The organism is Nocardia sp. NPDC056000 (assembly GCF_042269265.1).
In the GTDB taxonomy this organism is placed as follows: domain Bacteria; phylum Actinomycetota; class Actinomycetes; order Mycobacteriales; family Mycobacteriaceae; genus Nocardia.
Genome location: NZ_JBHJXS010000005.1, coordinates 393,937 through 505,064, shown reverse-complemented (window position 1 = coordinate 505,064; position 111,128 = coordinate 393,937). Strand labels below are relative to the sequence as shown.

Annotated in this window: 118 protein-coding genes (2 of these 118 only partly in view); 69 read left to right on the top strand and 49 right to left on the bottom strand. The window is 65.0% G+C overall.

Features of this window, described 5'->3' with window-relative positions; all coding sequences use genetic code 11:
- Positions 1-291, top strand: partial view of a DUF5938 domain-containing protein gene (locus ACFC4D_RS18115; protein ID WP_376064707.1) — the end only. It extends 834 nt beyond the left edge of the window; 291 of the gene's 1,125 nt are visible here — the last part of the coding sequence; its start codon lies beyond the left edge, outside the window; it ends in the stop codon at positions 289-291.
- A gap of 90 nt (positions 292-381) precedes the next feature.
- Positions 382-1,926, top strand: a complete 1,545-nt coding sequence (locus ACFC4D_RS18110; RefSeq protein ID WP_376064704.1) for a long-chain fatty acid--CoA ligase — start codon at positions 382-384, stop codon at positions 1,924-1,926.
- 2 nt (positions 1,927-1,928) lie between these two features.
- Here ACFC4D_RS18110 and ACFC4D_RS18105 read toward each other — a convergent pair whose 3' ends face one another.
- From ACFC4D_RS18105 to ACFC4D_RS18075, 7 genes are read right to left on the bottom strand one after another with little or no spacing between them, the layout of a single operon-like run.
- A complete protein-coding gene (locus ACFC4D_RS18105) occupies positions 1,929-2,672 on the bottom strand; it encodes an SDR family NAD(P)-dependent oxidoreductase (protein ID WP_376064701.1) in 744 nt (247 codons plus the stop codon).
- Between the two features lie 5 nt (positions 2,673-2,677).
- Entirely contained in the window at positions 2,678-3,916 is a 1,239-nt protein-coding gene (locus tag ACFC4D_RS18100) for an amidohydrolase family protein (RefSeq protein ID WP_376064698.1), read from the bottom strand.
- A gap of 28 nt (positions 3,917-3,944) precedes the next feature.
- Positions 3,945-4,712, bottom strand: coding sequence for a 3-oxoacyl-ACP reductase FabG (gene fabG, locus ACFC4D_RS18095; RefSeq protein ID WP_375958594.1), 768 nt, complete (start codon positions 4,710-4,712; stop codon positions 3,945-3,947).
- Positions 4,709-5,938, bottom strand: coding sequence for an alpha/beta hydrolase (locus ACFC4D_RS18090; RefSeq protein ID WP_376064696.1), 1,230 nt, complete (start codon positions 5,936-5,938; stop codon positions 4,709-4,711). Before ACFC4D_RS18090 ends, fabG begins: the two co-directional genes overlap by 4 nt.
- Positions 5,935-6,180: a hypothetical protein gene (locus ACFC4D_RS18085; protein WP_375958598.1), complete on the bottom strand. Its 246-nt coding sequence runs from the start codon at positions 6,178-6,180 to the stop codon at positions 5,935-5,937. The genes ACFC4D_RS18090 and ACFC4D_RS18085 overlap by 4 nt, the downstream gene beginning before the upstream one ends.
- The gene (locus tag ACFC4D_RS18080) at positions 6,177-6,842 is read right to left on the bottom strand and encodes a VOC family protein (RefSeq protein WP_376064693.1); all 666 of its coding nucleotides are present in this window, start codon (positions 6,840-6,842) and stop codon (positions 6,177-6,179) included. The genes ACFC4D_RS18085 and ACFC4D_RS18080 overlap by 4 nt, the downstream gene beginning before the upstream one ends.
- Before the next feature lie 23 nt (positions 6,843-6,865).
- On the bottom strand, positions 6,866-7,624 hold the full coding sequence (locus ACFC4D_RS18075) for a maleate cis-trans isomerase (RefSeq protein ID WP_376064691.1): 759 nt from the start codon (positions 7,622-7,624) through the stop codon (positions 6,866-6,868).
- A gap of 279 nt (positions 7,625-7,903) precedes the next feature.
- Between ACFC4D_RS18075 and ACFC4D_RS18070 the strand changes: the two genes are divergently transcribed.
- The 6 genes from ACFC4D_RS18070 to ACFC4D_RS18045 all read left to right on the top strand — a co-directional run bounded on the left by ACFC4D_RS18070 (position 7,904) and on the right by ACFC4D_RS18045 (position 17,379).
- Entirely contained in the window at positions 7,904-10,009 is a 2,106-nt protein-coding gene (locus tag ACFC4D_RS18070; protein WP_376064690.1) for a hydantoinase/oxoprolinase family protein, read from the top strand.
- A gap of 12 nt (positions 10,010-10,021) precedes the next feature.
- Positions 10,022-12,343 (top strand): hydantoinase B/oxoprolinase family protein, encoded by a 2,322-nt coding sequence (locus tag ACFC4D_RS18065; protein ID WP_376064688.1) that lies wholly within the window; start codon positions 10,022-10,024, stop codon positions 12,341-12,343.
- 40 nt (positions 12,344-12,383) lie between these two features.
- Positions 12,384-14,060, top strand: a complete 1,677-nt coding sequence (locus tag ACFC4D_RS18060; protein WP_376064685.1) for a (2,3-dihydroxybenzoyl)adenylate synthase — start codon at positions 12,384-12,386, stop codon at positions 14,058-14,060.
- A gap of 16 nt (positions 14,061-14,076) precedes the next feature.
- On the top strand, positions 14,077-15,642 hold the full coding sequence (locus ACFC4D_RS18055; protein WP_375958610.1) for an FAD-dependent monooxygenase: 1,566 nt from the start codon (positions 14,077-14,079) through the stop codon (positions 15,640-15,642).
- Between the two features lie 35 nt (positions 15,643-15,677).
- Entirely contained in the window at positions 15,678-16,421 is a 744-nt protein-coding gene (locus ACFC4D_RS18050; RefSeq protein WP_376064683.1) for a TetR/AcrR family transcriptional regulator, read from the top strand.
- 67 nt (positions 16,422-16,488) lie between these two features.
- Entirely contained in the window at positions 16,489-17,379 is an 891-nt protein-coding gene (locus tag ACFC4D_RS18045; protein WP_376064681.1) for an alpha/beta fold hydrolase, read from the top strand.
- Here ACFC4D_RS18045 and ACFC4D_RS18040 read toward each other — a convergent pair.
- A complete protein-coding gene (locus ACFC4D_RS18040) occupies positions 17,376-17,948 on the bottom strand; it encodes a TetR/AcrR family transcriptional regulator (protein ID WP_376064863.1) in 573 nt (190 codons plus the stop codon). The two genes, ACFC4D_RS18045 and ACFC4D_RS18040, sit on opposite strands and share 4 nt — an antisense overlap.
- Positions 17,949-18,216: 268 nt before the next feature.
- Between ACFC4D_RS18040 and ACFC4D_RS18035 the strand changes: the two genes are divergently transcribed.
- The 4 genes from ACFC4D_RS18035 to ACFC4D_RS18020 all read left to right on the top strand — a co-directional run bounded on the left by ACFC4D_RS18035 (position 18,217) and on the right by ACFC4D_RS18020 (position 22,043).
- Positions 18,217-20,259 (top strand): CocE/NonD family hydrolase, encoded by a 2,043-nt coding sequence (locus ACFC4D_RS18035; protein WP_376064680.1) that lies wholly within the window; start codon positions 18,217-18,219, stop codon positions 20,257-20,259.
- Between the two features lie 303 nt (positions 20,260-20,562).
- Positions 20,563-21,024, top strand: coding sequence for a hypothetical protein (locus ACFC4D_RS18030; RefSeq protein WP_376064677.1), 462 nt, complete (start codon positions 20,563-20,565; stop codon positions 21,022-21,024).
- 65 nt (positions 21,025-21,089) lie between these two features.
- The gene (locus tag ACFC4D_RS18025) at positions 21,090-21,497 is read left to right on the top strand and encodes a hypothetical protein (protein ID WP_376064675.1); all 408 of its coding nucleotides are present in this window, start codon (positions 21,090-21,092) and stop codon (positions 21,495-21,497) included.
- A 177-nt stretch (positions 21,498-21,674) separates the two neighbouring features.
- A complete protein-coding gene (locus ACFC4D_RS18020) occupies positions 21,675-22,043 on the top strand; it encodes a hypothetical protein (RefSeq protein WP_376064672.1) in 369 nt (122 codons plus the stop codon).
- On the opposite strand, the gene ACFC4D_RS18015 is transcribed toward ACFC4D_RS18020, so the two are convergent.
- Positions 22,026-22,514: a hypothetical protein gene (locus ACFC4D_RS18015; RefSeq protein WP_376064670.1), complete on the bottom strand. Its 489-nt coding sequence runs from the start codon at positions 22,512-22,514 to the stop codon at positions 22,026-22,028. The two genes, ACFC4D_RS18020 and ACFC4D_RS18015, sit on opposite strands and share 18 nt — an antisense overlap.
- A 173-nt stretch (positions 22,515-22,687) precedes the next feature.
- On the opposite strand from ACFC4D_RS18015, the gene ACFC4D_RS18010 reads away from it, so the two are divergent.
- The 3 genes from ACFC4D_RS18010 to ACFC4D_RS18000 are packed head-to-tail and all read left to right on the top strand — an operon-like array spanning position 22,688 to position 24,055.
- Complete coding sequence (locus tag ACFC4D_RS18010) at positions 22,688-22,921, top strand: hypothetical protein (RefSeq protein WP_376064668.1); 234 nt, start codon at positions 22,688-22,690, stop codon at positions 22,919-22,921.
- On the top strand, positions 22,902-23,432 hold the full coding sequence (locus ACFC4D_RS18005; RefSeq protein WP_376064666.1) for a DUF6879 family protein: 531 nt from the start codon (positions 22,902-22,904) through the stop codon (positions 23,430-23,432). Before ACFC4D_RS18010 ends, ACFC4D_RS18005 begins: the two co-directional genes overlap by 20 nt.
- On the top strand, positions 23,429-24,055 hold the full coding sequence (locus ACFC4D_RS18000) for a helix-turn-helix domain-containing protein (RefSeq protein ID WP_376064665.1): 627 nt from the start codon (positions 23,429-23,431) through the stop codon (positions 24,053-24,055). The genes ACFC4D_RS18005 and ACFC4D_RS18000 overlap by 4 nt, the downstream gene beginning before the upstream one ends.
- 44 nt (positions 24,056-24,099) lie before the next feature.
- Here the strand turns inward: ACFC4D_RS18000 and ACFC4D_RS17995 are convergent, their stop codons facing one another.
- Both ACFC4D_RS17995 and ACFC4D_RS17990 read right to left on the bottom strand, forming a co-directional pair.
- The gene (locus ACFC4D_RS17995; RefSeq protein WP_376064664.1) at positions 24,100-24,693 is read right to left on the bottom strand and encodes a hypothetical protein; all 594 of its coding nucleotides are present in this window, start codon (positions 24,691-24,693) and stop codon (positions 24,100-24,102) included.
- Complete coding sequence (locus tag ACFC4D_RS17990; RefSeq protein WP_376064661.1) at positions 24,690-26,066, bottom strand: ABC1 kinase family protein; 1,377 nt, start codon at positions 26,064-26,066, stop codon at positions 24,690-24,692. The genes ACFC4D_RS17995 and ACFC4D_RS17990 overlap by 4 nt, the downstream gene beginning before the upstream one ends.
- A gap of 140 nt (positions 26,067-26,206) precedes the next feature.
- Between ACFC4D_RS17990 and ACFC4D_RS17985 the strand changes: the two genes are divergently transcribed.
- Positions 26,207-26,923, top strand: a complete 717-nt coding sequence (locus ACFC4D_RS17985; RefSeq protein WP_376064659.1) for a TetR/AcrR family transcriptional regulator — start codon at positions 26,207-26,209, stop codon at positions 26,921-26,923.
- On the opposite strand, the gene ACFC4D_RS17980 is transcribed toward ACFC4D_RS17985, so the two are convergent.
- Positions 26,851-27,867: an alpha/beta hydrolase gene (locus ACFC4D_RS17980; protein WP_376064657.1), complete on the bottom strand. Its 1,017-nt coding sequence runs from the start codon at positions 27,865-27,867 to the stop codon at positions 26,851-26,853. The two genes, ACFC4D_RS17985 and ACFC4D_RS17980, sit on opposite strands and share 73 nt — an antisense overlap.
- 196 nt (positions 27,868-28,063) lie before the next feature.
- Positions 28,064-29,269, bottom strand: a complete 1,206-nt coding sequence (locus ACFC4D_RS17975) for an esterase/lipase family protein (RefSeq protein ID WP_376064654.1) — start codon at positions 29,267-29,269, stop codon at positions 28,064-28,066.
- Positions 29,270-29,637: 368 nt separating this feature from the next.
- Here ACFC4D_RS17975 and ACFC4D_RS17970 point away from each other — a divergent pair, with 368 nt between their 5' ends.
- Positions 29,638-30,204, top strand: a complete 567-nt coding sequence (locus ACFC4D_RS17970) for a YdcF family protein (protein ID WP_376064652.1) — start codon at positions 29,638-29,640, stop codon at positions 30,202-30,204.
- Here ACFC4D_RS17970 and ACFC4D_RS17965 read toward each other — a convergent pair.
- Entirely contained in the window at positions 30,188-31,411 is a 1,224-nt protein-coding gene (locus ACFC4D_RS17965; protein ID WP_375958650.1) for a PucR family transcriptional regulator, read from the bottom strand. The two genes, ACFC4D_RS17970 and ACFC4D_RS17965, sit on opposite strands and share 17 nt — an antisense overlap.
- A 464-nt stretch (positions 31,412-31,875) precedes the next feature.
- Between ACFC4D_RS17965 and ACFC4D_RS17960 the strand changes: the two genes are divergently transcribed.
- Positions 31,876-33,918, top strand: coding sequence for an AMP-binding protein (locus ACFC4D_RS17960; protein WP_376064650.1), 2,043 nt, complete (start codon positions 31,876-31,878; stop codon positions 33,916-33,918).
- Positions 33,919-33,921: 3 nt separating this feature from the next.
- Here ACFC4D_RS17960 and hpnE read toward each other — a convergent pair whose 3' ends face one another.
- Positions 33,922-35,343 (bottom strand): hydroxysqualene dehydroxylase HpnE, encoded by a 1,422-nt coding sequence (gene hpnE, locus ACFC4D_RS17955; protein WP_376064648.1) that lies wholly within the window; start codon positions 35,341-35,343, stop codon positions 33,922-33,924.
- A gap of 118 nt (positions 35,344-35,461) precedes the next feature.
- Between hpnE and ACFC4D_RS17950 the strand changes: the two genes are divergently transcribed.
- Together ACFC4D_RS17950 and ACFC4D_RS17945 are read left to right on the top strand one after the other, a co-directional pair.
- Positions 35,462-36,076, top strand: a complete 615-nt coding sequence (locus tag ACFC4D_RS17950) for a hypothetical protein (protein WP_376064646.1) — start codon at positions 35,462-35,464, stop codon at positions 36,074-36,076.
- A gap of 23 nt (positions 36,077-36,099) precedes the next feature.
- The gene (locus ACFC4D_RS17945; protein WP_376064644.1) at positions 36,100-36,468 is read left to right on the top strand and encodes a hypothetical protein; all 369 of its coding nucleotides are present in this window, start codon (positions 36,100-36,102) and stop codon (positions 36,466-36,468) included.
- On the opposite strand, the gene eno is transcribed toward ACFC4D_RS17945, so the two are convergent.
- Positions 36,431-37,729, bottom strand: coding sequence for a phosphopyruvate hydratase (eno, locus tag ACFC4D_RS17940; RefSeq protein WP_376064643.1), 1,299 nt, complete (start codon positions 37,727-37,729; stop codon positions 36,431-36,433). The two genes, ACFC4D_RS17945 and eno, sit on opposite strands and share 38 nt — an antisense overlap.
- A 110-nt stretch (positions 37,730-37,839) precedes the next feature.
- On the opposite strand from eno, the gene ACFC4D_RS17935 reads away from it, so the two are divergent.
- On the top strand, positions 37,840-38,775 hold the full coding sequence (locus ACFC4D_RS17935) for a LysR family transcriptional regulator (RefSeq protein WP_376064640.1): 936 nt from the start codon (positions 37,840-37,842) through the stop codon (positions 38,773-38,775).
- On the opposite strand, the gene ACFC4D_RS17930 is transcribed toward ACFC4D_RS17935, so the two are convergent.
- Genes ACFC4D_RS17930 through ACFC4D_RS17915 form a run of 4 tightly spaced genes read right to left on the bottom strand, consistent with a single transcriptional unit; the run spans position 38,754 to position 41,594 of the window.
- Complete coding sequence (locus ACFC4D_RS17930) at positions 38,754-39,374, bottom strand: dihydrofolate reductase family protein (protein WP_375958662.1); 621 nt, start codon at positions 39,372-39,374, stop codon at positions 38,754-38,756. The two genes, ACFC4D_RS17935 and ACFC4D_RS17930, sit on opposite strands and share 22 nt — an antisense overlap.
- Entirely contained in the window at positions 39,374-39,847 is a 474-nt protein-coding gene (locus ACFC4D_RS17925; RefSeq protein WP_376064638.1) for an SRPBCC domain-containing protein, read from the bottom strand. Before ACFC4D_RS17925 ends, ACFC4D_RS17930 begins: the two co-directional genes overlap by 1 nt.
- The gene (locus ACFC4D_RS17920; protein ID WP_364648882.1) at positions 39,844-40,221 is read right to left on the bottom strand and encodes a metalloregulator ArsR/SmtB family transcription factor; all 378 of its coding nucleotides are present in this window, start codon (positions 40,219-40,221) and stop codon (positions 39,844-39,846) included. Before ACFC4D_RS17920 ends, ACFC4D_RS17925 begins: the two co-directional genes overlap by 4 nt.
- Before the next feature lie 56 nt (positions 40,222-40,277).
- Positions 40,278-41,594 carry a family 1 glycosylhydrolase gene (locus ACFC4D_RS17915; protein ID WP_376064635.1) on the bottom strand — a complete coding sequence of 439 codons (1,317 nt, stop codon included), beginning with the start codon at positions 41,592-41,594 and terminating at the stop codon, positions 40,278-40,280.
- 200 nt (positions 41,595-41,794) lie between these two features.
- Between ACFC4D_RS17915 and ACFC4D_RS17910 the strand changes: the two genes are divergently transcribed.
- The 4 genes from ACFC4D_RS17910 (at position 41,795) to ACFC4D_RS17895 (ending at position 45,394) form a co-directional block, all read left to right on the top strand.
- Positions 41,795-42,241 carry a hypothetical protein gene (locus tag ACFC4D_RS17910; RefSeq protein ID WP_376064632.1) on the top strand — a complete coding sequence of 149 codons (447 nt, stop codon included), beginning with the start codon at positions 41,795-41,797 and terminating at the stop codon, positions 42,239-42,241.
- 90 nt (positions 42,242-42,331) lie between these two features.
- Positions 42,332-43,228 carry a DUF1295 domain-containing protein gene (locus ACFC4D_RS17905; RefSeq protein ID WP_375958670.1) on the top strand — a complete coding sequence of 299 codons (897 nt, stop codon included), beginning with the start codon at positions 42,332-42,334 and terminating at the stop codon, positions 43,226-43,228.
- On the top strand, positions 43,225-44,355 hold the full coding sequence (locus tag ACFC4D_RS17900; RefSeq protein ID WP_376064630.1) for an FAD-dependent oxidoreductase: 1,131 nt from the start codon (positions 43,225-43,227) through the stop codon (positions 44,353-44,355). The genes ACFC4D_RS17905 and ACFC4D_RS17900 overlap by 4 nt, the downstream gene beginning before the upstream one ends.
- Before the next feature lie 529 nt (positions 44,356-44,884).
- The gene (locus ACFC4D_RS17895) at positions 44,885-45,394 is read left to right on the top strand and encodes an SMI1/KNR4 family protein (protein WP_376064628.1); all 510 of its coding nucleotides are present in this window, start codon (positions 44,885-44,887) and stop codon (positions 45,392-45,394) included.
- On the opposite strand, the gene ACFC4D_RS17890 is transcribed toward ACFC4D_RS17895, so the two are convergent.
- From ACFC4D_RS17890 to ACFC4D_RS17835, 12 genes are all read right to left on the bottom strand, one after another.
- Positions 45,380-47,110: an AMP-binding protein gene (locus ACFC4D_RS17890; RefSeq protein ID WP_376064627.1), complete on the bottom strand. Its 1,731-nt coding sequence runs from the start codon at positions 47,108-47,110 to the stop codon at positions 45,380-45,382. The genes ACFC4D_RS17895 and ACFC4D_RS17890 overlap by 15 nt on opposite strands.
- A gap of 58 nt (positions 47,111-47,168) precedes the next feature.
- Positions 47,169-47,774 carry a hypothetical protein gene (locus ACFC4D_RS17885; protein WP_376064625.1) on the bottom strand — a complete coding sequence of 202 codons (606 nt, stop codon included), beginning with the start codon at positions 47,772-47,774 and terminating at the stop codon, positions 47,169-47,171.
- 13 nt (positions 47,775-47,787) lie between these two features.
- Entirely contained in the window at positions 47,788-48,753 is a 966-nt protein-coding gene (locus ACFC4D_RS17880) for an MlaD family protein (protein ID WP_376064623.1), read from the bottom strand.
- Positions 48,750-49,838, bottom strand: coding sequence for an MlaD family protein (locus ACFC4D_RS17875; RefSeq protein WP_376064620.1), 1,089 nt, complete (start codon positions 49,836-49,838; stop codon positions 48,750-48,752). Before ACFC4D_RS17875 ends, ACFC4D_RS17880 begins: the two co-directional genes overlap by 4 nt.
- The gene (locus ACFC4D_RS17870) at positions 49,835-50,932 is read right to left on the bottom strand and encodes an MlaD family protein (protein WP_376064619.1); all 1,098 of its coding nucleotides are present in this window, start codon (positions 50,930-50,932) and stop codon (positions 49,835-49,837) included. Before ACFC4D_RS17870 ends, ACFC4D_RS17875 begins: the two co-directional genes overlap by 4 nt.
- Positions 50,932-51,975 (bottom strand): MlaD family protein, encoded by a 1,044-nt coding sequence (locus ACFC4D_RS17865; RefSeq protein ID WP_376064617.1) that lies wholly within the window; start codon positions 51,973-51,975, stop codon positions 50,932-50,934. The genes ACFC4D_RS17870 and ACFC4D_RS17865 overlap by 1 nt, the downstream gene beginning before the upstream one ends.
- Positions 51,960-52,979 (bottom strand): MlaD family protein, encoded by a 1,020-nt coding sequence (locus ACFC4D_RS17860; RefSeq protein WP_376064615.1) that lies wholly within the window; start codon positions 52,977-52,979, stop codon positions 51,960-51,962. The genes ACFC4D_RS17865 and ACFC4D_RS17860 overlap by 16 nt, the downstream gene beginning before the upstream one ends.
- The gene (locus ACFC4D_RS17855; protein WP_376064614.1) at positions 52,976-54,022 is read right to left on the bottom strand and encodes an Mce family protein; all 1,047 of its coding nucleotides are present in this window, start codon (positions 54,020-54,022) and stop codon (positions 52,976-52,978) included. Before ACFC4D_RS17855 ends, ACFC4D_RS17860 begins: the two co-directional genes overlap by 4 nt.
- 4 nt (positions 54,023-54,026) lie before the next feature.
- Positions 54,027-54,890, bottom strand: a complete 864-nt coding sequence (locus tag ACFC4D_RS17850) for an ABC transporter permease (protein ID WP_364648834.1) — start codon at positions 54,888-54,890, stop codon at positions 54,027-54,029.
- Positions 54,887-55,735: an MlaE family ABC transporter permease gene (locus ACFC4D_RS17845; protein ID WP_376064613.1), complete on the bottom strand. Its 849-nt coding sequence runs from the start codon at positions 55,733-55,735 to the stop codon at positions 54,887-54,889. Before ACFC4D_RS17845 ends, ACFC4D_RS17850 begins: the two co-directional genes overlap by 4 nt.
- Before the next feature lie 130 nt (positions 55,736-55,865).
- Positions 55,866-57,449 (bottom strand): flavin-containing monooxygenase, encoded by a 1,584-nt coding sequence (locus tag ACFC4D_RS17840; protein ID WP_376064610.1) that lies wholly within the window; start codon positions 57,447-57,449, stop codon positions 55,866-55,868.
- 29 nt (positions 57,450-57,478) lie between these two features.
- The gene (locus tag ACFC4D_RS17835; RefSeq protein ID WP_376064607.1) at positions 57,479-58,387 is read right to left on the bottom strand and encodes an SDR family NAD(P)-dependent oxidoreductase; all 909 of its coding nucleotides are present in this window, start codon (positions 58,385-58,387) and stop codon (positions 57,479-57,481) included.
- 298 nt (positions 58,388-58,685) lie between these two features.
- On the opposite strand from ACFC4D_RS17835, the gene ACFC4D_RS17830 reads away from it, so the two are divergent.
- The 8 genes from ACFC4D_RS17830 to ACFC4D_RS17795 all read left to right on the top strand — a co-directional run bounded on the left by ACFC4D_RS17830 (position 58,686) and on the right by ACFC4D_RS17795 (position 66,371).
- Complete coding sequence (locus ACFC4D_RS17830) at positions 58,686-59,741, top strand: alpha/beta hydrolase (protein ID WP_376064605.1); 1,056 nt, start codon at positions 58,686-58,688, stop codon at positions 59,739-59,741.
- Between the two features lie 19 nt (positions 59,742-59,760).
- A complete protein-coding gene (locus ACFC4D_RS17825; protein ID WP_376064602.1) occupies positions 59,761-60,735 on the top strand; it encodes an SDR family NAD(P)-dependent oxidoreductase in 975 nt (324 codons plus the stop codon).
- Positions 60,732-61,724 carry an SDR family NAD(P)-dependent oxidoreductase gene (locus ACFC4D_RS17820; RefSeq protein ID WP_376064600.1) on the top strand — a complete coding sequence of 331 codons (993 nt, stop codon included), beginning with the start codon at positions 60,732-60,734 and terminating at the stop codon, positions 61,722-61,724. Before ACFC4D_RS17825 ends, ACFC4D_RS17820 begins: the two co-directional genes overlap by 4 nt.
- On the top strand, positions 61,721-62,683 hold the full coding sequence (locus ACFC4D_RS17815; protein ID WP_376064598.1) for an SDR family NAD(P)-dependent oxidoreductase: 963 nt from the start codon (positions 61,721-61,723) through the stop codon (positions 62,681-62,683). Before ACFC4D_RS17820 ends, ACFC4D_RS17815 begins: the two co-directional genes overlap by 4 nt.
- Entirely contained in the window at positions 62,680-63,372 is a 693-nt protein-coding gene (locus ACFC4D_RS17810) for a methyltransferase domain-containing protein (RefSeq protein ID WP_376064597.1), read from the top strand. Before ACFC4D_RS17815 ends, ACFC4D_RS17810 begins: the two co-directional genes overlap by 4 nt.
- Positions 63,373-63,400: 28 nt before the next feature.
- Positions 63,401-65,005, top strand: a complete 1,605-nt coding sequence (locus tag ACFC4D_RS17805; protein ID WP_376064594.1) for a flavin-containing monooxygenase — start codon at positions 63,401-63,403, stop codon at positions 65,003-65,005.
- 127 nt (positions 65,006-65,132) lie between these two features.
- On the top strand, positions 65,133-65,864 hold the full coding sequence (locus ACFC4D_RS17800; RefSeq protein WP_376064592.1) for a GntR family transcriptional regulator: 732 nt from the start codon (positions 65,133-65,135) through the stop codon (positions 65,862-65,864).
- A gap of 24 nt (positions 65,865-65,888) precedes the next feature.
- Positions 65,889-66,371 (top strand): hypothetical protein, encoded by a 483-nt coding sequence (locus tag ACFC4D_RS17795; protein WP_376064590.1) that lies wholly within the window; start codon positions 65,889-65,891, stop codon positions 66,369-66,371.
- A 32-nt stretch (positions 66,372-66,403) separates the two neighbouring features.
- Here the strand turns inward: ACFC4D_RS17795 and ACFC4D_RS17790 are convergent, their stop codons facing one another.
- Positions 66,404-67,174 (bottom strand): DUF5984 family protein, encoded by a 771-nt coding sequence (locus ACFC4D_RS17790; protein ID WP_376064588.1) that lies wholly within the window; start codon positions 67,172-67,174, stop codon positions 66,404-66,406.
- A 631-nt stretch (positions 67,175-67,805) separates the two neighbouring features.
- Between ACFC4D_RS17790 and ACFC4D_RS17785 the strand changes: the two genes are divergently transcribed.
- From ACFC4D_RS17785 to ACFC4D_RS17750, 8 genes are all read left to right on the top strand, one after another.
- Complete coding sequence (locus tag ACFC4D_RS17785) at positions 67,806-68,195, top strand: hypothetical protein (RefSeq protein ID WP_376064586.1); 390 nt, start codon at positions 67,806-67,808, stop codon at positions 68,193-68,195.
- 92 nt (positions 68,196-68,287) lie between these two features.
- The gene (locus tag ACFC4D_RS17780; protein WP_364648799.1) at positions 68,288-68,686 is read left to right on the top strand and encodes a DUF4870 domain-containing protein; all 399 of its coding nucleotides are present in this window, start codon (positions 68,288-68,290) and stop codon (positions 68,684-68,686) included.
- A 106-nt stretch (positions 68,687-68,792) separates the two neighbouring features.
- Positions 68,793-69,320, top strand: a complete 528-nt coding sequence (locus ACFC4D_RS17775; protein WP_376064584.1) for an AAA family ATPase — start codon at positions 68,793-68,795, stop codon at positions 69,318-69,320.
- 148 nt (positions 69,321-69,468) lie between these two features.
- Positions 69,469-69,768 (top strand): antibiotic biosynthesis monooxygenase family protein, encoded by a 300-nt coding sequence (locus ACFC4D_RS17770; RefSeq protein WP_375958722.1) that lies wholly within the window; start codon positions 69,469-69,471, stop codon positions 69,766-69,768.
- Positions 69,769-69,812: 44 nt separating this feature from the next.
- Entirely contained in the window at positions 69,813-70,103 is a 291-nt protein-coding gene (locus ACFC4D_RS17765) for a putative quinol monooxygenase (RefSeq protein WP_376064583.1), read from the top strand.
- Between the two features lie 136 nt (positions 70,104-70,239).
- Positions 70,240-70,854: a hypothetical protein gene (locus ACFC4D_RS17760; RefSeq protein WP_376064580.1), complete on the top strand. Its 615-nt coding sequence runs from the start codon at positions 70,240-70,242 to the stop codon at positions 70,852-70,854.
- A gap of 172 nt (positions 70,855-71,026) precedes the next feature.
- Positions 71,027-71,440 carry a VOC family protein gene (locus tag ACFC4D_RS17755; protein WP_376064577.1) on the top strand — a complete coding sequence of 138 codons (414 nt, stop codon included), beginning with the start codon at positions 71,027-71,029 and terminating at the stop codon, positions 71,438-71,440.
- Between the two features lie 165 nt (positions 71,441-71,605).
- Positions 71,606-72,343, top strand: coding sequence for an alpha/beta fold hydrolase (locus tag ACFC4D_RS17750; RefSeq protein ID WP_376064576.1), 738 nt, complete (start codon positions 71,606-71,608; stop codon positions 72,341-72,343).
- Between the two features lie 6 nt (positions 72,344-72,349).
- On the opposite strand, the gene ACFC4D_RS17745 is transcribed toward ACFC4D_RS17750, so the two are convergent.
- The gene (locus ACFC4D_RS17745) at positions 72,350-73,294 is read right to left on the bottom strand and encodes a LysR family transcriptional regulator (protein ID WP_376064573.1); all 945 of its coding nucleotides are present in this window, start codon (positions 73,292-73,294) and stop codon (positions 72,350-72,352) included.
- Between the two features lie 139 nt (positions 73,295-73,433).
- Here ACFC4D_RS17745 and ACFC4D_RS17740 point away from each other — a divergent pair, with 139 nt between their 5' ends.
- From ACFC4D_RS17740 to ACFC4D_RS17730, 3 genes are read left to right on the top strand one after another with little or no spacing between them, the layout of a single operon-like run.
- The gene (locus tag ACFC4D_RS17740; protein ID WP_376064570.1) at positions 73,434-73,850 is read left to right on the top strand and encodes a hypothetical protein; all 417 of its coding nucleotides are present in this window, start codon (positions 73,434-73,436) and stop codon (positions 73,848-73,850) included.
- Positions 73,847-75,160, top strand: a complete 1,314-nt coding sequence (locus ACFC4D_RS17735) for a YhgE/Pip domain-containing protein (RefSeq protein ID WP_376064567.1) — start codon at positions 73,847-73,849, stop codon at positions 75,158-75,160. The genes ACFC4D_RS17740 and ACFC4D_RS17735 overlap by 4 nt, the downstream gene beginning before the upstream one ends.
- A 45-nt stretch (positions 75,161-75,205) precedes the next feature.
- Positions 75,206-75,895, top strand: a complete 690-nt coding sequence (locus tag ACFC4D_RS17730; RefSeq protein ID WP_376064564.1) for an alpha/beta fold hydrolase — start codon at positions 75,206-75,208, stop codon at positions 75,893-75,895.
- A 95-nt stretch (positions 75,896-75,990) separates the two neighbouring features.
- Here ACFC4D_RS17730 and ACFC4D_RS17725 read toward each other — a convergent pair whose 3' ends face one another.
- The gene (locus ACFC4D_RS17725; RefSeq protein WP_376064562.1) at positions 75,991-76,194 is read right to left on the bottom strand and encodes a hypothetical protein; all 204 of its coding nucleotides are present in this window, start codon (positions 76,192-76,194) and stop codon (positions 75,991-75,993) included.
- A 107-nt stretch (positions 76,195-76,301) separates the two neighbouring features.
- On the opposite strand from ACFC4D_RS17725, the gene ACFC4D_RS17720 reads away from it, so the two are divergent.
- Complete coding sequence (locus tag ACFC4D_RS17720) at positions 76,302-79,034, top strand: AAA family ATPase (RefSeq protein WP_376064560.1); 2,733 nt, start codon at positions 76,302-76,304, stop codon at positions 79,032-79,034.
- Between the two features lie 224 nt (positions 79,035-79,258).
- Positions 79,259-80,245, top strand: a complete 987-nt coding sequence (locus ACFC4D_RS17715; protein ID WP_375958768.1) for an Lrp/AsnC family transcriptional regulator — start codon at positions 79,259-79,261, stop codon at positions 80,243-80,245.
- A 40-nt stretch (positions 80,246-80,285) separates the two neighbouring features.
- Here ACFC4D_RS17715 and ACFC4D_RS17710 read toward each other — a convergent pair whose 3' ends face one another.
- Positions 80,286-80,627 carry a hypothetical protein gene (locus ACFC4D_RS17710; RefSeq protein WP_376064558.1) on the bottom strand — a complete coding sequence of 114 codons (342 nt, stop codon included), beginning with the start codon at positions 80,625-80,627 and terminating at the stop codon, positions 80,286-80,288.
- A gap of 348 nt (positions 80,628-80,975) precedes the next feature.
- Between ACFC4D_RS17710 and ACFC4D_RS17705 the strand changes: the two genes are divergently transcribed.
- From ACFC4D_RS17705 to ACFC4D_RS17680, 6 genes are all read left to right on the top strand, one after another.
- Positions 80,976-81,623: a TetR/AcrR family transcriptional regulator gene (locus ACFC4D_RS17705; RefSeq protein ID WP_376064556.1), complete on the top strand. Its 648-nt coding sequence runs from the start codon at positions 80,976-80,978 to the stop codon at positions 81,621-81,623.
- Positions 81,624-81,846: 223 nt separating this feature from the next.
- Positions 81,847-84,489: a LuxR C-terminal-related transcriptional regulator gene (locus ACFC4D_RS17700; protein ID WP_376064555.1), complete on the top strand. Its 2,643-nt coding sequence runs from the start codon at positions 81,847-81,849 to the stop codon at positions 84,487-84,489.
- Positions 84,490-84,617: 128 nt separating this feature from the next.
- Positions 84,618-85,337, top strand: coding sequence for a hypothetical protein (locus ACFC4D_RS17695; RefSeq protein WP_376064553.1), 720 nt, complete (start codon positions 84,618-84,620; stop codon positions 85,335-85,337).
- A gap of 198 nt (positions 85,338-85,535) precedes the next feature.
- Positions 85,536-86,237 carry a response regulator transcription factor gene (locus ACFC4D_RS17690; RefSeq protein ID WP_376064860.1) on the top strand — a complete coding sequence of 234 codons (702 nt, stop codon included), beginning with the start codon at positions 85,536-85,538 and terminating at the stop codon, positions 86,235-86,237.
- Positions 86,234-87,712, top strand: a complete 1,479-nt coding sequence (locus ACFC4D_RS17685; RefSeq protein WP_376064551.1) for a sensor histidine kinase — start codon at positions 86,234-86,236, stop codon at positions 87,710-87,712. The genes ACFC4D_RS17690 and ACFC4D_RS17685 overlap by 4 nt, the downstream gene beginning before the upstream one ends.
- A gap of 116 nt (positions 87,713-87,828) precedes the next feature.
- Positions 87,829-89,313, top strand: coding sequence for an MFS transporter (locus ACFC4D_RS17680; RefSeq protein ID WP_376064549.1), 1,485 nt, complete (start codon positions 87,829-87,831; stop codon positions 89,311-89,313).
- Between the two features lies 1 nt (position 89,314).
- On the opposite strand, the gene ACFC4D_RS17675 is transcribed toward ACFC4D_RS17680, so the two are convergent.
- The 6 genes from ACFC4D_RS17675 to ACFC4D_RS17650 form a co-directional block, all read right to left on the bottom strand.
- Positions 89,315-90,193, bottom strand: coding sequence for a hypothetical protein (locus ACFC4D_RS17675; RefSeq protein WP_376064546.1), 879 nt, complete (start codon positions 90,191-90,193; stop codon positions 89,315-89,317).
- Between the two features lie 128 nt (positions 90,194-90,321).
- On the bottom strand, positions 90,322-90,777 hold the full coding sequence (locus ACFC4D_RS17670) for a DMT family transporter (RefSeq protein ID WP_376064545.1): 456 nt from the start codon (positions 90,775-90,777) through the stop codon (positions 90,322-90,324).
- A complete protein-coding gene (locus tag ACFC4D_RS17665) occupies positions 90,777-91,442 on the bottom strand; it encodes a DMT family transporter (protein ID WP_376064857.1) in 666 nt (221 codons plus the stop codon). The genes ACFC4D_RS17670 and ACFC4D_RS17665 overlap by 1 nt, the downstream gene beginning before the upstream one ends.
- A gap of 50 nt (positions 91,443-91,492) precedes the next feature.
- On the bottom strand, positions 91,493-91,969 hold the full coding sequence (locus ACFC4D_RS17660) for a MerR family transcriptional regulator (RefSeq protein ID WP_376064542.1): 477 nt from the start codon (positions 91,967-91,969) through the stop codon (positions 91,493-91,495).
- A gap of 10 nt (positions 91,970-91,979) precedes the next feature.
- Positions 91,980-92,843, bottom strand: coding sequence for an SDR family NAD(P)-dependent oxidoreductase (locus ACFC4D_RS17655; protein WP_376064541.1), 864 nt, complete (start codon positions 92,841-92,843; stop codon positions 91,980-91,982).
- Positions 92,844-92,921: 78 nt separating this feature from the next.
- Positions 92,922-93,527: a QsdR family transcriptional regulator gene (locus ACFC4D_RS17650; RefSeq protein ID WP_376064539.1), complete on the bottom strand. Its 606-nt coding sequence runs from the start codon at positions 93,525-93,527 to the stop codon at positions 92,922-92,924.
- A 169-nt stretch (positions 93,528-93,696) separates the two neighbouring features.
- Here ACFC4D_RS17650 and ACFC4D_RS17645 point away from each other — a divergent pair, with 169 nt between their 5' ends.
- The 6 genes from ACFC4D_RS17645 to ACFC4D_RS17620 all read left to right on the top strand — a co-directional run bounded on the left by ACFC4D_RS17645 (position 93,697) and on the right by ACFC4D_RS17620 (position 98,363).
- Positions 93,697-95,169: a carboxylesterase/lipase family protein gene (locus ACFC4D_RS17645; protein ID WP_376064537.1), complete on the top strand. Its 1,473-nt coding sequence runs from the start codon at positions 93,697-93,699 to the stop codon at positions 95,167-95,169.
- The gene (locus tag ACFC4D_RS17640) at positions 95,166-96,008 is read left to right on the top strand and encodes an enoyl-CoA hydratase (protein WP_376064536.1); all 843 of its coding nucleotides are present in this window, start codon (positions 95,166-95,168) and stop codon (positions 96,006-96,008) included. The genes ACFC4D_RS17645 and ACFC4D_RS17640 overlap by 4 nt, the downstream gene beginning before the upstream one ends.
- Positions 96,001-97,476, top strand: a complete 1,476-nt coding sequence (locus tag ACFC4D_RS17635) for an AMP-binding protein (RefSeq protein WP_376064535.1) — start codon at positions 96,001-96,003, stop codon at positions 97,474-97,476. Before ACFC4D_RS17640 ends, ACFC4D_RS17635 begins: the two co-directional genes overlap by 8 nt.
- A gap of 90 nt (positions 97,477-97,566) precedes the next feature.
- Positions 97,567-97,821, top strand: coding sequence for a hypothetical protein (locus tag ACFC4D_RS17630; RefSeq protein ID WP_364648733.1), 255 nt, complete (start codon positions 97,567-97,569; stop codon positions 97,819-97,821).
- On the top strand, positions 97,815-98,186 hold the full coding sequence (locus tag ACFC4D_RS17625; RefSeq protein WP_364648730.1) for a hypothetical protein: 372 nt from the start codon (positions 97,815-97,817) through the stop codon (positions 98,184-98,186). Before ACFC4D_RS17630 ends, ACFC4D_RS17625 begins: the two co-directional genes overlap by 7 nt.
- A gap of 30 nt (positions 98,187-98,216) precedes the next feature.
- Positions 98,217-98,363 carry a hypothetical protein gene (locus ACFC4D_RS17620; RefSeq protein WP_376064533.1) on the top strand — a complete coding sequence of 49 codons (147 nt, stop codon included), beginning with the start codon at positions 98,217-98,219 and terminating at the stop codon, positions 98,361-98,363.
- A 1-nt stretch (position 98,364) separates the two neighbouring features.
- Here the strand turns inward: ACFC4D_RS17620 and ACFC4D_RS17615 are convergent, their stop codons facing one another.
- Positions 98,365-98,733: a YrdB family protein gene (locus ACFC4D_RS17615; protein WP_376064530.1), complete on the bottom strand. Its 369-nt coding sequence runs from the start codon at positions 98,731-98,733 to the stop codon at positions 98,365-98,367.
- Positions 98,734-99,001: 268 nt separating this feature from the next.
- Here ACFC4D_RS17615 and ACFC4D_RS17610 point away from each other — a divergent pair, with 268 nt between their 5' ends.
- Positions 99,002-99,487: a hypothetical protein gene (locus ACFC4D_RS17610; RefSeq protein WP_376064527.1), complete on the top strand. Its 486-nt coding sequence runs from the start codon at positions 99,002-99,004 to the stop codon at positions 99,485-99,487.
- A gap of 352 nt (positions 99,488-99,839) precedes the next feature.
- On the opposite strand, the gene ACFC4D_RS17605 is transcribed toward ACFC4D_RS17610, so the two are convergent.
- The 5 genes from ACFC4D_RS17605 to ACFC4D_RS17585 all read right to left on the bottom strand — a co-directional run bounded on the left by ACFC4D_RS17605 (position 99,840) and on the right by ACFC4D_RS17585 (position 102,303).
- Positions 99,840-100,454, bottom strand: coding sequence for a hypothetical protein (locus tag ACFC4D_RS17605; RefSeq protein ID WP_376064525.1), 615 nt, complete (start codon positions 100,452-100,454; stop codon positions 99,840-99,842).
- A 57-nt stretch (positions 100,455-100,511) separates the two neighbouring features.
- The gene (locus ACFC4D_RS17600; RefSeq protein ID WP_376064522.1) at positions 100,512-100,664 is read right to left on the bottom strand and encodes a hypothetical protein; all 153 of its coding nucleotides are present in this window, start codon (positions 100,662-100,664) and stop codon (positions 100,512-100,514) included.
- 242 nt (positions 100,665-100,906) lie between these two features.
- Positions 100,907-101,326, bottom strand: a complete 420-nt coding sequence (locus ACFC4D_RS17595) for an Imm10 family immunity protein (protein WP_376064520.1) — start codon at positions 101,324-101,326, stop codon at positions 100,907-100,909.
- Positions 101,327-101,359: 33 nt separating this feature from the next.
- Positions 101,360-102,082: a hypothetical protein gene (locus tag ACFC4D_RS17590; RefSeq protein ID WP_376064518.1), complete on the bottom strand. Its 723-nt coding sequence runs from the start codon at positions 102,080-102,082 to the stop codon at positions 101,360-101,362.
- Between the two features lie 35 nt (positions 102,083-102,117).
- Entirely contained in the window at positions 102,118-102,303 is a 186-nt protein-coding gene (locus tag ACFC4D_RS17585; protein WP_376064515.1) for a hypothetical protein, read from the bottom strand.
- A 308-nt stretch (positions 102,304-102,611) separates the two neighbouring features.
- Here ACFC4D_RS17585 and ACFC4D_RS17580 point away from each other — a divergent pair, with 308 nt between their 5' ends.
- From ACFC4D_RS17580 to ACFC4D_RS17535, 10 genes are all read left to right on the top strand, one after another.
- A complete protein-coding gene (locus tag ACFC4D_RS17580; protein ID WP_376064512.1) occupies positions 102,612-102,794 on the top strand; it encodes a hypothetical protein in 183 nt (60 codons plus the stop codon).
- Positions 102,795-103,074: 280 nt separating this feature from the next.
- A complete protein-coding gene (locus ACFC4D_RS17575; protein WP_376064855.1) occupies positions 103,075-104,079 on the top strand; it encodes a helix-turn-helix domain-containing protein in 1,005 nt (334 codons plus the stop codon).
- Between the two features lie 155 nt (positions 104,080-104,234).
- A complete protein-coding gene (locus ACFC4D_RS17570; RefSeq protein ID WP_376064509.1) occupies positions 104,235-104,801 on the top strand; it encodes an NADPH-dependent FMN reductase in 567 nt (188 codons plus the stop codon).
- Between the two features lie 31 nt (positions 104,802-104,832).
- Positions 104,833-105,276: a DUF1348 family protein gene (locus ACFC4D_RS17565; protein ID WP_376064507.1), complete on the top strand. Its 444-nt coding sequence runs from the start codon at positions 104,833-104,835 to the stop codon at positions 105,274-105,276.
- On the top strand, positions 105,273-106,526 hold the full coding sequence (locus tag ACFC4D_RS17560; protein WP_376064504.1) for an MFS transporter: 1,254 nt from the start codon (positions 105,273-105,275) through the stop codon (positions 106,524-106,526). The genes ACFC4D_RS17565 and ACFC4D_RS17560 overlap by 4 nt, the downstream gene beginning before the upstream one ends.
- The gene (locus ACFC4D_RS17555; protein WP_376064501.1) at positions 106,459-107,325 is read left to right on the top strand and encodes an alpha/beta fold hydrolase; all 867 of its coding nucleotides are present in this window, start codon (positions 106,459-106,461) and stop codon (positions 107,323-107,325) included. Before ACFC4D_RS17560 ends, ACFC4D_RS17555 begins: the two co-directional genes overlap by 68 nt.
- A 13-nt stretch (positions 107,326-107,338) precedes the next feature.
- On the top strand, positions 107,339-108,118 hold the full coding sequence (locus ACFC4D_RS17550; protein WP_376064498.1) for an NAD(P)H-dependent oxidoreductase: 780 nt from the start codon (positions 107,339-107,341) through the stop codon (positions 108,116-108,118).
- A gap of 133 nt (positions 108,119-108,251) precedes the next feature.
- Entirely contained in the window at positions 108,252-109,205 is a 954-nt protein-coding gene (locus tag ACFC4D_RS17545; protein ID WP_376064495.1) for a DUF6924 domain-containing protein, read from the top strand.
- 882 nt (positions 109,206-110,087) lie between these two features.
- Positions 110,088-110,327 carry a hypothetical protein gene (locus ACFC4D_RS17540; RefSeq protein ID WP_376064493.1) on the top strand — a complete coding sequence of 80 codons (240 nt, stop codon included), beginning with the start codon at positions 110,088-110,090 and terminating at the stop codon, positions 110,325-110,327.
- Positions 110,328-110,467: 140 nt separating this feature from the next.
- Complete coding sequence (locus ACFC4D_RS17535) at positions 110,468-110,677, top strand: hypothetical protein (RefSeq protein WP_376064490.1); 210 nt, start codon at positions 110,468-110,470, stop codon at positions 110,675-110,677.
- Between the two features lie 88 nt (positions 110,678-110,765).
- On the opposite strand, the gene ACFC4D_RS17530 is transcribed toward ACFC4D_RS17535, so the two are convergent.
- Positions 110,766-111,128: the final stretch of a GntR family transcriptional regulator gene (locus ACFC4D_RS17530; RefSeq protein WP_376064487.1), read on the bottom strand. Its footprint extends 363 nt past the window's final position; 363 of the gene's 726 nt are visible here — the last part of the coding sequence; the start codon falls outside the window, past its right edge; the stop codon is at positions 110,766-110,768.

The window sequence follows — 111,128 nt, the reverse complement described above, 5'->3', positions numbered from 1 at the left end:
GCGGCCGTGCGCGATGAGATGCCGCCGCGCGAGAACCCGCGCATCAACACCTCGCTGGATTCGGTCCACGCGTCGGGGCCGTTGGGGCGCGCGCACTGTGTGATCTACGGGAATTGCAACTACAAGCAGACCGGACTGCTGCAGGCGTACGCCGCCAACGCCCTGTTGCAGACGCGGCCGAAACAGGTCGGATTCGCCTCCGCCTGTCAGGCTTTCGGGCACCGGGAACTGCTCGGGGTGCTGCGCGCGTTCGGATTGGTTTCGGAGCCGATTCTGACCGTGCACCGCTGATCACGCATCGGGCCGCCGGCGCAACCCCTGCAATCGGCGTCGGCGGCCCGAATTCTTCTATCCCCCAGTAGGTTTCACGGAGGTTATGCAATGCGTCTGACCGACTACCTGGACAAGGGTGCGTCCCTCGGTCCCGCAGCGCCCTGCCTCACCGCTGGCGGGCAGAGCCGTACCTATCAAGAGGTGCAACAGCTTTCGTGGCAGGTCGCCCGCGCGCTGCACCTGTCCGGTGTTCGCCCCGGCGATAAGGTCGCGATCCTGTCCGCCAACGACATCACGGCGTTCACCTGCGTTTTCGGCATCGCACGCGCGGGAGCGGTGTGGTGCCCGATCAATCCACGCAACGACGCCGCCGAAAACCGGGATCTGCTGGAGCTTTTCGACTGCACCTATCTGATTTTCCAGGAGTCCTTCGCACCGCTGGTGAAGGAAATCCTGCCGCAGTTGCCCGGCGTGACCACCGCGATCTGCCTGGACGGCGCGGTCGAGGGTGCGATCGGGTTCGCCGAGTGGATCGGGAGAATACCGCCGACACCGTGGCAGGCCGACCCGATCGACGATCTCGTCATGCTGGTCGGCACCGGCGGAACCACCGGGCGTCCCAAGGGAGTTCGGCTCACCGGCCACAGCATCGAGACCATGACCGCGCTCACTCTGATGAGCTACCCGTTCGATGAGCGGCCGCGCTATCTGGCGCTGGCCCCGCTCACGCACGCCGCGGGTGTGCTGTGCTTTCCGATCCTGGCTCTAGGCGGGGAGATCGTGATCCTGCCCGCACCCGACCTCGGCGACTATCTGCACCGGATCGAGCAGCATCGCATCACGCACTCGTTCCTGCCGCCCACCCTCATCTACATGCTGCTCGACCACCCCGCGCTCTCGAGCACCGATCTTTCCTCCCTGCAATGCCTTTGGTACGGCGCGGCCCCCATGTCGACCACCCGCCTCACCGAAGCCCTCGACCGAATCGGCCCCGTCATGGGCCAGCTCTTCGGCCAATCCGAAGCCCCCATGATGGTCTCCACCCTGTCCCCCGCCGACCACTTCCACCGCGACGGCACCATCGCCACCGAACGCCTCGCCTCGGCGGGCCGCCCCACACCCCTGACCCAGGTCGCCATCATGGACGACGCCGGAAACCTGCTCCCCACCGGCGAACGCGGCGAAATAGTCGTCAAAGGCCCCCTGGTCATGGCCGGCTACCACAACAACCCCGAAGCCACCGCCGACGTCTCCCGCTACGGCTGGCACCACACCGGCGACATCGGCTACCTCGACGCCGACAACTACCTCTTCGTCGTCGACCGCGCCAAAGACATGATCATCACGGGCGGCTTCAACGTCTACTCCGCCGAAGTAGAACAGGCCCTGCTCAGCCACCCCGCCGTCCAGGACTGCGCGGTTATCGGCCTCCCCGACGACAAATGGGGCGAGCGTGTCACCGCGGTCGTCCAACTGCACGCCGGTCACACGGCAACCGCCGACGAGCTACGCGCGCACGCCCGGAGCCTGCTCAGTGGAGTGAAATCGCCTAAGCAGGTGGAGATTTGGTCCGACCTACCCCGCTCCAAAATCGGCAAGGTCCTCAAACCCGATATCCGGACTCGGCTACGCGCGCCTCATTCCAGTCTGTGAGGTCAGTCGGACGCCTCCCAGTCAACGGGTGAGTGCAGGATTCCCGGGCCCGCTGTGGTCAGCATGAGTTCGGGCACGAAGCAGCGGGGAGAGGTCCGCAAGAGGAAGCGGGCCGCTTCGGCTACGTCCTCGGGGGTCATCATCGGTTCGGTTGCCGAGGGCTGTGCCCGGGTGGTGCCCGGGGTTTCGACGAAACCTGGTAAGAGGGCGGTTACTTGGATGCCGTCGCGGCTCAGTTCGGCGTGAGCGGAGTGGCTCAGGGCTACCAGGGCGGCCTTGGTGGCGGCGTAGACCGAGACATTGGGTGGGGATTGGCGGGCTACCAGGGAGCTGACGTTGATGACCGTGCTCTTGCCGTGGGTTGCCGCTGAGGCGCGCAGGCTCGGGATGCAGGAGCGGAGGAGTCGGAAGGCGGAGCGGAAGTTCAGGGCTATTTCCAGGTCCAGGTCCTTATCGGATTTGGATTCGATCGGGCTGAGTTTGCCGATGCCCACGTTGTTCACCAGGAGGTCGAGGGTGCCGTGGTGTTCGAGGTGGCGGGTGAGCAGGAGGTCGGGGGCGGTGGGGTCGGCCAGGTTGGCTGCTACTCCGGTTACGTTGTCGCCCAGTTCTTTTGCGGTCGCGTCCAGTTTGGCTTGGTCGCGGCCGCAGATGGTTACGGCCCAGCCTTCGGTGATCAACATGGTGGTGATGGCTTTACCGATTCCGGCCGAGCCGCCGGTGATCAGTGCAGTTCGTCGGTGCATCGGGCTCATTCCTTGGCCGCCGAGGTGGCGAGCTGGGCGCGGTAGTGCTCGCGGTCGAGGCGGGAGCCGCGTCGCCAGACGGTGTCGATCGATAGTGAGGTGCTGATATCGGTGGTGGGGTCGCCGTCGATGAGAACCAGGTCGGCTTGCAGGCCGGGGGCGATGGCTCCGCGGTCGGTGAGGCCGAAATGCTTGGCGGGCAGGGAGGTTGCCGCGCGCAGGGCTTCGACGGGGGTGAGACCGGCGCGCACCAGCAGGGCGAGTTCGCCGTGGGCACTCACGCCGTGTGCGGTGCCGAAGACGCCGAGGCTGGCGGCGTCGGTGCCCATGAGCACCGGAACTCCCGCCTCATGCAGCATGCGTGCGGCCGCGAGGGAGTATTCGAGTTTGGACTCGCCGCCCAATTTCCAGCAGGCACAGAGGTTTTCGTGCCATGCATCGGGAACGAGACTGTTGACTCGGGGGTCATGGGCGAGGGCTTCGCCGGTGGTTTCCCCCGCCAGTGAGCCCAGCGTGCTCAGCGTGGGGATGACGAAGATCCCGGCCTGGCGGATGTGCTCGATGATCTCGGCGGTGGGTTCGGTGTCCATGAACAGGTGCACGAGGCCGTCGACACCCGCATCCACGGCCTGACGCGCGCCTTCGAGGGTGGTCACGTGCGCGAGCGCCATTTTGCCGTGCCGGTGCGCCTCACCGACGATGGCGGCGACCATTGCCGGGTTCAGGGTCGGCGAGGCATGACCCATGGCGGAACCGTCGTCGATCAGCAGTTTGATGTAGTCGGCACCTTCGGCGAGGCGATCGGTGACGAACCCGGGGATATCGTCGATCGTGCTGACGGTCGGAAACTGTTCCTCGAAGAAGGATCCGATCAGCATGGACGGGTGCCCGCCCGGCACGGTCGTACCGAACGAGGACGAGCGCACGTCGGCGACATCGTCACGCGCGGCGGCTTTTTCGCGCTCGCCGAGCATCCACTTCGGGTCCGAACCCATATCGAGTTCGGTGGTGACACCGAAGACGATCGCCTGCGCCAATGCGGGCGGTTTCGCGTGCGCGTGCGCGTCGATCAGCCCGGGAATCAGGGTTCTTCCGGTGCCGTCCACGACCTCGGCTCCCACCGGCGCAGCCACCGTGCCGACGGCGACGATGCGCCCGTCCTCGACCAATACATCGGCGCGATCGAGTACCTCGCGGCCATCGAAGACACGTGCCCCACGGATTACGAAGTGTGCGGAACCCATTGTGTGCTCTCCATTTTCACTATTCATCTCAGTTGACCGGTCCACCGGCGACATAGAGCGTCTGACCCGAGACGAAACCCGAGTCCGCACGCACGAAGAAGGCGACCGCCGCGGCGATATCGTCGGGCTGTCCGATCCTCCCGATCGGAACATGCTGTGCCAGTTCGGCTTCCAGCTCTTGAAAGGTGATGCCCAGCCGGTCCGCCATGGCCGCGGTCATCGGCGTCTCGACATAGCCGGGCGCGACGGTATTGACGGTGACGCCGAAGCGCCCCAGTTCGATCGCCAGGGTTTTGGTGAATCCCTGCAGACCCGCCTTGGCCGCGGCGTAATTGGCCTGCCCGCGATTACCCAGTGCCGAGATGCTCGACAGATTCACGATCCGGCCCCAGCGTGCGTCGACCATGTGGGATTGCACCGCGCGACTGAGCAGGAACGCGCCGCGCAGATGCACACCGATCACCGCGTCCCAGTCCTGCACGGTCATCTTGAAAAGCAGGTGGTCGCGTGTGATTCCGGCATTGTTGACCAGCACGGTGGGCGGGCCGAGCCGATCGGCGATACGCGCGATCGAGGTGTCGACGGCGCATTCGTCTGCGACATCGGCGACCACCGCCAGTGCGGTGCCGCCCGCGCGCTCGATGGCCGCCGCGGTTGCCCCGGCGGCGTTTTCATCGCGATCGAGGATCGCGACGGCGATGCCGTCGCGGGCCAGCCGGGTCGAGATCGCGGCCCCGATACCGCTGCCGCCACCGGTCACCACCGCAACGCGCGAGTCCTGCGTCGGATCGCTCATCGGGCCAATCCGCCTATCCATTCGGCGATCTCGGCCGCGGCCAGTTGCGCGCCCGTGGACTGTCCTTCGGCGATGGCACCGCCGAAGTGCGTGCCGGGCACCCGCAGATGTGTCTTGTCGCGAGCCCCGAGCGCGTCCACCATGGCCTTCGCATCCTCGGGGAAGCAGGCTTGATCACCGGTGAGCTCGATGAACAGCGTCGGCGTCGTCACACCCGGTGCGCAGCGCAGGAATTCGGCATTGCTGCTCAACCCGGACCAGGTCGACAACCAGGCGTCGGGGGTGCTGATGCGCCCGAAGCCGACCAGACCGTAATCGGTCAGATCAGGTCGACGCCCGAACAGTGATCCGTAGGGCCGGTCGTTCGGATCCAGCGCGAGATCGGTGAATCGCAGGTCCGCGTCGGTGCGATACACGGTGAGCAGTCGCGGCGCGAGCACCGCCCGGCGATACACGGGATCTTTGGTCTCGGCGAAACGTGCACGGGCCCTGTCGGTCTCGGCGATATGTGCCCGGGCGATGCCATCCAGGCGCGCCACCCGATCGCGTTGCGCCCGGCGATACCGCTCGACGAATTCGGGACTGTAGTGCGAGGCGTGCGGGGGTTCGGCAAAACCATTGCCCGGATCGAACGGATTGAGACTCGCGTCCACCGAGAGCGGATCGGCCTCATCGGAAACCGACGGATCGATCAACCGCAGCAGCAACGCTCCCTGACCGGGGTGCGGCGCAAGGAAAATGGCCGCATCCGGCAGCGCCATCTCCGCGCCCGCGAGATCGATCGGCCGCCCAGCGGGGGTATGAGTGAGCCGCGATTCCGGAGCGAGCGCGGCCTGTTGCTGATAGAAGGCATACAGGGTGCCGCCCCCGGAGTGCCCGAGGGTGATGACGGTGTTGAACAGGTTGCGCAGCAACAGCATTCCCGCCGCGACATCCAGTAGCGCCTGCTCATGCACCAGGTTGATGTCATTGTTCGGAGAGCGCGTGCCCTGCGTCCACACCGCGAACCCGCTAGCGAGCAGTTCCGGAACCAGCACGTGATGCGTGAGGTCCTGGCGCGGATGCATCAGGCAGACAACGACTTTCGCCCCCGGAACGGTGCGCAGCACCCCGGACACCTTCGCCCCGTCGGCGGTGACCAGCTCGTGGACGGTGGTCACCGTCCGGTCGGGGGCGACGCGCGCCTCGATATAGCGCCCCGCACCCAGGTGTGTGGTCTCGGTCATCGCGGCTCGATTCGCATGGCGTCTTTGTCCCACTGGGTGATTCGAGAGTCTGCGAGCCCCGCCACGCTGGAATACCAGACGGCGTGCCGAGCCCCGGTCGCCCGCCGATCGATGACGATCGGCCCGTCGGCGCTGATCCGCAGATACGGCCCGACCCGGTCCACGGTGACCGCGGCATCGGCGTCGGCGACCGCCGCGATCGGAGTGTTCTCGGGCACCTCGAGCATGTACAGGGTGGTCATCGCGCACTCACCACCGCGTCGACATCGCCAGCGCGGGAAGCGGATTGGCCGTCCTGCCAGGCCTGTGCGCGCTCGGTGATCAGATCGGCCTTGCGGCACAGCAGCTTATCCATGGTGGGATCGCCCGCCCGCACGATGTCGACCAGGGCGTCGATGGTGATATTGGCGTCCAGATCCTCCTGCGGCGTGACCGGCCGCATGGCCCTGGTGAATTCGATCATGTACCCGTTGGGGTCGTGGGTGTAGATCGATTCGATGGTCTCGTGCTGGATCTGCATCTCCACCGGCCAGGAGCTGGCATCGAGCCGCCGCCGATATTCGAGCAGCTCGTCTTGGCTGTCCACGTGAATGGCCAGGTGCCGCGAGCGAATGAACCAAATCGGCACGTCAGCGGCAAAACTCGAATAGGCGTCGCCCTGCGGCCCGTCGGTGAAGGGTGTGGTTCCGAAGTAGTAGAAGAACGCCAGCCGATCATCGTTGCCGATGTCGAAGAAGAAGTGGATGAAGTCCGGATGCTTGTCCGGACCCCATCCCGCCGCGCAAATCGAGTGCACGACAGGGAATCCGAGTACATCGCGGTAGAACTCGACGGTGCCAGCCGGATCGAAGGTCGGATAGGCGACGTGGTCGACGCCGCGGACGGTATGGGCTAGTGGGGACATGATTCCTCCGGTCGATACTCGAATCAGGCGAGGGCGGTGAGGTTCGCGTCCGCGCGCAACAGCCGCCCGGCATCGGGCAGGTCGACGGGCAGCGAGAGTGCACGCAGCAGGCTGTATGCCCCGGCGGTGGCCGCAGAGAGCACCGGCAGCCCGAATTCGTCTTCGGCGGCCTGCACCAGATCCAGCGACGGCATCTGCACGCACGCCGAGATCACCAGCGCGTCCGCGCCCGAGCGGTCCAGCGAACGCGCGGCGTCGAGCACGCGCTCGCCCGGGATGCAGCCGACCTCGGCATTGTCGGCGACTTCCAGTGCGCGCCAATCCAATACCTCGATGCCCTCGGCTTCGAGGTAGTCCACGACCTGCTGCGCAAGCGGCCGCATATACGGGGTGACCAGCACGATGCTGCGGGCATCGAGCGCTTTGATGCCCTCGACCAGCGCACCGGCGCTCGATCGCACCTTCGCCGCACTGTCACCGGTGGCCAGTTGCTCGGCCACCAGTCCTTCGACGCGCTGGTGTTCGCCGGGTCCGACCGACATCAGCGCGACCAGGCACGCGTAGAGCACCGCGTCGACCCCGGCATCGCCGAGTTCGAGGATGCAGCGTTCGCGCTGGGCGTTCATCGCGGCCAATTGCTCGGGTGAGACCGCCTGCATCCGCATCCGGCTCGAGTGGAACGAGAATCGCGCCTCGCGGTGCCGCCCGAGCAGCCGTGGCAGCTCGGTTTCCACGGTGACGTTCGAGCTGGGCACCACGAGTCCGATTCGGTGCGTGTCCATCCGGGTGTACCTCCACACTCCCTGATCACCGGTTGGTGATTGACGTATGCGTTGAGTATTCGACTCGATCGGCGATCCGTCAACCACTATTTTGACGCCCATGTCGAGTATTTGACGTGTTAGAAGAACGGGAATCTGCTGGTAGAGCTGGTAATTTGAGGTCTTGGATGTGACCCCGTTCACGAATCACTCTTGACATTCTGTCGTCTGCGTCAAATACTCGACGTTAACGTAAGTCAACGCAGACGTACGCTTCGGCATAGATAGAAAGCAGTGGTCATGAGCTATGTGATCGGCGTGGACGTCGGCGGCACGTTCACCGATGCCGTCCTCGACGACGGCGCTGGAACCGTGGTGGCGGCGAAGGCGCCCTCGACCCCGCCGGACTACTCCGAGGGCGTGCTCGATGTACTCGAGGTGCTGGCCCAGCAGCTCGGGCGGCCCATCGAGGAGATGCTCGCCGATACCCACCACATCGCGCACGGGACGACGTCCTCGCTCAACGCGCTGGTGATGGGCAATGTGCCCCCGGTCGGATTCCTGACCACCAAGGGTCACCGCGACTCGATCTACATCATGAATGTGGAGGGCCGCTACCTCGGCGGAGCGCCCGAACAACTACAGAATGTGATGGGGCAGAGCAAGTCTCACGGTTTGATCCCCAAGCGGCACGCGCTCGAGGTGATCGAGCGGGTGGATCGGGACGGCAATATCATCGTCCCGCTCGACGAGGAGGCCGCGCGGCATTCCATTCGCGCGCTGCTGGACGACGGACTGAAGGCGATCGCGGTATCGCTGCTGTGGTCCTTCCGCAATCCCCGGCACGAACAGCGCATCCGGGATCTGGTGCATGAGATCGACCCGAGCATCTACGTCGCGCTGTCGAGCGAGATCAGCCCGCGCATCCGTGAATTCGCGCGCAACGCGACCACCATCATGAGCACCCAGATCGGCCCGGGCCTGCGCGACTACCTCGGTGCCCTGGAAACCCGGCTGCGCGAACGCAAACTTTCCGGCCCGCTGCTGGTGATGCAGAGCAACGGTGGCGCGGTGACCGCGGCCGAGGCTCCCAATAACGCGATCAGCACCGTCGGCTCGGTGTTGACCGGTGGCGTGGTCGGTGCGGTCTCGCTGGGACGGCAGCTCGGACATCGCAATGTCATCGCCACCGACGTCGGCGGCACCACATTCCTGGTCGGCCTCGTCGTGGATGGCGAACCGGTGCGCACCAGCACCACCATCATCAATCGCCATCCGATCAATGTCCCCACCCTCCAGGTGCACGCCATCGGCTCCGGTGGTGGCGCGATCGCCTGGCTCGACGCCGGCGGGAACCTGCAGATCGGGCCGCACAGTGCGCAGGCCGTGCCCGGCCCGGCCTGTTACGGACAGGGTGGCACCGAGCCCACCAATGCCGATGCCAACCTTGTGCTGGGCATCCTGCCCGAGCGCGGTCTACTCGGCGGACGCAAGCCGCTCGACAAATCCCTTGCCCGCGAAGCGATTCGGACCCGAATCGCCGAACCGCTCGGCTTGAGCGTCGAAGACGCCGCTGCCGCGATCTACGCGGTGCAGAACGCCCAGACCGGTGACCTGTTGCGCAAGACCGTCGTCGAAGCCGGACACGATCCGCGCGACTTCGTACTCTACGCCTTCGGCGGCTCGGGTCCCGCGCACTGCGCCGCCTACGCCGCCGAGATCGGGGTGCGCGAGGTGATCGTGCCGCTCGGCCAGGTGGCCTCGGCATTCTCCGCGTACGGCCTGGCCGCCTCCAATGTCGTTCTGGCGGCGGAACTCTCGGATCCGACCACCATGCCGATGGATCCCGCGCGCGCCGAGGCGAACTTCCACAAGCTCGAGCGCCGTGTGCGTGCGGCCCTGCGCCGCCAGGGTTTGACCTTCAGCCGTGTCGAGGTCGAACGCGAGATCGATATGCGCTACGGCGCACAGCTCGCCGAGGTCGCCACGCTGGTACCCGAGGGTGAGCTCGACGCGACCACAATGTCCACTGCCACAGCGAATTTCGAACAGCGCTATGCCGAACTCTACGGTGAGGGCGCGGGCTTCCGCGATGCCGGAATCCAGGCCATCACCTTCCGGGTCCGCGCGACCGGCGTGCTGCCATTCTCCTCCGAGCTCCCCGAACTCGAGGGTGCGGGTTCCACCGACGCCTCGGTCGCCCAAATCGGCACCCGACCAGTCTGCCTGGACGGCCAGCTCGGCTACGTCGACACCGATGTCTACGACTACAGCAAATTGCGTGCGGGCCATGTGCTTCCCGGTCCGGCGATCCTCGAGGTGCCGACCACGACCGTCGTCATTCCGCACCGGACCGTCGGCGTCGTCGACCGCCTCGGCAACCTCACCATCACCCCGGTCAACTAGGAGATCGCCGTCATGACCATGCCCATTCCCGGTTCGGAAGTGTTCTCCAGTCGCCCGGTCGACCCCGTCGAACTGCTGCGCTCGCTCCCGCCCTCGCTGCCGGTGCACACCGTCACCCAGGAGCAGATCGACGCCCTCGACCCGCTCACCTATGAGGTTGTGCGGCACCGCCTCTGGTCGGTCACCGATGAGATGGGCGAGGCGCTCAAGCGCATGTCCGGCTCGCCGATCGTGACCGATGCCAATGACTTCGATTTCGCCATCGGTGACGAGCTCGGCCAGGAGGTCCAGGTCGGCCTCTACAACACCATGCTCGTCGGTGCGGTCGATCTCGCGATCTACTGGACGCTGCAACACCGCGCGCTCAATCCGGGTATCGCCGAGGGCGATATGTTCCTGTGCAATGACCCCTGGGTCGGTGGCGGACTGCATCAGAACGATGTCATCGTCTATCAGCCGGTCTTCCACGAGGGCAAGCTGTTCGCCTGGACCAGCGCCATCTGTCACGAACCCGACCTGGGTGGTTTCGGACTCGGCTCCTTCTCCCCCGCCGCACAGGATGTCTTCGCCGAGGCGCTGCCCACGCCGCCGATCAAGGTGGTGCGCGGGGGCGTGCTGCAGGCCGATGTCGCCGACGCCTGGGTGCGCCGCTCGCGGGTGCCGATGTTGGTAGGGCTGGACCTGCGCGCCAAGGTCGGTTCCAATACCGTCGGGCGCAATCGCCTGCTCGCGGTGATCGAGCAGTACGGCGCGGACACCGTCAAAGCGGTGATGAAGCGCATGATGGCCGATGCCGAGACGCGTTTGCGCACAAAGCTTTCCGGTTTGCCGGACGGCACCTGGAAGGCCACTGGATATCAGGACCAGTCCCATAGTGGGGACCGCGATCTGCACAAGATCACCCTCGCCATGACCAAGGCCGGAGACCATCTCAGCTTCGACTTCACCGGCACCGACCGCCAAGCCGGAGTCATCAACTGCACCTACGCCGGGATGCGTGGCGGTGTCATGCTCGCGCTGCTGCCCGTGCTTGCCGGTGACATCCCGTGGTCCGCAGGCGGTTTGATGCGCTGCTTCGATCTGATCTCCGAACCGGGAACCATCAACAATGCCACTTTCCCGGCGGCGGTCAGTCGCGGGCCGATCGGTCCCGCCTGGCTGACGGGCACCCTGGTCGCCGAATGCCTGTCCCAAATGCTTGACCGCTCAGTCGATTTGGGCTCGAGCGTGCAGGCCGCCTGCTGCGGTACCTGGGATACGGCGGTGCTGGCGGGCCTCGACGAGCGCCCGGCCCAGCCGCAGCCGTTCCTCAACGTGATGATGGAGCCCATGGCGGGCGGTTACGGTGGCCGCCCCACCGCGGACGGCATCGATACCGGGGGCCTGTTCTGCATCCCGATGGGCCGCGTCCCCGATACCGAGATGACCGAATTCCTGTACCCGCTGCTGATGCTGTGGCGGCGGGAGGAGCCCGACTCCGGTGGTCCGGGACGCCATCGCGGCGGTGTGAGTGCCTCGGTCGCCATCACCCCGTACGGCACCAGCCTGCCGATGGGTCTGGTGCTGGCCTCCGCGGGCAAGGCCGTGGCGCAGAATCAGGGCCTGGCGGGCGGCTACCCCGGCAACACCGGCGTCGAAGTCCTCGCGCGCGGTGCCGATATCGCCGCGGAGTTCGCGGCCGGTCGAATTCCGGCCAGCCTCACCGAGTTGGGCGAAGGCCGCGAATTCGGGCAGTGCTACGACGAGAGTTTCCTGGCTCCGGGGCAGGTGCTCTACATGCACTGGCAAGGTGGCGGCGGTTACGGTGATCCGCTGCTGCGCGATCCGGACGCGGTGGCCGTGGACCTGCGCGAAGGCAAGGTGACCATCGACGCGGTGGAGGATCTCTACGGCGTCATCATCACCAACGGCGAGATCGATATCGACGGCACGGCCGCGCGCCGGGACCAGCTGCGGGATCTGCGGCGCGAACGTTCCACCGCGGTCGATACCGACGCCCCGCGTCTGGATCTGACCCACGCTCGGCGGCTCGATGACAACCTCGCCGAGGTCACCGTCGGCGACGCGCACATTGTGGCGTGCGCGCAGTGCGGATATGCGCTCGGGGACAATCGCACCGACTCCGAACTGCGTCTGGCGCGCTACGAGGGTCCCTCGCGTGACGCGGGCCCGCAGGTCACCTCCGATCCCGGTGTCTATGTCGACGCCCAGGTGGTGTTCCGTCAGCTGTGCTGCCCGGGCTGCTGGACCGCGATCTACAGCGGCATCGTGCCCGCCGATCATCCCGACCACGCCCTGGAACTGGCGCGACTGCTTCCCGCCGCCGCCCAGTAACCCCCATCTTTCGAGAATCGGATAAGCAAGGATTCCGCCCGTGACCCATTTCGATTGGAACGGCCGTTTGGTCGGCTACCCCGCCGACCGAGCAGCTCACTACCGCGCCAGCGGCGCGTGGTCCGACGCACCCACCGGTCGTCGACTGCGCGAGGCCGCCGAACGTCATCCCGATCGGCCCGCGGTGATCTCGGCCGACGGGCGGCTCTCCTATGCCGAACTGGACCGGCGCACAGACCAACTCGCCGCCGGTCTGGTCCGGTTGGGGCTGCGGCAGCATGACCCCGTGCTGCTGCAGCTCACCAACCGGCTCGACACCGTGGTGGCCTGGTACGGCGTGATCAAGGCCGGGTTGGTGCCCGTCGCTACGCTGGCGGCGCATCGCATGCACGAAATCTCCTACATCAGTGCCAAAGTCGGGGCGACGGTTCATATCGTCGAGGCGGGCACACCGAAATTCGATCTGGTCGAGTTCGCGCTCGAACATGCTCGCGGGCAATCGCAGATCCGGCAGATCATCACCGTCGGCGCGGATTCGCCTGCGGCAGAGACTGTTCGGCTCGAGGATATCGGCGTCGATATCGATGCGGCGACCGCTCGCCAGGTGGTGCTGGACCTCGAGGATCTGATCGATCCGCAGGACGTGGTCGCGTTTCAGCTGTCCGGCGGCACCACCGGCGTGCCGAAGGTGATTCCGCGGATCCACGCCGAGTATTGGAACAACGGTCTGCTCTACGCTCAGCGACTGGGCTGGGACGAGGACACGCGTGTCGCGCATCTGATTCCGTTGGTGCACAACGCCGGTATCTCCTGCGCGGTGCACGCCGCGCACGCGGTGGGCGGCTGTTTGGTCGTGGCGACTCCCGATCCGGAGACGGCGTTCGAGTTGATGGCGCGGACCGAGACAACCGATGTACTGCTGGGTCATGGCCTGTATCGCGCGGTCTTCGACGAGCGGTTCGTGCCCGCCCGCAAACACCTGCGGCGAGTGATCCTCTCCGGAGCCAAAGTGCCTCCGTCGCTGTTCGATCACGTGCAAGCCGACGGCGCGCTCGCCGGACAACTGTTCGGCATGTCCGAGGGGCTGTTCACCGTAACGCCCTGGGACGCACCGGAATCCGCGCGGCTGGCCACAGTGGGAACGGTGATCTCGCCCGAGGACGAAATCCGGCTGCTCGACCCCGGCACCGAAACGCCGGTGCCGCACGGCGAAGTCGGCGAGCTATGCTGCCGCGGTCCATACACCATCCCCGGCTATTTCGATGCGGCCGAACACAATGCGGGCGCTTTCACCTCCGACGGTTTCTACCGCTCGGGTGACCTGGCCATGATGGTGCGCTTGCACGGCGAGGACTACCTCTCGATCGAGGGACGCATCAAGGATGTGATCAATCGCGGCGGCGAGAAGATCAACGCCGAAGAGGTCGAGACGCTGCTGCTGCGCCATCCCGGTATCACCGAAGCAGCCGTGGTGGCGATGCCTGATCCACGCCTGGGCGAACGCGGATGCGCCTATCTGGTGTCCGCCACCGGAATCCCGTTGAGTATGAGCGAGATTCAGCGCCACCTCGGCGATCTCGGCGTCGCCAAATACAAATGGCCCGAACATCTGGAGTGGGTCGAGGCCCTGCCACGCAGCAATGTCGGCAAGGTCGACAAGAAGTGGCTGCGCAATAGTGTCGCGGCCCTGGTCGCAGAGTCCGAATCCACCGCATAACCCAGGAAGGTTGCGAATGAAACTGCACACGGTAGCCGTCCTCGGCGGCGGGCCCGGCGGGCTGTACACCGCCCGGCTGATCAAGAAGAGTCATCCCGACGCGCAGGTCGACGTCTACGAACAGGGCACTCCCGATACGACTTTCGGCTTCGGGGTCGGGCTCGCGGCCCGCACGCAGGACAATCTGCGCCAGGCGGACAGCGCCTCGTTCGATGCCATCGAGGCCGCATGCCATCCGCACGAGATGTCGATGTCGGTCGGTGATCGGACCGTCGTGTACCCGCATGGGAATCTGGTCGCCATCGCGCGCACCCGGCTGTTGCAGGTGTTGCAGGATGCGGCGAGCGCGGCTGGGGTCGGACTGCATTTCGGAACTCGGCGCACCGCAGCGGAATTCGATGTCGATCTGGTGATCGCCGCCGATGGTGTCAATAGCGCGACACGGCAGTCCCAGGCCGCGGTGGTGCAGCCGCACATCTCGGTGGGCAAGGGGCTATACCTGTGGTGCGGAACGGAATTCGCGTTGCCGCGTGCGGTGTTCGTGCCCGTCACCACCGAACACGGGACCTTCGTCGCGCATGCCTACCCCTATGCGCCCGATCGCAGCACGTTCCTGATCGAGACCGACGAACAGACGTGGCGCAACGCCGGTTTCGACCGCACCACCATGAAAACCGAAGCGGGCGAATCCGATGAGGAATCGCTGCGCTATCTGGAGAAGGTATTCGCCGACTCGCTCGACGGTCATCAACTCATCGGCAATCGCACGCGCTGGACACATTTTCACACCGTGTCCTGCGAGCGCTGGCACACCGGGAATACGGTACTGCTCGGCGATGCGGCGCATACCGCGCACTACTCCATCGGGTCGGGGACCAAACTCGCCATGGAGGACGCGATCGCGCTGGATAACGCGCTGCGCGAATCCGATGATCTCGCTTCGGCTCTGGAGCGCTATGAGCTCGAGCGCCGACCTGCGGTCGAGCATTTGCAGAGTGTGGCCCGGCGCAGCGAGCTGTGGTGGGAATCGTTCCCCGGCCGCACCGATTTGCCGCTCGAGCAGTTGACGCTGGCGTATATGACCCGCGCGGGCAAGGTCGGCATCGATCGCTTCGCGCATTCGGCGCCCGCGCTGGCTCGGGCGGGGCTGGCCGCCTATGCGGGGACCGAGATCGGCGAGGTGCCCGCGGACGGTCTCGACGACTGGATCCTGGCCCGGCCGCTCACCCGTGGCGGCCGCACCTTCGGCGACCGCATCGCACCGCCTGAGCTGCGCCACGCCGCGGGCACCCATACCGCCTCGATCGACTTTCCCGATGCCTGGGGCGCGGCCGCCGACGCGTTTCTCGACGAACTGCCCGTCGCACAGACGATATGGCTCACCGGTCCGGCGGACCGCTCGGCGGTCCTGACCAGACTCGATCTGGCCGAACGCTGTTCGCGCCGGACCACCGCGCTGATCGTGGTGGAAGCCACCCGCGCACAGCTGTCCGATCTCGCCGCCGGATTGGCCAGCGCCCGAACGCACCTGGTCGCGATCACCGACGAGCCGAACGCGGTACGCCGGGACGCGGTCGCATGACCAGCACTCCGGCCGCGGCAGACTATTCTGCGCCTATGCCCGCAACTCGCGCCTCGAAATCCAGTGCGGCCGCCACCGACACCCCGGCGGCCAAACCGAGCACCGCCCGGCGCGAACTCGTCGAACAGAACATCATGCAGCATGCGACCGCGCTCTTCGCCGAGCGCGGCTTCGCCGCGACCTCGCTGCAGGACATCGCCGAGGCCGCAGGGCTGACCCGCCCCGCGCTCTACCACTACGTCGCGAACAAGGATGAGCTGCTGGCGCGGCTGGTCCGCGAGATCACCGAACAGCCCGCCATCGCACTGCGCGGCATCAACGACCGCACCGATCTGGACAGCGTCGAGAAACTGCGCACCATGGCGAGTGAGATCGCACGCAGCCACACCGAATCACCGGATCGCTTCCGGTTGCTCGTCCGCTCGGAAGCCGAACTCCCCGAACAGCTTTCGCAGATCTATCAGAAGAGCAAGCGGAACGTCCTCAAGGAGTTCATCCGGGTCATCGACACCGGCATCGCCGCCGGGGTCTTCCGCCCGGTCGACCCGCGCGTGGCCGCCCTCGGCATCATCGGCATGCTCAACTGGATCGCCTGGTGGCATCACCAGGACTCCCCCGACACCGAACGCGCGATCGTCGATCAGCTCTCCGAAATGGCGGTCCGCACGGTTCTGCACGAAGAGGCATCCACCCAATACGACGGCGGCCCCGCCCGCGCGATCGCGGCCCTGCGCCAGAACCTGGACTACCTCGAGCGCCAGTTCGGCGGCAAGAAGTAGCTCGCATCGATGAATTTCGACTGACTCCGTCGTCGTATCTCCGGATACCGACAGACAGGAGTGCGGCATGGCGAGCCCGTTTCAATCCGGTGCGACCTCGATACGAGCCAACGGCGTCGATCTAGGCATCGAGAGCTTCGGCCGTGAAGCCGATCCACTCGTACTGCTCATCGGCGGCACCACAATGCTGTCCTGGCCCGACGCACTCTGCGAGCGACTCGCGTCCGGTGGGCGGCGCGTAGTCCGCTACGACCTGCGAGACTCCGGCACATCAACAACCCTCGACCCGGAGAACCCGGCGTACGACCTGCGGGATTTGGCTGCCGACGCAGCCGCGCTCGTCGGAACGCTCGGAGCCTCGACCGCACATCTCGGTGGGGTCGGTGTCGGCGGAATGGTCGCTCAGATTGCCGCACTGGACTACCCGGACGCGTTCTCCGCCCTGACCCTTGTCGGCACGCGGCCGGTCGCACCGGGTCCGGTCGATGACGACCTGCCGGACCACGATCACACGATCCTGAGCACGGTGTTCTCCCGGGCCTTCCCGGACTGGACCGACCGCGATGCCGTCGCCGCTTTCGCCGAGGCCGGTGCCGCACCGATGGCCAACGACCCGGAGCAGGCGCGCACGACAGCGGCCCGAATCTGGGACCGCACCCCATCGGCCGATCCCTCAGTGCACCAGGCGAACCAACTCGGCATGGTCTTCTCCCGAATCAACTGCACCCCACGCTGGCGCGAACGCCTCGGCGACCTCACCATCCCCACCCTCGTGGTCCACGGCCGTGCCGACCCGTTCTTCCCTGTCGGCAACGGACAGGCCCTGGCAGCCGAAATCCCTGCGGCACAACTGCTTATCCTCGACAACATGGGAACCGCGCTGCCGCACACTGCGGCTGACGAGGTCGCTATTGCCATGCTCGGAATCGAATCCGCTCCGACGGTGCAGCGGACCTAGTTCGGTTTCCGCTCGACCGAGAACGCGAGCACGACCTGCTGGAACAGGTTGGCGCGGCGTTCGAGGTTGAGCGGGTTGGCCGGTTCCATCAGGCATTGGGTCATGGTGCCGTCCTGGACCGCGATCAGGGCTTGGCCGAGGGCTTCGCGGTCGGTGATGGTGCGGCCGATTCGACTCAGCAGGGTTTCGATCACGGGTAGCAGGGCAGCACTGATCGCGGCTTCGCGCGCGACCATGATCTCGCGCAGGTCCGGGTTACGCAGGGCGTGTGCGGTGAATTCGAGGCTGATACGGAACCAGTTGTCGTCCACGGGGATTGCGGCCAGCACGTGGTCGACCACCTGTCGGACGTCGCGCAGGTCGGTAATGGGTTCGCGATCGAGCACCGCGGTGACATCGGTGATCATCCGGGTGGAGCGTTCGGCCCACATGGTGAGGAACACTTCGTCCATCGAGGTGAACTGCGAGTAGAACGCGCCCCTGGTGTATCCGGCGCGCTCGCAGATCTGCTCGAGTCTGGTGCGGCCGAAGCCCTGTTCGGCGAAGACCTCGTAGGCCGCCTGGAGCATGCGCTGCCGAGTTTCGGCGCGGCGCTTGGTGACTCGCTTCGCGGCGGGTGCGGCGGACGTCTCGATGGTGCGCGGCCCTGCCACTCGAACAACCCCTTACTTCGATGGATCTCCCATCACGTTACCGGGTTGGCGGCTTCGGACAATGTCCAGCGCCCGCAGTGCCGATATATTTCCCCATCGGATACAGAAATAAATCAGATGACACGCGGGGGTCGTCGCGAGCCCGCATGGCCCGGCAACGACACATCGAAACAATGGGGTGCATATGTTGAGCAAGCGTCGGCGGCGACTACGAGGACTGGCCGTTCTGCTGCCCGCGGTGGTGACCGCCGCACTGTTGACGGTCGCCCCTGCACCGGCCCAGCCGGATGGCGGCGCTGCCGGTGCACAATGGCTCGCCGATTACGAGTCCGCTCCGAAATATCCTGCCGTGCATATCGATTGGGATGTTCCGATCACGATGAGCGATGGCACCGTGCTGAAGGGGAACATCTACCGGCCCGCGGACGCCAACGGCCCTATCGCCGAGCCGCTGCCGACCATTGTCAACATCACGCCCTACACCAAACTCATGCAGAACCTGGTCGATTCGGCGATCGCCATGCCGGTCCTCTATGACGCGCTGTCCCGGCTGGCCACCATGATCGACCTGTCCGCCTTCGGTTTCGGCGGACTGTCCGATCTGCTGCAGACCGTTCCGGCGGGAACCGGGCGCATTTTCGCGGGCGTGGATCGCAAGCTCATTCAAAGCGGATACACCATGGTCGTGGTCGACGCGCGCGGCACCGGGTTCTCGCAGGGTACGTGGGATGTGTTCGGGACCAGGGAACAACAGGACGCCGCCGAGATAGCGGACTGGGCTGGGGCGCAGCCATTTTCGACCGGCAAGGTCGGCATGACCGGGGTCTCGTACTGCGCGATCAATCAACTGCATGCCGCCCAACAGGGCGCCAAATCGCTCGCCGCGATTTTCCCGGTCGACCCGGGCAACGACATCCTGCACGATATCGCCGACACCGGAGGCGCTTTCGGCGTCGCGTTCCTGGCTCCGTGGCTGCTGGCCGTCAACGCCGCGAAGTTCGTCCCAGACCTGCAATCGATCTTCGCCGGTCGGTTCGACTGGCAGTGGTTCACCGATCGCGTGGACAGTCCGCTGGTCATGGCCGATGTGCTGGCAGGCTATGTATTCAGCCTGACTCGCGACCAGGTGCCGCAGTCGACGCAGGAACTGCTCGACGCTTCCAGCGCGCGGCATCAAGCCTGGCAGGGCGGCGTCGACAACATCAAGGTCCCGACCTTCCTGGTCGGCAGCTGGTACGACCTGTTCTCGTACTCGGAAGTCAAGGCGTTCAACAGCATTCCGCTGCCGTCGAGTCAGAAGAAGCTGCTGATGGGCAACGGATATCACGGCTCCCCGATCAGTCGCAATGGTGTACCGGGGACCCCGCCGCGCCTGGATGTGCTGCAACGCGCCTGGTTCGACAAGTGGCTCAAGGGAATCGACAACGGTATCGACGATTACGACCCGTATACGCTGTTCCAACAAGGTGGCGGTTGGACGGCGACCGACCAATTCCCACGCCCGGAGGCGGACTACCGGCGGATGTACCTGTCGGCCAATCCCAGTGGCACCACCGCATTCCCGGTCGCGCACGACGGCAGCATCACCTCCGAAGTCCCCGGGGCCATCCAAACACTTACCGTCGCACCGGGTTTGGCTACTCTATGCTCGCGTGACTCCGCGCAGATCACCGCTGGCATAACCTCGGTGCTCGACCTGTGCGGCAAGGACAGCCGCGTCGCCGAAACCAGTGCCCTTACCTTCACCACCCCGCCGGTGACCGAGCCCACCGAGATCTCCGGACCTATTGCCGCACACCTGAATACGGTGCACGACACCCAAGACGGATTCTGGGTCATCAGCATCAACGACGTCGCCCCCGACGGCCGCTCCACCGCCATCTCCTCCGGCCAACTCGTCTCCTCCTTCCGCGCCATCGACGATTCCCGCTCCACCCGTTCATCCAACGGCGACTACACCGACCCCTACCCCCTCATCTCCCTGTCCGACCGCCTCCCCACGGTCCCCGGACAACCCACCACCCTCGACATCAGCATCCGCTCCACAGACGCCGTTCTCCAGCCCGGCCACCGCCTCCGCGTAGACATCTACGCCGCCAACTTCCCCCGCTCCCTCCCCATGGGCCTAACCTTCGCCGACAGCCAACTGGCCCCGCAGCACCTCCAACTCGACCCCGCCAACCCCAGCTGGATCAACCTCCCCCTGGCGGGCAACCCCGCCTGGTGATCGCCGAAGCGATACTGGTGCTGCTCGACAAAACTCATCACCGTCCTGCAGACCGGATTCGCTCGCCGATCGTGGCGGTGTGACCACTGGCGGCCAACAGGTCGCCGGTGGTGACGTACAGTGCAGTGGCGAGGTGCCTTCGGCATGCTCGCCCACTCACGCCAGAGCGCACGCAATACCCCTGCCCGGCAGCAACTTCGGTGATCATCCTGACTTTGCACGCCGACTTGGCAACAACCATCGCAGTTCGAGGCAATGACTATGCGTCCTACCCTTAACACCGTCGACCATCGAGGTCCCGGAGTGCTGAGCATCATGGCCAAACCGCGTGGCGGCGAATGGCTCGAAGACGAGATGGCTGCGCTGAAAGCCAGTGGCGTCGACTTTCTCGTCTGCGCGCTCACCGCCCCAGAACTCTACGAATGCGAGCTCGAAGCCGAACCACGCACCGCCCGCGACGCGGGCTTGCAATTCGTGCCCATCCCGATCATCGACCGCGGCATACCCGAGCAGGCGAGCGTGCTGCCGACCCTCCAACGTCTCGCCGCGGAACTCGACGACGGAGCACACGTCCTCACCCACTGCCGCTTCGGCATCGGCAGGGCATCTCTGCTGGCCGCCGCGCTCCTGATCCTGAACGGCACCGACCCCGACACGGCATGGAACCAACTGGAACAAGCCCGCGGGCTCACCGTCCCCGACACCCCCGAGCAACGCCAATGGACCAACACACTGCCCCGACGGCACTTGCCCGGACCGTCCTGAACCCTATGGAGTCGCTAGAGATTCGTTCCGGCTCGAGTAGCATCCTCGGCGATGACGGGAGTGGGATGCCGGAGATTGTGAACTTGACGGCGGTTGATTCCGCGGGCGTGCTCTCACCGATTGTGCTGCGACTGGGAGAGCCGCCGCTCGCGCGAGTGGAGTTGGTCGGGCACGGCCGGTTCGGTGCGGAAGACGACGACTATCTCGGCTGCCTGCTCGCGCTCCGCGAGTACCTGGAGCGACAAGGCCAACTGCTGTGTTGCCAGGGAGCACGCCCCGACGTCTGGCCGTCGGGCATGTTGCGACAGTTCGAAAATGGCCGCCGCGCATATGTTCACGACCCCGAGCGACGTGGCGAAGAGCTTGAGATGGTTGATATCTTTGCTCCCGCGCCACCCGAGACGGTGGTGAGCATGTTGGACCAGCGCAAGGCCGTCTACGCGTTCAACGGCCTACCTTGGCCCGGCGAATAATCAGCCCTTCCAGTCCGACCGTTCGGATCGTGTCAGGAAACGATGCGGCGGTGTCAAGGGTGTGTCAACGCAACCGCCCTACCTGCACAAACGGCCTATCGTCCAGTTTCTGACCGGTTCTGTGTTCCGGGCAGCGAGGAGGCGATTCAGGTGAATGGCGACTACAACGATCAGAGAATGCTGGACGAGCTGAGGGCCCACCGCGATGTGGTGCAGATCCTCGATCTGGTGTCCGAGTCGGGTTGCAGCACAGCGCTACTGGTGAGAATGGTGGGGGCGCCGCACAGTGAGCTGGTGTCCGCACTCCGCTTGATCGCGGCCTACGGCTTGCTCGCCACGGAAAACCCGGAGGATTGGGCCGATCCCGTGGCGATTCCCGGATCGATCCGGCTGTCCGACAAGGGCGAGGCGGTCGCCGAGGCGCTCTCCGCGCCGAAGATGCGTCGTACCCCGCACGTGCGGAGCTGGCGGTCGGGGCGCGATCTGATGCTGCGTGGATTCGCCCGCCACACACCCGGATCGGCGACATCACCGGTTCCGGGGTGATTGCCGGGGCCGAAGTGGCGACACAGCACCCCGAGAGTAGGTCTCTTCCGGATTCACGGTGATCACGTCGAATTGCTCGACGAGAGCAGCTGGCACCTCACTATCGCAAAAGTGCTCGGGACTGGGCACTATGACCGCCTCTGCATCGAGCCGCGTTGCCTGTGCTTTCAACCGGGCCAGCGGTGGCCGTCCGAACTTCGGGTCATAGATCACCATGTCTGCGAAGTCGTAGCCGAGACGAGCTGCAAGCCTGCGGATTTGGGTTTGATCCCAGAGCCGAGCCGATCCAGAAATGTCTGTGCGAAGGTAGCCGATTGCGGTCGGCCTATGTACCACCACTGCCTCGCTCTCGTCCCGCCTGATGGGCGCCCCGCGCCCGCGAAACTCGAGGTAGAACCCCGAGTAGTCATCGGATTCGTTTCCGGCGCTTTGAAGTTCGAGCAGTCCGCCGGCGAATTCGTACAGCGCCATGGACGAACACGCTAGAGAGTTCGGGTCACTGAAATCCACGATGTTTCTTCAGATTTCTCCAAGCCAAATGATTCGTTGACCTGCGGGAGCGACGTCGGGGCAAGAGCACAACTGGAAATCAATCACCGACGCTGTACCTCGGGGACAGTGACTACGTAGTCCAAGGTTGGTGGGTGACCGACCATCCGGACCTGATCGAGATTCCCCATGCACTCCTTGCCTACCTGGAGGCCGGGACCTGTCTCGGGGTTGTGCTCACGGATACCGGACACGGTACTTTCACACTCACAGGTGAGCCGATCCTCGATCCGGATGTACTCGCCGAGATGGACATCCCGGACCACGAAGCTGGCGTGAAAGTTCCTGTAGGGCAGGAGATTCGACCTGATGTTGCTGCATCGCGGTGAGGACGCCGACCGCCTGTTCGGTCTGGAATGGACGCTCGCGGTCCATCTCGAACTCCAGGACACGTATTCGACGCCCGCAGAAGACGAACCTTTCCGCAAGTTCATGGCCGGCGAACCTGACGACTACACGTGGTTCACGGGCTGGGGCGATGTTGTTCGGGCGGCCACGGCACGGAAAAAGCTGATCCGACGCGTCCGAGTGGTGTCGGAACCGCATACGGACTACTCGCGGTTCGCGCTGGCGGTCACTCCCTTGAACATCGCTGCGGGAGAAGAGGTTCGGTACATCCCTCGTCACAACGTCGATGCGGCATTGCTCAGCGGCGACGATTGGTGGCTCTTCGATGACGACCTGGTCGCCTTCAGCGTGTTCAGCCCTGACGGTGCGGGAGAAGGGCTGGCGACAACTACTGATCCCATAATCGCGGCGCATATCCGACAGGTTCGGGATCGGCTGTGGCCGTTGGCCATCCCGTACGCGGACTACATCGGGGTATCCGCGGATCGGTGACCGACTCTGCACAGCAATCCAGACGAGCCCTTAGCGGGCAGTTACGAGACATTCGCAAGGACGCCGGACTGACCGCCAGGGCACTCGCGCACGCCCACGGGTGGCCGCCATCCAAGGTCTCAAAGCTGGAGCACGGTAATCAAACTCCCAGCGAAGCGGATATCCGCGCATGGTGTAGTTCGTGTGGCGCGGGTGCGCAGGCAGCCGATCTGATTGCAGCACTTCGTAACTTGCAAGCCGCGTACATCGAGATCAAGCGTATGCGGCTGCCGCACCGACAGCGGCAGTCGATCGTCTGGGAATCGGAAACCAGCCTTATGCGCTGGTACGAACCGTTTTTGGTGCCCGGCCTGCTACAGACACCCGCATACGCCCAAGCGGTCCTCAGTCGCGCCCTGGACTTCTTTCACAACTCGCACGAAGACCTGGAACCTGTGTTGGCCGCCCGAATGGAGCGGCAACAGGTGTTGTATCGGGGCGATCATCGGTTCAACTTCGTTATAGCTGAGCAGGTTCTACACACGACGGTCGGCAACGATGACGTCATGGTCGGTCAACTCGACCGACTGTTGATCGCGATGGTGTTACCCCGCGTCGTGCTGGGAATCGAATTGAGCGGCTGAGTCACCAGCACTGCTCCGAGTTGGAGCGGTGAGAGCTATTCGCTTCACGGGATGACGTAGGTGGCTTCGACCTGGTCGGTGATGGTCGGGCCGTATGGATCATTCGGATCATAGAACTCGATGTCAGGGCGGATGCCCGGGCGGAGAGTCCACATCGGGATCGGCGTGAACCGGCCGGTCAACCAGTCGACAAGATAGTTGGTCACCGTTCCGTCGTAGTAGCCCCACTGGATTTGGTCCGCGTCGGTGAAAACAAGGGTCCATCTATCGGGATTCGGGTCGTGCGCATCCCAGAGTGCGTAGCAGCCCCCGAAGGATGCACCCCACTGGATCAGGGTCGCCGGAGTGACCGAGACGCCGGGAGGAATTCGGGTCGGTGGATCACCGATGTCCTCGGCTGCCAGATGCACGCGTGATGCGAAGGTGACGTCAGCCAAATCTATGTACTCATTGGCGCTCGGCCTGAACATGTGCAGTCTGTTGCAGAACCGGATGTCTCCATAGGCCTCGAACAGGAGCTTGAAGTCCTGCGGGATCTCGGTGACGCCGAGCCGTTTCTCGACGGCCGTCCAGTCGAAAGTGCGACCGTACCCGGCCGGCGGAGGCAGTAGCTGCTTCAGATCGTCGAGCGCGGTCATCGCATCGACTCACGCCATTTCGCTGTCACACAACCGATCTCGGTGGTGGGCGGCTCGTTGTACAGCCATTCGCGGGCGATGCGGTGCCAGTTGTTGGTGGAGACGAGTTGGCCGAGGGCGGCGAAGGTGAAGAGGTCGGCTCGGCGGGAGAAGACGTGTTCGGGGGGTAGGAGTTGTTTGCGCATGCCTTGGAATTCGGCGGAGCGCGGGTTGACGGCGAGAATTACTGCGCCGGTTGCTAATTCGGGGGTGATGGTGATTTCTTCGTCGAGCAGGTGCCAGCCGGTGGCGGCCCAGACGTAGTCGAGGCATTCCTGGGCGCTGACGCCGGCGCGGGGGTCGATTATGCCGCGGTCCACCCATTGGCGGTGGATGTCTTCGCCGCGGTGTTCGGCGGCGGCTTGCAGGGCGGTGCGTTCGAAGCCGACGTGCAGGGGGTCCATGCGGTGGTAGAGGCCGAAGTCGACGAAGGCGAGGCGGCCGTCGGCGGCGAGCAGGATATTGCCGGGGTGGGGGTCGCCGCAGAATTCGTGATCGGTGAACAGGGAGGTGATGTAGAAGCGGTAGATGAGTTCGCCGATGCGGTTTCGGTCGGCGTCGGGGAGAGTGCGCATGTGGTCGAAGGGGCGGCCTTCGACGAATTCGGTCACCAATACGTGGTGTCCGCAGAATTCTTCGATGCTGTCGGGGACGGTGATGTAGGGGTGGTCGCGGTAGCGGGCGGCGACCAGATGCTGGGTGCGTGCTTCGCGCGGGTAATCGAGTTCGGCGCTGATATTGCTGGCGATCTCGTCCAGTACGCCCGCGTCGGCCGCGCTCGGTAGCGCGGATTTCCATAGCTTGCTGAAGAATTCGAGGTTGCGCAGATCGGCTGCGACGGCCTCGTCCACACCGGGATATTTCACCTTCACCGCGACGGTGCGGCCGTCGTGCAGCCGCGCGCGATACACCTGCCCGATCGAGGCTGCCGCTATCGGCGTCTCGTCGAAGTCGGCGAACACGCCCGATAGCGGTCCGAGGTCGTCCTCGATGACCTGCCGCATTGCCGGGAACGACACCACGGGAGCCCGATCGCGCAATTCGGCGAGTTTGGCCCGGAACATTTCGCGATGCGATTCGGGTATCAGGCCGACATCGAGAACGGACAGCATCTGCCCGATCTTCATCGCGCCGCCCTTCATCCCGCCCAGAATGGTCACCAACTGCTGCGCGGCCTGCAATGCGGAGCGTTCGGCGAGAATCGCGCGCGCTTCCTCGGGTTGGCCGATCATCGCCAGCCGGGTTCCGGCGCCCCGGATGGCCTGTCCGGCGGCCAAGCGACCCATCCGGCTGCCCCTGGTCAGCCGTCCCTTGGGTACCCGACCTGACGCCATGCGCACCTCCATGGGCCTGCGCGCGGGGGTGCATGCCATCAGCCCTGTGGCGCAATAACTTACAGCATCGCGAAACGATCTTCGAGAGCCGGAAAATGAGCAATACTCATCCTTACCGGAAAGTAGGGAGGGAGGTCGAGATGCCGCCCAAGAATGCAGGTCAGCGACGTCGCCCGGCCCAGCAGCGTTCGAGAGAGACCAGGGAACACATCCTGGACACCGCCGCGCGATTGTTCGGTGAGCGCGGTATCAATGACACCTCGACGAATCGCATCGCCGCCGAGGCCGAGGTGAGTATCGGCACCGTATACCGCTATTTCGCCGATCGTTCGGTCATGGTGGACGAATTGCTGGGCCGCCTGCTCGACCGCATCGAGCGCGCTTTCACCGAATGGCTCTCGGGCTTTCCGCAGCACTCGGTCGCCTCGCAGCCGGATTTCACCCGCGCAGCGGTGGTCGTGGAGATCCTGGAGGTATTCACCGAGGAACTCGTCACCAACGCGAAACTGGTGCGCGCGCTGGTGGGCGGCGTGCAGTTCTACAGCAGCGGCCTGCCCGAGTTCGAGCCGCGATTGCGGCTATTGGTCAAGGTGCTGCTGATTCAGATCCTCGGACCGGGCAATGACCGCAAGTACGACGTGATGGCATTCGTATTCGTCAATACCGGCTTCGCGGGCGTGCTGCGCGCCTCCGCGATCGAGGTCGATCCCGACGAACGCGCAGAGATCATCACCATGACCGGCCGGATGATGGCCTCGTGGATCGAAGCCGAGATCGCGATGGATCAATTGCCGCCCGGCACACCCAGTCCCGCGGCAAGCACCGGCCAGGACCGCACCAGAGCGTCCTTCCAGTAACCCCAGGAGTGGGTGCCGGTCGGCTGGAAGTCGAAGGTGGCGGGAATCCCGAGATCGACCAACCGCGCCTGCAGGTTGTGCGTGCACCAATTCACCGCCGCCTCGAGCACCCCGCCGATCACCAGCTGATTGACGAAACCCCTTGGCCCGCTTTGCATGTATTGACCGTTGTAGACGTCGTACATGCCGGGGACTCCGGTGCCGGTAGAGACGAACAGTGCGGTCCCGCGCAACTGGTCCGCATGCACATACGGATCATTGGCCGCCCACATCGGATCATCGTCCGGCCCATACATATTCACCGTATTGCCGCCGCCCCAGCCCTCGACCGCGGTCTTGACGAACTGCCTGCCGATGGGATCGCTGATCTGCGCGCACCCGCTGTAGGCCGCCACCGCGCGATACAGCCCAGGCGCGGCGATCGGAAGCTGCAACACCGATGTGCCCGAAGTCGACAGTCCGGCAAGGGCATTCACGCCGTTGGTATGGAACTCCGCGTCGATCAGCGGCGGCAACTCCTCGGTCAGGAACGTCTTCCACTTGTACACACCGAGTTTCGGATCTGGTGCGCGCCAGTCGGTGTAGTAGCTCCACCGGCCCCCGATCGGCTGCACCACATTGACGTTCTTGTCCGCGAGGAACCCCAGCACATCGGTGTTGCGCTGCCAGGTGGCGCTGTCCTGACCGCCGCCTCCGCCGTTGAGCAGATACAACGTCGGCGCGGACGCCGAAGTATCGGGCGGCCGTTGCACATTCACCATGATGTCGGTGTTCATCGCCGCCGAGTGCACCCGCAATTGCACGGTGCGCCCGTCGAGCGCCCAGGACCCGGTGATCGCGGACCCATCATCCGGGGCCGCCTGCGCGGGCACCACCATCGCGAATAGGACCGATGCGGTGGCGAACACACTGCGGCACAAGAGATTCAGGGATCGATTAGACATCTGCGCTAACTCCTCGAACGAAAAATGACGCGAGGCCCACCGGGGTCAGGGAGCCCCCGGCGGGCCTCGCGCGCAGGCTGCGGAGCTCCGGCGAGAGCACGCACGGGTCCAGCGGCACTCGGCGAAGTGCGGGCCTGCGAGGTGTACCGGATGCCGTCAGGGTGCGTGGACGGCCCGATACACGTGTGTGGATCGGCTACAGCGAGCCGCCACCGCCGACGAGCGGCGGGTTGAAGGTGCACTGCAGTGGAACGCTGTGCGCCGGGTCCAGTGCCCGCAGCGCGATCGACAGGGCACGCGGGGAGTACATCATCGTCAGGTGGTCGGACAAATCCTGATCGCAGCCGTCCTGCAGCACGATATTGTCCACGTGCGCCCCCGGGACCGCCTTGAGGAAGGTCAGCTCGTAGGGGTTGGTGACCTCGTCATAGCGGGTGCCGACGACGGTGTAGTCGATGCCCGGGATGGTGTCGCCGTTGGCATTGAGCTTGTTCACGAAATCCGAGCCGATGGTCTGCTGAATTCCCGCGTGGCCCACGAAGATCTCGATGAGTCCCAGCACGTCGATGCCCGCATTGTTGATCATGCGGCCGAGCGCGCCGATGCCGTCGAGCGAGGTGCCGTGATGGGTGGCACCGAAGGTGACCAGGTGCTGCACCTTGGGGCCGCCGCCCTCGAACTTGGTGTACCAGTTCGCCATTGCCCCGCCCTGCGAGTGCGCGACGATATCGACCTTCGGCGCGCCCGTCGCCGCGAGGACGCGATCCACGAAGGCAGCCAACTGCTTCGCCGAATCCTGGATGTAGCCGGTGCCCATCACCCCGGGCAGGACCGAGCCCAGCCCGCCGCCCTCGAGCATGTTGGAGCGCCCGTAGTTGAAGGTGAAGGTGCAGTAGCCCGCGTCCTTGATCGGCTGGCCCATATAGGCGTAGCCGTTGTAGGCGTTCATCCAGGTGCCGTGGATCAGCAGCACCGGGCGCGGATGTTCGGCCGTCGGCTTGCAGTTCCAGTCGTTGGCCCCGGGCGGGGTGGCGTCGGGATGGGCGAGCCCGTAACCGAACGCGGCCAGCCACGAGGTCATCGACGGCCCGTAAGTCGTTGTGTCGGAAGAGTATCCACCCGAGGAGCCCGAGCTGGAACCGGAGCCGCCGTAGCAGTCGCCCGAACCGTTGCCCGATCCCGCGCCGCTGCCGGAGTTGCACGAGGACCCTGAGCCCCCGCTGCCGGAATCGGCGATCGGCCCGCCTTTGAGTCCCGCGTTGATGTAGTCGGCGAGGTTTTGTTCGGTGGGCGCGGGATCGGGGGCCGCGGTGGCGGTCGTCCCGGCGAATCCGACCGCCAGCAGGGAAACCCCGGACAGAATCGCTGACCGTAATGCCCGTGGGCGGGTACTTCGTCTCATTGTGTGCCTTTCTCCGGCCCGATGTACGTCGAGTTCGCTTGCCGCACAATGGGTGGCGGCATCGAAACCGGGATCAAACTAAGCCGGGGCGAGGGCAGGCCAGAAGAGACTGCCGAGGTATCTGGGCGGTTCACCAAATAAGGGGATCCGATTCATGAAGCGCAACAGAGTATTTCCGACAGCTCTATTGACGGCGATTCGCCTCTGTCCGAACAGGATTCGTCCGTCCGTCACAATACCGCGCGGACTCGGTGGTGATCTTTCCAGTTCTCGCAAACTATTGCGCACTTTCGACTCAGGCTCACGAATCATCGTGAAACGCCCGGCGCTCCTGCCGGGCATTCCCGCATGGCATTTCTGGAGTTCCCGTGCGCCACTTCGTATTCGCTCCCCTTTCCCGCCGAATCCGCCGCGCGGCCGCGACCGCGGTGCTCGCCACCGGTGTCGCGGCCGTCTGTGTGGCACCCGCGCGGGCCGAGTTCCCGCCCGCGCTGGGGCCGGACTCGGCCATCGTCATCCTGGGTTTCGGCCTGCTGCCCGACGGCACCATGCGTCCGGAGCTGATCGACCGATTGCGGGCGGGCTATGTCGAGGCGCTGGTGTCCACGGCCTCGCCGATCATCGTGACCGGCGGAAATCCGCAGGCCGGGGTCACCGAGGCCCAGGCCATGGCCGAGTGGCTGATCGCTCGCGGAATGCCGCGTGAGCGTGTGCATTTGGAGCAGGCCGCGCGTTCGACGGTCGAGAACGCCGAATTCTCCGCCGAGGTCATGGACACGCTCGGGGCTCGCGATGCGGTCCTGATCACCTCGGGATATCACCTGCCCCGGGCGCTGGCTACATTCGGCGCCGCGGGGGTCTCGGTGAGCGGCACCTACACGCCCGATGAATTACTCGAACTGATGCGCGTTTTCGGCCCTAACGCTGATCGTTGAATGTCCGGGCGATCAGCGCCGAACGCAATTGCCACAGCCCGGAATTCGCCGCCGGATCGAATCCGGTGAGCTGGCGCACGCGTTTGATCCGGTAGTCGACGGTATTGGTGTGGATATGCATCAGATGCGCCGTGCGCTGCCGATTCAGATTGTTGCTGATATGACAGCGCAAGGTCTGCAACAGTTCTGGATAGTCATCCAGCGGGTCCAATAGCGCGCCAAGGGTTTCACGTCCCGGTCCAGGCCGGGTGAGCTGATATTCCAGCGCCATATCGGTGAATCGATACAGTCGCGCCACACTGTGCAGGCGCTTGACCATATCGAGCAGCTCGTGCGCGCGATCGGCCGCGGACGGCACATCATCGGGCGCGCTGATCACCACCGTCGCCATGACTGGCACATGCGCCGCCGCCGAGAGCCGCGCCACCAGTTCGTCGAGCTCGCTGTCCGCCAGTGCGGTGGTGGGAATGAGCACCGTGCCACCGTCGACGCTCAACAGCGCCAAAGCCGTTCCGGCGCAGCGGGTCGCCAGTTCGGCTTGCAGTCGCCGCAGTTTGCGCCGCGCCACCACCTCCCCGTCGAGCATCGGATGCAGCTCATCAGGATGACGCGGAATATCAAGGGCCAGAACCGAATACTCCGCCGCGAGCTCGATCCCGCATTCGCGCGCCATGGTCGAGGTCGAATGCCCGCCCAGTAGCGCCGAGGTCAGCGTGTGCACGGCGTTGTGGTGTTCGCTGACCACCGCCTTGTGCTCGCGCACATAGGCGTGCGCCACGGTGACGCTGATGGCGTCGAGCATCTCGATCACCCGCTTGGCGCCGTCCATGAGATTGGTGTGGTCCTGCGCCGAGGAGTTCGCGGAGATGAGGTCCATCCCGTATTTGAAGCCCTCGTGGATGGAGTGCAGGATGCTGTCGATCGGCACGCCCTCGCGCGCCCAGCCGCCGGCCGTCTCGGCCAATCGCCCGATCTTGGCGGGCATGTCCTGACCGTCGAGCATCCCGACGGCCATTTCCAAACACACGCGCGTCACCGAGGTGACCTCACCGGCGAGGAAATCTCCGGGCATGGTGCCGCAGGGCGCCACCTTGTCGACGAAGAGTCCCACCAGTTGTTCCGAAACCGTCCGCACATCCTGGAGTGGGTTGGACATTGGTCTGCCCGACACGGTCAGGCCCGTTCTGAGTGCTCCCTCGGTGGTCATCGTTGACTCCTTCCGTTGTGGTCTACCGCACGTCAACGGTGGAGTTCGAACTCTAAAGTGGTCGAGGGCTCACTTTCTACTCTCCTTCGCGGCGCATTGGGTGTGATCGACAATCTAGTCTCTACCTGCGGTTATGTAGCGAAGAGGTGAACTTCGAGCCGCTGCGACCGCACACTTTCGACAACAATGCTCAGCTTTCGGCGATAGCGAATCACGACCACCCCGAGGGCCTACCTGCGGGGAAAGATCGAGAATTTTGGGAGAGTTCGGCAGTAACGCCCCACCCGCGCTGGTATTCACCACAAACCTGTTCCGCCTCCGGTCATCGGCCGAAATACGCTGTTACCGTTGATATTCGGAATCCGCCGACGCATTCCACTCCCCGAGTGCGCGGCTGTCCCGATCGTCATGGACACCTGGTAGAACGGCCCGCGAAATTGGTTACCGAAATCTTCGATACGACAGTGGATTTGCCGGTCGCACCGGAATCGGTCCGGGAACTGCTGGTCGACCCGCAGCTGTATCCGAGGATATTCGCCGGGGTCGGCGCCTGTGAGCAGCTCGAAACGCTCCTCGACGGGCTGACCTGGCTGATCCGCATCGGCACCCCCGCCACCGGGGTGAGCTCCCGCCGCGCCATCTTCCGACCGGATCGGCGCGGCGGGCTGCAATTGCGATGCCTGGAAACCGGTGCGCTGGTGAATGTGCGGTTGCGCAAGCGGGACGAGCACACCCGGCTCACCGTCACGTTCTTCGGAGCCGGGCGCATACATCCCGCGGTGGCCGAGCTATCGAATACCGAGGTCATCGCCTGGGTCGAGGCCGGATTGCACCGGCTGGGGGAATTGCTCTCGGGCGCGGACACCTCGGTTGTGGTCAATGGCGAGGATCGGCCGCTGCGGCGGCGCGCGCAGGTGGCAGGGCAGATCATGTCGACCGGCGTGGTGCGGCCGCTGCGCCCGATCCGCTCGGTGAAACAGATTGGCGGCCTGGCGAAATGGGGGTTCAACCTGGCGGGCGGTTATGCCGCCGCGGCCGCGTACACACCCGATCGGATCGCGGTGATCGATGACCGCGGTTCGCGGACCTTCCGGGAGATGCATGACCGCAGCCGGGCATTGGCGGGCGCGATGTCCGGTCTCGGACTCGGTCCGGGGGACGCGATCGGACTGCTGTCGCGCAACCATGCCGAGATGGTCGAGACCATGGTCGCCGCAGGCAAACTCGGCGTTGACGTCTTCCTGCTCAATGCCGGACTCTCCGCGCGGACCATCGAAGATATCGTGCAGCGGCACCGGCTCACCTCGCTGTTCGCCGATCAGGAACTGGTGCCGCTGATCGACTATCTGCATCCCGACATCCATCGCTACCTCACCGACGCACCGGATGCGGACGATTCGGTGGACGGCTTGATCGCACAGGGCGGCAAGGGCTTTCGCGCTTCGTCGCGTCGAGGCCGATTGATCGTGCTGACCTCGGGAACCAGCGGCACCCCCAAGGGCGCGCGCCGTCCGCATCCGCGCGGGTTCGCCACCATCGCCGCGCTGCTGTCCCGAATCCCGTTGCGCATGAACGAGACCATGGTCATCCCCGCACCGCTGTTCCACACCTGGGGTCTGGCGGCGTTGCAACTGAGCACCGCGCTGCGCGCGACGGTGGTGCTGCCCAGTCGATTCGACGCGCAGGACTGTCTGCGCCTGATCGCCGAACATCGCGCGAGCACCCTCATCGTGGTCCCGACCATGGTGCAGCGCATCCTCGACCTGCCGCTCGAGGTGCGCACCCGCTACGACCTGTCGAGTCTGCGCGTGGTCGCCAGTTGCGGTGCGCCACTGGCCGGTCCGACGGTGCTGCGCTTCATGGACGCGTTCGGTGACGTCCTCTACAACACCTACGGCTCCACCGAGGTCTCCTGGGCCTCCATCGCCACCCCGGCGGATCTGCGCGTCTCCCCCACCACCGCCGGGCGACCGCCCCTGGGCACCCGGGTCTCGGTGCTCGATCAGAACCGCAAGGCCGTCCCGATCGGTGCCATCGGCCGCATCTACGTCGGCAACCACATGCTTTTCGACGGTTACGTCAACTGCCCGCCCCCGGACGAGGCGCGCGGCCTGCTCGACACCGGCGACCTCGGCTACCTCGATGTCGCAGGCCGTCTATTCATCGCGGGCCGCGACGACGAGATGATCATCTCCGGCGGCGAGAACGTCTTCCCCCGCCCCGTCGAAGAGGCCCTGTCCCACCTCCCGCAAATCAGCGAGGTCGCCGTGGTCGGCGTCCCCGACCAGGAATTCGGCCAGCGCCTGGCCGCCTACATCGTCAAACGCGAAGGCTCCGACCTGGATCCGCACATGATCCGCACCTACATCCGCCACCGCCTGAGCCGCTTCAGCGTCCCCCGCGACATCGTCTTCCTCCCCTCGCTGCCCCGAGGCGAAACCGGCAAGGTCGTCAAACGCCTGCTCACCGGCGGCCTCTCCGACAACCTCGCGCCGTCGCCATACTGAGTGTCACGGTCGTGTCGAGGAGCCACCGAGGTGAGCCATCACGGCGTCCACTGCGCGCGTAGCACTTTCGGCGGCGGCCTCCATGGTCGAGGGTAGTTCGGTGCGGGTCCAGTCCCCGGCCAGGAACAGGCCGGGAATCGAGGTGCGTTGGGGTAGGCGCAGGTCTTCGAAACCGGGTTGGGCGGAGAAGGTGGCTTGCGGTTGGTGGATGACGTGAGTGCGCAGCACCTGTGCGTCGATGGAATCGGGGTAGTGCTGGTGCAGCGATTGCAGTGCGCGGGAAATGAATTCGGCGTTCTTGAGGTGCAGTACATCGTAGGAGGCACTGACCGCGAGGGCATAGCAGTGGCCGTCGGCGGTGTCGCCGTGCATGCCGCCGGTGTCGAATACCCACTCGATCGTGGTGTCGCGCAGGTTTTCCGCGAGCCGCCGCATGCGCAGCGGGCGGTCCAGCCAGACGTACACGCTGGAGATCGGGGCGGCCTCGATTTTGCGGGCCGGGGCGAATTCGTCGAAGCGGCCGAGGTTTCCGTGATCGATCAGGGTGGTCAGCGACCAGGGCGGGACCGCGAGGACGACGGCATCGGCGGTGATGGTGCGGCCGTCGGAGAGTTGTATGGCGGTGGCGCAGTCGCTTTCCAGCACAACATCGGAAATGCCTGTGCCGGTCAGGATTTCGGCATGTCTGTCGCGCAGGAACTGTTCGGCCGGAGCGACGAAGAGCTCGTGCAGGCTTACCCGCGGCCACACCGCGTCTCCGGCCCGGGGATTCCCCGCCAAGGCGCGACCGGTCAGGAAATGCAGCGCCTGTGCGAAGGTGTACGCCGACACCCGTTCCGGCTTCTCGTTCAGCAGGCCGATCACGAACTGATCCAGCACGAGTGCACGCAGCGAGTGCGGAGCGCCGATGCTATGGAACCAGCGATCCACCGTGACCGAAACCAACTCCGGTCGCGGCTTGCGTGCGGCCGCGGCCAATGCCAGCCAGGTTCGCAGGGCGGCAAGGCGATCGCGCAGCGGAATCGGCGGCCAGGCCAGCCAGGCCAATCCCAGCACGCGATGCGTCCGGCGTGGCAGCCATTTCGGCGATCGCATGGTCAGCAGTCGATCGGGCCCCGTCCGGACCGCGAAAGGCGGTGCGTCCCAGAGCAATCGATCCCGGGTCCCGATCGTGCCGGTGTATCGCAAGAGCGCGTCGTAGCAGCCCGCGAACAGATGCGGTCCGTTGTCGACCAGCCCCCGCACTCCGGCGACCTCGAACGACATCGTGCGGCCGCCGAGCCGACCTCGCTTCTCCACCAATGTAATTCGATATCCACGCTCGGCAAGCCACACCGATGTCGCGAGCCCGGCCAGTCCCCCGCCTACCACCACGACATGCGATGCCTCGTTCGTGGGCTGTTCCGATCGCCGGTGGTACGCCATGGCCGTCTCCAGTCCGATTCCCAGTTAAGTTAATACGGATTCTATCTATACCGCATCCTTGAACAGCACCACTATGTAAATATGTGCTCCAACATTCACAGAATGACGAGGTGGGCTCATGAGCGATTCCGATACGGCCGGTTTCCACCGCAGGAGACCGAAGGCCGCGCGCCCGGGCGCGCTCGTACCGGTCCCCACCGGCCCACTCGATGCCCGCACCGAACGCGCGGTCGTCACCGAACTCCTCACCCTGCTTCCGGCGACGTCAACTCCGGAGCTGGCGAAGATATCGAACATGCCCGAGGCCGCCATCGACGATCTGCGAATCTCCTTGCTGCTCAACGGTGATTCGAAGCCGGCGCGGATTGCCCGCTACCGCCGCCGCGCGCTGCGCGCGGCCCGTGCGAACGAATCCGCCGGATCGCCCCCGGCCGCCATGAGCCACTCGCCCATGCTGCGCGAGTTGCGTCGCAACTCCACCCTGCGTGACACCGAGTCCGGCCGCCGTCTGCTGCGCCGACTGGATCTGCCCAACTTCCAGGATCCGCATTGGGAACGCATCCTCGGCGAACTGCCTCCGCATCGCATGGCCATGCTCGCGAGTCTGGCCAGAGACTGCGCCGACCGCTGGCGTGCCCTGGCTGACACATTGGAAACCGGAACCCGCACACCATATGGCAAACTGTCTGAGACAAGATCGCTCGCGGAGTCGCCCGACCCGGACCGGGCGTGATCCAGCGAACCCGGGAGCGAATCATGACCAGTAGCAGAAGACAACGTCAGGCTGAGCAAGCACTGATCGCGGGTAAGACTCCCAAGAACCCGGTCGTCATCACCGCGCGCACCCCCGACAGCACCCGCGCCCGACTCTTCGGCCTCGGATTGGCTGGGACGGGGGCGGCGCATTTCACCGCTCCGCAGATCTTCGATCCCCTCACCGGCAAAGCCTTCCCGCACTCGACTCGCAGCTGGACCTACCGCAACGGTTTCACCGAACTGCTTGTCGGCCTGGCCATCACCTTCCGCCGCACCCGCCCCCTGGGGACCATCGGGTTTCTGGCCTACGTCGCCTTTCTCGCGAGTCGCCTCACCTCGAGCTCGGGGTCCACGCGCCCGCAAGCGTGAGGGCTCCCGCGTAGCGGGCCTGAGGGCCGAGTTCGGCTTCGATGCGCAGGAGTTGGTTGTACTTCGCGGTGCGATCCGAGCGCGAGAGTGAACCGGTTTTGATCTGTCCGCATCCGAGGGCGACCGCGAGATCGGCGATGCTGGTGTCCTCGGTCTCGCCCGAACGATGCGAGATAATCGATGAGTATCCGGCCTGCTGAGCGATAGCGGCGGTGTCGAAGGTTTCGGTGAGGGTGCCGATCTGATTGATCTTCATCAGGATCGAGTTCGCCATGCCGGTTCGGATACCGTCGCGAAGCAACTCGGGGTTGGTGCAGAACACGTCGTCACCGACGAGCTGGCAGCGATCGCCGACGGCGGCGGTGAGTGCGGTCCAGCCGTGCCGATCGTCTTGTGCGAGAGGGTCTTCCATGGAAACGATCGGATAGCCGTCGAGCAGTTTCGACAAATAGGCGATGTGTTCATCGATCGTCCTGACGATGCCTTCCCCGCGATAGTGATACGCACCGTCGATGAAGAACTCCGAGGCCGCGGGGTCGAGCAGCAGAACGACGTCCGTACCGAGTCGGTACCCGGTCGCCTCGACCGCCGCCACGATGTAATCCAGCGCCTGCTCCGCCGTGCGCAGATTGGGTGCGAACCCGCCCTCGACACCGACATTGGTGTTCTCGCCCGCCGCGGCCAAATCGGCACGGAGAGTGTGGAATACCTCCGTCCCGATCCGCACCGCCTCACCGAAGGTGTCCGCTCCGACGGGGGCGATCATGAATTCCTGGAAGTCGAGCGGATTGTCCGCGTGGGCTCCCCCATTGATGACGTTGAACATCGGCAGCGGCAGCAGCCGAGCCGCGGCCCCGCCGAGGTAGCGGTACAACGGAATTCGGTGTGCCGCGGCGGCGGCCTTGGCCACGGCCAGCGAAACCCCCAGCACGGCATTGGCTCCGAGCTTGGACTTGTCCGCGGTCCCGTCCAAGCTGATCATCGCGTGGTCGATCGCCGCCTGATCCTCGGCATCCATCCCGACCACGATCGACGCGATATCGGCGTTGACATGCGACACCGCGGTAAGGACGCCGCGACCGCGAAAACGCGACCGATCCCCATCGCGCAATTCGACCGCCTCGCGAGTACCCGTCGAGGCCCCCGATGGCACGCCGGCCCGGCCGATCGAATCGTCCTCGAGGCGCACGGTGACTTCCACGGTCGGATTGCCTCGGCTGTCGAGGATTTCGTATCCGACCACCGACTGAATTCGCGTCACTGCAGATCACTCCCTGTTCTGGATGCTGTGCCGACTGGCGTGATCAGTGTCGCGGGGGTGAATACACCGCCGGTAGAGCGTGTTTCCTCGGTGCCCCATAAGGTTGCCCTATGGGTCTGTCGCCGAGAGTCACCGATCTGGGACCGTACGAGCTGCTCGCCACGATCGCAGCCACCGGCAGCATCGGCGCCTGCGCCCGGCACCACGGCCTGTCCCAGCCCGCGGTCAGCACCCGCATCCGCGGACTCGAACAGCGCTTGGGACTACTGCTGCTGGACCGTCATCCGCGCGGGGCCACCCTGACCGAAACCGGACAGCTGGTGCTGCGCTGGGCGCGTCCGGCGCTGGAAGCGACCGCCGGACTCGACCAGGCGCTGCACACCTTGACCGGAACGTCCCCGGCCCATCTGAGGCTGGCGGCGAGCACCACCATCGCCGAATTCTTCCTGCCCACCTGGTTCGCGGAACTCCGAAATCGCCTGCCGGGCACCAACATCAGCCTGCTCTGCCACAACAGCGCCGATACCGTCGCCCTGATCCGCCGCGGCGGTGCGGAACTGGGTTTCGCCGAGGCCGGACACATTCCCGCCGAACTCGAACACCGCCCGGTGGTGCGCGATCGACTCGTCGTAGTCGTCGCCCCCGATCACCCCTGGGCCACCCGCCGTGAAATCACCGCCACCGACCTGGCCACCGCACCGCTGATCCTGCGCGAGACCGGCTCGGCCACCCGATCGGTCCTGCACGACCGCCTCTCGACCCTCCCCGAACCGCTGACGGTGGTCCCCGCAATGGAACTCACCTCCGCCACCGCCATCAAGAACGCCGCGGCCAGCGGCCTGGGCCCCGCGGTCCTGAGCGAACTGACCGTCCGCGACGAACTAGCCGACCGCACCCTCATCGAAGTCCCGATCCCCACCCTCACCCTCGAACGCAACCTGCACGCCTGCTGGCGCCCCCACCACCGCTTCACCCCACCGGCCCGCCACTTCCTGGAGATCGCCGCCGACAACGCCCGGGACGGTTACCGGGCTCGGACGGCGTAGGTCAGGTGGGTGGCGCGTTTGCCGGGCTCGGCGTTGATCTGTTCCAGGGCAATGCGACTGGCGTCGATACCCTCGAAGAGGCGGATGCCGGTGCCGAACAGGACCGGTGAGAGGGCGATGGAGAACTCGTCGATCAGGCCGGCGTTGAGGTACTCCAGGATGGCAGTGCCGCCGCCCGCGATGCGGACGTCTCGGTCTCCGGCGGCGGCGCGGGCTTGGTCGAGGGCGGTCTCGATGCCGTCGTTGATGAAGTGGAAGGTGGTGCCGCCCAGGCGTTTCCAGGGCTCGCGCCGTTCGTGGGTGACCACGAAGACCGGGGTGTGGAAGGGGGCGTCCTCGGGCCAGGCTTTTTCACCGGCGTCGAACATGCGCTTGCCCATGACACTGGCTCCGGTGCGTTCGAATGTCGCACGGGCGATGTCGTTTTCGTGGCCTTCCTCGCCGCCCTGGCCGAGCCCGCCGTTTTCGCGGAAGAAGCGCAGCGGGAAGACCCACTGCTGCAGCTCCATCCACTGCTTGCCCATCAGCTCCTCGGCGGATTCGGGGGCGATGAATCCGTCCAGTGACATCGATACGCTGAAGAAGACTTTTCCGGCCATCAGTTCTGTGCTCCCTTCGAAACGATTTCGGTGATGTAGGCGTCGAGCTTGGCCAGGGTTTGGCGGCCACCTTCGACGGCGTGGTACTTCTCGGCCGCTTCGTCGCGCAGTTCCTTGGTGGGGAATATCGTGCGCATTTCCAGCCGGGTTGAGGTGCCGTCGGGGGCGAAGGTCAGGATGGATTCGAAGGCGTTCGGATCGTCCTGGAATTCACCGTGCCGCAGCGTGATTCGCTCCGGGGCGGCGATCTCGGTCCAGGAGATCCACTCCTGGTAGTCGGTTCCGTCCGGGCCGCGCATCACGAAATCCCATGTGCCGCCGACGCGAAAGTCGAATGTGCGCGTGGTGGTGGTGAAGCCTTCCGGTCCCCACCACTGCGAGAGGTGGCGGATGTCGGTGAACGCCTCGAACACCAACTCCCTCGGGGCGCTGATGCTGCGGGAGATCACGATCTCGCGGTCGGCCGTTGTCATTGATCCCGAACCCATTCGGTTGTCCCTTCGTTTGCCGTTGTGGATGGCGCCTGCGCGAGGGTTTGCACGTATGCGTCCAGCCGGTCGAAGCTCGCGTTCCAGAACCGCTCGAAACCACCCGCCCATTCGTGAATCGGTCGCAGGCCGGTGGCGTCGAGGCCGTACAGGCGTTGTTTGCCCACTTTGCGGTCCCTGACGAGGCCGACCTCCCGGAGTACCCGTAGGTGCTTGGAGGCCCCGGGCTGGGTCAGACCCAGCTCCTGGGCCAGCTCGGTCACCGGGCGCTCACCACCGCGCAGCAGTTCCAGGATCTCCCGTCGCTGCGGCTCGGCGATCGCGTTGAAGACGTCCGATGTCGTCGCTGCTCGTGCCATGCGACCATCATATTCCCATATCGGTATGCGTCAAGCCTCGCCGCTCAGCTCAGGCTTCAGCGTGCAGTGACCGGGGTAGCGCAGCTTGCGGGCGGATCCACCAGCTGACAGTCCGCGACCGGGCGGACCGGCAGGTAGTCCGCGGCCACGCCATCGTGGGCGATGATGTCGCGGTAGGTGGCGACCGCGTCGGTGGGGATGCGCGTCAGGGCCGGATCGGTGCGCACGTTGACCGTGTAGAGGCCGAATCGCGGTGCGTACGAACCCCATTCGAAGTTGTCGGTCAGGCTCCAGTAGTTGTAGCCGATGACGTTCATGCCGTCGGCCTTGGCACGCTGGAGCCAGTAGACGGTGTCCCGTAGATGATCCGAGCGGGTGTAGCCGTCCGCACGGGGATGTCCGTCGTAGGTGGGCATCCCGTTCTCCACTATCCACAGCGGTTTTCCGGGGAACTGTCGCGAATAGTGTTGCAGCGCATAGTAGATACCCTCCGGGCTGATCGGCAGATCCCACATGCCCGCGGGCGCGGCCGCCGCGCCCTGTGTTTGCGCGGCGAGTTCGGGTGCGGCATAGCCGAAGTAGTAGTCGACCCCGATGAAATCGAGCTTGTCCCCGATCAATGCCATCAACGGCCCGTTGACCTGCGATTCCGCCCCGGCGACATAGCCGACGTTGCTGGTTACCAGCGCATTCGGCTGCACCTGATGGATGTAGTCGTAGATGCCGTTGTGCGCCTGCGCCACCCGGCCCAGCATCTGATCGGCGTCGGTCCCGTTCTGGGTCACCTCGTGCATGATGTAGGCGACCGGCTCATTGATCGTCACCCACACCGGGTTGCGCACCGCGTACCGGTCCACCACCTTGCGCATATTGGTGAGCCAATCCGCCACCATGCCCGGGTTGCGCCACCCGCCCCGATCGGCCTCCCACCCCGGATACACCCAGTGATCCAGCGTCAGCATCGGCCGCATCCCGGCCGCGACAATGGCATCGATCAATCCGTCATAGAACCCGAAGGCCGCCGAATCCCACACTCCCGCTTGCGGTTCCAGCCGAGCCCACTCCAACCCGACCCGAAAGACCTTGACGCCCATCTGCTTCGCCAGCGCGATATCGGACCGGTACCGAGACCGGAAATCGACCGAATCACCGAGCCGGTCCCACCCCGGATTGGCCTCGATGTAGCGGGTCCAATTGCTATCGGGTGACTGACCTTCGGATTGAAACCCGGAAGCGGCCACACCCCACAGGAATTCATCGCCGAGCACACTCGCGAGCCGCTCCGGCGCGGTACCGGCCGTCCCGGGCACCAGGAACAAAACAGCGACCATGACCAGCCAGATCGCGACAAGGCAACGAAATCGAGTGCGCATCAGCACTTCCCCGGAGACTGCACTCGAATTGAGTGAAAACTACTACTGACTCCTGGATAGCTGCGCTTTATCTCGGGAATGTGCCGGACAGATAGTGGTTTGGCTCAATATCGCGCCCGTCGAGGTTGCCGAAACGTCGCCCGGGGCACCCGTGTCGGCGTTATCATTCACTCGGACACGACATTTGGCCTGGAGGCGCGGTGTTGCAGTACATTGCTTTGGCAACCCTGCTCGCCACCGCCGCATCCGGTCTGATCATTCTCGGCGCCTGGCTCACCCGCAGCGAAGTCCGCCGCGCCCGTACCCGGCACGGCCGCCACCGCCGCCTCCCCCCGACCCTGGTCTTCGGCCACATCGCGCTGGCCCTGGCCACGGTCATCACCTGGCTGCTCTTCGTCCTCACCGGCACCCGCCCCATCGCCGCCCTCGCCGTCGCGTTCCTCATCCCGACCGCACTCCTCGGCTTCACGATGCTGCTGCGCTGGTACCCCACCTACCGCACCGGCGAACCCTTCGGCACCGCCCCCGGCGCCGCTCACCGCCTCCCCCCAACCCGCAACCTCCCGCTGCGAATAGTCATCACCCACGGTTGCTTCGCGCTCGCGGCCGCCACCCTCATCCTGGCCGCGTTCGTGTCCACCCACTGACCGGCAAGACGACAACTACTCTTGCCGCGGCACGCGATCAGTTGCCTCAGAACGCTGTTAACTAGAACTCGTTCTAGGTACGGTCGGGGCATGAACAAGACCGGGTCGATTGTGCGCGTCGGGGTCGCGTATGTGCTCGCCTTCGGGGCGGGTGGTGCGTGGCTGGCGTGGGGGCCTGAGACGGCGAGTTTGCTGCTGGATGGATTGATCGCCGATGTGATCGCGACCTTGGTGGTGTTCGCGGCCAGTCGGGTGCACAAGAACTCCAGCTTCTATGACGCGTACTGGAGTGTGCTGCCGCCGCTGTTGATGATCGCGTGGTGGGTGAAGCTCGATTCGGGTGGGGCGCGGGCCTGGCTGGTGCTGGGGGTGATCGTGTTCTGGGCGGTCCGGTTGACCGGGAACTGGGTGTACGCGTTTCCCGGTTTGCATCATGAGGATTGGCGCTATCCGATGATTCGGGCGCGCGCGGGTAAGGCCGAGGCGCTCGCCGATCTGGTGGGGATTCATCTCTTTCCGACTTTGCAGGTCTTCGCCGGGATGCTGCCGGTGTACGCGGTGTTGACCCATACCGATCGCGGCATCGGGTGGCTCGATATCGTCGCCGCCGTGGTCGGCATCGGCGCGGTGGTGCTCGAGTTCACCGCCGATCTGCAGATGTATCGCTTTGTCGCGCATCGCCGTCCGGGTCAGGCCATGGATCAGGGGCTGTGGAGTTGGTCGCGGCATCCGAATTACTTCGGGGAGTTCGCCTTCTGGCTGTCGCTGGGGCTGTTCGGCCTGGCCGCGGCACCGCACGCGTGGTGGTGGGTGTTGCTGGGCGCGGTCGGCATGTACGCGATGTTCCAGGGCGCGAGCATCCCGATGATGGAACAGCGCAGCCTGGAACGCCGACCGGAATACCAGCGTGTGATCGACCGGGTGCCGCGTTTCGTCCCGCGCCCGCCGCGCAAGGTGAATCGCGAAGCGAGTGAGCACATCGCATGAGCCGCCCGCGCATTATCGTTGCGGGCCTCGGGGATACGGGCCTGCTGACCGCGATTCACCTCGCCAAACACGCTGACGTGCTGGGCATTTCCGCCAAGCCCGGCCTGGTCAGCGGTCAGGAGCTGGGTATGCGACTGTCGCGTCCCGGCGAATGGGCGCGCGACTACTGGGTGCCCTTCGATCGCTTCCATCGACTGGACTCGGTGCGCACCGTGCACGCCAGCCTGACGGGCCTGGATATCCAAGCCCGTCGCGTCCATTTCACCGGCCCCGACGGAACCCCCGCCACGGAACCCTATGACGCCCTGGTGATCTCGACCGGAGTATCCAACGGCTTCTGGCGACGCCCCGAGCTGCAAACCCGTGACCAGGTCGCCGCCACCATCGCCGCAGACCACGCACGCCTCGCGACAGCGGATTCGGTGATCGTCCTGGGTGGCGGCGCTGCAGCGGTCAGCACCGCGTTCAATGTCGCCACCACGTGGCCGGGCAAACAGGTAGACCTGTATTTCCCAGGCGACCGAGCACTCCCCCATCACCACCCCCGGGTGTGGCGCACATTGAGTGCTCGACTCGATCGCCTCGGAGTCGGACTGCACCCCCGCCATCGCGCCATCATCCCCGACGACTTCGCCTGCGACGACATCACCGGTGACCCGGTCGAATGGAGTACCGGTCAGCCGAAAACCAAAGCCGCAGCGGTACTCTGGACCATCGGCCGAACCGTCCCGAACACGACCTGGCTCCCCCGAGAACTCTTGAACGAGAACGGTTTCGTCAACGTCGACCGCTACCTCCGCGTCCCCACCGCCCCCGGCGTCTACGCGATCGGCGACGTAGCCGCCACCGATCCCCTGCGCACCTCGGCCCGCAGCCGCGCCGATTCCCTACTGGCACACAACATCCGAGCGGACCTCACCGGCGGCGAAGCCAAACCCTTCCTCCCCGCGCGCCGCCGCTGGGGTTCCGTGGTGGGCACCCAGCGCAACACCCTGGAGATCTTCACCCCAACCGGCCGAGCCATCCCCATCCCGGCCTGGTCCCGCCTACAACCATTCATCGTGCGCCGAGGCATCTACGGCGGCATCAGGAATCAGCCACATAATCCGGCCGACCCGGTGAAATAACGCCCCGCACCGCACGGTAGAGATCGACGGGCAGTCCTGAGCCTCAGAAGTCCTGGCCGCCTGCGGGCATTCCACCCCAGGGTCTACCGGATCCCCAACTGCCGTTACTGCCACCGCCCCTGCCGCGCGGCTTGAAACGGCGACCGCCATGAAACGAGGTCAGGTACGCGTCCCGCCAGCGCGGCCAGTCCAGATATGTTTGCCCAGCATCCTGCCGGTAGCGCCGGTACCTACTTCGCGCCCTGGAGAACGGCAATTTGGTCTCCCGTGCAGCCCTTCTCGCCGCAGCGCGCGCCTGTGCGATTTCTTTGGCTGAGAGTGGGACGGGAGGATCGGCGAAAATACCCGCGCTACGCAGCATCATCATTCCCCTTGTTGGCTGCTGTCGGTCATTTTCGATTGTCCGAGTCGCCGACACATCGGCACCAGACCGAGATTCTGGGGTGGCGGAATCTAGAGTTGCCCCATGGGTAACGCTGAAATGTTGCCATCGACTGGTGGCGGGGCTCATGGTGACTGGGTGCCATCGATGATTTCGATGTTGAAGGCACAGCAGCGGGACTGGTACGACCGCAATTCCGGGACCGGACGCATGTCGGAGTGGATGTTGACCGCACCGAACCCGGGTGCCGCACCGGACGATATCCACGCCGCGGAAACCACTCTCGGTCTCCGGTTCGATGATCAATACCGGCAGTGGCTCTCCCACGTCAACGGCTGGACCGCATTCTCCGGCGGCGGTGATCTCTACCCGCTCGGCGACATTTCGAAGAACTCCCCGGAGCACCGCGCCATGCTCGATATGTTCCGCGAATCCTTGATCGAGCCCGGTGATCTCGAAATGGATTCCTTCGACAACCTGGTTCTCATCGGCGGCACTCCCGACGGCATCCAATATGTCACCGTCGGCAGCCCCGAACAGCGGTGGACCACCGCACCGGTATGGGAAATCGAGGACATCGAATACACCCGATTCGGCGATCTGAAGGAATTCTTGACCCGAGAGGTGGTTTCGCGGAGAGGTCTAATGCTCGGGTGACCCGAGGGATTCGGCCAGGTCGGTGAGGGCCTTGTGTTTGAGTTTGCCGGTGGTGGTGCGAGGTAGGTCCTGGACGAAGTGGACATCGCGCGGGACCTTGTAACGCGCCAGGTTCTGGTTGACGTGGGCGCGGACTTCTTCGGGGGTGAGGTCGGCGGTGGGTTTACGGACTATGAAGGCGGCCAGGCGTTGGCCGAAATCGGCGTCGGGAACGCCCCAGACAGCTACCTCGGCTATGGCGGGGTGGGTCAGGAGGGTTTCCTCTACCTCTTGGGGGTAGACGTTCTCGCCGCCGGAGACGATCATCTCGTCGTCGCGGCCGTCGATGAAAAGCCTTCCAGCGGAGTCGAAATGGCCTACATCGCCGGTGCTCATGAAGCCGTCGATGACTTCCTTGCCGCCACCGCCGCTGTAGCCGCTGAATTGGAATGGGTTGCGGTTGAAGATGCGTCCGGTGATATCGGGTGGGACCGGGGTGCCGTTGTCGTCCAGGAGACGGAGCCGGACCAGACCGCGGATAGGGCGGCCCACGGTGCCGGGGGCGGCGCGCAGATCTTCGGGGAGAGCCACGGTGCAGGGCCCGATTTCGGTGGAGGCGTAGGCGTTGAACAGGATGTCGCCATAGGCGTCCATGAATTCGGTGCCCAGGTGCGGGGGCAGCGGCATGGCACCGCTGGGGACCGAAACCAGAGACGCGGTGTCGTAGCCGGTGCGGACTTCCACGGGCAGGTCCATGATTCGCTTGATCATGGTCGGGACCAGGAATGCGGCTGTGGCGCGGTGCTTTTCGATGCTGGCGAGCACCCATTCGGGCGAGAAACGGGTGGTCATGATCAGGGGTGAGGTGGTGGCCAGACCGCTGACGAGGCCCAGCATGCCCATGACGTGATGCATGGGCGGCGCGAGCACCATGGGCCGTCCCGGAATCGGGATCGCGCGCAAGCGCGCGAAACGCGGTGCCTCGGCGGCCAGCATCAACAAGCGCGGGTGCAGATAGGACGCCTTCTCACGTAGTTCGCGAATTCCCATGCGCCGCAACGCGCCCTTGGGAGTGCCGGTGGAGCCGGAGGTCAGAATCACCAGCTGGCTACCGCGTGCGGGACGCACCACCGCGCGCCGGGTGCGGGCCACCAGTTCGTCGATGGCGGGCACCGGTGCGCCCGAGACGGTGGAAACCGGCGGCAGGCCCCCGTGTTTCGCGATCACGCGCACCCCGGTGAACCCGGCGTGCTCGACCCGCTGATGGAATTCCGCATCGTAGATCAGCACGTCGATGCCGTCGCGCTCGATGACCCCGCGCAATTGCGGCCCGGGGAAGTCGTAGTTCATCGGCACCAGATCGGCCGACAGCCGCGCCCCGGCGAGCAACCCTTCGACGAAGCCGCGGTGATTGCGGCACAGCACCGCGACCTTCGACCCCGGTCCGACGTCGTAGTCATCACGCAGCGCCGCCGCGAGACGGATCACTCTGCGCTGCAACTGCTCCGCCGTGATCGCGCCCTCGTCATCGATGACGGCGGGCCGATCCGGATGCCGCGCCGCCGACAGCGCCAGCAGCGTCGCCAGCCCGACCCCGTGCCGAAGCGCGGCAACGGTCGCCGGCGCGCGGCGCACCGGCACGGTCCGCAGGGCCGCCCGGGTGAGCGGCACCCAGTATCGGGCGGCATCGGCCAGCGCGGCGGTCGGTGACGCGGTACCGCGCCCGGTGTCATTCATGAGTCATCCATTCCGGCGGGAAGGTTTCGAACGGCGTACCCGGTCGGGCCGCCCGCATTCACTTGAGCGGCAATGCCGCGGCGGTACCGCCGACGTCGGTGATCTTCCAGTCCGCGTTCTTGTCCACGGTGATGTTGTAGGTGACGGTCGTCTGCACACCCTGCGGGTTCTGCGCATTGGTGGAGGTGACATTCACGAATACGTCCACCTTGTAGCTGCTGCCGGACACCGATTCGGCCTTGGCCGCGATCGGCGAGGCGGTGGAGGTCCATTGCAGCGGCACCATCAGCTCCTGCAACTTGGGCGCGGTCGCGTCGAACGTATTGGCAAGCTGCGGAACGGTATTGGTCTTGAGCTTGGCCACCCAGGAATTGAAATCCTTGTAGTTGATGGTGGCCGCGCCCACCGCGTAATCGGTGGCGACCTGCTCGGCGTGCCTATCGTCGGCCGCCGCGGCCGTACGATCGGCCAGCTCGCCGCGCGACTGCCACAGCAGCACACCGACGGTGCCCGAGACGAGCAGCAGCACCACCGCCACCGCCCCGGCGATCAGCGTGGACACCGGCAGTGACAGCGTCACCGACAGCTTGCCCGCACGCGTATCTTTCTGCACCGCTTCGGTTTCCGACACCGCGTCGTCGCTCGTCTTCTCCAGTGTGGTCATACTCTTCTCCCAGCTATTTGACTTGGATTTGCAGCCGGACGCCGCCATCCGGCTTCACCGATTGCAGGGCCTGTGCGATCAACGCGGACAGATCGATTCCCGGCAGCGAACTCGACGCCTGCGAAAGCAGCGGCGCGACAGCGGGATAGGCCGCCCCGAGATCGGGACCGATGGTGCGCAGATATTCGGTGAGCTTGGGCAGGAACACCAGCAGACCGTCGCCGGTGGTGTACGCCTCGGGCACCTGGCGCGCGTTCAGCAGCGTCTCCAGCGACTTCACGACACTCTGCACCTTGACCCCGAATTCACCCCACTTCGGTCCGGCGGTCGCCATATCCGAACCGGCCTTGGCCACATCGGGCCCGGGCACCTGCGCGTTCTGCAGAATGTCCCGCAGCTGCGGCGCGCGGCTGAGCAGTGTGGCGGACAACAGATTCGAGGCTCGGATCAGATCCGGCAGCACCGCATCGGTACCCGTCAGCGACTGCGAGAAGGTGTTCACCAGCGAACTGATGGACTGCGGATCGAACTGCTCCAGCAGCTGGGTGACGGTATTGGCCATCTCCGGAATCGAGACCGGCATCTTGATCGATTTGGCGTTCACCTGCGCCCCGTCTTCCAGGTACGGCGCTCCCGCCCGCTGCGGCTGGAATTCCAGATACGGCTCACCGAGCGCGGACAGGTATTCGATGGTGACGATGCTGGCCACCGGTATCCGGTACTCCCGCTCGACCCGGAAGTTCACCCGCACTCCGTTGGCCGAGTTCTTGACGTCCGTGACCTCGCCAACCCGTAAGCCGGACAGCAGGATCGGTGACCGCGGCACCAGATTGGCGGCATCGCTCACCTCCATCGAGGCGCTGATGTACTTCTGGAACAGGTTGACCCGCGCTATCCCGAAGGTCAGGTAGACGCTGCCGACCACGAAGATCACCGCGATCGCACCCAGCGACAGCACCGAACCCATGCGTGCTCTCATCGGACCATTCCGATCATGCGCAGGGTCGCGATCATATTGGCCACCTGCTGATCGGTGGAGATGACGGGCGCACCCGCATCGCCCTGCACCGACAGCCCGTTGACGGCGACCTTGGGTCCATGGTCGAAGAAGGGAATCAGCTTGTCGCGCAGGAGATCTGTCAGCTGATTCAGGTTGGAGGGAGCATCCAGGTTCAACGGCCGCCCGGCATTCAATACCAGCGGCACGAACGCCGTGGCGGCCGCATTGCCCGCCTGTACCAGCGGCGTGAGCCAGATCAGCGCGTGCGCGATACCGCCGATCGCGCCGATAATGCCGATGGTGTGGATCAGCGTCTGTGCGAGCTTGGTGATGTCCTGTGCGCCCTGCGGGGTGAGCAGCACGTTCAGCGCCTCCCGATTGTTCTGAATGGCAGCGACATTCGACTGGATACCGGTCAAAAACGCGTCGGATTGATCCAGGTGCTGTGAGACGTCGATGAGGTCGTCCTTGAGCACCCCGGCGATGCGCGCGGTCTCCGCCGGATCCTGCGGCAGCGCCGAATTGAGTTGGTCGACAATGTCTTGCGCCGAGCGCAGCGCCCCACCGGAGACGAAGGTGGCCAGGCCGGAGATGACGTCCTCGATCTGCAAGGCGGGCACGGTGTGCTGTACCGGAATGGTGTCCCCCGGCCGCAACGTACCGGCCGCACCCGCGACATTGGTGTCCAGTGAGATGTAGATGTCGCCCAGAATGGTGTCCTGCCGCAGCTGTGCGCGCGTCTCCGCAGGCAATGAGATCGATTGCTGGATATCGACTTCCGCCGTCGCGGACCCGGGACCGGTGGCGGTCGGATCGGCAATCGTGATCTTGTTCAGCTGCCCGATCCGCGCACCGTTGGCCACCACCTTCGCACCCGAGGGCAGGTTCAGCGCACTGCTGAACCGGATATCGATTCGATAGGTCTGCCCCGATATCCCGGCCCCGGGCAGCGTGAACCGCGCGGGATCGACTCCGCATCCGACCACCCCCACCAGCGCCGCCTGCGTCACGGCCGCCGCGGCGAGCACCCGCCGCCACCGCCCCGAATTCGCACGAATTGTCATCGCACACCTACCGATCCGAGAATCAGAGGCACCAGATCCACCGAGGTCATACCGTCCTGGGTCCCGCCGCAGCGCCCCGGCGCGACCACATTGAGCGCGGCGCACACCTGCTCGGCCTGTTGCGCGGGCAGCGCCACCCGGGGCGCGGCCCAGCTCACCCCGATGGCGCCGGTCTGCGGATCGGTCGCGGTGCGGAACATTCCGGCGATCGAGGGCACCATCGACACGAGCTGTTGCAGGCCACCGACATTCGCGCCGAGCAGATGCACCAGCGGCACCGACGAATCCAGCAGTTGCAGTATCGGCCCGCCGTACTTCGTGGTGACATCGTTGAGCCAGGGCAGAATGGTGACAATGGAATTCACCAGCTCGGTCACCTGATCCCACACGTCATTGACCGTTTGCAGGATCGGCGCGAACCCGTCGAGCATCTGCCGCAGATCGCCCCAGTTATTGGCGACGCTGGCGATCAACTCGTTGAGTTTGTCGATCAGCGAACCGATATGGCTGACCGCGGCGTCCGGGCTTCGCAGTGCCGCCGCCAACTGGGTGATGATGTCGTTGATCTTTGGGCCGGTGCCCGCGGTGGCCCGATCGAACAGCGTGATCGCCTGTTTGATCCGATCCTGTTGCGCCGGATCATCACCGCCCCGCAGCTCATCGGCGACCTTCGACATGGCACTGAAGGTCTGCGTAAGGCTCTTGGGCGTAACGGTTTTCGTGATGCAGTCCGAGTTCTTCCACTCCGGGCCCTTGGTGCCGAACACCGCCAGGGTGCGGTCGGCGACGATACTGTCCGACACCGTGGTGGCGCTGGCCTCCCCGCGCAGCGGATGCGCGGCCTCGACCTCGAAATCGACTCGGACCCCGGTGCCCTCGGGCCGCAGATCGGTCACCGAGCCGACCTTCATCCCGCGCATCTTGACGTCGTTGCCGCGGTACAGCCCGATCCCGTCGGGCATGATCGCGCAGTAGGCGATCATCTTCTTGTTCGGTTGCAGGAAGTAGACCGCGCCGACGGCGGCCACGATCACCGCGAGCACCCCGGCCATGAGCGAGACGAAGGCGCGGGAGGCGACGAAGGTGCGCAACATCAGCAATCCCTCCCCGGCACCGGAATGCAGAGCGATGAAGCCGAAATGCCCTGTCCCGATTGATCAATCGCAATCCCCCCGTGCGGACCCTGCAACCCCTGTATCCGGGTGCCGAGCTGATTGAGCGAATCGATCACCACCCCGAGCCGCTGCCCGAGCTGTTCCAGTGACGGCTTGGTCTCGAAAAGCTTGTCCAGCAACGGCTCCAGGTGAGTGCGATACGCCGGTTCGATGGCCGCGATGCGCGACAGCAGTTCGGTGACAATGCGCAAGGCGTTCTCCACATCGGCACGGCGGCCGAGCACCGTGGTCTCCATCGCACCGATCTTGGTGAGCATGGCCCCGATCGCCTTGCGGTAGTCCCCGAGCAGCCCGATGTATTCGTCGGCGACATCGAGCGCCCGATTGACCTCGGTGTTCTGCCGGTTCACCACATCGACGAAAGCCGCCATGGCATCGGTCATCTGACCGATCGAGCCCGGGCTCTTCTCGAGCGCGCCCGCGAGCGCGGTGAGATTGGCGCGCAGGGTGCCGCCGTCGATGGTGGCCAGCGGTTGCGCCGAATCCTGCATGGCCTTGGCCAGGCTGTACGGCAGTGTGACATGGTCGGGCGGAATCGCTCTGCTGCGCAACGCATTCCTGCCCGAGGAGAAGACGGCCACATAGTGGCCGCCGATCGCGGTGAGCATCCGAATGTCCAGGGTGGTCTGATCACCGACGAAGATCTTGTTCTCGACCGTGAACGTCATGCGCACCGAATCGTCGAGCAACTCCATCCCGGTCACCGAACCCACGGTGATGCCCGCGATCCGCACCTCATCGCCGACCTTCACACTGCCCGCCTCGGTGAGATCGGCGGTGTAGGTGTTCTTTCCGAGCGGGATGAAATAGATGATGGCGCTGGCGATCATGAGCACCACGACCACGGCCATACCGCCGAGCCCGAGCACCAGCTGCCGACGCGAGGCCACCGCCTCGTGCCGATCATTGCCGAGCACGAAATCCTTGAAGCGAATGCTCCCGCGCCTCAACCGTTCTTGCATACCGCGATCCTTTGGCCCGAGATCAGAATGTTCGCCACCGCGGGCAGTTCGGCCTGACCGTGTGAACAGGTGAGGTTGACGCCGGTCCCGGACGGAATGGCCGCGGCCAGCGATTGCAGGAAGGCGGGCAGCCGCCCCATCACATCGAGCAGGTTCTGCGGATCCGGGAACAACCGCCGCAGATCGGCATCGAGGTCCGGGTTGTCGGGATGGGTGAAACCCAGCGATGCGAGCAGGCTGTTCAGCGCGCCCAGAATCGGTGGCGCGACATCGACCGCGTCCATCAATCCGTCGAATTGCTTTTGCAGACTGACGAATACGGTCGAGATGCCGTCGATGAGCATGCCCGCTTCGGGCGACTTGCCGCCGATCTGATCGGCGATCTGACTGAAGTTGTGCAGCAGCACCGAGATCACCGCCTGGCGATCGGTGGCATACGCGCTGAGCACCCCGACCGCGTCCAATGTCGCCCCGACCCGGCTGCCGTCACCTTCGAGCACCGCGCGGGCATTGACCGCCAGCTGATTCACCGCCTCGGGCGAGAATTCCTTGAGCACCGGTTCCATACCGTTGAAAAGCGCGGTGATATCGAAGGATCCGCTGGTGTGCTCGAGTCCGATGACCGTGTCGGCCGCCGCCGGGGAGCCCGCTCTATCCGGCTGCTGGATATCGATATAGCGCTGCCCGGTCAGGTTCTGATAGCGGATGGCCAACCGGCTGGTGTCGTAGACCGGGCGATCCCGCTGCACGCTGAAACGGACCTTGGCGTTGGACCCGACCAGGTCGATGGCGGACACCTTGCCCACGGCCACCCCGTACATGCGCACGTCCGAACCGACCCGCAGCCCACTGACGTCGGTGAACAGCGCCCCGAAACCGCGGGTGCCACCGGCCACCGGTCGCTGGATGGCCGTCACGATGCCGACCAGCAGTACGAGCATGACGGCCGCGAAAACACCGAAGCGCACAGCGATTCCGGCAATCGAGGTCTTCGGCTTCCTCATCGCTGCCCCTCCGAGACCGCACCGGGCAACGGCGCGCCACCCAGCAGCGGCACCGCCACCGCGGGCACACCGCGCAACACCACGTCGAGCCCGAGTTCGGGACCGTTCGGCGTATCGCGGAACGAGGAGTTCAACCGCGCCAGCAACTCCGAGAGATCGGCGCTGCTCTGCGCGGGTGTCGGCACCATCTGCGCGAGCTGACCCACCACCACGCCGAGCCCGTCGGTCCAGCCGTTCAGATTGCCCTTCGCCGTCCAGCCCAGATCCGCGATCATCGGGAAGAGCTGATCGACCACCAGTCCGACACCGACGTCGAAGCGTGGATCGCGCAGCGCCTGCATCTGATAGACCTCGTTCACGAGTTTGACCGTGTTCTCGGCGAAAATGCCTGTGCCATTGAGGAATGAGGCGAACTGCGCGATCAGGAACGAGGACGGATACCGCTGGGTATCGGCCACGGCTCTGCCCACCGTCACCATGGTTTGAATGAGCGGGGTGAACGCGGCGATATCCGCGCCCGCCTTGGTGAGTAGTTCGGTCAGCTGCGGGGTCAACACCTCGCTCGAGGTGTTCGACAGCTGGCGCAGCAGATTACCCATCGTCACGTCGTGCACCCGGTTCGCGGCGGTGAGATCCACCAATTCGTTTCCGCGCAAAGGGGTTCCGCCATCGCGCCGCTTGAGGGTGAGTTCGCTGATGCCGAACAGGTTCGACGGCGCGTAGTCGATGTCGAAACTATTGGTGAGACCGAATAATTCGGCGGGTTGCAGCGATAACGTGATGAGTTGCTGCCCATTGGGCTGACCGGCGATCTGCTCGATCCGCCCGACCTTGACCCCGTTCAGGCGTACCTCGGCTCCGGGAATCACTCCGTCGCCGATACCGTTGGTACGCAACTGAATTCGCATATCGTCCGAGGTGCGCAGCCCGGCGGTCGCATTCCATCCGATGACGAGCACAACGACCACCACCACCGCGATCAACCCCGCCACTCGCGAAAAGCGCGGACCCGTGGTGACACCTGGCATTCCGTATGACGGCATCGCGCTACCCCGTGATCACGATCGGCGAGTTCAGACCCCACAGCAGGATCGTGAGCACCATGTCCAGGGTGATGATGGCGATGAAACTGGCCCGCACCGCCCGCCCCGATGCGATACCCACGCCTTCGGGCCCGCCGGTGGCGAAAAAGCCCTGATAGCAATGGATCAGGATGACCGCCGCACTGAAGATCAGCACTTTGATCACCGCCGCGATGATGTCGAAGCCGTTCACGAACTGGAAGAAGTAGTGGTCGTACACACCGCTGGATTGACCGTGCACCACCAGCGTCACCGCCGAACACGACAGGTAGGACAGCAGCAGCGCCACCAGGAATGTCGGCACCACCGTCACCGCTCCCGCGATCAATCGCGTGGTCACCACGAACGGAACCGATTTCAGCCCCAGCGATTCGATGGCGTCGATCTCCTCCGAGATGCGCATGGATCCGATTTCGGCGGTCATCCGGCAGCCCGCCTGCGCGGCGAATCCGATCGCCGCCGCGATCGGCGCGAGTTCGCGGGTATTGGCGAACGCCGACACCACCCCGACCATCGGCCCCATACCGAGCATGTTCAGCACCGGCACCGCACCGATCGCGACCCCGCCGCCCATGGCGATGCCGAGCACCACCAGCACCGGCACCGTGCCGCCACCGACGATGACCGAACCCCGGCCCCAGGTCAGATCGGTGATCATGCGCATGGTCTGCGCGCGATACTTGCGCAGCGCCAGCGGAATCGAGGCAAACACCTGCCAGATGAAGCCGAGAATGAACCCGAGCGAATCGATCGGGGCGAAGATGCTCTTCTCCCGCACGACCCGATACACCCGGCCCAGGCCGAGCGGGACGTACGGCGCGGCCATCACGCGATCCTGACCGGTAGGAACATGGTGGTCAGCTGAGTAATCCCGACATTGACCACGGCGATGGCCAGCACCGCCAGCACCACCGAGGCATTGACCCCGTCCGCGACCCCGCGCGGTCCGCCCTTGGCCTCCAGGCCGCGCTGGCAGGCCACGATCACCACGATGAAACCGAACAGCGCGGCCTTGACCATGGAGATGTAGATGTCGTTCATCGACGCGAACGCCCCGAAGCTGCCCCAGTAGCTGCCGGGGGTGACGCCCTGCACGCCGGTGGCCATGGCGTATCCGGCGACCACACCGGTGAACATGATCAGGATATTGAGCAGCGGCGCGACCAGGAGCATGGCCACCATGCGCGGAATCACCAAGCGGTGCAACGGACTGATGCCCATGGTGTCCAGCGCGTCGATCTCCTCGCGTATTTTGCGCGCGCCGAGATCGGCGGCAATGGTCGCGGTGCCCGCACCACCGAGCAGCAGCCCCGTGGCCATTGGCGCGCCCTGCTGAATGACCCCCATGCCACCGGCCGCGCCCAGTAGTGAATCCGCCCCGACCTGATGAATCAGATTGCCCACCTGCACCGTGACCACCACCCCGAACGGCACCGCCATGAGCACCGCGGGAATGGCGGTGACGGTGACGAGATACCAGCACTGGCGCAGGGTTTCACGCCATTGGAAGCGTCCGGTCAGCAGATCGGACACCGCCCCGATGACCGCCTCGAGCGCCATGGCCACCACGCGCCCGAAGGTGCGCGCGGCGGACAGACCGGTATCGGCGACATTGCGCCGGGCGACTCGCGCCAGACTCGGTCTGCCGGGCGGCTTCTCGGTTGTGCTCGTCATTGCCATCCCACTCCCCCGGGGTTACTCGCATCACTTCTTGTCGTGCGATAGGGCTTGCGTCACAGTTGATTTCGGCTAAAAGAGATGCCCGCTTGCGCGGGCATCGGCGCGGTACGGGAGCTGATCGAACTCAGGTCATGGCGAGCTCGGGTTCCCGAGTGCGGGCGTTGATCAGCGCGGGCCGCGTGCTGAAGGTGTAGTGCCGGAATGGGAAATGCCGGTTGCCCCACCACTGGTTGAGCCCGGTGGTCGGGCGGATCGCCAGCTCGCCCTGGTAGTTCACGTAGTAGGTGTTCGAGCCCGCACACGGGGCCGAGACCCACATCGAGCCCTCGGTGCGGTCGGTGCAGAACTTGGCCCAGTCCTCGTATGCCTGCCGGTTCACATCGACCTTGGTGGCGCCGCGCCTGCGGGTCTCCACGATCGCGCGGCGGGCGTGGGCGGCGGTGTTCTCGATGGTCACCAGGATCGAGCTGGGAATGATCGAGTTCGGACCACAGCCGACCATGAACAGATTCGGCCACTGCGGCACGCTCACACCCTGATAGGCGTGATAGCGATGCTCATGCCAATAGTCGCCGAGCTCTTCGCCGGTCTCGCCGTACACATGGAACGCGGGCGCGAATCCGCGCTCGCAGACCCGGAATCCGGTGGCGCACACCAGCACGTCGATCTCGTGCTCGACACCGTCGGCCGTGCGCACGCCCTTCTCGGTGATCTCCTCGATCGCATCGGTGATGAGCGAGACCCGATCCTTCTGCTTGAAGGTCTTGAAGTACTCGTTCGACATCGACGGCCGCTTGCAACCGGGAGCGTAAGTGGGCGTGAGCTTTTCGGCCAGCTCCTCATCGCGCAGCCACAGTTTGTACATGGCCCCGCCCGCCCTGGTAACATACGGCATGGCCTTGGGCATGCGGCGCAGTGACAGCAGCCCGCCGATGAGTCCCATATCGATACCGGAGGCGATCGCGCCGCGCACCGCTGCCCGCACCGGCTTGACCCCGCTCAGCACCCGGTCCAGGCCCCAGTCGATGCGGAAATCGGGTTTGGGGGCCAACCAGATCGGGGTCCGCTGGAACACCGTCAGATGCGAGGCGACCTTGGCCATCTCCGGAATCAATTGCAGCGCTGTGGCTCCGGTGCCGATGATGGCGATCCGCTTACCGGTGTAGTCGTAGTCGTGGTCCCAGCGGGCGGTGTGCACCTTATGCCCGGCGAAGGTGTCGATGCCCGGAATATCGGGCAGTTTCGCCACTTCGAGCAGGCCGAGCGCGCCGATCACATAGCGTGCGGTGATCTCCTCACCCGAGGCGAGCGTGCCACGCCACAGATGGTTCTGCTCATCCCAGCGGGCCGATTCGATGGTGGTGTTCAGGCGGATCTTCTTGCGCAGCCCGTACGCGTCCACCACACGCTCGATGTACCGCTGAATCTCATGACCCGGCGGGAAGAATCGCGAGGAACTGGTGAACGGCATCTTGGACAGGCTGTAGAACACCGCCGGAATGTCCACGGCGATACCGGGATAGGTGTTGATGTACCAGGTGCCGCCGATGCCGTCGTGCTTTTCCAGCATGACGAAATCGTGAATCCCGGCCTCGCGCAATTCGATCGCCGCGGCGATGCCGCCGAATCCCGCGCCGACGATGATGACTTCGTAATCGGGCCGGACCGCGGTGGTCTCGCCCGTGGGCTCGATGGTACTGCTCGACATGCTCAAAACTCCTGTGCCGGAAACGGTGATCAAGACTTCGCGACCGCGCGAGCGGCGGCGTCCTCGAGCCGTTGGACCAGGGCCGTGGGCAGGACCCGGTCGACCATGCCGACCAGACCGTCGATATCCATCATGCGAGCGGCCAGGCGTGCGCCCGCCGGGGAGACGCGACCGCTGGTGCAGGCGAGCCGGGATTCGAACGGCGTCGGGGCGATGGCCGGATTGCGACCGGCGATGCGAACGATATTGCGCGCCACCGTTTCCGGGCTGCGCGCGATCAGCTGTGCGGCCAGGACCGAGATGTTCTTACCGCGTTCGACCGACTTGCCCTCGGTCTCGACCACCTGGGCATTCGGGTAGAAGCCGGTATTGATGAACGCCGGCAATACCGCGGTGACACCGACCCCGGTTCCGGCGAATTCCAAGCGCAGACATTCGGTGAACATCTGCGCGGCGGCCTTGCTGGTGCAGTAGGCGGTCGAGAGCGGGATCGGCAGCACCGCGGCCGGGGAGGTGACGTTCAAAATCCGTCCGCCACCGCCGGATTCGATCATCTGGCGACCGAACAGGCGGGAGCCGTGCACCACGCCCCAGAAATTCACGCCCATGATCCGGTCCCAGTCCTGCACGGTGTGCTTGAGAAACGGTCCGGCGGTGGTGAAACCGGCATTGTTGACCACGACGGCGGGTGCGCCGTGCGCATCGTGCACGCTCGCGGCGAAGTTCTCCATGGCCGTCACATCCGAGACGTTCACCGCGTACGGGAAGGCCGCACCGCCCAGCGCGGCGATCTGATCGACGGTGTCCTTTGCGGTGTCGGGGTTGAGGTCGCTCACGATCACTCGCGCGCCCTGCGCGGCGAAGCGTTTGGCGGTGGCACGGCCGATGCCGCTGCCCGCCCCCGTGATGATTACCAGCTTGTTCTCGAATTTGGCCATGTCTACCTCAGTTCGAATTCGCACATCATCGTGCTACTGTCCCAGCCAATGTACGCTGTGTTACACAGCATGGACAACACTTCACAAGTCTTGTCTGGAAAACTTGTTCAACTGCATGAATGGCCATGCAGTGATCATTTCTGGCCATCTCGGCATGGCTGGATCGCATCCGAGCGCATGCGTTTTCGGTGCTGAACAAGGTCATTCAAGAGACAAGTCTTGTTGTTGTCTGAGACACCATATACTGTGTTGCACAGCGCAGACAACGGCAGAGTCGCCGTTGAGAAGGAGTCGCATCATGCTGACCGAGCCGCAGGCCCGGGTTCAGGCCCGAAAAACGCCCTCGACCGTGACGATCGAATATCCACGCCGCGCCAGCTGGGTACTGCGAATCGCGCATCCGCTGTCCTATGCCCTACTCAGACAGGGCATGAACCTCATAGTCGGATGCGCCTGGCGCGGAATCCCGGTCCGTGGAGCCCGGATATTCCACATCTCCAACCTGCTCGACCCGCTGGCCGCGCCACTGGTCCCGATTCGCGGTACTCGCTTGCGCCGCATCGCTTTTCCGCGATTCCGCGCCGAATGGGTATGGCAGCGGGACACTTTCGATCCCGAGACCACGCCGGACGCCGCGATTCTGTACTTCCACGGCGGCGGACTGGTCGCGTGCGGACTCAATACACACCGCCGCCTGGTCTCGCGGATCGCGAAAGCCGCCGGGGTGCCGGTCTTTCAGGTCGACTACCGGCAGTTGCCCAAGGCGCATGTCACCGACACCCTCGAGGACTGCGTCGACGCGTACGAATATCTTCTGGCACAGGGCTTTCCGTCCGATCGGGTAATCGTCGCGGGTGATTCCGCCGGCGGCGGCCTGGCCTTCCGCACCACGCTCGCGATCCGCGATCGCAAGCTGCCGACGCCCGCCGGTGTCGTGGGCATCGCGCCTTGGGCCAATTACGATTCGGCGCTGCGCTATGCCCATCCGAACGATCCGCTCGATCCGATGCTCGGGGCCAAGGCGCTCGATACGCCCGCCCAGCTCGGACTGCTCCGGGACGGCGTGCTCGATCCGGACTGGTCCGCGGTCAATCACGATTTCGCGGGGATGCCGCCGGCGCTGATTCAGGTCGGTTCCACCGAAGTACTGCTGGCCGACGCCCATCAGCTCGCCGAGCGCTGCGAGGCCGCGGGCGTGCCGTGCCGAATGCAGGTCTGGGACAAGGCAATCCATGTCTTCCAGGCGGGTGCGGACCTCCTTCCCGACGCGCGCCAGGCCATCGGGGTCATCGGCGAGTTCGTGCGGGAACGCCTGGACGCCAACGCCATTCAGTCGCGGTCCAGCGCCGCCTGAAATCTCGTACGGAGAAACAATGTCCAAGAAACCGTTCTATCCCGGCCTTGCCGTCGTCACCGGCGCGGGCAGCGGCATCGGGCGCGGCACCGCCAAGGCCCTGGCCGAATGCGGTGCGGGTGTGATCGTCGCCGATATCGACCTCGACTCCGCGCGCGACGCCGCACTGGAGATTCGACGGCTGGGTGGGGTCGCCCATCCCTACCGGCTCGATGTCGCCGACACCCCGGCACTGGAAGCATTCGCCGAACAGGTGCGCACCGAGCATGGCGTCCCCGATGTGGTGGTCAACAATGCGGGCATCCTGGTGGGCGGACCGCTGATCGATGTGCCGCTGCGGGACTTCGAGCGCATCACCGATATCAACCTGATGGCGATGATCCACGGCTGCCGCGTCTTCGGCGCGCAAATGGTTGAGCGCGGACGCGGCGGCCACCTGGTCAACATCTCCTCGATGGCCGCATTCGCCGCCGCGCCCTATACCGGGCCGTACAGCATCAGCAAGTACGCGGTGAAGCATTTCAGCGATTGCATCCGCGCCGAATTCGCCGCGCACGATATCGGCGTCACCGCCATCTGCCCCGGTCTGATCGCCACCAATCTGTCCAACAGCATGAAGGCCGACGGCATCCTCGACGCCGAACAGTCCGAGCTGACCCGCACGCTCATGCTCAAGGGACAGGCACTGCTCGGACAGCATCCGGACAAGGCGGGCCAGAGCATCGTCAATGCCATCCGCCGCAATATCGCCGTCGAACCGATCCGCCCCGAGGCCCGAATCGCCCGCCAGCTAACGCGTTTCGCCCCCGGCCTGGTGCGCTTCGCCATGACCCAGGCAGGACGGCGCGATATCCGCAAGCTCCGCGATACCGTCGCCGGACCGCAAGCCATCGCACGCGCAGGCCAACTCGTGGAGCGTCTTCCGTTCCGGGCGGGCCACGGTGTCGACACCGCCGACGGTTCGCTGAACACCAAGGTCGGCGGTGCGGTATGAGCAAACCCTTCTATCCCGAACTCGCCGTGGTCACCGGGGCGGGCAGCGGTATCGGGCGTGGCACCGCCAAAGCCTTCGCCGCTCTCGGAGCGAAAGTCGTTGTCGCCGACATCAATCCCGAACACGCCGCCGAGACGGTGGCGATCATCGAGGCCGCCGGTGGCGCGGCGGTGGCCTACACCGTCGATGTCTCCGATACCCCGGCGCTCGAGGATTTCGGTGCGCGCGTAGCGGCCGAGCACGGGGTGCCCGATGCGGTGCTCAACAATGCGGGCATCTTCGTCGGCGGACCGTTCCTGGACACCCCCGACTCGGACTTCCAGCGCATTATCGACATCAACATGATGGCGATGATCCACGGCTGCAGGATCTTCGGCGCGCAGATGGTCGAGCGCGGCCGCGGCGGGCAGCTCGCGAATGTGGCTTCGCTGGCCGCCTTCGGACCGGCCCGATTCACCAGCGGATACAGCGTGGGCAAGTACGCGGTGAAGCATTTCGGGGATTGCCTGCGTGCGGAGTTCGCTCAACATCGGATCGGCGTCACCACCATCTGCCCCGGGCTGATCGCCACCAATCTCGCCGATACGGCCACGGTGTCGAGTATCAATACCGAGCAGGCCGATATCGGCAAGGTCGCGACGCGGCGGGTCATGGCCCAGCTCGGCATGCATCCGGACAAGGCCGGGCGCATTGTCGTGGACGCCATGCGCCGGAATCTGCCGGTGCGGCCGATCCGGCCGGAAGCCTATGTCTTCCAGGCGGCGGGGCGTTTGGCTCCGGGGCTGTGGCGCGGAGTGGTTCGCACCGCCATGGGGCCGGAGTTGGAACGACTCGGGCGCGCGTTCCTGGACCGGCCGGACGCCACCGCACGGGCGGCCGCGCTGGTGTCCAGGATCGGATCGAAGGATGTCGGCAATCCGGCTGAAACGGGTTATGCGGAAATGGATTCAGTGGCGGGCGATGCCCTGACCACCGGGAGGACATCATGAGGAATCTGCGATCGGCGGTAGCCGTCGTCACCGGGGCGGGCAGCGGGATCGGGCGGGGCACCGCCAATGCGCTCGCGGCCGAGGGCGCGAAAGTCATTGTGGCGGATCTGGATATCGCGGGTGCGGAGCAGACCGTCGCGGGGATTCGGGCCAATGGGGGGCAGGCCACGGCGTATCGGATCGATGTCTCCGATACCGAGGCGCTGGAGGCGTTCGCCGACACCGTATCGGCCGAGCACGGGGTTCCGACCGTAGTGGTCAACAATGCGGGCATTCTGGTGGGCGGGCCGATTCTGGATGTCCCGCTCGCGGACTTCGAACGCATTATGGCCGTGAACACCATGGCGATGATCCACGGCTGCCGCATCTTCGGTGAGCGCATGGTCGAGCACGGCCGGGGCGGGCATCTGGTGAATATCGCCTCGATGGGCGCGTTCGCACCGTATCGGCTGGGGACGCCGTACTGCGTATCCAAGGCGGCGGTGAAGCATTTCAGCGATTGCGTGCGCGCGGAGTTCGCGCAGTACGGGATCGGGGTCACCGCGGTGTGCCCCGGCTTGATCGCCACGAATCTCGCTGAAACCGCGGAAATGGCAACGATTTCCGATGGCCAGGCCGATGTGGTCAAGGAGGCCGTGGCGCGCGGTATGGCGCTGGTGGCCATGGATCCGGACAAGGCGGGGCGGCATATCGTCTCGGCCATCAAGCGCAATCAGGCGATCAAGCCGATTCGGGCCGAGGCGTGGCTTTCCTATGGCCTGTCCCGGCTCTCGCCCACCGCGCATCGGGCCATCATGCGGGTCGCCACCGGACCCGAAATCGAGAAACTCGGACGCGGCCTGGCCGACTCCGACGGCGCCGGGAAGCTGCTGCGCGCGGTGCCCGGGCGACGCGGATTGAGCAATGCGCCCCGCCGGACCACCGCGACCATCGTCGCCGACCAGGAGAACTCACTGTGAACGCATCCATCCCGGCTGATTCCACCGCTCCACTCGCGAGTTCGGTGGCGCTGGACTCGCGGCGCGGGCTCAATCGCACCATCGCCGCCTTCTTCTCCGTGGCTTCGCGCGCCTACGACCAGCGCACCCTGCAACGGGTCGTCTACCAACCGCCGCAGGATGAGATCCTCGACCTGCTGCGGCGGCAGGGCTCCCGCCATATCGTCGATATCGGTTGCGGGACCGGCATTCTCACTGCACGCATCGCCGAGGAACTGCGGCCGGACGCCGTGTACGGGATCGATATGTCACCCGGCATGCTGGCCCGCGCCCGCGAGCGCAGCCAGCTGGTGCAGTGGCGCAATGAGCCCGCCGAACAGCTCGGCCTGGCCGATGCATCGGTGGACGCGGTCATCACCACCACCGCGTTCCACTTCTTCAATCAGCCGCTCGCCCTGGCGGAGTTCCATCGGGTGCTCAAACCCGGCGGGCTGCTCGCCATCAACGCGATCAACCTGCGCGCCCGGTGGGCCGCGCCCGCGCAACGGCTCACCGGCACCCGGTTCAGTCCGGCCGCCGCGCCCTCGCCGCAGCAGATGGTCGATCTGATCACCATCGCCGGATTCGAACTGGTCGAACAGCATCCGGTGCGGCGGCCCTTCTACAGCCGTCCGTGGCCCGACATGCTCACCGTGGCCGTTCGTCGCTGACACCCTCCGCACCAGAAGGACATTCGAGATGCCCGCATCCAAAGCCAAAGGCCGTCAGGCGAGACCGGCTCCCAAGACCGAACCCGATTTCCAGATCGCCGTCATCGGCGCGGGCCCCGGTGGGCTCGCCGCGGCGGTGAAACTCAAGCAGGCCGGACTGCGCGATTTCGTCGTCATCGAGCGCGCCGATGATGTCGGCGGCAGCTGGCATGAGAACACCTATCCCGGTCTGGGCGTGGATATTCCGGCGGTCGCCTATCAATTCTCGTTCGCTCGCAACGCGGACTGGAGCCGGGTGTTCCCCTACGGCGCGGAGGTGGAGAAGTATCACCAGGAGGTCGCGCGGCGATTCGGGCTCTATGAGCATCTGCGCTTCAACACCAATGTCGCCCGCGAGGAATGGGACGACGCCCACAACTACTGGAAACTGATCACCGACTCCGGGGAGATCATTTCCGCGCGGTTCCTGATCAGCGCTGTCGGTGCGTTCGTGCGACCCAAGGAAGAGGCGGGCATCCCGGGCCGGTTGAACTTCCAGGGCAAGTATCAGCGGCCGTCGAGCTGGGACCACAGCTGGGATCATCGCGGTAAGCGGGTCGGGATCATCGGCACCGGAGCCAGTGCGGTGCAGATCATTCCGGCGATCGCGCCCGAGGTGGCCGAGTTGACCGTCTTCCAGCGCACCCCGGTGTGGTCGCTGCCCAAACCCGATTTCACGATGCCGCGCATCGGGCAGCGCCTGCTCGCGGTGCCCGGATTGCAGGCGGCGCTGCACGGAGTCGTACTGGTGGTGGTGGATCTGGTGCTGCGCGGTGCTATCGCGGTGCCGACCGACACCGCCAAGACGGCCATGACCTGGTTCGACCGTTCCACCATCGCGGCCTATCAGCGATTCCTGCGGTTGGTGGTCAAGGATCCGCAGACCCGCGCGCAGCTGACGCCGGATTTCGGCCCGCTTGCCAAGCGGCCCACCATGTCCAATGGATATCTCAAGGCGTACAACCGCGACAATGTCGATCTGGTGACCGAACCGATCGAGGAGATCACCGCCACCGGTATCAAGACTCGCGACGGCGTCGAGCACGAGTTCGACATGATCGTGCTGGCGACGGGCTACGAGGTGTTCTCCGATCCCGAGACCTATCGGCCCGGAACCATAGTGGGCCGCGATGGATTCGACCTCGGCAAGTTCTGGACCGAGAACGGCATGCAGGCGTACGAGAGTGTGTCGGTGCCCGGGCTGCCCAATCGCTGGACGCTGGTCGGGCCGTACTCGTGGACCGGATCGGGCTGGCATTCCTTCGTGGAGATGACCGCCGATCACGCGGTGCGGGCCATCAAGGAAGGACTGCGGCGGCGCGCGAAAGTCGTTGAGGTGCGCAAGGAAGCGCTCGACGCCTATCACGCCGAGATCTTCCGGCGTGCGGAGCCGATCCGCTTCTACTTCAACGAGCTCAATGCGCACACCCCGACGTACTACCGAAACTCGCAGGGGGACAGCACCTATGTGCGTCCGTCGGGTTTCTTCGAGGCCAGCCGCGGGCACCGCAGGTTCCCGCTCGACGATTACAGCTACGAGACGCCGCAGGCGGATGTTCCCGCCAAACCGACCCGCCTTGTCGCGGGCGCATAGCGGCCGGGGGAACACCGCCATGCCAGTGCGCGGCCGGACGAGCGGGAACACTGTGCATCCGGTCGCGCCGCGCTCGAAAAGCCCTTCCCCGCAGGGGGTTCGAGCCACTCAGGCGCGGCCGACGATCGTGGACGAGATCACCGATCAACTCGCCTACCGCATCGCCGCGGGGATCTACCGGCCCGGCGAACTACTCCCCTCGGTTCGCCAACTGGCCGTGGAATTCTCCGCCAGCGCGCCTACCGCCAATAGCGCTCTGGGCAGACTCGCCGCCCTCGGCTTCGCCGAACCCCGGCGCGGTCTCGGCTACATCGTGCGCGATATCCACCTCTACGGCGGCATCGATACCTGGCGCTATCTGTTCCGATTTGCCCACCGCATTCCGGAGCAGGCCTCGCGCCTGTTCGCCGACATCATCGACGTCGACCACATACTCGTCATGCAGGCGGTACACGCGTTCGTCGAAAACCCGCGCCACTACGACATCTCCCCCGCCACCCAGGCGCTGGACCGCATGGAGATGCTCGTAGACGACCCGCAGGCCACCCTGACCGACATCATGGCGGCCGAACTGCACATGCTGCGCTGCACCTTCGCGGCCCTGGGCAGTATCGGCAGCCTGAGCCTGTTCAATACCGTCGGCGAACTCCTGATCACCATGCCCGAAGCGGCCCAGGCGTTCTACGAACCCCTCGAACCCGCAGCGCATGTCGTGATCGGCCGCACCCTCCAGGAACTCCAGATCACCGGCGATGCCATCGATCTACCCGACCTGTCCCTGGTCGAGACCGTCATGCGCACCTACCACGATCAGGTGGTCGAGGCTTTCCATCGCCTGATCACCACTCCGGAAACCTGACCTCACCCGAAAGGGCTCCACCCCATGGTCTTTCACCCCGAAATCGTCGAACCGTCCTCGGACTTCTACGAACGCGCACCCATAATCGTGCGCGGCAGAGCCGAATTCGACGTCCCCGCCACCCGCCTCTGGCAAGAGGTGGAAACCTTCGACTGGCTCCCCGCCGTCACCGCTCGCTGGGAAACCCCCGCCCCACACGGCCCCGGCTCCCGCCGCCGCCTCACCCTCGGCCCCCTGCTCCTGAGCAACGAATTCGTCACCCGCACCGACCCCAACCGCGAAATGGCCTTCTTCATAGGCGAACTCCCCGTCCCCGGCATGCGAGCCATAGCCGAACGCCTCACCATCGAAGACCTCTCCCCCACCCGCAGCGCCGTCACCTACACCATCGCCGCAGCCCCCACCGGCTTCCCCACCATCCGCCTCGCCCCACTGGCCCTGCTCACCAACCCGGTTTTCTCCCTCGCCCTGAAAGTCCTCATCGGTCGCTCCTTGCGTAGGGCTTGATCAACCGCCTGCGGCAAATCGCTGCGGCCGGATCACCGTCTCGGACGAGCGGGTGCCAGGATCGCCGCACCGGCCCGCACGGCGTCCCAGTTCGTATTGGCTTCTAGTGCAAGCTTTTCCGACAGTGCGTTTCGGCGTGTCGCCTGTTGCCAGGTCAAGTTCGCGACATCGAGCGTCATTCCAGCTGGGGCGCCGGTGGCGACCAACTGATCCACGCGGTCCTGCATGGATTTCATCAATTGAGCGTCGAAATCTATGACAGCAGAGATGAATTCATCGGTTGTAACTGTGGTACGCCCCGATGGTGTTGCAGTGAAGGCGATTACGCCGTCCGGGTCGATCGGAAACAGCCACGACACGATGATCCGGTCCTCGGGCTCGATGGTGCGACAGAACTGAAAATGCGGACCGTACTGCAGATATCCGGTGTCGACTCCGCGCAGCCGATGCTCCTCATAGGCGGCATCGATCAGATCGGCGTCCAAGGATCCGATATCGGCCCATCCGCCGCTGTCTGTGCTGAAGAACTCCACCAGATCCCCCGGCACCGGCTCCAGCACCGAGGGTATGGCCGCAAGCAGGTCCTCCCAGAACCGCACCACGAAGTAGTCCACGCACCGCGGCACCGTCGAATCCGCACCGCAGGTCAGCGCCTGACTCTCCTCGGTATAGGTAAGCAATTCGACGTCATCAACCTCGAGCCCATACCACCCCTGCGTGAGGTTGAACCAATGCAGCCGCCGCTCCTCACCCCACGGATGCACCTCGCCAACCGGTGCCAACTCGAACGGGATCCGCATCATCCCCCGATTCAAACCGATCGGTCCACTCCGTGTCGACCACATTTGGGAACGGGCCCACTGGACCGGCGCGGGGCTTGCAAGTACCTCGTGCGCAGAATCCGAAGGTACTGTCGGCGATCGGGAGGGGATCAATGATGGATACTCAGCGGGTTCGTGGCCGTGCGATGCAAGTAAGTCTGGGTGCGGTTGCGGTTGCGGCGTTGGTGGGGCTTCCGCTGTTCGGGATACATCGATTTCACCAGTGGCAGGAGCGGCCGGTGGAGTCGGTGCGGATCGCCGGAGAGGTGACTGTCGCCGGGTTCGAGAGAATCGGCGTCATCGCTGTGTCACCTGGTGACGATCTGCCCGATGGTCTGGCGTATTTCGCTGGGCCGCTACCGTATCCGGATCCGGTGGCGGAGGTGTCGGTGCCTACGATTCCATTGCACGTGGTTGATCGCGTTCGAGCCGACGCGGTCGAGGACATCCGGACCGCGACCGGGTCGCGCCCTGATCGCTGCAGTGCGTCGGTGTACTTCAACCCCAGCCCGCTGGCGTATACCGCGAACAGGGAGCAAATGCGTGCGAAACTGGCCGCTGCTCGCAGCGCTGGAAACCTCCTCGTCCTGGTGCAGGTCAGGGGTTGCGGAATATGACTGCCGACTACGAGCAGATCGACCGCAAGCGCGCCCGCGCCAACACCTTCGCGGTGTCCTCGATAGTCCTCGGCCTGCTGGTCACGCTGCTTACCGCGGACCTATCCCTGACGGTGATGTCCAGCTACTCGGCCAATATCTTCGGCGGCGGCGACTGGCATCGGATGACCACGGGTGCGTCGAAATCGGTACCGGCACTTGCGAGTCTGTGGGCAGGGTGGCTCATCGCCGGGATGACCTGCAATTTTCTCGGTCGGCGAGCGGTGACGCGTGGCCGGAACTTCGTGTGGGCACTCGTGATCGGCGTCATCATCTACGAGATCGGGCTGGACGTGACCATCGAGATCGCAACTCGCGGAATCGATGCCGCCTACAACCATCCGTGACCATCCGGCCGCACCCACTCGTAAGTCCGTGACCTGCGGTTCATGGCGAAAGTTGGGATCGGTAGGTGGAGCACCCCGCATTTACTAATCCCATGACATATTCACAGCCCCCCGCAAACCAGCCCCAGTCCACCGGCTTGGACAAGAAGACCAGCGCTATCCTGTCCTACGCATTGGGCTGGGTCACCGGAGTCATCTTCCTCTTTATCGGCAAGAACGACTCCGACGTCAAATTCCATGCCGCACAGTCCATCGTCTTCTTCGGCGCGGTCTCGGTGGCCAATATCGCCCTGAGCATCATCGGGTCCCTGCTGGGGGCCATCGGCATCATCTTCTCCCTCGTCAGCCTCGTCCTCTCGCTTCTCACCCTCGTCGTCTGGATCATGTCGATGGTGCAGGCGAATAAGACCGGCGGTGTTCGTGCGGAGATGCCGATCGTCGGCAAGTTCGTCGCCCCCTATGCCGATCGGCTGGCCGCCTCGGTGAGCTAGCGGTGGAGCGCTATAGTCCGGAAATCAACGGCCCGAGGCAACTCGGGCCGTTGACGTCTGCGCGAACCATCCGAACCTGCCCGACAGGTCGAATCGAGGGAGTCGAATGCGTATCGGGGTGTCCGGGCCACACGGGACCGGGAAGACGACGCTGGTGCGGGAGTTGTGTTCTCGCTTCGGGGATCTCACGCCGGTGGAGGAACCGTATGTGCTGCTCGAGGAGGACGGTTACGACTTCGAGTTTCCGCCCTCGCGTTCGGATTACCGGGCTCAACTGGAGTACTCGGTGCAGCTGCTGAACTCGGAGCCCGATGGGTCCGTTTTCGATCGGACGCCGCTGGATTTTCTGGCGTATCTGTCGGCGAGCGGTGTCGATATCGAGGCCGATATCGATGCCACGGCGATTCGAAGTGCCTTGGCCACACTGGATTTGCTGGTGATCGTGCCGATTACCGCCGAGACCGAGCGGATGCTGCCCGCGGCGGAAATGCTGGGCCTCCGTCGCACGATGAACGATGCGTTGCTGGAGTTGGTCTACACCGACCAACTCGACCTGGTCGGGGATATCCCGGTGCTCGAGTTGACGGTTCCGCTGGCGGACCGGGTTGAGAAAGTCGGTGCCCTGATCCACTGAACCGTCCTCCGCGAGGCTCCTCGGCGTACGGCACCACCACCGGGCGGACCGGTTCGCCTCTGAAGGGCGGATCGGACAAGAATATGTGGTCTGACATCCGCCGGACGCGCCGGCGGGTAGATACCGCTGATCGATTGGAGTGAACGCGATGCACGCAGTGGAGCTGACTCGATTCCGGGTGGACCCGGCGAACACCGATGCCATGCTGGCGGCTCGTCCGGCCATGCTGGCCGATTTTCAAGCCGACCGGGCGGGATTTCTCGGCGCACGGCTCGTTCGGCTCCCCGATGATCAATGGCTCGACATCGTCGAGTGGCAGACCGAGGCCGACTTCCAGGCGTCCCGGGCCAAAGGACCGAATCTGCCCGGAATCGCGGCGTTCTTCGCCACGCTCGGCGAGCTGGTCTCCGGCGAACTCGGGACTCTCGCCGACCTCGGCCGGGGATAGCCGGGGCGGGAAGAGATTCCGGCTGTGGCGGGTTGACCCCACCCATGACTGTCACCGCCGTATCCACGTTGCAGGCTCGCCCGGGGAAGGAAGAGCTGGTGCGCGCGCAGGCGCTCTCGCTGATCGAGCCTTCGCTGGCCGAGCCCGGCTGCCTGAACTACCAGCCCTATCAGCATCCGACCGAGCTCGGGAGCTGGGTAGTCGTCGAAACCTGGGATAGCCGTGCGGCATTCGAGGCGCATCTGGTCAGCTCGCACATGCGGGAGGCCTTCGAGGCGGGAGCCGAGTTGCTGGCCGGGCCGCCCAGCGAACAGCTCTTCGAGACTTCCAACTGATAACTCGCTGTCGGCGCCGAGCGGCAACCCCGCTTGGCGTCGCAGGTCCCCATCGTGGCGGGATTCGCCACCATCGAAATGTGTTGTGCGACACTACCGTTGGGTTCGTTGAATATTTCGAACCCTAGGAGACATCGTGCGTTCTCACCTGCGCCGATTCCGTAGCACCTATTCAGTCGCCGCCGTCGCGCTCGCCACCGCCGGAATGGTGGCGGCCGGAACCACACCGGCAGCCGCGACCACCTACTTGTACAACGTCACCGGCAGTACCGCACCGGGCGGTGCGTTCACCGGCTCAAGCCCCCACCCGGTGTTCAAGAATGCCGGGTATGCAGACGTACTGTCCTGCGCTACAGCATCATTCAGTGGATCGATGCCCAACGTGACCAATTCCGCGGGCGCGATCGGAACCTTCTCCGGGTACACGTTCTCACAGTGCACCTTGCCGTCCGGAGCATCCGCGACGGTCACCGCCACCGTCCATCCGGCCACACTCACCGTGACCGGCGGCGAGACGGTATCCGGAACGCTGCCGGTGGGCACACTCAGCCTCACCGTCAACGCGTCGAGCTGCTCATACACCCTCACTCAGGCAAGCCCCCTGAGCTGGCAAGTGAACAGGGGCAGCGCATTTCAGTCGTTGGTCACGTTCACACCCGAGAACGTCAAGGGCTCGTGCGGGCTGATAGCCCCCATCGTGTTCGCGCACGGCGGAACGATTCAGCCCAACGTGACCAGCCACCCGGCTTGAACCCAATCTCTTTGATCGACAAGCAGATTCGAGGTTGACAAGGGTATCTTGCGGCAACGATGCCGCGATCTCATCGCGGGTGTGACGGAGCCCCGAACCCCTCCGTCACACCCCGTCCAGGCCCGCGGGCTCGAACCGGCGGGTAGGGCGATGGTGTGCAAACATCGGTCGCATGGCTATCTCTGCGGAATCCATCGCGCACCTGCGGCTGACGGTGTCCGATATCGACCGATCGCGGGACTTCTACGAGAAAGTCTTCGAATGGCCGGTGGCGCTGGAGGTTCCCGATGACGCCGATGCGGAACTGCGGCAGCGGCTGAGCTTTCTCGATGGCGGGGTGATCTACCGCATGCAACACGGATTGATCGGGCTGCGGCCGGTGGCGTCCGATCGCTTCGACGAGAATCGCGTCGGGCTGGACCACCTCGCGTTCTCGCTCGGGTCACTGGCTGAACTTGAGGCCGCCGCAGCGCATCTGGACGCCTGCGGTGTGGCGCACGAGGACATCAAGGACATCGGCGTCAGCTATATCCTCGAGTTCCGGGATCCGGACAACATCGCGCTGGAACTCGTCGCCCCGAAGTGACTTCGAATATCCGCCGCGAGCTGCAGGTTTGGGCAGATTGCCTGCATCGATGTCGTAGGGCCGGGCAATTTCCCAGATCTGCGGGAAATGGCAGCTCGGGGCATTGACCGTATCCGTGCGCGGCTGGACGATTGCGCGAAATGGCGGTGCGAGGAGAGGGATTCGATGACGAATTGGTTGCTGCTACGGGGGCTTACACGGGATCAGCGGCATTGGGGCGGGTTCGACGAGGAGTTGGCGGCACGGTTGGGGGTGCGCGTCGTGACGATCGATCCACCAGGTTTCGGGACGCAGAATGGCCGCGTCTCGCCGCGGAACATGTCGGCCATCACCGACGATATTCGAGGACGGTTCGAACGCGGAGGCCAGGAGTGGTCGCTGCTGGGGATCTCCCTCGGCGGCATGATGGCCCTTAATTGGGTGGAGCGATATCCGGAGGATTTTCAGCGCTGCGTGGTGGTGAATACCGGAGCACCAGCGGTATTCCGGCCACATCAGATGAAGACCGGGCTGGTGTCGCTGGTGGCGGGTAAGCAGTTCCGGTCCCTGGAGGCGCATGAGGCCGCAGCGCTGGCGGTGTCCAGTAATCGACCGAAAGCGGAGTTGGCTGACCTTGCACTGACCTGGGCGCAGTATCAGCGGGAAGCCGCACCGCTCAACGCGAGTGCGCTGGCGCAGGTGGCCGCCGCTGCAACGTTCCGGTTGCCCGCGCGAATCTCGTTGCCGCTGTTGGTACTTGCGTCCAAGGGCGATCGACTGGCGGACTATCACATGTCGGAACGAATCGCCGCCCGCTTCGGTGCGAGCTTGGCGCTGCATCCCGATGCGGGCCATGACCTGCCACTCGATGACCCGCTGTGGGTGTGCGAACAGATCGCGCACTGGCTCGCGGAGGTTAAGTAGCCGGGCCTAGTTCGGCGCCCCGATCGGATCACCATCGGAATCGGGGACATAACCGGTGGCGAACACCTCGGCCAGATCCCTGACGAGATCGGTTTCGCCGGATCGCCGCCAGACCAGCGCCCAGCGTGCGGGCGGAACATCGGGCATCGGAATGTAGGCGACATCGGGTCTGCCGTAATACCGGGCGGCGTGCCCATGTACCGGGGTGATCGCCTTACCCGCCGCCACCAGCAGGATCAAGTCCTGGAAGTTGGCGGCGTGCGCGGTGCGGGCGATGGGCCGGCCGCTGGGGGTGAAGAACGGGACGGCCGCCGCGGCCCAGTAATCAGGGGGCGTCGTGTCCGATGGCGGCACACCGAAGACGCCGTAATCGGCCAGATCCTCGTAGGACGCCGATTCCCGCTGTGCCAGTGGATGATCCGCGCCGACGAGCAGTACGAACGGCTCCTCGTAGAGCGTTGGACCCACCACCAGATCGGGCTCGTGAATAGGCAGCCAGCTCACCAATGCGTCGATCTCGTCCCCACGCAGCGCGCCGAAGGGATTGCCGAAATGAATATGCTCGAGATGCACCTGACAATCGGGGTACTTCGACTGGAAGGCGTCCAGCAGCGGCCGCACCTGTTCGAGATCACTGCTGGTGAGCCCCAGCCGCAGAATGCCCGCATCGCCGTAGCGAGTCGCCCGCGACGCCCGCCCCAGACTCGCGCGCAGATCCCGATAATTGGTTTGCAGATCGTCCCGCAGCCGCACCCCGATCGGGGTCAATCTCACTGTGCGACTTGACCGTTCGAAGAGTTTGCCGCCGATACGGCGCTCCAATTTCCCGATCACCTGACTGACCCGGGCCTGCGAAACATGCAATCGCTCCGCGGTCCGGCCGAAATGCAGCTCCGCCGACAGCGTCAGAAAGATCTCGATATCGCGCAAATCCAAATCGCGCAGGTCCATGCGGTTTTCCTATCGATCACGGCGGCTTATCGCATCATACGCATTTCCCCGTTGATCAATTCCCGCCGCGAACCGAGGCTGAGATCATCGACGACCGCCGAGGGGGCGTTCGCCGCCCGCCCGATCGAAAGAGCAGTCAATGCCAACGCTTCCGTGGTCGACCATCGGCACGCCCGGCACCCCCGAGGTGCAGTGCATGGCCTCGCGCCTGGAGGTCAAGTCGCTGCGCAATGCGCCCGGCTTCCTGCTGTCCTCACTCGCACTGTGGTGGCAGGCCCGCCGCTCACCGGGCGTACTGGGCGTGGCCCTGAAGGCCGAGATGTTCAAAGGCGTCTTCTGGACCTACTCGGCCTGGGACGACAAATCCGCGATCTACTCCTACGCGCGCACCGAACCGCATCGCTCGACCGTCGCGCGCAAGCGAAAGGTCATGCGGGACGCCACATTCGTATTCTTCACCGCACCGGCGGATGACATGCGGCTGTCGTGGGATGAGATCGGTCGTCGCATCGACGCGCAGCGCGATTCGACCGCACCGACCTCCTCCCCCGCATGAGCCCCAACCCGATGCGGGTCGCCCGTGACTTCGGCCGTCACCCCGCGACCTGGCTCCCGCCGCTGTTCGTCATGCTGCTGCTGGCGCTGGCGCTGCCCGCGATCTACCTCGGCGGGACTCTCGACCCGTCCGCGAATCTGCGTGACCTGCCGGTCGCCATGGTGGTAGAACCACAGACCACGGCCGGTTTCGACGCCGCCGAGAAGGTCCGCGCGGCCATCACCCAGGGTGTGGACCACACGGCCATCGAGCTCATTCCGATGACTCCCGCGGAGGAACGGGAGCAGATGCAGGGCGGCAAGATCTTCGGAGCCGTTCGCATACCCGCCGATTTCAACGCCGAGACCGCCCGGCTCGTGAGCGGCGCGCCGGGTCCGCCCACTCACGCGGTGGTCCACCTCGACACCAATCCGGCCGCCGCGACGATGAGTACCGGTTTGTTCACCGGCTATCTCACGCCGGTGGTCGCGTCGGTGAACACGTACCTGGGCATGGTGGAGCCGACGTACGAAGCGCCGATCAGCGTCGCCACCGCTACCGCGCTGGCCACCCCGTTCACAATCGCGACCGCACCGCTGACACCGCTACCCGCGCGTACCGGATTCGGGACCAGCGTCTTCTACTACGCCGTCGTGCTGGTTCTGCTCGGCTTCATCGGCGCCTCGGTCATTCATCCGATTGTGGACTCCGCCAGCGGTTTTCAGCCGAGCGAGCTGGGACCGAAGGTGCAACGTCGCCGGTACACCCACCTGTCCCGACTGCATATGCTCGTCGTCAAATGGTGTGTGGCACTGATCGCGGCACCCTTGAGCGCCGGACTGATTCAGTTGATGGCAACCAAAGTGCTGCACATGCCGGTCGCCTCCCCCCGGCAGCTGTACCTGTTCTCCACCAGCACAATTGCCGCCGTCGCTCTCAGCGCCCTCACGGTCTTCGCGATCTTCGGATCGCTCGCTCCGCTGGTCAATATGTTCTTCTTCATCGCCCTGGCCATGACCTCCTCGGCGGGCACGATTCCCGTCGAAGCGACCCCCGCGTTCTTCCGCGTGATCGCGAATTTCGAACCGATGCAACCGATCGTGTCCGGGTTGCGCTCGATCCTCTATCTCCACTCGGTTCCCCTGTCGGGACTGCGCGCGGCCTGGATCCACGTCGGTGTCGGAGCGCTGCTCGGTGTCGTCATCGGCCTGATCGTCACCACCGGCTACGACCGGATCTCAGCTTTCACCCGGCGGCCGAGCCGAACCGACAGTGATCACGACCCCGATCTACGTCAAATGACGGATGCCACGGCCGCGTCACCTTCCTAGATTCGACTGTGCAGAACAGCATTTCATTGATCGAGGAGACTTCAGATGACTGCGCAGGACAAGACTGTCGTGCTGGTTCACGGCGGGTTCGTGGACGGGGCTGGATGGCGTGGCGTCTATGACGAGCTGACCCGCGACGGATTCGACGTGCGGGTCGTGCAGAACCCGACCAAGTCGCTCGATGACGACGCGGCGACCACCCGCCAAATTCTCGACGGTATCGACGGCCCGGTCGTACTCGTCGGGCATTCCTACGGCGGCGCAGTCATCACCGCGGCCGGCACCCACGAGAAGGTGGCAGCCCTGGTGTACATCACCGCGTTCGCCCCCGATAAGGGCGAATCGGTGAACGCCCTGCTGGGCACCTTCCCGCAGGACGGCCCGCAGCCCCCGATCCTGCCCCCGGTGGACGGCTACCTGTTCCTGGACCGCGCCAAGTTCGCCGAAGCCTTCGCCGGTGATCTGCCCGCACAGCACGCCAAGTTCCTGGCCGACTCCCAGGTGCCGTGGGGCCTGGAGGCCCTGGGCGGCGTCATCAACGAGGCCGCCTGGCGCTCCAAGCCGACCTGGTACCTGCACGTGACCGAGGACCGCATGATCCCGCCCGCCGCACAGGCTTCCATGGCCGAGCGCATGGGCTCGACCGTGGTCGAAACACCCGGCAGCCACGCGGTCTACGTATCGCGTCCCGCCGTCGTCGCGGACATCATCCGCAGTGCGGCCGAAGCCGTCTGATCCATGTGATCAGATGAAATCCGCTGGGCTGCCGCACACCGAGATGTGCGGTGGCCCAGCGGGCCCTCGGGTGTGTACCGCACGAATCCGGCAGGTCAGAATTCCGGCGGCGGTATGTGGGGGAACCTGCGCCGGATGGTGCGGACCTGCTGCCGGATCTGATCGAGTTCGGCCTCGATAGCCTGATTCGGCTCCCCGTCGCGCCACTGGCCGCGCCGCCTTATCAGCGCGTGCGCGTGCCCTTCGAGTTCGGCGAGGAAGATTCGCGCCTGCGCTTCCTCGGAGTCCTCACCATTCACCGAAGCCTCGAACCGGGTGCACCTCCGAGACCCTTGGCGGGTGGCCATTGTCCGAGGCTGCTGGTTACCCCGGACGGCCAAGATGTCCTCGATTAACATCGGTGATCGTGGTAGTGGCGCAACTGATCGGCCGGGACCGGGAACTGGCCCAGTTGCAGGTCTTCACAACGAATTCCAGTGTCAGCGGCGGCGCGCTGCTGATCGTCGGTGAGGCCGGTATCGGCAAGACGGTATTGCTGGACGCGACCGCGGATATGGCCGCCGCGTCGGGGGTTCGGGTATTGCGCGGCGCCGGCGTCGAATTCGAGGCCAACGTGAGTTTCGCCGCGCTGCATCAATTGCTCTATCCGCTGGACGAGCAGTTGCGGGAACTGCCCGCTTCGCATCGTCGCACCCTGGCGATCGGGCTCGGGATCGAGGATGGGACAGCACCGGATCGGCTCGCTCTGGCACATGCGGTGCGGGCGTTGCTCGTTTTCGCGGCAGTGCGGCGGCCGGTCTTGCTGATCGTGGACGATCTGCATTGGATCGACCGGGCCAGCGCCTTGGTGCTGGGCATGGTCGCTCGCCGCCTGCGCGAAACCCGTGTGGGTCTGGTCGCCGCGGTGCGCGCAGGTGAGGACAGTCTGTTCGAATCCGAGGGGCTGGATGAACTCGCCGTCGGTCCGCTCGACGATGCGGCCGCCGCGGCCCTGATGACGGCGCACTACCCGGATCTGCCCACGCGCAGCCGGCATCGCTACCTCGCCGAATCGCAGGGCAATCCGCTGGCGCTGGTGGAATTGCCCGGTGCGCACAGCGCGCATCGCGCCACCGGTGTCACTCGCGTCGGGCGCCGCCTGCACACGCTGTTCACGCGGCGCATCGCGAACCTTCCGCCGCGCGCCCGGCAGCAGTTGCTCGCGGCGGCGCTCGCCGGTGCGGGATCGGCGCTGCCGTCGGCGCTTTCGACGGGGATTTGCGATAGCGCGGACCTCGCGCCCGCAGAGGAGATGCAACTTGTGCGGGTCGATCCCGGCACACATGAACTGCGGTTCCGGCACCCGCTCATCCGTGCGGCGGTGGTGGAACTGGCCACCCATGAGCAGCGGCGGCAGGCGCATCGGGAACTGGCCCAACGGTTTCCGGAGGATTCCGAACGCCATGCCTGGCATCTGTCGCAGGCCACCGTCGAGCCAGATGAGCAGGTCGCCGAACTGCTCGAGCGAACCGCCGCGCGTACCCAGCGCCGGGGTGATCCGGTGGGCGCCATCGGATTGCTCTTGCGCGCAGCCGAACTCAGCCCGCGCACCTCGGACCGCGATCGCCGCATCATGGTCGCGGCATACCTGGGCGCGGATGTGACCGGCGACCTGTCCGAGGCGCATCGAATGATCGAGAGCGCCGAGCGCGGACCGGGTGGCTCGCTTGCCGGGGTCGTGGCCGCCACGTCGGTGATGCTCAATAGCGGTGGCGATATCGACACCATTCACCAGCTGCTCGTCAATGGGATCAAGGGCGCGCACAATCCGTCCGACGCGGGCGATCCGGCCGTGGTCGAAGCCCTGTACGTGCTACAGGCCACCTGCGTATTCGGTTCTCGCGCAGGTCTATCCGAGGCGTTCCATGGGGCGCTCGAACGTCTGGACCCCGCGCCGCCGGAGTTCCTGGTCCTGCTCGGGAGCACGTTCATGCTGCCGTCCCGCCTCGGGTTACCCACCATGGGCCGCCTGGACGCCGCGATCGCGGGAATCGGTGAGCAAACCGATCACGCCTATATCGTGCGCGTCGCCATCGCTGCCCTGTACGTCGATCGCCTGGCTGGGTGCCGTGCAGCCCTGGAACAGGTCGCCGCGCACGGGCGTGCCGGTGGCGCAATCACTTCCGCGATCGAGGCTTTCGTGCTGCTGGGCTATGAGGCGGTGCAGACCGGGGAATGGGATCGGGTGCTGCGATTGACCGCCGAGGGCCTCGAACTCGCCGAACGGCACGGATACCGGCTGCTCGGTGGTCTCCTATACCAGCACCGGGCCTACGTCGCGGCCGCGCGCGGTGCGTTCGGCGACGCGAAAACACTGGCGGACAACACGATCGGATGGGCGGCTCCCAACCGCATCGGATTGATCCTGAACTACGCGGCTCATGCGAAATCACTGGCCGCTGTCGGCGCAGGCGAGTTCGAGGCGGCCTACCAGCACGCCGCCGGAGTATGCGGACCCGGGACAGTCCCGGCCCACGCTCCGCACACGCTGTGGGTGCTGCAGGATTTGGTCGAAGCCGCGGTCCGGTCCGGCCGCACCATCGAGGCGGCACAGCACGTGCACGACCTCGCCGAAGCCGATATCGCCTCGCTCTCACCGAGACTCGCGCTCGTGGTCGCCGGAGCCAAGGCCATAATCGCCACATCCGAGGACTATCGGTCGCGTTTCGAGACGGCCCTGGCGACGCCCGGCGCCGAACAATGGCCCTTCCAACAGGCTCGAATCCACCTCGCCTACGGTGAGCGCCTGCGCCGCGCGAAGCTCACCACCCCGGCCCGCCACCACCTCACCGCCGCCCTGGACATCTTCGACCGTCTGGCCGCCGAACCGTGGAAAGTACGAGCCCGCAACGAACTCCGCGCCACCGGCCAGCCAGCCGCTGTGCCCGAGCTCATCGACACCCTCACCCCGCAGCAGCGAGAGATCGCGCTACTGGCCGCATCCGGGCTCACCAACAAACAGATCGCCGATCGCCTGTTCCTGTCCCCCAGAACCGTCAGCACCCACCTCTACCAACTGTTTCCCAAACTCGGCGTGACCTCCCGAGCGGCCCTGCGCGATGCCCTCGGTCCCCGTCCGATCCGTAATGATCGGATCTAATGCGCCGTATCAAACAACATTTCCGGTATGTCCAGAACCTGTTGCAGCACACCGAGACCCGCGTCCGAATCGCGCCGGATCACCGGCAGTGTCAGAATCACGATCGTGACGTTGATGCACGGCGGCGGGGTGTCGAAGCCGCCGGTCGGTAGCGGCTTCCTGCGGTTATCGTCGCTCTAGCAGAAAATCTACTAAAACCTCCAATAATCGAGTAGATTTCCGGCATGCCCTCCAGTCAGACGATCGAAAGACTCCAGATCATCCACATGCTCGGTTGTGATGTCAGGATGTCTTACGCCGCCATGGCCACGGTCGCCGGAATCTCCGAACAGACCGCAGCACGCCGATACCAAACTCTCGTCCGCAACGGCATCCTGCGATGCACCGCCACTTTGGATCACCGCACCCTAGGGCAGCACGAATGGATTTTGCGAATCACCCCGAGCTCCGAAGGTACCAAGCTCGCCGAAATGCTTGCGCAGCATGACGATATGAGCTGGGTCAGCATGACCGCCGCCGATGTCGTCTGCCTCTATCAACCGCAGACGGCCGCCGATAACGACCTCATGCTCACCGACCGCATTCGCTCCACCTCCCTGGTCGAATCGATGGATGCCCGCCAGGTGCTGCGCCGCTTCCCGCTGCATACCACCTGGCCCGATCTCGGCTGGACCCTCGACGCCACTCAGCGCGAACGACTCACCGAGGCAGCAGATCCCTTATTCGCGATCGACCGGCACGGGGATACCCCGAACCACGACGCCGCCGACCTCAGTGCGGATGATCGGCGGCTGATCGCGCTGCTCGCCGAGGATCCGCGCGCCTCATACAGTCACCTCGCGCGGGTCACCAACCTCACCCCGGCGCGCGTGGCGACACGGATCATCGACCTCACCGAAGCCGGAGTCCTGCGTTTCGACCTCGAGGTGGATCAGAATCGTCTCGGCCTGCGCATCTCGGCCGCGCTCTGGGCAGGGGTCGACCTGGACAAACTCGACGCCGCCGGACATGCCCTGGCGCGCATGAGCGAAATCCATTACGTCTGCGCCACAACCGGACCCACCGCCATCTTCGCCACCATCGCCGCCCGGGATACCGAACACCTCTACAACCTCCTGACCAACGAACTCGCCCGCATCGACGGACTGCACTCGATCGATGTCCGCACCGACCTGCGCACCCTCAAACGAAGCAGAGTCCGCGCCGGCTGACGCTCATTCACGGGCACCGAGTGGAAATCGTGAATCGGGATCAGGTTGTGCGCAAAGCCATCTCGATACTCGAGAGTGTCTGCCGCAATGACGCCACCTCACGCCTCGCGGCGTTCTCGGCATCATGGAACACGCTGACCTGGCGGCTCGTCAGATCGGCTCCGGCGCGCACGGCGGCGTTGAGAGCGGCGTCGGTGAGCGACAGGTCATGTCGAGCTTGGCGACATTGGGCCAGCGCTTCCGCGCGGACCGCCGGGTAGCGGCTCCACTGGGCCGTCTCGGCCGTAATCACCGCCAGCGCAGCGGATTCCAGGGACTTGCCGATATCCGCGTAGTACCGGCACTGGGCGAGGAACGCATGGTGTGCGTGCGCGAATCTCATGCCGCACGCCCTGCGGCGCAAGGGGATTCGGTCCGCCGGGTATCTCGGGAACAGTGATCTCGAGGGTGATCGGCAATCGAGCCCGCTAACCGCGCGATCCGGCCTTCGTCCGAGTCCGTCACGCGGAATATGGCCCGAGCCTGCTGGGTCACCGAAGACACCCCTCTTTTGTGGAACTATGTAGTTTCAAAATATCGAAGGAACAGTAACTTAGGGTGGCATCCGCACCGGCGGGAATGGCCCCGACCTGGCGAAACCGTGATGGAGAACACGCTCGTGCGAATCGGGTACAAGACACGGCGTCGGAGGAAATTGACGGACTGCTCCGTCCATTCGTACGGTTTGACCATGCCGCGCGAGAGGTCCACCGCCCGGGCCCAGGAACGGGTCGCCGCGACGCGCGATGGGCTGGTACAGGCCGCGGCAACGGTTTTCGCCGAACGTGGCTACCATCCGACCCGGGTTTCGGACATCGCCGAACAGGCCGGGGTCGGGCAGGGGACGTTCTATCGGCACTTCTCCGATAAGCGGCAGATTCTCGATGCGGTGGTGGCGGGAACCGCGGAACGGCTGCAGTCGGTATTCACCGATGAGAACGCGCCCGAGCAGATCGATTCCCTGGCCGAGTACCGAGAACGCGCCAGCGACATGGCAACTCGGGTGTTCGAGCTCATCGCCGCCGAGCATCGGGAGATGGGATTCCTGCTCGGGCAACTGCCTTCGGTCGACGACGATGGGGCGGCGACGCTCGATTTCGTGCACGGTATCGCGGCGGCGATGATCGCCGAGTACTACCGGATCGGCATCGAGCGCGGCTTCTTCCGTGCGGATCTCGATATCGATGCGGCGAGCATCGCGGTCATCGGGATGGGGTTGAGCGCGGCCTGGAAGATTCTGCGCAATCCCGCCGATACCGGGTTCCGGGCGCAGTATCGCGAGACGGTCGTCGAGTTCATCGTTCGCTATGCCGCAGTGGATCCGACGATCGCGAACTGACCTTCCATTTGTGCAGTTGGAGAGGATTTCATTCGATCGGGTTCACAGGTTCGCGCGAGATCCGCAGGTCGGCGGACGCTGTGAGCCATCGCGCAGCAATCGGTTGTTGACGGACTGATCCGTCCGTTTCTATCGTCGGAGCACCGGGGCCGTTCGCCTAGGCCGCTGTATCCGGGAACCGGTGCCCATGGTGGCAGCGCCTTCACCTCAGCGAGGAGGATCCATGACCGCCCCAGCACGAGCATCCGATCGACCGGGAAAGACCGTGCGTCGCGGCACACCATTCCGGCCGCCCGAGCTCGGCTGTGAGCCGCTCCCCCGGCCCGAACTCTTCGATCGGTTGCGAACCACCCCGGGACCGCACGGCGGCCGCGTGGTCGTGCTGAGCGCGCCCGCCGGGAGCGGTAAGACCGTGCTCCTGACGGACTGGATCGACAAACGACTGCGCCACACCGAATCCGAACCGCGGATCGCCTGGCTGAGCATGAGCGAGTCCATCGACCGAAATCTGCCCGGTCGTCGCCGTGCGGTCGCTTCGGCGTTGAATGAGATCTTCGGTATCGGACCACTGAATATCACCACCTCGACCAGCTTCGCCGCGCACCTCGTCAAGGGGCTTGCCGAACACGGCAACGCCGCAGTGCTGGTGATCGACGACGCGCATGTGCTCACCGATCCGCAATTACTCACTGCCCTCGAATATCTCATCGCACATGCTCCGCCGACGCTGACAATCGTGCTGTCCGGACGCTATGAGCCGCCGCTGCGCTGGCATGACCTGCACCTGGACGGCCGACTGGACCGCATCACCGGCGATCTGCTGGCATTGACCAGAACGCAAGTGGCGCAATTATTTACGGGATACGACTGTACTCTCACCGAGCCCGAGCTCGATATCGCGATGGATCTCACCCGGGGCTGGACGGCGCTGGTCCGGATCGCGGCGCTCGAGGTGGCGGCCGGATCTCGGGACCGGGTCGCGGCACTGACGATGCTCGCCAACAGCCACGCGCTGACAGAGTTCCTCGTGACGGAACTGCTGCGCGAACTACCCGAGCGCACAGTCGAATTCCTGGTGCACACCAGTATTCCCAAGGCGTTTTCCGCGGCGCTCGCCGAGGAACTCCTGCCCGGCCGGACACGTGAGACGCTCGATGACCTGCGGCGCACCGGGTTTCCCCTCGAATGCCACCTCGAACACGGACAGCTCTGGTTCACCCATCATCCGATGGTGCGGGCATATCTGCGTAGCCGTGCGCAGCGCGAAATCGATACGGCGGAACTGGAATTGCGTACCGCGCGCTGGCTCTGCGCGGCGGGCCTGCCCGCCGCCGCCCTGCCGTATCTGCTGGCATCGTCCGATCCCGAGCCGCTGCGAAAGTTCCTGCGCGACAACGGTCCAGGCCTCGTATTCGATGGTTCGGGCCCCTGGCTGCTGGACCAGCTCGATCGTGCCGGGCCCGGCATCTCCAATGATCCGTTCGTCTGGCGATTGCGCGCCATCGACGCGGTCGGCCGGGGTGAGGATCGCGAGGCGCTCGCCTACCTCGATCTGATTCGCGCGCAGCCGGTTTCGATGCCGTCGCTGGCTCCGGGGCATTGGCTCGATGCGCTCGAGTTCGCGGTGACGATCGATGTGATCCTCAGCTCCGGCGCCGGAACCGACGATCTCGACGCGCGCGTCGAATCGCCCGCCACCGGCAATCTCGATATCGACTGCTATCTCGCCATCCAGACCGCCGGGGCGCTGCTGCTGCGGGGGCGCATCGAACGCGGGCAAGCCCTGCTGCGATCGGGCATCACGCTGGCCGAACGAACCGGACGGCATCGCCTGGTCATGCGATCGCTGGCGCGGCTGGCGGTGGCATCGGTGTACGCGGGTGCGATCGGAACCGCGCGGGTGCGCGCCGAACGCGCCCTCCGGTACGCGCTCGCACACGATCTGCACGATGTGTCCGATACCGAGCACATGCGGCTCGCGGTCGCGGTGACCAGGCATATTCAGGGCGAGGAGTTCGACGTCCGGGCACTGGCCGATATGGCCGAGCGATGGTGGGAACCCGCGCGCTCCGGGCTACCGGTGACCGGCCTGCCATCCCTGGTCGCCTGCCAATTCCTGCTCAGCCGCGTCGCGACGGACGACTACGCCGCCGCTCATCGGGCTCGTTCCACGCTGCTTCGACTGTTGGAGAGCGATCCGCTGCCGCCAGGCAATCAGGGCATCCAGCTGCCCGGCATCGTAGGCACGCTGCTGCGCTTGAACGAGGTACGCCCGGCCAGGGAACTGGTCGACCGCGCCCAGGCCGCGCTCGGTGATACCGCCGAAGTAGTACTGGCACAGGCGATGCTGGCCGAGACGGCCCGAAAACCGCGCACCGCCCGGATACTGCTCGAGCCGCTGCTGGATGCACCGCACCGGCTCTATCCGCTCACCGCGGTGTGGGCGTGGCTCTACCACGCCCGGGTCCTGCACCAGCTCGACATGCCGACCAAGACAGCCGATGCGCTCGAGGCCGCATTGCGGATCTCAGCCGCGGACACCCTGGTCTCCCCCTGGCTCGACATCCCCGAGTCGATCGGACTGCTCGATATCTACGCCGGTCGCTTCGGTCGGCTGGACGATTTCGCCGAAACACTGCGCCATCATCCGGCCGCGCTGCGCGGCACCACTCCGCCCACCCTCACCGAGACGGAAATGATTGTCCTCAAACATCTTCCGTCCAGGCGAACGGCCGCACAGATCGCCGACGACCTCGGCGTCTCGATCAACACCGTCAAGACCCACCTGCGCGGCATCTACACCAAACTCGATGCGAACACCCGAAGCACCGCGGTCGCCCGCGCCCGGCTGACCGGGCTGCTCTAGCGCGCCGGTTTCACCTCGTCCGGGTGAGGACCCGACGGCGTATCGATGACAACGTCGACGATGACATCCATCGATGGGTTGCGGCGCAACCGATATCGCGCCGGACCGTCCCCGAGATCGGAGGCACAATGAGCGATCTTCTCGACACCGTCATCGAGGCCCAGGGCGGACTGCGGCGCTGGAGCGAATTCACCAGCGTGACAGCGCATCTGAGCTTCGGCGGCGCACTGTTTCCATTGAAGGGCCAAGACGGTTATCTCGACGACATCACCGTCCGCGCCGAACTGCATCGTCAATCAGCCGAGCTGTTCCCTTTCGGCGCAGCGGATTTGATCAGCACCTTCACCGGCGATCACATCGCCATCGTCACCGATACCGGCGATATCGTTGCCGAGCGCGCGGACCCGCGCGCCTCCTTCGCCGGTCACACCCTGACCACCCAATGGGACCGGCTGCAAACCGCCTACTTCCTCAACTACGCCATGTGGAACTACCTCAACGAGCCATTCCTGTTCACCACCAACGGATTCCACGTCGAGGAACTCGCCCCCTGGAACGAGAACGGCCAGACCTGGCGGCGCTTGAAGGTGGTGTTCCCCGACCGAGTCGCCACCCACAGCCCCGAACAAACCCTCTACTACGACGAACGCGGCCTGATACGCCGCCACGACTACACCGTCGAAATAGCCGGCGCCGGACCAACCGCGCACTACGCGTCCGACCATAAGGACTTCAACGGCATCATCGTGCCGACCACACGCCGCGTCTATCCGGTCACCGACACCGGCGAAGCACTCCCCGAGCCCCTGATGGTCTCGGTCGACCTCGACAACGTCGTCTTCGGCTAGCCCCGCCCGAGGCATAACCGATGCCCGGTCACCCGCCGGAATCTCCAAACCCTCCGGCTAACTGACCCGCGACGCGGAAAACCTCTAGGGCGGCGCGGGGCACACTGTGGATTGGCTGGGAATTCGAGCAGCGTGGCGCGCGCGGCTGCCAGGAATGGGGGGCTGGGCTGGGCTTATTGTGGGGTCGTGGCTGATCGGATGGCGTCTTCGAACATGCGGGTTCTCGTTGTCGACGATGAACCGAATATTCGGGATCTGCTCGGGGCCGCGTTGCGGGCGAGTGGCTTTTCGGTGACCGTGGCGGCAAATGGGGTGGAAGCGCTGGCCGCAGCGGCGGCGACGACGCCGGATATCGTCGTATTGGACGTAATGCTGCCCGACATGGACGGGTACACCGTGGCTCGGCGGTTGCGGGGAGCGGGCAATGATGTGCCGGTGCTGTTCTTGACCGCGCGCGATGCGGTCAAGGATCGGATCGAGGGGTTGACCGCGGGTGGGGATGACTACGTCACCAAACCGTTCAGCCTCGAAGAGGTGGTGTTGCGGTTGCACGCGATCATGCGGCGCACCGTGGTACCGCAGGATGCGGAGGCGACATTGCGGTTCGCCGATCTGGAATTGAATGCGGACGCGCACAGCGTGACTCGCGGTGGCGAAGGGCTGTGGCTGTCGGCCACCGAGTTCAATTTGCTGCGTTATTTGATGACCAATGCCGGGAAGGTGGTCAGTAAGCGGCAGATTGTGGATCAGGTGTGGGATTCGGCGGACGGGCGCGGGGATCGGGTGGTCGAGACGTTCATCAGTCAATTGCGGCGCAAGGTCGACGCGCACGGTCCGGCTTTGATTCATACGGTTCGGGGTGTGGGGTATTCGCTGCGTCTGCCCGGTGAGAATTCGTGATTCGGTTGCGCCGCAGGTGGACACTGCGCACGCGCGTGCTGGTGGCGGCGCTGACCATTACCGCGGTGGGAATGGCTGCCTTCGGGATTCTCACGCTCTCGATGCTGGAGCGGGCCGAGCTCGCGCGCATCGACGCACAGCTGAATACCGTGGTGGCCGATATGACTTCGGTCAATCGGCCTCCGCCGCCGCCGCGGCCCGCCGACAGTACGGCCGAGGATCAGGTGCCCTCGCCATTTCGGGTGTTGTTCTTCGATATCAACGGTGAACCCACCATTCGGATCGGTAGCTCGGTATCGCCACCGGAACTGCCCGCGATGGATGCCGCCGCCGTGCGAGCGCGAGGCACGCGCGCGGTCACCGTCCCCGCCCATGATGGCAGCGTTCAGTGGCGCGTGCGAACGGCCTATCAACCGCCGAATCAGTTCGAGCCCAATGGCGGCACCGTCGCGGTTAGCATGTCACTGGATACCTACGACGCCACCCTGAGTCAGCTCCGCACCATCGAGATCGCCGCCGGAATCGGCCTGCTGGCGATACTCGGCGCGGTCGCGACCTGGCTGGTCCGTGTCGGCCTGCGTCCGCTGACCCGCATCGAGCACACCGCGCAGGCGATTGCCGCCGGAGAGTTGGATCGCCGTGTAGCGCAAACCAATTCGTATACCGAAGTGGGCCGCCTCGGCTCCGCGTTCAACATCATGGTCGAACGCCTGTCGTCCGCCCTGCATCGCCTGGAGGAATCCGAGGCGCGAATGCGGCTGTTCATCGCCGACGCCTCGCATGAGTTGCGCACCCCGCTCACCTCGATTCGCGGCTACGCCGAACTGTATCGATTCAGCGGCCCGCAACCTGCCGACGAGGTCGAGCGCATGATGCGCCGCATCGAGGACGAAGCCGTCCGCATGGGCCTGCTCGTCGATGACCTGCTGCTGCTCGCGCGCCTCGACGAGGAGCGCCCGATGGATATGACCAAGGTCGACCTGACCGCCATCGCCAATGACGTCGTGCATGATGCGGCCGCTCGTGCACCTGAACGCGTTGTGCGGCTACACATTCCGACTGAGCCCGTACACACCTACGGTGACGAGCATCGATTACGGCAGGTCCTGACCAACCTGATCGGCAACTCCCTCACCCACACCCCCGCCGATTCCGCCGTCGACGTCACCATCACGCGAGGACCCGCGCCCTCGACCGCGGAGGTCATCGCACAAGCCGGTGCCGCGATGCCCGGGTCAGGGGATCTCGCAATCATCGAAATCCGTGACAACGGACCGGGTATCGCACCTGACAAGGCCCCGTACGTCTTCGATCGCTTCTACCGCGCCGACGAATCCCGCTCCCGCACAGGAGGTTCCGGACTCGGGTTGGCCATCGTCAGCGCCATTCTCGCCGCGCACGGCGCGCAGATTCAGCTCATCACCGCATCCGGTGCGGGAACCCGCTTTCGCATCCTGGCCGAACTCGCACCGTGACAACCACATCCACGTGATCGACCGAGTATGGCGCTGCCGATCGCGTTCCCAGCGCTGACGGGCCGGACGTTCCGTCGCTAGGGTTCCTTCCGCATTGGTCGGACACAGGAGTCGTCATGGCGGAAGTGACCGGCGCTGCCGGTGGGGTGCGGACCTTGATTCCCGCGCGGATCGATCGGTTACCGTGGTCGCGGTTTCACACCCGAATGGTCATCGCGCTGGGCGTGGCATGGATTCTCGACGGGCTGGAGATCACCGTCGCCAGCGCGGTCGCGGATACGCTCACCAAACCCGAAGCGCTGCAACTATCTTCGACGGCAGTCGGGTTTCTGGCGACTGTCTACCTCGCCGGGGAGGTGGTCGGCGCACTGGTATTCGGGAACCTGTCCGATCGGCTGGGGCGACGCAAGTTGTTCGTCATCACGCTCGGGGTGTACCTGATCGGCAGCGGGCTCACCGCCTTCACCCTCGGCAGTGGCCCGGGCTGGCTGGTGTTCCTGTACCTGACCCGATTCATCGCGGGTATGGGTATCGGTGGCGAGTACGCGGCGATCAATTCCGCCATCGATGAGCTGATTCCGGCGCAGTATCGCGGCCGGGTGGATATCGCGGTGAACGGAACCTATTGGGCCGGTGCGATTCTGGGCACCTTGGGCGCGTACATCCTGCTCAATCACGTGAGCCTGGACCTGGGCTGGCGGCTCGGTTTCCTGATCGGCCCGGTGCTGGGTCTGGTGATCGTGCTGGTGCGGCGCAATCTTCCGGAGAGCCCGCGCTGGCAGATCATGCAGGGCCGAGCCGACGACGCTGAGGAATCGATCCGGGCCATCGAGGACGAGGTGCGGGCTTGCGGGGTCGATTTGCCACCGCTGGATGAGTCCAAGGCGATGGTGGTCAAGCCCGCCGACCAGATCGGTTATCGGGCGCTGACGCGAATCCTGTTCCGCGACTACCCCTCTCGGGCGATTCTCGGCGCGAGCCTGATGATCAGCCAGTCATTCCTCTACAACGCGATCTTCTTCACCTACACCCTCGTGCTCGGCAAGTTCTACGACGTCCCTTCTGCCGCCACCCCGCTCTACCTGATCGCCTTCGCCATCGGAAATCTGCTGGGCCCCTTGACGATCGGCCGATTCTTCGACACCGTAGGCCGCCGCGTCATGATCGCGGGCACCTACATCGGCTCCGGCACACTGCTGGCCCTCTCGGCCTGCCTGTTCTACAGCGGCGCCCTGAACGCCATCACCCAAACCATCTGCTGGTGCGTCATCTTCTTCTTCGCCTCCGCCGGAGCCAGCGCCGCCTACCTCACCGTCAGCGAGATCTTCCCCCTCGAGGTCCGAGCCAAGGCGATCGCCGTATTCTTCGCCATCGCACAGTGTTTCGGCGCCCTCGGCCCGGTCATCTACGGAGCCCTGATCGGCGACGGCACCTACCCCCTGGGCCTGTTCGTCGGTTACCTGGTCGGCGCGACGGTCATGATCGCGGGCGGCGTGATCGCCTACCGCCTGGCCGTGGACGCCGAAGGCCGCTCACTCGAGGACATCGCCCCACCCCTCTCGGCCAGCGCGGTCGAACCCGCCCGCACCACGGGCGACTAGCTCACCTCTGGGCTAGCAAGGCGGTCGGATTGAGCACCGACCACTCCTTGTTCCGCCACGTGGCCGATCCATCGATGGCGTCCCAGCCGCGCAACGCGCCATACTGGCCGATATCGGCCATGACCAGCTCCTGATCTAAGAGTGCTGTGTAGCGTGCCGATTCGGCCGCCGTCGGGTTCGCGATACTGCGCAGCGTGCGTAGCTCCCGGCTGACCTGCGCGAGGGTGCGGCTCCGGTCGGACTCCAGCGCGCTGAGAGTGATCGTTTTGGCGTCGGGGCGAAGGGCCATCCGCAGCACTTTCGACTGCCGTGTCGCGAGGTCCTGTGTACGGGCGGGATCGGTGTAGTGGAGTGCAATCCGCTCCAGGGGAGAGGCATAGGTACCGGACCCGGTCGTACCGCCACCGGGTCGCACCGGACCCGAAACAAACGCATCGAGGTAGCGTTCCTCCTCGAACCCACGGAACAACTCGGTGCCGCCCGACGCGACCGCCGAGTCGACCTCATCCGAGGTGGCTCTGGTGACGCGGCCGTCGAAGCCTTGCAATCGCTGAATTCTCTCGAAGGTCGGGGAGGTCCCCAGCGAGTCGATCCCCCCCGATCGGCGCAAGGCGCTGTAGTCCGCCTCGTCGATCAGGTCACGACCGCAAACATATCTGGGAGATGCTGCGCCGGTGGCGATCCCGCCACGCTCAGCGGACGATGCTTCGGCCACAGCCCTCGCCGACGCCGCGTCGGTCTCGACGGATCGCGCCACACCCTTTGTGATGCCGTCGGCAGCCCGCGCGGGCATCGTCGCGGCCGCATCGGTGAGGTCCCTGGCCGCTGTGCCGAGCAGATCACGCACCGCGCGCCATGCGGCATCCAATTCTCCGCCCATGGGTGTCACTGTGCTGCACGATGTCTCCACATCGGCGCGGGATGTATTCCCATGAGCGGTGGTCGGGTTCGGCGGGTTCGGTCAGTACTTGGCCATCAGGTAGGACCCGGCGATGATCATCGCGATGGCTATGAAGCGCTGCGTGTCCATCTCGCGGCGCGGGAACCCATCACCCCGTAGTGGTCCATCGCCGCGGCGACGAACATCTGCCCGGCGATGATGACGGCGTTGAATGTGCTGACTCCGACGCTGGAGGCGACGGTGATCATGGCGAAGATCGCCGCGCCGCCGGTGAGGCCGCCGAACGGGGCCCACTTCGGCATGAGCTTCACATCGGTCCAGGTCGGCCAGGAGCGCCGTGACGAAAACACCAGTGTGACAACGAGAATGAGGCCGACACCGGCAAGGGCGACCGCGTAGGAGATGACGCCGCACAGCCAGACGTTCTTCAGGGCGAGTTTGAGTGAATTCTGACAGCCTGCCTCGACCGATCGCAGTGCGCCTCCGAGCAGCATGAATGCGAAGACCAACGCGAGCATCGATCGGGACAGCTTCGAGCGGGTTTCGCTGAGGAGAGTAGCCATCAGAGAGCCTCTTCCAGGATCGCGTCGCGTTCGGGTACCGACACCGGCTTGGTGGAGCTGCGAGCCATGAGAACGACTGCGCCGGTAATCAATCCGGCAGCCACCAGGCGCGGCGGAGTCACCTCCCGAGCCGCGAAACCCATCAGGCCGAGATCGTCCATCACGAGCGCGACCAGCATTTCGCTCGTGATGACGACCGCGTTGAAGGTTGCGATACCGACGTATCTCGCCACGGTGATCATGCCGACTACTGCCACGCCGCCCACGAGACCGCCGAATGGCGCCCACCACGGCATATTTCGCACGTCGGCCCAGGTCGGCCAGGGCGGGTCGGATACCAGCGCCGCTACCGCCAGAAAGATCGAAAAACCGATCAGCGCAACGGCATACGAGATCACCGCGCACAACCACGGATTGTGTATGTAGATCTTCTGGGTGTTCTGTAGACCGACCTCGACGGATCTGAGCCCGCCGGCGATCGCGATGAATAGGAATACGAACCCAAGCGTGACTGCGACCATCGCAAGTACGTCTTTCGATCGAAGATGTTGCGTGACTACGCCCGAGCAGCGACTGAGCTGGATCGCTGCGGCTGTGCGCCGATCTTCGATCCCTCGCCGATACCGGTGACCTGACTCATCGAATGTACCGTTATATAGTGGCACGATCAATAGCGGCAGAACCTGGTTCCGACATGTGGGGGGTGATGTTTGAACTATGCGTCCGGGCCGGTACGGCCGCCGTAGGTGGCGATCTTGTACTCCGTCGCGGCGAGCGACAGGGTCAGCTCGCGGATGCGGCGGCGGATCATGTCGCGGTGCTCGATGAGCATGTCGAGCCGTTCCGGCACGGTATCCTCGCCCGCGTCGACGAGCTCGATGTAGTGCTGAAGATCGCGCATCGGCATGCCGGACAACCGCATTCGAGTCAGGAACACCAACCGCCGCACCGTGTCGGCGTCGTACACGCGGTAACCGCTGCTGTCGCGGCCGACCTCGACCAGCCCCACCCGCTCGTAGTACCGCAGAGTGTGGGGCGAGATGTCGAGCATGTCCGCGACATCGGCGATGGACATGGGCGCCTCGAGGTCGGTGGCGTTGGACAGGCGGTGAATCACCTCGATCGAGACCAGGTCGTCGTCCGCGTCGCCCAGCATCGCCAACGCCCGTTCCATCAATTCGTCCGTCGCCATACCATCCAGCCTAAACAGGGCGAACCGCGGAAACGGCGTCGTCGAAATCGGCACTGCGGGCGATCTCGGCCCAGCGCTCGACCTCCGCCAAGCCACGTCGGTAGACCCCGGAGAGCCGTTCGACCGCCTCCTGTCCGAGTGGCAGGCGCAATGGGACGTTGTCGCTGTGCGCGAGGCGCACGATGATCCCGGCCGCGCGCACCGGGTCACCTTCCTGCACACCGTCGGCGCCCGCCATATCGGCGCGCAGCGGGGCGAGGGTGTCACGGTAACTGTCCGACACCGCGCTGAATTCGAGTTCGGCGTTGAACGCGGTGCGGAACCGGCTGGGCTCGACGAGCAGCACCCGCACCCCGAACGGCGCGACCTCGGCCGCGAGCGATTCCGACCAGCCCTCGAGTGCGAATTTCGATGCGCAGTAAGCAGATACACCGGGAAAAGCCACCCGTCCACCCTGGCTGCTCATCTGCACGATGGTGCCGCTGCGCTGGTCGCGCATCGCGGGCAGGGCGGCGCGCACGAGCGCCGCCGGGCCGAACAGGTGCAGGTCCATCAGGTCTCGCAACTGTGCGTCGCCGACCTCTTCGACCGCGCCGATCACCGCGCGGCCGGCATTGTTCACGAGCACGTCGAGACGACCGAAACGGTCGAGGGTGGTGCTCACCAACCCGTTCGCCGCGTGCGTATCACGTGCGTCGAAGCGAGCGACGAGACAGCTGCCGGGATATTCGGCCGCCATAACGGCCATGCTGTCCGGATTGCGCACCGCCGCAACGACATTGTCACCCGTTGCGAGCGCCGCGTCCGCGAGCGCGCGCCCGAAACCCTTCGAAGCGCCGGTGATGATCCAGGTCTGGGTTGCATCGGTAGTCATGGCGGCGACGATATGGTTTCGAGCGCGCTCGAACGCAAGCCTGGACGGTGACTCCGACCGGAACGAAAGTCGTCGGCGCTAGGCGGGATTCGGCCCGAGGATCGCGGTCAATACGCGGACAGCTCGGTCGGGGTCGGCGGGTTCGCCGATGATGGTGGGCATGTAGTGGAAGGACTCCGCGACGCGCAGGACCGTGTAGGACAGGTCGTCCAGGTCGAGAGTGGTGTGGATGCGGCCGGTTTCGAGATCGGCGGCAAGTTTGGCGCGGACGTAGGCGAGCATGCGGGGCTGGAAGCCGTGCGAGGCCACGGTCAGCAGGGTCATGTACATGGCGTTATCGCGCTCGATGGAGCGGCGGGAGCCGGGTTGATCCCAGATGGCGTGCAGTAGGTGCCCCAATAGCGCGGGAACCCTTGGGCCGGGAGTGGATTCGACGGTTTGCCAGCCTTGGTCGAGGGTGCGTTCGGTGAGCCACCAGACGACCTCGATGATCAGTTGTTCGCGGGTGCCGACCCAGCGGTAGAGGGTGACCCGGTTGACCCCCAGGCGCTGTGCGATCGAGCCGATGTCGATGCGGTCCCCGGCCAGGAAATCGGACCGTGCCAGGGCGAACGCGTCCAGGGCGGTCGGGCGGCGCGGGGTCGAGTCCGAGGCCAGTTGTCGTTCCAGCGGTGTCGATGCCACCGATGCAGCATATCGTGCCGGACATTTCCTTTGTGCAACATCTTGCCGAGATGTTGCATCCGGTCTAGGCTCATGCAACATCTCAACAAAATGTTTCACACTCGACCGGTGGCGCGATCATGTTGCGGCACCGTGGTATTCGAGTGACCTTGCAGGCGAGGAGGCCGCAATGGGCAGCACGGTGACCGATACGGTGATCGTCCGAGAAGGCACGGTGCGCGGGCGACAGCGGGGTGACCTGCTCGAATTCCTGGGCATCCCGTACGCGGCCGCGCCTTTCGGCGCGAACCGCCTGCGCCCGCCGATTCCGGCACCGCACTGGCAGGGCGTCCGCGATGCCCGGCAGTACGGGGCAACGGCGCCCAAAGCGGACTACATCGCTATGTACGTGCCGTACTACCCCGAGGTGACGATCGCGGGCACCGAATGCCTGAACCTCAACGTGCACACCCGCATCGACGCCGATCGGCTACCGGTTCTGGTGTGGATTCACGGTGGCGCGTTCACCAATGGCTCGAATTCGCTTGCGGAATACGATGGTTCGGCCTTCGCCCGGGACGGCGTGGTCACCGTGGTGCTCAACTATCGGCTCGGCGCGGAGGGGTTCCTGTACACCGGGGACGAGGTGGCCAACCTCGGCGTCCTCGATCAGATCGCGGCGCTGCGATGGGTGCGCGACAATATCGCCGCATTCGGCGGTGATCCCGATCGAGTGACGGTGGCCGGGCAATCCGCGGGCGCGTGGAGCGTGAATACGCTGCTGGCTGTCCCGGACGCGGAAGGTCTTTTCCAGCAGGCGATTTCGCAGAGCGGCGGGGCGCATCACTATCTCCCGCCGGAACAATCGCTGACGGTCGCGCGGGAGTTGGCACGCCTGCTCGGTATCGAACCGAAACGCGAAGCCTTCGCCGCGGTGGATCCGCAGGTGCTCGCCGAGGCGTGCCGGACGGTCATCACCGAGATTCAGACCGCACCGGACCCGGGCAAATGGGGTGCGCTCGCGATGACACAGCAGCCCTACGCACCGACCGTCGACGGGACGGTACTGCCCCGGCCCACACTCGAGGCCCTCGCCGATCGCACCGGGGTGCGGCTGCTCATCGGGACCACCGCGGACGAGGCTCGCGCGATTCTGATCGCGTCCGGAGCGCTGGCGGTGCTCGACGAGGTCGCACTGACCGCGACCATCGAGGGGTACGGACTTCCGGTGGAAGAGACCTCGGCCGCGTACCGGCGCGATCGGCCCGATGCCACCGCCGGTGAATTGATATCCGCGATCGTGTCCGACTGGTACTTCCGCATCCCCTCCGTACGAGTCGCCGAGGCCAGGGAGCCCGGCAGCACCTGGCTGTATCGATTCGAATGGGCTTCTCCGACACTGGGTTCCGGCCACGCGGTCGATATCCCCTTCGCATTCGACACCCTCGCCGCGCCGGGCTTGAGCGCCCGCATCGGCGACGAGCCGCCGCAGGCGGTCGCCGACACCAACCATCGCATCTGGGTCGAGTTCATCACCCACGGCGATCCCGGCTGGGCACCTTACGACATCGACGCCCGCACCACCGGGCTCATTTCCGAAACCATCACCGTCGCAGACGATCCGGCGGGACACGAACGAATCCTCTGGGAGGGCAAGCGATGACGATCAGCATCACCGAACCGGTCACCTACGAAGTACCGATCCCGAAAGTCGCCCGCATCGTCCTGAACCGCCCTGATCGGCGCAATGCCCAGGACACCGAACTGCTCTACGCCCTCAACGCCGCCTTCGACCGCGCCGCGCACGATGACGACATCGTGGTGATCGTGCTCGCCGCCAACGGCCCGCACTTCTCCGCCGGTCACGATATGCGCGAACCCGATCCGCTGGCCGCGCACGAGCGCTTCGAAACCGTCGGCAGCGGAGGCAGATTCACCGAACCCGGCGCGGCCGGGGTGATGGCGCGCGAGGAGGAGATCTATCTCGGATTCAGCGAACGCTGGCGCAATATCCCGAAGCCGACCATTGCCGAGGTGCACGGCAAAGTCATCTCCGGCGGGCTCATGCTGGCGTGGCCGTGCGATCTGATCGTGGCCGCGGATGATGCCGAATTCATCGACAATGTGGTGTCGATGGGCGTCAACGCGGTCGAATTCTTCAACCACCCTTATGAATTCGGTGTCCGCAAGGCCAAGGAGCTGCTGTTCACCTCGCGCGCCATGACCGCGACCGAGGCCGAACGAGTCGGCATGGTCAACAAGGTGGTGCCGCGCGCCGAACTCACCAGCGCGACACTGGAATTGGCTGCTCACATCGCAAAGCAACCGCCATTCGCGTTGAAATTGGCCAAGCAATCGGTGAATGCCGCGCAGGATGCCGCCGGACGACCCGAGGCCATTCGCAACGCCTTCGCGCTGCACCAGCTCGCACACAGCCACAATATGCAGGTGCACGGGCTGGTCGTCGAACCCGCGTTCGTGGAGAGGTTTCTCCATGGCTGAGGCGATTCCGCTCGGGCAGTTGCTCACGGATCTGGCCGCCCGCGCGCCCGAGCGGCCCGCCATCACCGATGCCGGGCGCACCTATACCCGCGCAGAACTCGATGGCGCGGCCAATCGCCTGGCCCGCGTGTATCGCGACTTCGGGGTGCGCGCCGGGGATATGGTCACGGTGGCGCTGCCCAATGGGGCCGAGTTCTATATCGCGGTGTTCGCGCTGTGGAAGATCGGTGCGGTGCCGCAGCCGATGTCGAGCGCGTTGCCGGGACCCGAGCGCGAGGCGATTCTCGCACTGGCGCAACCGGTTCTGGTGATCGGGGCGCAACCCGAGGACCCGTCGATACGGTGGCTCCCAGCCGGATTCACTCCCCCGTCCACGGTGCCCGATACCCCGATCACGCCGACGATGGTCGCACCCTCGTGGAAGGCCCCGACCTCCGGTGGCAGCACCGGGCGACCCAAGCTGATCGTCTCGGCTCAGCTCGGTGAGCTCGATGTGGAACGGACCGCGTCCGTCCTGGATCAGCGCGACGGGGACACCCAGCTGGTGTGCGGTCCGCTCTATCACAACGCGCCGTTCAACTTCTCGATCTACGGACTGCTGGCCGGACAGCATCTGGTGGTGTTGCCGCGATTCGACACCGTCGCGGTGCTGCGGTCCATCGCCCTGGTTCGGGCGTCGTGGATCAGCCTGGTGCCCACCATGATGAGCCGCCTGATCCGTGAATTACGCAGCAGCCCAGACGAATACGACATCACCTCGCTGCGATCGGTCTGGCACGGTGCCGCAGCGTGCCCGCAGTGGCTCAAACGCGCATGGATCGACCTGGTCGGCGCGCCCGCACTGCACGAAATGTATGCCACCACCGAGGGCACGATGATGACCCATATCGACGGTACCGACTGGCTGCGCCACCCGGGCTCGGTGGGCCTGCCCCTGTGGGGCCGAGTGCGCATCGCCGGACCGGACGGTTCCGAACTGCCTACCGGTGAGACAGGTGACATCCTGGTCCGCCCCCAAAACGACACCCCCACATACCATTACATCGGAGCCACCCCCCGCGTGATCGACGGCTGGGAGGCGGTCGGCGACCTCGGGCGCCAGGACCGGGACGGCTACCTCTACATCGACGAGCGCCGAGCCGATCTGATCATCACCGGCGGCGCCAACGTCTACCCCGCGGAGGTGGAAGCCGCGCTGACCGAACACCCACAGGTCACCGGCGCGGTCGTGCTCGGCGTACCAGATGAGGACCTCGGCCACCGCGTGCACGCGGTCATCGAGACCTCGGCCGCGCTCACGGACGACGAACTCCGGGCCTTCATCGCCCAACGGTTGGTCCGCTACAAGATTCCCCGCACCTTCGAGTACACGACCATCGCCCTGCGCGACGACGCGGGCAAGGTGCGCCGCTCCTCGTTGCTCGCGGATTTAGCGGCAAGATTCGAAGGGAGCCACAGCCCGGGTTGACCTGGAGGGTTCGTCACTGTGACGCAGCCTCGAGCCCCAGGTCCGAGAGCAACGAGGAATCATGCTTGGAATCCTGTTACGATTCGTACTATGAAGGCTAATACGTCGCTCAGCCTGGACGGCACGGTGTTGGAGCAGTCCAAGGAAGTCGCCGCGCAGATGGGCATCAAGCTCTCCGCCTTCGTGGAATCGGCACTGCGGGACAAGTTGCTCGCCAACTCCGCGCGCATCGCCGCCGATTACGAGCGTGCGCAGGGGCGCGATACCGCCGAACACTTCGCCGAGGTCGAAGCCGAGCGTGCCGCCATGGCCGAGGCGATTCGTGCCGACGGCGCCGCGTGGTAACCGCCGCCACGCCCGCACACGGTGAACTCTGGCATTACCTGCCCACTATCGCGGGCCGCCAGAAACCGTCATCGCTCGGTGGTGATCGCGTGCTGATCGTCTCGCGAACCGCAGCCAATGCGATCTTGCCGACCGTGCTCGCGATCCCGGTGGAACTCGCACCGAAGATGCCGGGACTGGCGGTACCCTTCGCCGACTCCGACCCATTGCCCGGCCTGTCCGCGGTGGTCTATCGCATCACTCCCGTCTACCGGCCCTGGCTACAGGACCGTATCGGAGTCGTCAGCGAGACCACCCTGCGCCAGGTTGTCGGAGCGCTCGTCGGACTGGTCGCCCCGGACACCGTCTTCTCCCCCGAGCGCTGACTCCGCGGGTGAAGCGCTCGCAATCAGACGGTGCTCCAGACACTCGGGTTTCCGGAGACCGTTGAGCCATTGCTGCGCGAGTCGGCCACGCTCGAGGTCGTGACGACGGTACTGGTCGGGCGGGTCGCCGATCTCGTGCTGGCTCATGTTCTCCCGCAGGAGACTTCGCGGCTGTAGGTCAGTGAGAGAGCAACCAGCCCACGCGGTCGTAAGCCAGGGCCTGGTATGCCACCAGCACTATGGCGGAGATCAGCGCTGTCACAGTGAGTCCGGCCGCCCACAGGGCTACCGCGCCGCCGCCCAATACCGCGACCTCCACCACGAGCCGTACCGCGCCCGGCACGGCGACCGTCGCTTCCCCATTACGGCTCGGATCTCCCGGCACCGCAAAGGTTCCCCACACGACCGCGACAATCAGCGGCAGTACCGCGACCAGCAGATATCGCCAAGGTGCGTCGAATTCGCGCCAACCCAGGACTCCGAAGGAAACGATAGCGGCGAGCTCGAGCAGGAACCGTACGCCGAGCATGAACGGATTCAACGACACTCGGGAATCCTAACCACTACACACCTGGTCACGCTGCCACCAAAAGTTGGGGTTTAAGCAGGCTATCAAGGGGAATACGGCCATTCGATCAATGCCAAATTTAGGTGAAGGCCACGAATTCGAAAGGCGTTGCGAGAAAGGGGAATTGCGCAATCCATCGATGACGTCGTATCGTGACGATCGCCGGAATACGGTAAGCGCGAACCTGATTGAGCCATTCGAACACGACATACGGCATCACTGCCGAATTCATACCGAAGGGATATTCATGAGCACACGCACCCGCATCGGAACCGCCCTCGCCGGAACAGCTTTGGCAATAGGCGCGTCCTTGTCAGGAACCGGAACCGCCGCCGCCGACTCCATTGCCCAGGACCCCGCCAATTACCTCATCGGCGACACCGTCTACTTCACGTACGGCAACCTGGCCAATTGCGCCATGCGACCCAATGGCGACGTCGGCTGCGATATCACCAACGGCACCATGAACTGGTACGGCCTGCAGATCTCCAATATCTCCATCGATCTGCCCTTCCTGCCCGCGCACCCGCCCCTGGGCCCGCTCGGCCAGCACGGCCGCGCCGACAGCGCCGCCCTCACCCCCGGCCAGCCCGCCCCCGGCTCCGGCTACGGCCCCGACGCCACCATCACCTACGGTGGCGCTACCTGCAGCGGCAGCGGCTTCCGCGCCCAGGTCACCTGCAACTCCAAGGGCCACCACTTCAGCTTCGGCTTCACCACCGGCTACAACTGACCTGGTTCGTCGGCCAGTGGACGCACTGGCCGACGCCCGCCCCCTATCGGGCTGGCAACCTAGTCGGAACTACTGCTGTCCCCGCCGCCGCATCCACTATGCCCACCACCGCAGCCACTGTGACCGCCACTGCACCCGCTGTGCCCGTAATCCCCACCGCCACAACCACTATCGCCGCCCCCGTCGATGCCACCGGACTGCCATCGATCCCGTCGCCTACCAGGATCGGAATCCCGACTCACCCCCGCGACAACCAACCCGACCAGCGCCATCACCACGATCACGATCACAAGTCCGGTCACCATGAGCGAAGGCTACTACCGCCCGATGGCGCCGAACCCGATGTGGAGGATCAAGCCACGTCACCGGGCCCGAACGGCGGGCAGAAATGGTCGTCACGGCGAACGATACGAGCGTCGGAGTGCGCTTGCGCCGCAGGCAAATACGCCTGAGTATTCGAGTAGAGGGTCAGCTGCCTCAGGCGAGGAAGCTCTGGCAGCGTGATGGAGCTGCCGTAGAGGTCGAGCGTCAATGATTCGAGACCGGGTATCTCCGCCAGCGCTTCGACTTGGCGCACATCAACCGCGGAGAGAATCAGCTCACGGATCGGCGTGCCACGCAATTGCTCGAGGTCCACATTCGCGGGACCGCCCAACAGCAACCGGTCCCACGACCGGCGCTCACCGTCCGCGGTGAAAGCCAACAGCCCCAGATCCATTCCGTTGGAATCCCAAAGCAGTGCCTCCCACACAGCTGGGAAGCACCGGATCGGTCCGAAGTAGTCGAGCCAGCCGTAGTCACTGGTCAATCGCGTCCGCCGCAGAATCGCCGCCGCATCGGGTGGGTCCTCGGTCCTCGACCCGCACAGTGTCTCTCGCCATATCGGACTCAAACGGGACCAGAAGCTGTCCCAGCGCTCGTCGAATCGCGACTCCCACTCGGCGACAATCGGATCAACCTCACTCACCACGGGACCATATCGTCCGCGAGCTGCGCTGCCGCGACTGTTTGCATCGACTGCCATTCACGGAATCGGTTCGGCCAGTGCCTGTGTGATCGGTATGCCGGTGCGCGTGGCCAGCAGCATTCGCTCGCGAACCTCGCGCCGGGTGCGGGGGCGATAGCCCGGACCCTCGCCGCAGCATCCGCCGTAAAAGGTGAGGCCGGAATCGAGCACTGTCTGCAATGTGCGCCATCCGGCCCTGTCGGTTCTTCTGGGCACGGCCAGGTGCGGGCCGGCGTCGATGAATGATCCTCGGCACCGGGGGCAGTGTGCGGGACCGCGGCCGATCGGGTGTTTGTGTGAGATACGGCAGCTCACGCAGACCAGATGTGTCCGGCTCGGGTAGAAGCACATTCGCGCAGCGTACGGTCACCGCTCGATGGAGTCGAACCATTTCCAACACGGGCGAATTCGAGCTAGGACATGATCCATCGCGCGCGGGATTCGGGGCGGCCGTAGGACAGGATGCGGGGCAGCACTTCCCGCAGGCGCGCAAGGTCTGCGGCCGGTGCACGCAGTTCTGCCTCGATAATGTGATCGGTCAGGCCGAGATCGCCGAGAGATTCGGGATCCAAAGTCACGCGCAGTATCCCGTCGGTCAGCTCGACCTCGCGGATGCAGCCGTAGGCGGTGCCTTGATCGCGGGTGACCAGACAATGAGTGTCCATCCCCACCGCCACTTCCTGCTCGCCGGGCTCCTCGAAGTCGCACATGAACATCAGGAGGAAACTCTCCTCGTCATCGTCCTCGGACTCCGCCAGACCGGCCATCACGCAGGCATCCACGTCCGGGTCATCACACCCGCACGCGAGGTGCGCGGTGAACCTATATGTCATGCACGAGTTCTAGCATCCCGACTCGACCAATTGTTATTGGCTGAGGAAGTGAACGGTGGCGGGTGGTTGCTCCGTGACGAGGCCGCGCCGCCGCGGCAACCGCGGTTGATGCCCCGCTGCTCCGGTCCACGGACCGAAGACCTGAACGCGGACATTCTGTCGGTCGAGCAACCAGCCTGTAGTTGAGTGACCGACCCAAACTTGGCTGGTTTCATCGTATTCGAGCGACCAGCCGTACACCGTGCGCAGATGCGCGAGCACCGCATCGAGAACCGCGGTGTCGGGAGTTGTTGCCGACCCTCTGATTTCGAAGATATGCGCGCACATTGCCGCCTTGCTGTCACCGCATGGTTCGGTGGTGTTGCTCGAAACCACGAGCCCGCTCGGGAGCGGTAACAGCACCTCATCTCGGGCGACGGTGGGAGCGGGACCGATGACCCCGAACGCGAGGATGCTCAGCGCCACGGCGAAGACGGTGAACACGCACCATCCCACGGTCAATGTCCAGCCGATCATCGCGCGCGTCGACCATTGCGAACCATCCAGGAGCCATCCGCACACCAGCACCCCGACAACGACAATCGCCAGCACAGTCGTGAGCGTGTGCGTCTTGCCGGGCAGCAGGTCTCCCTGCACCAAAGCGAACTGCGCGCTGGCAAGAGCGAAAAGAACCAGGCACAACCCAATCCGGATCCCACGGCTCCTGGCCGCGAGAAACCAGCAAACCACGGGGAGGAAGAACAGCAGCGCCAGCACCGCGGTGAGTGTAGATGCCGGCGCGGCCAGCTCGCCTAATCGTCGCCGGTGCCGCCATCTCCGCTATGGCCATCGTGGCCGCTGTCGTGGTGGATGTCCGGATCGAAGTCGTCGAGTCGCCCGCGGCTCGGACGCCTATCCAAGGTGTAGTCTCGCCGCGCCCAGACCGCGAAGGACCACACCACCGCCACCAGGATCACCGCGATCACCCAGACCTGCATGGCCCGAACGCTATCGGTAGACGGAAGCGGCTTCCAGGCTCGCGCGCCGCCGAATCGCAGTGTCGCGTCCGGCCGCGTCAACTTTCACGGCGAAAGCGGTCGATGGCCTGCGCGATCCAGGTGGCGCAGTTGGCATCTGGTCGCTGGTCACTCTCGTAAGCGATCAGGAGTTCGGCGGAAGCAGGGTCGCCATCACCATGGCGAGCCGCAAACCGAGATCGTCCGACACGGGTACGAGCATGGCCGGAGGCGGTTGCGGAACCGTCCCAGGACTGTGACAGGGTGCCGCCATCCTTCACAATCTAGGTGTGACGCATGCACTGGATGGATACGGTTTCGACGAGATTCCGCTAGCGGCAACGGCATTGGCCGGACAACTGCCCGATCGACTCACCTCCAGCAAAGCCGCCGTCATCCAGACCTACACCTGCAACGCACACGACGACATCATGTGGCGCATTAGTGCGATTGTGCGAGGAGGCGGCGAGTGAGTGCATTGACACAGGGGACGATGCGCATCACTCGCGTAAAGCTCTCCCCAGAGCAAATCGCTGAGCGTCGCCGTGAGGCGGAGCGGATCCTGGGGCGGAAGCTGCCCCGTCCAAGGACAATCGACACAAACAAGTAGCGGCGCGAGACGAGACTGACAACAGAGATTCCGGGCCCAGCTCCCCGTCAGCTGCGTTCACGTGTCGGCGCGGGTCAGACGGGATAATTCGGCGGTCTCGCGTACCGGTCGGTCGATATGCTTCGGTGGTGAACGAAGACACCATGCCGGTACGAAGCGCCGCGTTGGTTTGGGCGACCGCTGTACAGGTGGGTGTGTCGCCAGCGCAGCTTGCGGTTGCGTCGGGGCTGGATCCGGCTACCTTTGATGACTTCCTGTTGCGGGTGCCGACCGAATCGGTGTGGCGGATATGGGAATTGGTTGAAACAGTGGCGGGGGTGGGGTCTGTTCCGGGGTTGCTCGCCGCGGAGCAGGCCGATCGGGTTGGACTGCATGTGTGGGATTACCTGTTCACCAGTCGGACCTCGCTCGCCGATAGCTTGCGCACCGCGATGGAGCTGCGGGCGGTGGTGACCGATCCGGCGGTGGGCTGGGAGGTGGGGGAGGACGGGGGGCTGCTCACCATCCGCTGTACGGTCGCTGTCGAACCGGAGGCGGTGCTCGCATCGGTGGAAGTGTTTGTGCTGTCGGTCATGCTGCGGCGGGTGCGCGCGGCGTCGCGGCAACATCTGGTGCCGATTCGGGTCCGGTTCACCCAGCCGCCGGGGCCGGGTCGGGCGCGGCTGGTGGACGAATTCGGGACCGGCAATATCGATTTCCGCGCGCCGCATTCGGAAATCACGTTTCTCGATATCGGTGCGCTGCCCACGGGGGCCGACCCACGGTTGGCCGCGGTGCTGAGTCATTACGCCGAGCTCAATCTCGCTGCCGCGCGTCCGGCGCCGAGCTGGAATGACAAGCTGCGCGCGGCCATGCGGCAGTCGATGGTGGCGGGTGAGCTCGATCTGAACAATGTCGCCCACCGCCTGGCCGTCAGCGCCCGGACGTTGCAGCGCCGCCTGAGCGAGGAGGGCACCACCTGGCGTGCGGAGGTTGCCGCGACTCGGCACCAGCATGCGGTGGATCTGTTGCGCGACACCGAACTTCCCGTGCAATCGGTCGCGGCCAAGGTCGGCTATCAGGATGCGCGGGCGCTGCGGCGGGCGTTTCAGCGCTGGACCGGCGATACACCGGACGCGTTCCGCCGTGGAATGGCCAGCGGTATGTGACGGTTCGTTTCCACCCGGATGGTTTGGCACATTCGGGCCGCCATGCGGCATATCCGGACTCCCTGTCCGCGCGAAATCCGGCCATAGATTGATGGACGTACACCGAAAGGTGTGCGTTCTCCATCGAATCTGTAAGCCGGACAGGAACATTCGCCATGCCCAACCACAAGATCCTCGCCATTTCCGGCAGCCTGCGAGCGGACTCGCACAACACCGCGCTACTGCGCGCGGCACAGAAGTTCTCCACCGGGCTCGAGGTGGTCATCTATGACGGACTGCGTGAGATCCCGCCCTACGACCAGGATCTCGATAACCCGGCCAACCGCCCGGCTCAGGTCAACGAGCTGCGCCGCCTCATCACCGAGGCCGACGGCCTGCTGATCGCCACCCCGGAGTTCAACTACTCCATCCCCGGTGTGCTCAAGAACGCTATCGACTGGGTGAGCACCGACTGGACCAAGACCGAGGGACTGCCGCTGCTGCACAAGCCGGTCGCCATCATGGGCGCGGCGCCGACGCAATTCGGTTCCGTGCGTGCGCAACTCGCGCTGCGTCAGGTGTTCGTGTGGACCGAGAGCGACATCGTGGTCAAGCCCGAGGTGATCGCGTTCCGTTCGCATGAGCGTTTCGACGCCGACGGCAATCTGGTCGACGAGAACACCATCGAACTGCTGCAGGGTCTGCTCACTGCGCTCACCGCCAAGATCGACCGCGTCAAGTAGCGAACACCGCTGTCCTGGAAGGGATTCCGTCATGTCCGAAACCCGTCCCCCGGTTCCACCGTTCACCGCCGAGACCGCCGCCGCCAAGGTGCTGGCCGCCGAGAACGCCTGGAACACCCGCGATCCGCTGCGCGTGGCACAGGCCTACACCCCGGATTCGTGGTGGCGCAACCGCGATCAGTTCCTCGTGGGCCGCGAGCAGATCGTCGAGTTCCTCACCGCGAAATGGGCGAAGGAACAGCAGTACGCGCTGCGAAAGAACCTGTGGGCCTTCACCGAAGACCGAATCGCCGTGCGCTTCACCTACGAATGGCACGACACCGACGGCCGGTGGTGGCGCAGTCACGGCAATGAGCTCTGGAAGTTCGATGCCGCCGGGTTGATGAGCCGTCGCGAAGCGAGCATTAACGACCTGCGCATCACAGCTGCCGAACGCACCATCTTCGGCCCGCGCGATGAAGAGGTGCGGGTATGAAACACCCCTCGCACATAGCCTGGGCCGGGCTCGCCGCGATGACGATCTCCTTCGGCCTGAACTTCTCCATGGGAGTGTTCTTCGCTCCGACCACCGCCTCCCACGGCGTCAGCGCGACCGCTCTGGCGATAGCCGCGGCATTGGGCACCACGGTGACCGGGTTCGCGCAACCGTTCGTCGGCAGATTGCTCGACCGCGCCGGGGCGAGGGCGGTGCTGATCGGCGGGCTGGCGCTGATCTCCGGCAGCTATCTCGCGCTGGCCGTGGTGCGCGAGACCTGGCAATACGTCACCGCCTACATGCTGCTCGGCGGTCTCGGGTTCGCGGCCTCGTCCACGCTCACGGTCACCACCCTGATCGGGCGGACGCTCGGCAACCAGGTCGGACCGGCGCTGACCCGGGCCGCCGTCGGCATCAATCTCGGACAGCTGATCGGTCCGTGGGCCGCCACCGCACTGTTCGAACCCGTCGGGGTGCGGGCGACCTACGCGCTGCTCGGTGCCGCCGGGCTGGCTGTCGCCGGGGTGCTCTGGCTGATCCTTCCCGCCGACCGGAATACGAATTCGGCTGCGGGACAGCCGGAATCGCTCACGGGGCGAGGCCGGGTTCTGGTCTCCTTCGGGCTGCATTCGGCGACCCTGTACGTGGTGATTCTGATGCTGCCCAAACACGCCGTCGAGGCGGGCTGGTCCGTGGTGGCCGCCGGCCGCCTGGTCGCGTTGGCCGCGCTCGCGGCGGGACTCACCTCGATCGCCATGGTTCGGCTGCAGCGGCGATACGCGGTCGAAAACCTGTTGCGGGCACTGTATGTCGTACGGATCATCGCGCTCGCGCTGGCGGTGTCGAATATCGCGCCCGCCACTTTGATTGCCGTCGCGGTGCTGTTCGGCGCGGCGTCCTTCCCGATCGTCCCGCTGACCATGGCCGTCGTATCGCGCGGCCTCGACCCCGCGCGGATGGGTCGAACCCTGTCCCCTGCCTGGGTGATTCATCAACTCGCCGCGGCGGCGGGACTGGCGATAGCCAGCACCCTGCACGCCCTGACCGACAGCTATCGCGGCTATTTCGCGCTCGGCCTGCTGTTCAGCGCCGCCGCGGCGCTGCTCATCCGTAGGAACGAACCGGTCCACCATGCCTCTCTGCACCGCCTGCCGGAATCCCCTCTCGACAACGGAGACCACCATGACGCACGTAACCCATCACACCGTGGACATTCAGGGCCTGCCGGTCTTCTACCGACAGGCCGGTGATCCGTCCAAGCCGACAATCGTTCTGCTGCACGGATTTCCGACCAGCTCCGCTATGTTCCGCAATCTGCTGCCCGAATTGGCGGCGGATTACCACCTGATCGCGCCGGACCACATCGGGTTCGGGCAGTCGGCGATGCCTCAGGTGGACGAATTCGACTACACCTTCGACAAGCTCACCGAAATCACCCTGGAACTGCTCGACACCCTCGGGATCGAACGATTCGCGCTGTACATCCAGGACTACGGCGCACCGATCGGACTGCGGATCGCCTCCCAGAATCCCGAGCAGGTAAGCGCGCTGATCACGCAGAGCGGCAACGCCTATATGGAGGGGTTCACCCCGTTCTGGGAGGTGCTGTTCGCGCACGCCACCGATCGCGTCACCCATGAGCCTGCCGTGCGTAAGCTGCTCGAACTCGACGCCACGAAATGGCAGTACACCCACGGGGTTCCGGCTGATCGGCTGGACCGGGTCAGCCCCGATACCTGGATTCTGGATCAGCATTACCTGGATCGACCGGGCAACAAGGAGATTCAGCTCCAGCTGTTCGCCGACTACAAGAACAATCTCGACGGTTACCCGGCGTTTCAGAAGTGCTTCGCCGTACACCGCCCACCGGTGCTGATCACCTGGGGCGAGCACGATGAGATCTTCGGCCCCGACGGCGCTCGTGCCTACCTGCGCGATCTGCCCGACGCCGAACTTCACCTGCTCGACGCGGGTCACTTCGCGCTCGAGACCCACGGGCCTGAAATCGCCGCTCTGATAAGGGATTTCCTGGGTCGCGTACTTGACTGACCGAGGAGTCCACGTGAAGACGCTGATCGTCTACGCGCACCCTGAACCGGAATCACTCAATGGTTCATTGAAGGACCTGGCGGTCAAGACACTCAAGGACTCCGGGCACGAAGTACAGACCAGCGATCTGTACGCGATGGAGTGGAAGGCCGTAGTCGATGCCGCCGACTACGGTCCTGCGGATTCGAATCCCCTTCGGATAGCACGGGATTCGGGTCGAGCCTTCGACTCCGGCGCGCTCACCCCGGACGTGCGCGCCGAACAGGAGAAACTGCTGTGGGCCGACACCATCATCTTCCAGTTCCCGCTGTGGTGGTACACGATGCCCGCGATCCTCAAAGGCTGGGTGGACCGGGTATTCACCTTCCACTTCGCCTACGGCGTCGGTGAACACAGCGCCACCCGATACGGCGAACGGTTCGGTGAAGGCACCCTCGCAGGCAAGCGAGCACTGCTGTCGGTCACTGCGGGCGGCCCGGAATCGCACTACTCCGCACGCGGAATCAACGGTCCCGTAGCGGATTTGCTGTTCCCGATCCACCACGGCATCCTGTTCTATCCGGGCATCGAGGTACTGCCGCCGTTCGTGGTGTACAGCTCCGACCGCCTGACCGCCGAGGACTATCCGGATCTGGCCAAAGCGTGGGAACAACGCCTGCTCACCCTGGAGTCGACCGAGCCGATCGCGTTTCGGCGACAGAACTTCGGTGACTACGAGATCCCGTCGCTGCAGTTGAAGAATGGGCTGGAATCATTCGGGCACAAGGGATTCGAGCTGCATGTTCGCCACTGAGCTTCGGGTTGGTTGAGCACGTGGGCGGAGGTGGTTGATCCGCGCACGTGGTGACCGCGCTCACCGGTCCGGATATCTTGGGCATCATGGTCATCACTGAAAGGTGGTGCCCGCACCAGGAGTCGGAGAATTCATGAGCTTTCCCATGCTGCCTCGACCGGAGACGGCCGACGCGCTGTTGGTCTGCACGTGCTACGAGGATGGCATCGCGCGGTGGGGCAACGTACTGCACGAGATCGCGGGAGCGAGGGAAGGCGATGTGCTCGTCGCCGGTGCCAACGGCGTGCGGTTGCGGCTCATCGAGGACCGGGCATGGCATTACCTGCGGGGCGGAAATGTCCCCGCGCTCGTCTCTGACGGGGGTCCGGTTCAACCTGTCGTCGTCGTGGCTGACACTCCGGCGGTATATGGCGGAGCCGGACCACTGTTGGTGGATCTGGTCGTGATACCCGGACGCGGCGTCCGGGTTCCCGCAGCACGGCTCGGCGATGTTTTAGCCGAATTGATAAGTGGCACACTAACATTCGACCATCTGATACGAGAGATGGACGTATGCGGCACATACCAGGGAGATGGCGGCCGCCCGGCCTATCCTCCGCCGACAGTGCCGCTCGACCGATGCTTTCCCGCGCTCCCCGCCGTCTCCGGTGTCGTGCTCGTCCGTACCTGCTTCGACGACGAACCGGGCTGGCACGCCCTACTCAACGAGCTGGGCGGAACTGACGACGGCTGGGTCGGCGCGGACCTGGACCCCGACGAGATCGACGTTGACCACTATCCGCTGACGGCGTTCGTCGTCGAGGATCGATCGTTCGAAGGTCTACCGCCGGGGCAGGTTCCGGCGCTCGTCCCGCCGCCCACAGCACACGACCGGGAGCGCACCGAACTGGTCGTTCTGGCTGACCCGAGAACGTTCGCCGAGCCTGGCCACCCACTGACCGCCGTCGACCTCGACGACACCCCGGGCCAGCCTGCCGTCCTGCCCTCTCGCATGGTCGGGTCCCTCGCGACCAACCTCGATATCAGCAATATGGACTTCTACGAATTCGTCGCCGTGCACGACACCGAGCCATGGTGGGAGGAGTAGCGGATGCCCGCTAGCTCGCCGTCGAACTCGTCACGCGGGGGCGCCTGCGCGCTGCCGCCACCCGTCCATCGGCCGGACAGCTGGCGTCCTCCGAATCTGCGGTCGGAGTAGTGTTCGGGAGATGACGCACGCTGTGTCCCAAGGGAATCGGGCGACAATGACGGTGTCGGTGTCACCTGCGACATGGGATCGATTAGCTGCGTTCGCACGACCAGGTGAGACGGTGGATGACACGCTCGCTCGCGTGTTGGACATGCATCAGACGCTACGATCGCGCACAGTGTACGAGGCGAGGATTGTTGCAGCGCAGGCGGATCCGGCAGCATGGGCAGCGGGCGCGCGTATGGCCGACGCGCTCGCAGAACGAGCGGCAACTCGGCGAGCGGGCCGGCGGTGACGCGAGAGAACCCGACTGATCGAGTGCCACGAACGCTGGGATGGCGGCACGCTGTGCAACTATCCCGTCCAGGAGTCCGGTAACTCACTCTTCCCGGCTCAGCCGGACGTGAATCCGATGGTGTCGTGGCCGTATACGCCCGAATCGACATCGCTACTCGGCGAGATGCGGGTGCGTGGTCGAGAATGGCGGATTCTCCTTCCTCGCAGCGCTTTTCCGCTCCAGTAGTCGCTGTTGGCGTTCGTGGTGCCTGGAACACAAGGTGGACGCGCCTATTGTGTGAGCCTCGCCCACGTAGATGTCGTGGTAGCAGCACGAAATCAATGGATACGGCCTCGAGCGCCTTCCTCGCCATTCTCGGCGTCAGAACCGAGGCCGAGCGGAACATGCCCCATGAATTGGGGGTGCAGCGACGCTGCATTGAAAGGCTAGCGTTTCAATGCGGATTCGAGCATTGGTGCCCGAAACGCGATCAGGAGATTCACATGGGAAAGCTTCACGCCGTTGTTCGCATCGGCACCGTCTCCGCACTGCTGACCGCAGGGCTTGCCGCAGGAGTGGGGGCCGCTGACGCGCAAAGCCCGGAGCCCTCGGCGCCGGGCGGCGGACTGGTCGCGCAAGGACTGTGCTTCGACACCGATCCCTCGCACCCGAACCCCATCAACCCGCTTGCGTGCCTGGTAAGTCTGCTGACCTCGGGTTCGGGATCAGGGTCGACCAAGTAGATCGCCTGGCTACAACCTAAGGGTCCACGCAGCGTCGCGAATGATGTCCTGATCGCCGTGGCCAACTCACCTGGAATCACTCCGAGCCTGCACGAGGGAAGGAGTCTTACCTGCTGTCCGACTTGGGTAGGCTTGCCGGTATGGCGAAGGTCAGCGTACGACTTCCCGATGATGTCGAAGCAGCGATCAAGGCCCAATCCGGTGGCAACTTCTCGGCGTGGGTCACCAAGGCATGTGAAGACGCACTGACCCGAGCGGCAGTACGCGTGGAGATGGCAGCCGAACGAAAGAACCCGGACGCGTTCACATCACACGATGAGCGTGAGTCCGAAATGGAGCAATTCCGCTGATGACGCACGCTCGCGGTGAGGGATCTTGGCGGAGGAGTTCGTACCACACCGAATCACCCATCTGATCGAGATCGGCGAAGGCCCTCCGTTAGGGCCGCTGGGTTGAGTGCATGATTGCGGTGAAGGTCATGCGGTCGCCGCGGTAGAGGGAGCGGCGTTGTTCTATCGGGATGCCGTGTTGGTCGTAGGAAATGCGGTTGAGCAGGAACATTGGGGTGCGGGCGTCGGCGGTGAGTAGGGCGGATTCGCGGGCGTCGGGGAGGGTTGTTTCGATGCTGTCGACGGTCTTCTCGAAAATGATTCCGCGGCTTTGCATTTCGGCGTAGAGCGAGGTTTCGGTCTTGAAGGTTTCGCGTAGGCCCGGATAGCGGTCGGCGGGCAGTTTGGTGGTTTCGAGGCCGACGCGGATGCCGTCGGTGCTGAAGACGCGTTCGAGTTGCAGGATCGGTGC

Excerpts from the sequence above, each read along its gene's own strand:
- ACFC4D_RS17915 (WP_376064635.1), bottom strand. The coding sequence starts at position 41,594 with ATGCGCACTCGATTTCGTTGCCTTGTCGCGATCTGGCTGGTCATGGTC.
- ACFC4D_RS17655 (WP_376064541.1), bottom strand. The coding sequence starts at position 92,843 with ATGACTACCGATGCAACCCAGACCTGGATCATCACCGGCGCTTCGAAG.
- ACFC4D_RS18040 (WP_376064863.1), bottom strand. The coding sequence starts at position 17,948 with ATGCTCCAGGCGGCCTACGAGGTCTTCGCCGAACAGGGCTTCGGCCGC.
- ACFC4D_RS17585 (WP_376064515.1), bottom strand. The coding sequence starts at position 102,303 with ATGCAGGTCTGGGTGATCGCGGTGATCCTGGTGGCGGTGGTGTGGTCC.
- ACFC4D_RS17975 (WP_376064654.1), bottom strand. The coding sequence starts at position 29,269 with ATGAGACGAAGTACCCGCCCACGGGCATTACGGTCAGCGATTCTGTCC.
- ACFC4D_RS18065 (WP_376064688.1), top strand. The coding sequence starts at position 10,022 with ATGACCATGCCCATTCCCGGTTCGGAAGTGTTCTCCAGTCGCCCGGTC.
- ACFC4D_RS17855 (WP_376064614.1), bottom strand. The coding sequence starts at position 54,022 with ATGCCGTCATACGGAATGCCAGGTGTCACCACGGGTCCGCGCTTTTCG.
- ACFC4D_RS17905 (WP_375958670.1), top strand. The coding sequence starts at position 42,332 with ATGAACAAGACCGGGTCGATTGTGCGCGTCGGGGTCGCGTATGTGCTC.
- ACFC4D_RS17745 (WP_376064573.1), bottom strand. The coding sequence starts at position 73,294 with ATGGACCTGCGCGATTTGGATTTGCGCGATATCGAGATCTTTCTGACG.
- ACFC4D_RS17645 (WP_376064537.1), top strand. The coding sequence starts at position 93,697 with ATGGGCAGCACGGTGACCGATACGGTGATCGTCCGAGAAGGCACGGTG.
- ACFC4D_RS18050 (WP_376064683.1), top strand. The coding sequence starts at position 15,678 with ATGCCCGCAACTCGCGCCTCGAAATCCAGTGCGGCCGCCACCGACACC.
- ACFC4D_RS17570 (WP_376064509.1), top strand. The coding sequence starts at position 104,235 with ATGCCCAACCACAAGATCCTCGCCATTTCCGGCAGCCTGCGAGCGGAC.
- ACFC4D_RS18070 (WP_376064690.1), top strand. The coding sequence starts at position 7,904 with ATGAGCTATGTGATCGGCGTGGACGTCGGCGGCACGTTCACCGATGCC.
- ACFC4D_RS17980 (WP_376064657.1), bottom strand. The coding sequence starts at position 27,867 with ATGTCTAATCGATCCCTGAATCTCTTGTGCCGCAGTGTGTTCGCCACC.
- ACFC4D_RS17860 (WP_376064615.1), bottom strand. The coding sequence starts at position 52,979 with ATGAGGAAGCCGAAGACCTCGATTGCCGGAATCGCTGTGCGCTTCGGT.
- ACFC4D_RS17865 (WP_376064617.1), bottom strand. The coding sequence starts at position 51,975 with ATGCAAGAACGGTTGAGGCGCGGGAGCATTCGCTTCAAGGATTTCGTG.
- ACFC4D_RS17680 (WP_376064549.1), top strand. The coding sequence starts at position 87,829 with ATGGCGGAAGTGACCGGCGCTGCCGGTGGGGTGCGGACCTTGATTCCC.
- ACFC4D_RS18025 (WP_376064675.1), top strand. The coding sequence starts at position 21,090 with ATGCCGGAGATTGTGAACTTGACGGCGGTTGATTCCGCGGGCGTGCTC.
- ACFC4D_RS18075 (WP_376064691.1), bottom strand. The coding sequence starts at position 7,624 with ATGGACACGCACCGAATCGGACTCGTGGTGCCCAGCTCGAACGTCACC.
- ACFC4D_RS17735 (WP_376064567.1), top strand. The coding sequence starts at position 73,847 with ATGAGCCCCAACCCGATGCGGGTCGCCCGTGACTTCGGCCGTCACCCC.
- ACFC4D_RS18055 (WP_375958610.1), top strand. The coding sequence starts at position 14,077 with ATGAAACTGCACACGGTAGCCGTCCTCGGCGGCGGGCCCGGCGGGCTG.
- ACFC4D_RS17775 (WP_376064584.1), top strand. The coding sequence starts at position 68,793 with ATGCGTATCGGGGTGTCCGGGCCACACGGGACCGGGAAGACGACGCTG.
- ACFC4D_RS17670 (WP_376064545.1), bottom strand. The coding sequence starts at position 90,777 with ATGGCTACTCTCCTCAGCGAAACCCGCTCGAAGCTGTCCCGATCGATG.
- ACFC4D_RS18085 (WP_375958598.1), bottom strand. The coding sequence starts at position 6,180 with ATGACCACCCTGTACATGCTCGAGGTGCCCGAGAACACTCCGATCGCG.
- ACFC4D_RS18090 (WP_376064696.1), bottom strand. The coding sequence starts at position 5,938 with ATGACCGAGACCACACACCTGGGTGCGGGGCGCTATATCGAGGCGCGC.
- fabG (WP_375958594.1), bottom strand. The coding sequence starts at position 4,712 with ATGAGCGATCCGACGCAGGACTCGCGCGTTGCGGTGGTGACCGGTGGC.
- ACFC4D_RS18035 (WP_376064680.1), top strand. The coding sequence starts at position 18,217 with ATGTTGAGCAAGCGTCGGCGGCGACTACGAGGACTGGCCGTTCTGCTG.
- ACFC4D_RS17945 (WP_376064644.1), top strand. The coding sequence starts at position 36,100 with ATGACCAGTAGCAGAAGACAACGTCAGGCTGAGCAAGCACTGATCGCG.
- ACFC4D_RS17875 (WP_376064620.1), bottom strand. The coding sequence starts at position 49,838 with ATGACAATTCGTGCGAATTCGGGGCGGTGGCGGCGGGTGCTCGCCGCG.
- ACFC4D_RS17950 (WP_376064646.1), top strand. The coding sequence starts at position 35,462 with ATGAGCGATTCCGATACGGCCGGTTTCCACCGCAGGAGACCGAAGGCC.
- ACFC4D_RS18080 (WP_376064693.1), bottom strand. The coding sequence starts at position 6,842 with ATGTCCCCACTAGCCCATACCGTCCGCGGCGTCGACCACGTCGCCTAT.
- ACFC4D_RS17815 (WP_376064598.1), top strand. The coding sequence starts at position 61,721 with ATGAGGAATCTGCGATCGGCGGTAGCCGTCGTCACCGGGGCGGGCAGC.
- ACFC4D_RS17985 (WP_376064659.1), top strand. The coding sequence starts at position 26,207 with ATGCCGCCCAAGAATGCAGGTCAGCGACGTCGCCCGGCCCAGCAGCGT.
- ACFC4D_RS17845 (WP_376064613.1), bottom strand. The coding sequence starts at position 55,735 with ATGACGAGCACAACCGAGAAGCCGCCCGGCAGACCGAGTCTGGCGCGA.
- ACFC4D_RS18020 (WP_376064672.1), top strand. The coding sequence starts at position 21,675 with ATGCTGGACGAGCTGAGGGCCCACCGCGATGTGGTGCAGATCCTCGAT.
- ACFC4D_RS17785 (WP_376064586.1), top strand. The coding sequence starts at position 67,806 with ATGACTGCCGACTACGAGCAGATCGACCGCAAGCGCGCCCGCGCCAAC.
- ACFC4D_RS18005 (WP_376064666.1), top strand. The coding sequence starts at position 22,902 with ATGTTGCTGCATCGCGGTGAGGACGCCGACCGCCTGTTCGGTCTGGAA.
- ACFC4D_RS17535 (WP_376064490.1), top strand. The coding sequence starts at position 110,468 with ATGGCGAAGGTCAGCGTACGACTTCCCGATGATGTCGAAGCAGCGATC.
- ACFC4D_RS17900 (WP_376064630.1), top strand. The coding sequence starts at position 43,225 with ATGAGCCGCCCGCGCATTATCGTTGCGGGCCTCGGGGATACGGGCCTG.
- ACFC4D_RS17540 (WP_376064493.1), top strand. The coding sequence starts at position 110,088 with ATGGGAAAGCTTCACGCCGTTGTTCGCATCGGCACCGTCTCCGCACTG.
- ACFC4D_RS17715 (WP_375958768.1), top strand. The coding sequence starts at position 79,259 with ATGCCCTCCAGTCAGACGATCGAAAGACTCCAGATCATCCACATGCTC.
- ACFC4D_RS18015 (WP_376064670.1), bottom strand. The coding sequence starts at position 22,514 with ATGGCGCTGTACGAATTCGCCGGCGGACTGCTCGAACTTCAAAGCGCC.
- ACFC4D_RS17770 (WP_375958722.1), top strand. The coding sequence starts at position 69,469 with ATGCACGCAGTGGAGCTGACTCGATTCCGGGTGGACCCGGCGAACACC.
- ACFC4D_RS17545 (WP_376064495.1), top strand. The coding sequence starts at position 108,252 with ATGAGCTTTCCCATGCTGCCTCGACCGGAGACGGCCGACGCGCTGTTG.
- ACFC4D_RS17780 (WP_364648799.1), top strand. The coding sequence starts at position 68,288 with ATGACATATTCACAGCCCCCCGCAAACCAGCCCCAGTCCACCGGCTTG.
- ACFC4D_RS17890 (WP_376064627.1), bottom strand. The coding sequence starts at position 47,110 with ATGAATGACACCGGGCGCGGTACCGCGTCACCGACCGCCGCGCTGGCC.
- ACFC4D_RS17710 (WP_376064558.1), bottom strand. The coding sequence starts at position 80,627 with ATGAGATTCGCGCACGCACACCATGCGTTCCTCGCCCAGTGCCGGTAC.
- ACFC4D_RS17925 (WP_376064638.1), bottom strand. The coding sequence starts at position 39,847 with ATGACAACGGCCGACCGCGAGATCGTGATCTCCCGCAGCATCAGCGCC.
- ACFC4D_RS17750 (WP_376064576.1), top strand. The coding sequence starts at position 71,606 with ATGACGAATTGGTTGCTGCTACGGGGGCTTACACGGGATCAGCGGCAT.
- ACFC4D_RS17830 (WP_376064605.1), top strand. The coding sequence starts at position 58,686 with ATGCTGACCGAGCCGCAGGCCCGGGTTCAGGCCCGAAAAACGCCCTCG.
- ACFC4D_RS17935 (WP_376064640.1), top strand. The coding sequence starts at position 37,840 with ATGGGTCTGTCGCCGAGAGTCACCGATCTGGGACCGTACGAGCTGCTC.
- ACFC4D_RS17660 (WP_376064542.1), bottom strand. The coding sequence starts at position 91,969 with ATGGCGACGGACGAATTGATGGAACGGGCGTTGGCGATGCTGGGCGAC.
- ACFC4D_RS18110 (WP_376064704.1), top strand. The coding sequence starts at position 382 with ATGCGTCTGACCGACTACCTGGACAAGGGTGCGTCCCTCGGTCCCGCA.
- ACFC4D_RS17630 (WP_364648733.1), top strand. The coding sequence starts at position 97,567 with ATGAAGGCTAATACGTCGCTCAGCCTGGACGGCACGGTGTTGGAGCAG.
- ACFC4D_RS17700 (WP_376064555.1), top strand. The coding sequence starts at position 81,847 with ATGACCGCCCCAGCACGAGCATCCGATCGACCGGGAAAGACCGTGCGT.
- ACFC4D_RS17885 (WP_376064625.1), bottom strand. The coding sequence starts at position 47,774 with ATGACCACACTGGAGAAGACGAGCGACGACGCGGTGTCGGAAACCGAA.
- ACFC4D_RS17820 (WP_376064600.1), top strand. The coding sequence starts at position 60,732 with ATGAGCAAACCCTTCTATCCCGAACTCGCCGTGGTCACCGGGGCGGGC.
- ACFC4D_RS17840 (WP_376064610.1), bottom strand. The coding sequence starts at position 57,449 with ATGTCGAGCAGTACCATCGAGCCCACGGGCGAGACCACCGCGGTCCGG.
- ACFC4D_RS17695 (WP_376064553.1), top strand. The coding sequence starts at position 84,618 with ATGAGCGATCTTCTCGACACCGTCATCGAGGCCCAGGGCGGACTGCGG.
- ACFC4D_RS18045 (WP_376064681.1), top strand. The coding sequence starts at position 16,489 with ATGGCGAGCCCGTTTCAATCCGGTGCGACCTCGATACGAGCCAACGGC.
- ACFC4D_RS17895 (WP_376064628.1), top strand. The coding sequence starts at position 44,885 with ATGATTTCGATGTTGAAGGCACAGCAGCGGGACTGGTACGACCGCAAT.
- ACFC4D_RS17880 (WP_376064623.1), bottom strand. The coding sequence starts at position 48,753 with ATGAGAGCACGCATGGGTTCGGTGCTGTCGCTGGGTGCGATCGCGGTG.
- ACFC4D_RS17870 (WP_376064619.1), bottom strand. The coding sequence starts at position 50,932 with ATGTTGCGCACCTTCGTCGCCTCCCGCGCCTTCGTCTCGCTCATGGCC.
- ACFC4D_RS17560 (WP_376064504.1), top strand. The coding sequence starts at position 105,273 with ATGAAACACCCCTCGCACATAGCCTGGGCCGGGCTCGCCGCGATGACG.
- ACFC4D_RS17595 (WP_376064520.1), bottom strand. The coding sequence starts at position 101,326 with ATGACATATAGGTTCACCGCGCACCTCGCGTGCGGGTGTGATGACCCG.
- ACFC4D_RS17690 (WP_376064860.1), top strand. The coding sequence starts at position 85,536 with ATGGCGTCTTCGAACATGCGGGTTCTCGTTGTCGACGATGAACCGAAT.
- ACFC4D_RS17675 (WP_376064546.1), bottom strand. The coding sequence starts at position 90,193 with ATGGGCGGAGAATTGGATGCCGCATGGCGCGCGGTGCGTGATCTGCTC.
- ACFC4D_RS17740 (WP_376064570.1), top strand. The coding sequence starts at position 73,434 with ATGCCAACGCTTCCGTGGTCGACCATCGGCACGCCCGGCACCCCCGAG.
- ACFC4D_RS17920 (WP_364648882.1), bottom strand. The coding sequence starts at position 40,221 with ATGGCACGAGCAGCGACGACATCGGACGTCTTCAACGCGATCGCCGAG.
- hpnE (WP_376064648.1), bottom strand. The coding sequence starts at position 35,343 with ATGGCGTACCACCGGCGATCGGAACAGCCCACGAACGAGGCATCGCAT.
- ACFC4D_RS18100 (WP_376064698.1), bottom strand. The coding sequence starts at position 3,916 with ATGGGTTCCGCACACTTCGTAATCCGTGGGGCACGTGTCTTCGATGGC.
- ACFC4D_RS17755 (WP_376064577.1), top strand. The coding sequence starts at position 71,027 with ATGGCTATCTCTGCGGAATCCATCGCGCACCTGCGGCTGACGGTGTCC.
- ACFC4D_RS17565 (WP_376064507.1), top strand. The coding sequence starts at position 104,833 with ATGTCCGAAACCCGTCCCCCGGTTCCACCGTTCACCGCCGAGACCGCC.
- ACFC4D_RS17635 (WP_376064535.1), top strand. The coding sequence starts at position 96,001 with ATGGCTGAGGCGATTCCGCTCGGGCAGTTGCTCACGGATCTGGCCGCC.
- ACFC4D_RS17765 (WP_376064583.1), top strand. The coding sequence starts at position 69,813 with ATGACTGTCACCGCCGTATCCACGTTGCAGGCTCGCCCGGGGAAGGAA.
- ACFC4D_RS17705 (WP_376064556.1), top strand. The coding sequence starts at position 80,976 with ATGCCGCGCGAGAGGTCCACCGCCCGGGCCCAGGAACGGGTCGCCGCG.
- ACFC4D_RS17790 (WP_376064588.1), bottom strand. The coding sequence starts at position 67,174 with ATGATGCGGATCCCGTTCGAGTTGGCACCGGTTGGCGAGGTGCATCCG.
- ACFC4D_RS17795 (WP_376064590.1), top strand. The coding sequence starts at position 65,889 with ATGGTCTTTCACCCCGAAATCGTCGAACCGTCCTCGGACTTCTACGAA.
- ACFC4D_RS17990 (WP_376064661.1), bottom strand. The coding sequence starts at position 26,066 with ATGGCGTCAGGTCGGGTACCCAAGGGACGGCTGACCAGGGGCAGCCGG.
- ACFC4D_RS17965 (WP_375958650.1), bottom strand. The coding sequence starts at position 31,411 with ATGACCACCGAGGGAGCACTCAGAACGGGCCTGACCGTGTCGGGCAGA.
- ACFC4D_RS17730 (WP_376064564.1), top strand. The coding sequence starts at position 75,206 with ATGACTGCGCAGGACAAGACTGTCGTGCTGGTTCACGGCGGGTTCGTG.
- ACFC4D_RS17555 (WP_376064501.1), top strand. The coding sequence starts at position 106,459 with ATGACGCACGTAACCCATCACACCGTGGACATTCAGGGCCTGCCGGTC.
- ACFC4D_RS18105 (WP_376064701.1), bottom strand. The coding sequence starts at position 2,672 with ATGCACCGACGAACTGCACTGATCACCGGCGGCTCGGCCGGAATCGGT.
- ACFC4D_RS17575 (WP_376064855.1), top strand. The coding sequence starts at position 103,075 with ATGCCGGTACGAAGCGCCGCGTTGGTTTGGGCGACCGCTGTACAGGTG.
- ACFC4D_RS17825 (WP_376064602.1), top strand. The coding sequence starts at position 59,761 with ATGTCCAAGAAACCGTTCTATCCCGGCCTTGCCGTCGTCACCGGCGCG.
- ACFC4D_RS17835 (WP_376064607.1), bottom strand. The coding sequence starts at position 58,387 with ATGGCCAAATTCGAGAACAAGCTGGTAATCATCACGGGGGCGGGCAGC.
- ACFC4D_RS17930 (WP_375958662.1), bottom strand. The coding sequence starts at position 39,374 with ATGGCCGGAAAAGTCTTCTTCAGCGTATCGATGTCACTGGACGGATTC.
- ACFC4D_RS17640 (WP_376064536.1), top strand. The coding sequence starts at position 95,166 with ATGACGATCAGCATCACCGAACCGGTCACCTACGAAGTACCGATCCCG.
- ACFC4D_RS17805 (WP_376064594.1), top strand. The coding sequence starts at position 63,401 with ATGCCCGCATCCAAAGCCAAAGGCCGTCAGGCGAGACCGGCTCCCAAG.
- ACFC4D_RS17995 (WP_376064664.1), bottom strand. The coding sequence starts at position 24,693 with ATGACCGCGCTCGACGATCTGAAGCAGCTACTGCCTCCGCCGGCCGGG.
- ACFC4D_RS17610 (WP_376064527.1), top strand. The coding sequence starts at position 99,002 with ATGAGCACACGCACCCGCATCGGAACCGCCCTCGCCGGAACAGCTTTG.